Origin of the sequence: Leucothrix mucor DSM 2157 (assembly GCF_000419525.1) — a bacterium.
GTDB lineage: Bacteria > Pseudomonadota > Gammaproteobacteria > Thiotrichales > Thiotrichaceae > Leucothrix > Leucothrix mucor.
Genome location: NZ_ATTE01000001.1, coordinates 3,255,172 through 3,366,560 on the forward strand (window position 1 = coordinate 3,255,172; position 111,389 = coordinate 3,366,560).

Genomic DNA, 111,389 nt, shown 5'->3' on the forward strand with positions numbered 1-111,389 from the left:
TTAGAAACCCTGCAAATTGCAGTGAGTAGAGGCGGTGAGCTTGCCGGTCAATTACTCTATCGCCCTAACTTACCGGTGACGCTGTTTAAATTCACCAAAACCGCAGGCGCTGCAAGCCGCCACTCAGATTAAGGAATGACTATGACTCAAGTTGCGCGTGGCACTTTTTACGGTGTCGGTGTTGGACCCGGAGACCCGGAATTACTCACACTAAAAGCCCATCGTTTAATTCAATCGGCGGATGTCATTAGTTATATCGGCGTGGCCGGTGGCCGCTCTCAGGCGCGTGATATTGCGGCGGACAGTATTGAAACTGCCAGCAAGCCACCTCGTGAAATTGCAGTGCCAATGCCCATGTCGAAAGATCGTAGCTTAGCGAATGCGGCTTATGACACCGCTGCGGTTGAGATTCGTGAAGCGCTAGAGCAAGGGCTGAATGTGGCATTTCTTTGCGAAGGTGATCCGCTTTTTTTCGGCTCGTTTGCCTATCTGCTGGATCGCTTACAGGATGATTATACCTGCGAAGTAGTACCCGGAATTTCCTCGGTCAATGCAGCAGCAGCGCGTTTACTAAGACCACTCACACTACTTAAAGAATCATTCGCCGTCATCAGTGGCCGTCATAGCGATGCGCATATTCGTGACACGCTGGAAACTCACGATACGGTAGTGATTATGAAAGCGGGCAACTCACGCCCACGCATTCTGGAATTACTGGAAGCAACAGGACGTAGCAAAGATGCCAGTTACCTTGAATACATCAGCCGCGAACAGGAACAAGTCGTGCGCGATGTAAGCCAACTTGAAGCAACGGCTGGCCCCTATTTTTCGGTGTTTGTAGTAATTCGTCAGGAGCGTGACCGTACGTGATTCGCATTGTTGCACTCACTGAGGCGGGTCAACGGCTGGGGCAAAGGCTTGTCGAGCTGATTGTTGAAACAAGCTCTGGCCCAGCTGAGCTCTGGTACAAACCAAAACCATTTCAAGCTTGCGTGCAAGCAGCTTTCAGCAATGGCGATCCACTGATTCTAATTTGCGCTACCGGCATTGCCATGCGCACCTTAGCGCCCGTGTTGCAAGACAAACACCGCGACCCGCCGGTATTGGTCTTAGATGAGTTAGGCCAATTTGTAATCCCCCTACTCTCCGGTCACGAAGGTGGCGCGAATGACTGGGGTGCAAGCATTGCCAAGCTTCTCAATGCGCAATTAGTGATGACCACAGCCAAGCCATACTTACGCCCTATCTATGTCGTTGGCATGGGCTGCGAACGCGGTTGCCCTGCGGATCATTTACAAGAATTACTAGAGCACTGCCTGCAACAAGCCGGTATTGAACTATCACAAGTCGCCGCCATCACCAGTATCGATGTAAAAGCCGATGAAGTCGGCCTTATCGAACTCGCCGCTAATTTGCACAAACCCTACCGCACGTTTAGCGCCGCACAATTAAACACAGTCGAGTCACAACTCAGCACCCGCTCCGATTATATCTTCAGCGTGGTCGGCGTGTATGGCGTGGCAGAGTCAGCAGCGTTGTATGATGCCGGCCAACTTACCGGCAATAGTGCCGAGCTTGTTCTGAACAAACAAAAGACCCCGCGCGCCACCTGTTCTATCGCGCGCAGTTACCCAAAGGCACCGGTTAAATAACTCGACAAGCCTGTTTTAACATGGGATAAACCCTTCACTCAAAAAGCCAGAAAGACATACGAACTATGAGCAAATTATTTGTAGTGGGCACCGGCCCCGGCGACCTTCAACTACTGGCCCCAAAAGCGGCCCAAGCGATTCAGGCCAGCAGCGATCTCGTTGCATACGGGCTGTATCTGGACTTACTGGGGCAAATTTGCGATGGCAAAACCCACCACGACTTACCTTTGGGCGAAGAAATTGGACGTGCGCGCTTAGCCTTAGATTTAGCCGCCAGCGGTAAAACCACCGCACTGATCTCCAGCGGCGATATCGGCATTTACGCCATGGCGACCTTGGTATTTGAATTGCTTGATTTGCAGCTAGCCGGTAAAGAGAGTCATCCGGAATGGTTGGATGTCGAGATTGAAGTCATCCCCGGCATTAGCGCTATGCAAGCCGGTGCGGCCGCGGTTGGCGCTATGCTTGGTCATGATTTTTGCACCGTGTCACTCTCCAACTTGCTCACGCCATGGGAAACCATCGAAAAGCGTATTCATAGCGCAGGCCAAGGTGATTTTGTGGTGTCATTCTACAATCCGGTCTCCAAAAAACGTGATTGGCAGCTCAACACCGCCCGCGATATTTTGCTGACTTACCGCCCTGCCAGTACCCCCGTTTTAATTGGTCGTCAATTGACTCGCGAAGATCAGGAAATTACGATCATCACGCTGGATCAGTTGGATGCCAAAGATGTGGATATGTTTACCCTGGTTTCGGTCGGCAATAGCGAATCGCGCCACATTGTGAACGGTTCCAAAGAATGGGTTTACACCCCGCGCGGCTACAGTAAGAAGTTATAAGTTAGCTTTATTTAGACGGCAGCAAGTGGTTGATGCTCATTGAGTCCCGCACTGTCGTTCAAAGTACAATCAAAGGAAACACCATGAAAGTTTATTTTATTGGCGCAGGCCCCGGAGACCCGGAGCTAATCACCGTAAAAGCGCAACGTATTTTAAAGCAGTGCCCGATTGTGCTGTATGCAGGCTCGTTAGTACCTCGCGAAACCTTGGCTGATGTCGAAGAGACCGCGGTTAAAATTGCCGATACCGCCCACATGGATCTGGATGAGATCATGGTCGATATCGAAGCGGCTCATGCGGCTGATCAGGATGTGGCACGCGTGCACTCCGGCGACCCAATGCTGTATGGCGCAATTGGCGAGCAGATTCGTCGCTTAGAGCAAAAAGGCATTGAATACGAGATTATTCCAGGCGTAACCGCAGTCTCTGCCTCGGCGGCTTGGCTGGGTAAAGAACTGACCTTATCCGGCGTTTCTCAGACAATTATTCTGACTCGCTACAGCATTAAAACGCCCTTTCCAGAGCGTGAGCAATTACCTGCACTGGCCAAAAGCCGTGCGACGTTAGCGATTCACTTGGGCGTGACCCATATCCATAAAATCGTGGAAGAACTGATTCCGCATTATGGCGAAGATTGCCCCGTAGCCGTGTGTTACCGCACCTCTTGGCCGGAGCAGGATAAAGTCACCGGCACGCTCAGCGACATTACCGCCAAAGTACGCGCTAAGAAATTCACCCGTACTTGCTTAATTCTGGTTGGCCATGTGCTGGCGACTGAAGAGTTTAATGATTCCTATCTTTACGATACCGATCAGGCACATGTCTATCGCCCGAAAAACAAAGATAAACAACCAAAAGCCATCGTTCGCGGCGTGATCGACACACTGCCCCGCGCGGATGACTTTAATACCTGAACACAAGGATAAACCATGCAACTAAATAAAATCCCAGCCACGATTGTGACCGGCTTTTTGGGCAGTGGTAAAACCACCCTATTATCCAATGTACTAAAACAAGCGGCGGGCAAGCGCATTGCCGTGATTGTGAATGAATTTGGCGAGTTGGATATTGATGCGGACTTGCTGCGCAGCTGCCCGCTGGATTGCGATGATGATGCCGCCGCGCCGGTGCAAAGCAATAATGGTATTTACGAGCTCGCCAATGGCTGCATTTGCTGCACCGTGGAAGAAGAGTTCTTGCCGGTCATGCAGCAGCTAGTTGAGCGCCGCCATGAAATCGATCATATCCTGATTGAGACCAGCGGATTGGCACTGCCTAAGCCCTTGGTACAAGCCTTTAACTGGCCTGAGATCAAACAACACTGTACCGTTGATGCAGTAATTACTGTGATTGATGGCCCTGCGGTGGCTGCTGGCCGCTTTGCAAACGATGAAGATTTGGTGCAAGCGCAGCGCTTAGCGGACGAAGGTTTAAATCACGACCCTAGTTTGCGCGAGTTGCTAGATGATCAGCTAAGCGCCGCTGACTTGGTAATCGTCAGTAAAAATGATCTGCTAAGCGATGCTGAGCGTGAGCGCGTGAAGCAAGTAGTGAGCGCTGCCGTTCCTGACTCCGTGAAAGTCATTTATGTGAATGATGGCGAAATTGCCAGCGACATGTTGATGGGAATTGATGCGGCCGCTGAGTCACATATCGATCACGTGCATAACCACCACGACCATCACCATGAGCATGGCGCACATCACGAACATGCTCACGATCATTTTGATTCGTTTGTGATTAAGCTGGGTGAAGTGGATAGCGACAAGCTGCAAACCATTCTGAAGCAACTATTGGCCGATAATAATATCTACCGCGCTAAAGGCTTTGCGGCCTTGCCGGGCAAGCCAATGCGTCAGGTATTACAAGCAGTGGGTGAGCGTTTGGATGTGCACTTTGATCGCTTGTGGACAGCTGATGAAGCGCGTGGCACTAACTTAGTGTTTATCGGTAAAGGCATTGAAAAAGCGGATATTGAAGCTGCGTTGAAACAAGCCGAAGCTTAATAACCAAGGCTTAAGTCGTAAAGGCTTACACCACGGTACCAGGCAAGCGCAGCGCAGGCACTTCGGAGTCAGGTTGGTATAAACACACCTGATTTCGCCCGCTGTGCTTTGCCTTATATAAAGCAGTATCGGCACGAATTAATACCTCAGATGACTCTTTATCATTCGGGTCGACCTGCGATACTCCCAAGCTCATTGTCACCTTGATACTACCTTTGTCGGTGGCGATGACCGATCTCTCGATCATCATCCGCAAATATTCTGCCATCGGCTTGGCTTCTTCTTGCGTTTTGCCCCCTAAGATAATCGTAAACTCCTCACCACCTGTGCGCCCAACGCAACCAGATGAATGAAAGGCTTTTTTGCTTAACTCAGCCACTCGCTGAATCACCGCATCGCCACTGTGATGCCCATGCTGATCATTCACCGCTTTAAAGTGATCGATGTCCATTGCCAGTACAGAGAATGTTTCACCGGTTTCATAAAAGTGCGACAGTGCCATTTCCATCTTTTGATCAAAACCACGACGGTTTAGCAAACCACTTAATGGGTCGCGCAGGCTCATTTCACTCAGTTCAATTTCACGCTCTTTGCTTTCGGTGACATCACGCTCAATCGCCGCAAAGTGAGTCACCTCACCATTATCATCGCGCAGTGGCAAAATGCTCATTTCAATCCAGTAGCCAATCCCAAGCTTATTGTAATTACGAATGGTTACTCGCACTGGCTCTTGTTTGATTAGTGCTTCGCGGATGACTTGTCTGGTTTCAGGATCGGTATCGCGCATTTGCAGCATACGAGGATTACTGCCGACCGCCTCATCGAAACTATAACCCGTGAGGTCGGTGAAGGCTTGGTTTACATAAACAATTTCAGGACCTGGCGCGGAAAACGGGAACGCCTTGGTGATGACCACAACATCGTTGGCCTCCTCAATCACATCCTGAAATTTAAAGTCGAAATTTGGCATGGAGTATTTGTCGTATTAAATAATTCTGACTGCACTGACGTGGCTTATGCAGATTGCTTTTAGACAAAGCTAGCACGAAGGCAATTAATGAATTATTAATATTACACAAATACTTACTTAAAATCGGCCTCAGCTAAGTGTTAAAGGCAAAAAATATTATTTATCAGCCAGAATAGCTGCGGCGATTTGATCAAAGCCCTGCCCGTGAGAACCCGTTGTCAGATAAGTCGGCAGCGTTTTGAGCTGATCTTTTACTGCCAGAATATTCGCAACTCCAACCGATAGCTTGACCGTTGAGAACATCTCCTGATCATTGGGCGAGTCTCCCGAGTAAATGAGCTGATCCGGCAATTCAGCAATGGGCTGCTTAAAGTACTGCTGTACCACCCGCTCACACATGGCGCGCTTAGAGTTTTGTGCAACCCAGGTATTAATATGAATCGACGATACACTATGCGAAATCCCTTCCTGCTGGCAAAACGCTAACACAGCATCGCGTCGCTCAAGCGCTGGCATGGCCAGATCCTGATTCACATTAATCGCCACTTCAGCCAACCGGTAATGCTGATCGTGGGTTAGGTATTGATCGAAGTCTTTAAAGGTCGCTGAGAACTTTGCCATTAATTGGCGTTGATCCTGTTGGAGCTGCTCCAATGTCGACCAGTATTGACGTTGTAATTTGCCATGATCGCTCACACTGCCTTCTCGCGAGAAAAAGAAGGCACCATTCTCTCCAATCACACCAGCAATCGGCCATGAACGTGCCAGATGATCGCACCAGCCAGCGCAAGCACCGGTCACCACAATCACCTGCACACCGGCTTCATTCAGCGCCCACAGCGACTGATAGACCTCACCCGTGAGCAAACCATGCGTAGTCACCGTATCATCCAAATCCGTCAGCAATAGCTCTACTTTGGAAAAGGCACCACCTCGCTGTGACAAAGGAATTAAGCTCATGATGCAATCACCAGTTTAAGTTGCTCTTGCACGTCGCTATTTAGCACGCCAGAGGCAGGTGCCTCGTCACAAAATACCGCCGTCATTTGGTCTAAATCGGTTACTTTTCTCAAGGCATCCTTACCCCATTTGCTGGAATCTACCGCGAGAAATTTGACCCGCGCATTGGCCAGCATGGCGCGGCTGACATTGGCTTCTTCAATATAAAAATCCACAACCTCACCCTCGCGAGTTATGCCGCCGGCACTAACGACCGCATAATCAACCTTGAAACTATTAATGTATTCCACCGTATCGGAGCCACACACATCCCCATCAAACGGTCGCATTTTGCCCGGCGTCATCCACACTTCGACCGTTTCACAGCCAAACAAAGCCGAGGCAACCACCAAATTATTGGTAATCACCGTGATTGTTTTGTCTTGTAAAAATGCCGCGACCTCGGAGACTGTCGTGCCCAAGCCGATAAACACCGACGAGCCTTCCGGAATACGCTCCGCAATCGCTCGCCCGATGCACATTTTCTGCGGCAGGTTTTTCTCCGAACGCGTACTGAAAGCCTGATTGCTGGTGCCTACCGGTCGGTCCACCCCACCATGTACGCGCCGTAAAATACCGGCTTCACACATGGGATTAATCACGCGGCGAATCGACTGTTCAGTAATATGAAACTCGGTAGCCAAATCCGCAATCCGGGTAAATCCCTGACGTACCACCAGATTCAGAATTTCAGTTTCGCGCTGGGAACTTCCAGACATATCAGATCTCGATGCGAGCCTCTGTTTTGGAGTCAAACAAATGCAGCGATTCCGCGCTGGCCGCTACGCTAATGGATGAGCCAAGCTCAATTTCATAACCGGCCGGAGCACGCCAGATCAATGGTGACGCGAGACCTTCCACTTGAATGTAAACCAAGCAATCCGCACCCAAATCTTCAACCGCCAACACTTTCACATCCAGCTCAATATCACCCTCGCCTTCACTGCTTAGGAATAGCTGCTCAGGGCGCACACCAACTTGAATGGCATTGCCTGCTTGCGCTTGTGAATAAGCATCGACACGCTGCTTGAATGCATCAGAGAAGCGGCTAACATTGCTGGCTTCCAGGAAATTCATACTGGGTGAACCTAAGAAACCTGCCACAAACATGGTCTGTGGATTGGCGTATAACTCTTTAGGCGAACCAATCTGATCCACATTTCCTTTGTTCAGTACGATTAAGCGATCGGCCAAAGTCATGGCTTCTACCTGATCATGCGTCACATAGATTGAAGTCGTACCTAACTCGCGTTGCAGGCGCTTGATTTCCACCCGCATTTGGGTCCGCAACTTGGCATCCAGATTGGATAATGGCTCATCAAATAAGAACACTTTAGGGCTACGCACAATAGCACGCCCCATCGCCACCCGTTGGCGCTGACCACCGGATAACTGACTCGGTCTGCGCGGTAAAAACTCGCTCAGCTGCAAAGCTTTGGAAGCATCTTCAACCCGCTGCTTAATCTCATCTTCCGGCACTTTACGGTTACGCAGGCCATAGGCCATATTGTCGTAAACCGTCATGTGTGGATACAGCGCATAGTTCTGAAACACCATGGCAATATCACGTTCGCCAGGCTCTTCTTTGGTCACATCGCGGCCATCAATAAAGATCTGGCCACCGGTAGTTTTCTCCAAACCCGCCACCATGCGTAGTAGTGTTGATTTACCACAACCAGATGGCCCGACAATCACCAGAAACTCTCCGGCTCCGATTTCCAGCGAGACATCTTTAATGACATCAACGCCTTTCTTGTACTGCTTGTTTATATTCTTTAGCGTCACAAAGCTCATGAAAAAATCCTATTTCTCGCTATCAACCAGTCCCTTAATAAAGAGACGCTGCATAAAAATGATCACCAGAATCGGTGGCAACATGGCTAAAATCGCCGTCGCCATAATCACCGGCCAGTTTGTTATATCGTCCCCGGATGGGAACATTTGTTTGATACCCATGACGATGGTATTCATCTCAGGCTCGGTCGTAATCAACAACGGCCACAAGTACTGATTCCAGCCGTAAATAAACAGAATCACAAACAGTGCAGCGACATTGGTTTTAGATACCGGAACTAGAATATCCCAGAAGAATTTCATCGGGCCTGCACCATCGACTTTGGCCGCCTCCACCAACTCGCTTGGCATACTCATAAACACCTGCCGAAACAGGAAGGTCGCCGTGGCTGAAGCAATCAACGGAAAGATCAAACCGGAATAGGAGTTCAACATGCCAAAGTCAGCGATGACCTGATAGGTCGGCACAATCCGCACTTCTACCGGCAACATCAAGGTCAGGAAGATCATCCAGAAGAAGAACATTTTGAAACGGAAGTTAAAGTACACAATCGCAAACGCCGACAGTAGCGAGATTATGATTTTGCCAATCGTAATCCCCAACGCCATCACCATCGAGTTAAGCAGCATTTTCCAGACCGGCACATTCACACCGCTACCCAGCGCTTCGCTGTAGTTTGTCCAGAAATGCCCGCCGGGTAATAGCGGCATGGGCGGGCTTACCAGAGCCGCCTGATCATGAGTTGAGGCGATAAATGCCAGATAAATCGGGAAGATAATAATCGCGATACCAAACAGTATCAGCACATGGGAGAACGCAATGCCGGCCCCTTGTTTTTGAACCATATTACTCATTAGTAGTGCACCTTGCGCTCAATGTATTTGAACTGGACGATGGTTAGCAGACCAACCAACACCAACAGAACCACCGACTGCGCTGCAGATGAGCCCAGATCCTGCCCGACAAAGCCATCAGAAAACACTTTGTAAACTAAGATAGTGGTCGACTGCTGTGGCCCACCGCCGGTAATCGTATGAATGACCGCAAAGGTTTCAAAGAAGGCATAGATGATATTCACCACCACCAAGAAGAAGGTCGTGGGTGATAGTAGTGGGAATACGATTGTTCTGAATCGCTTCCAGAAACCCGCGCCATCAATCGCCGCCGCTTCAATCACCGAACCCGGAATTGACTGCAAGCCTGCAAGGAAAAACAGGAAGTTGTAGCTCACTTGTTTCCAAGCAGAGGCCACAACAACAAGCCCCATCGCTTCGCCACCGTTGAGCACATGGTTCCAGTCGTAACCCAATATCTTGAGATAATAGGAGGCTAAACCAATGGAGGGATTGAACATGAACAACCACAGCACGCCAGCAATCGCAGGAGCGATGGCGTAGGGCCAAATGATAATACTGCGGTAAGCACTGCTGCCTTTTATTACCCGGTCAACCAACACCGCCAATAATAAGGCCACGCTGAGCGAGCCACAGGTGACTAAAATACTAAACACCGCCGTGGTTAAAAACGAGGCGCGGTAGTAGCTGTCTTTAAACAGATACTCAAAATTTTCCAGACCAACATATTGCATGGACAAGCCAAATGGGTCGGACATATAAACAGATTGTTTAACCGCTTCGAAGGCTGGCCAAAAAAAGAAAACAACGGTTATAAACAGTTGTGGTGCAAGCAGCACATACGGCAGCCAGCGATTGCTGAAAACAGCACCAGTTTGCATGGATGAAATCCCCTGAAGGTAAAACGCTGGGGCAACGTAACGTCACCCCAGCGCGGACTTTATAACGCGTTACTTAGCGGAACGCTCAAAACGACGTAGCAATTCATTACCACGCTTTACTGCACTATCTAAAGCAACCTGAGCCGTTTTATCGGCCGTCCAAACTGCTTCTAACTCTTCATCGATAATGCCTCGGATCTGATCAAACGAACCTAAACGCAAACCTTTAGAGTTTTGAGTCGGCTCTTTGTTAGTCATTTGCTTGATCGCGATATCAGTGCCAACTTCTTTCTCGTAGTAGCCAGAGGCTTTAGTCGCTTCATAAGCTGCCATCGTGATTGGCAGGTAGCCAGTATCCTGATGCCATTTCGCCTGAATATCAGAAGACGACAGGAAGGTCATGAACTTCGATACGCCTTTGTATTCTTCAGCCGTGTGACCTGACAATGCCCACAATGATGCACCACCGATAATGGTGTTTTGTGGTGCTTCAGTCTCTGCCCAGTAAGGCAATGGACGGATTGCAAAATCAAACTTTGCTTCTGCCTTTACGCCAGCGTAACCTGCTGAACTTTCAGTGAATAATGCACACTCACCAGAACGGAAACGAGCTCCACCTTCGTTACGACGACCCGCGTAGATGAACTTGCCATCTTTCGCCCAGTCACCCATCATTTGGATGTGCTTCACTTGTACTGGGCCATTGAATGTCAGCTCAGTATCGGTGCCTTCAAAGCCGTTAGACTTCGATGCAAATGGCACATTGTGATACGCCGATAGGTTTTCCAAATGCACCCAGCTCTGCCACGCAGTTGTCAAAGGACACTCAGAACCGTTTTCTTTCAATGCCGTCAGCGCATCGCCAACTTTATCCCACGTGCTCAGATCCATTTCAGGGTCTAGCTTGGCGGCTTTCAGTGCATCTTTGTTTACATATAAAACGGGAGTTGATGCGTTGTAAGGCAGAGATAGCATTTTACCGTCGGTGGTTGTGTAATAACCGGTAACTGCCTGCAAGTAATCTTTAGGATCTAACTTCTCGTTAGACGCCTCCATCATTTCATAAACAGGATTGATAGCGCCCTTTGCCGCCATCATGGACGCCGTTCCCACTTCAAATACCATCAGCATTTGAGGATGCTCGCCCGCACGGAATGCAGCGATACCTGCGTTTAATGTTTCGGAATAGTTACCCTTGTGCGTCGCAACTACTTTGTAGTCGGACTGACTTTTGTTGAATGTGTCTACCTGCTCGTTAAGCAAATCGCCCAAACGACCAGTAAATGCATGCCACCACTGAATTTCTGTTTCTGCGTATGCCATCGGTGTTGCGGTTACCAGCGCAGTCGCTAGCGCCAGCTTCTTAATAAACGGTCCCATTTGTTTCACTCCTCGAATGTTGAACATAAACGTTCAAATGAACATTAACAATAATGAAAAAAGTTTTCCAGCCAAATATCTCTGGTGTTTCCGGACTATATAAGCCGAATGTTACATTCATATGAAATTATCGAATGCTCATTTGAAAATCGACTGAAAAATCTCCCACATCCAAAACCAGACAAACACCGTATACTTAAGTACTCCCCCAATTCGAAGGATAAGAATATGAAGTACTTACTGGCTCTTTCATCATTGTTAGTGTTTTCAATGCCAGCATTCGCAGACTCTCATGCCGAGCCTAAATCTATGGAAGCTCCTAGTACGATTAGCACAAAGCTCAGCCCACATTCCGTGAACGACACCATGGATAAATTTGAGGCTATAGTAAAAAGTAAGGGCTTTGATGTATTTGTACGCATCGATCACCAGAAAAATGCTGAAGCAGCCGAGCTGACCATGGCCCCTGCGCAGGTGATTATTTTTGGTAATCCGAAAGGCGGCACCATGCTGATGAATGATGATATTCGTGTTGCGCTGGATTTACCGCTACGGGTTGTGGTGTATCAGGCTAAAGATGAGAAGGTATATATCGCTTATCACAAGCCGGTCGACATGGTTAAAGAATATGACCTGGAAGGCCACAAGGTGATTGGCGCGCTGACAGATGGATTGGATAAATTAACTTCGGCGGCGGTTGCTTCTGAGTAAAGCGTTAAGTTTTATTAGAAAATAGCTCAACAATCCGGAGTGGCAATTGTAAATGGTTGCTGCTCCGGGTTTCAAACTCCGCCAGATACTTCAGTTTTCTGCAAAAATCCCAATTTACTACAACTTCCCCACCAAGCAATTAAATTCAACCTCGCATCGCCCACCACCATTAACCGGCAGCCAAAGTGAATTATTGGTCTAAAAATGCACACTATGTGTTAGCATATCAATCGGCTAAATCCATTGGGGGGATTCATGAAATATAAGCTTCAGAGTAACGGTCTGTTACTCCTACTACTGTTCGCACTGTCGGGCTGCGCTGTGCACATGGTCAGCGATTACGACTCTCGCACCGAAACGTCGGTATCAAATATCCGTACTCAACTCACTCGGTTGTTTTTCGAACTGGAAGATCAAGTAGAAAAACCTGAGGAATGCACCTATCAAAACCACGCAGATAAATATAAGCAAGTGTGGGTTGATCTCGACTTGATGACCATGCGGGAGCGGGCAAAAAGTAAAAATAAAACGACCTCAAAACAAGTTAGCGTGCTGGACGAAGCCCTGAAGAAACTACAGAAAAAACATCGAAGAGCCTGTCTGGATAGAGTAGAAATTGCGCTCCTAAACGAATCACTGACGGGAATGTTAGACAGTATTTTACGTTTTGAATTGGCTAAATTACGCGGCGCTCCGAAACCTTACACTTTGACTCCGGCAGGACTATGATGACAGACGAAATAAATACCATTAATGGCACAACGCCAGACTTAGAATCAGTCGCGAAAGATATGCTTATCAGTTTCCGAACATCGCTAGGGGTTCACTGGGTACAACTACGCCCTGCCATGGAAGAGCAGATTCGGGGAGTCAACGAAAGCATTTTATACATTAACAAACTACAGCTTGAGGGAGAGTTGACCGAGGAGTCAGCCCGTGAGCTGATTGAATTTCAGCAGCTAAATATAAAGATGCTAATGGTGGAGTGTGAGGGCTTAAAAGACCTCGCGATTGAAGCCGCAATCAATGCCGCCTTTGAGAAGGTACGAGGTGCGGTGAATCGCCTAGTGAACTTCGAGCTACTGTAATCATAAAAAAGGCGACCCATGTGGGTCGCCTCGAACGAGTTATTGGAAAAACGTTCCTAATTACCAAACACGAACACTGATGCTACCACCGTTAGAGTGATTGTTATTTGAGCCATGGTTGTTCGCGCCATGATTATTGCCACCCTGCTGGCGATTATCATATTGACGGTTGTCGCGCTTTGACTCTGTGCGGCAGGTTGTGCGGTTTTTCGTTAGCGTATTGATCTCTACGCGAGCCGCATGCAGTTTGTTTTGCAGCGATTGACGCTCCCATGAGCTGAAGCCATTAGCGCGGTACTGCTGCTCAAGAGACTTGATGCGGCTTTGAGTAGATCGCAACTGTTGCGCCTCTCTTGGCGTGATTTCGCACGTTTTAATGCCTTGCTGAATCATCACTGCCTGCTCGCGCTGCTCTTGGTTAATACCCGAGTTATGCCCGTTATTTGGGCTGTAAGCGCTAGCTTGCATGCTAACTAGCAAAGTAGCAGCGGCGATAGTGGTCATTGTGATTTGCTTTAACATGATGTAACTCCAGTAATGTGTAAATGGGTTGTTTGTCCTTACAATCATAAAAGCGCAGAGGCTCACCCAGCTGGGCCATTCTTTACACATCCTTACAAAGGGCTTGCGAAGTATTAATGGGTTTCAATCGGATGCTTGTTGACAGTCTCTGTAAAAATCCACACTATTCTCAGCATGAAACGTTACTTCCTCATTTTTCTATTATTTATATCCTTCAATGCGAATGCCATTGCGGGATCAGTGATGATGGCAGAAATGACGGCAATGGCCTCGGCCATGACAATGGAAGCACCTACCTCGCAACACAATCAAATGAATGCCAGTCACCACGATGCCGATCAGTTAAGCATGACCGACCACTGTTCATCAAAAACGTCTGCCGAAGCAAGTTGTGGCGAACATCAGGACTGCGGCGCCTGCCTTGCTCATTGCAGTGGCGCATTGATTAGTGAACTATCCAGTTTCAACACCAGTAACCGTTTTAGCTTTGAAGCGGACTATCGTTTATGGCTTGCACCCCGCACCTACTCCCGCCTGCTAAGACCTCCCAAACTCGCCTGAATCCTTTAAGCACATTGCGTTTTTAATAAACCGCATGTCGCTGCTTTACTTCGATTACCCTTGATTTGTCATTGAATACACGTCGTGTAACACGCTAACCCAGCGCATTATTACGTCTTCAGCTCCTCGACTAAGCAAGCGGTAATCTAAATAAAATCAAAGAATTATTTGGATTCAGCATGAACACTAAATCAACCGACAACCGTCTTGAAAACCCGACACGGCGTCAATTTGTACAAGGCTTAACAGCCTCTGCTTTTCTGGCAGGACTGGCACCTTCCGGCTTATTTGCCGCACCAACGACTGGCAACGCTCAGGTACTAACAGGCAATCACTTTGAGCTAACACTTGAAGAGGTAGAAGTTAATTTCACCGGCAAACGCCGCATGGCCACCACCATTAATGGCTCACTACCCGGCCCCACGCTGCGCATGAAAGAAGGCGAGCAGATCACCATTCGTGTTACCAATAAAATGTCGGTGACCTCCTCCGTGCATTGGCATGGCCTGATTCTACCTAGCAATATGGATGGCGTACCAGGGCTTAGCTTTGCAGGCATCAAGCCCGGCGAGAGCTTTACCTATCAGTTTAAAGCGGTGCAAAGCGGGACTTACTGGTATCACAGCCACTCAGGCTATCAGGAACAAACGGGATTATATGGTTCAATTGTCATTGAGCCGCGCGAAGCTGATGAGGTTGCTTATGACCGTGACTATGTGGTGCTGTTATCCGACTGGTCCGATGAGAAGCCTGAGCAAATCTACGCCAAGCTCAAAAAGCTCAGCCACTACTACAATACTAAAGAACGCACCTTGCAGGATCTGGCCAAAGAAGCCGCCGCCAAAGGCTTTAGTAAAGCCGTTGATGATCGCGAAATGTGGAACCAAATGCGCATGAGTGACCGCGACCTCTCGGATGTAACCGGCTGGACGTACACCTTTTTAGCCAATGGCAAAACACCTAGCGAAGGCTGGACCGGTACATTCAAACCGGGTGAAAAAGTGCGCTTACGCTTTATCAATGCCTCAGCCATGACCTTTTTTGATATCCGCATTCCCGGTTTAAAAATGCAGGTCGTGGCTAGCGATGGGCAAAATATTCAACCCGTTAATGGCATTGATGAATTCCGGATTGGTATTGCTGAAACCTACGATGTCATCGTGGAGCCAAAAGCCGGCTCGTACACCATATTCTCCCAAGCAATTGATCGCTCGGGCTATGCCAGAGGCACCTTGACCAGTAACCCTGCCCAACAAGCAGCTGTTCCTGCAATGGATGCAGTGCCCGTATTAACGCATACCGATATGGGTATGGGTGATATGAGCGGCATGGATGGAATGGAAGGTATGGATCACTCGGCAATGGCCGGAATGTCTGGCATGAACCATGACTCAATGAAAAACGCAGGCGGCGTACAAATTCAGCGTGGCCCTCAAGTCGATATGGTTGCCATGAATCCACAGGTTCGCTTAGATGACCCTGGCGTCGGCCTCAGAAATAATGGCCGTCGGGTACTCACCTATGCCGATATAAAAAACCGCTATCCAACCCTGGACACCCGCCCACCAACCCGCGAAATCGAGCTGCATTTAACTGGCAATATGAGCCGTTATATGTGGTCATTTAACGGTGTTAAATATGCAGAATCCAAGCCAATTGGACTGCGTTTTGGTGAGCGTGTGCGCTTTACGCTGATTAACGACACCATGATGAATCACCCCATTCATCTGCATGGCATGTGGAGCGAACTGGAAACCGGAGACAATAATTACCTGCCTCGCAAGCACACGATTGTAGCGCAGCCGGGAGCCAAGATTAGCTATCTCGTCACCGCCGATGCCAAGGGTCAATGGGCCTACCACTGTCATTTGATTTATCACATGGAAGGCATGTTCCGCCGTGTCATTGTCGCTTAAAGAGGGAATTGGATTATGAAAAAAACACTATCACTTATGGCTTTAGGGCTCTGTTTTTCTCCGGTGGCAAATGCAAAACACAAGCCGATGACAATGGACTGCTCACAACCCATGCATGCCGCTATGTCATTTTGTAAGCAACAAGCTGCAGAACAAGCGGCTCAAGTTATGCCGGAAAAAACAGCCCAACAAGCGCCAATGGTTGACCATTCTAAAATGGATCACTCAACCATGAACCATGCGGCAATGACGAAGGAGCAAACACCCACTAAAACTGTCGATCATTCCAAAATGAATCACGCCGCTATGACCATGGGTAAAGCGCCGAATAAAGTGCCGGCTAAAACCATGGACCATTCTAAAATGAATCATGCCGCAGCACCTGCCGCGAGTATTCCAGTTAGTGATGGCTCAATGGCGGAGGATGTGCCGATGCCATTTCCCGGTGCGATGCACATGGATGATGACCCAATCCTCAGCAAGCTAATGATCAATGCATTGGAATATCGCTTTGGTAACGACGATGAGGACTCGCTCGCTTTAGACGCAGAGGCTTGGGTCGGCAAAGACCTTAACAAGCTGTGGTTGAAAACTGATATTGAATCAGAAGATGGCGAGATAGCCGAGGCCGAATTACAAGCCTTATACAGTCGAGCCATTGCCCCATTTTGGGATTTTCAGGTCGGTGTACGCAAAGACTTTGAGCCGGTCTCACGGGAATGGGTGGTGTTAGGTTTAAAAGGTACCGCGCCTTACCAGCTTGATGTTGATGCTAGTTTATTCTTCGGCAAAGGCGGACAGGTTGGAGCCCGTTTAAACACAGAATATGAACTTATGCTCTCGCAAAAAACCGCACTAGTCCCTGAGTTAGGTGCTAACTTTTACACTAAAGACGATGAGGAAGCGGGTATTGGTTCTGGTATATCCGATCTAGACATTTCACTGCGCCTAAAGCATGAACTCAAGCGCGAGTTTGCGCCCTACATTGGCGTTAACTGGTCAAAGTCCTTTGGGAATACAGCCGATATGTTAAAACAGTCTGGCGAAGAAACATCCGACACACAGCTCATACTAGGCGTTGAAGCTTGGTTCTAAGCACACATCAATAACTATTAATCACAGGAAATAACACAATGAAACTGTTAAAAACACTCATGATCGCCAGCCTATTCACACTGAGCACAGCTGCATTAGCACACACCGGAATCAAGTCCACCTACCCTGCCAATGAGCAAATGTTAGATGCCGCACCCAAGCAACTCACCCTCACCTTTGGCGCAGCCGTTCGCCTAATGAAAGTGACGCTAATGGATGGCGAGCATAAAGACTTAGACATTGACTTCAAACCCTCTGCCGATGCGGGCACCACCTTCAAAGTGAAAGCGCCAGAAATGAGCATGGGTGAGTACATGGTCAGTTGGGTGTCGATGGGTAAAGATGGCCACAAAATGACTGGCGACTTCAGCTTTATGGTACACGGAGAGGGTATGCAGATGAGCCCTGGCGAAGATCATGATGAGATGCACAATGCCAAAAAGCATGATCACTAACGATTAGCCCTTTCGCGGGGTTGCCTTGGTGGCTCCGCGATTATCAGAGGAATAGACTCATGGACAATATCCCCCTGTGGTTAGTGGCTGCTTTCTCCACCAAACTACTGCTCTATATTGCCTTCGCCATGTCGCTAGGTGGTGTTTCCGCCATGCTGATGACGCAACGTTATGAGCCACAAAGCTTGCCGTTTCTGGGCTATGCCACTTGGGGCACAGTGCTGGGGTTACTATTTGCCAGTGCCAGCTTTCTAGTCAAAGTGGGCTCGTTTGCCGAAGCCGGTTTAGCAGGTATGTGGGATGACATGTACATCGAAATACTCTGGCAATCCGGTGTTGGCATGAGCTACAAGCTACGACTAATCGGTTGGTTTGGACTGCTGATGCTGTTGATTATCGTGCGCTTTAAAGCCAGCCTAGCTAAGCCAATATTGATGCTGTGTTTTGCTCTGTCATTTTTGATTGCTGCGTCATTTACTTTCAGTGGTCATACAACCAATCAAGCGGCATGGGTCAGAATCGCGCTCGTGCTTCATATCTTTATTGCCATGTGGTGGGTTGGTTTTTTGCACCCACTGAGGCTCTGGTGCGAAAGCTATCCGACCAACACCTTGCGACTATTAATGCATGAATTTGGAAAACAAGCCTCGCTAATGGTCGCGACACTATTACTGGCAGGCCTTGGTATTTCCTACGCGCTGGAGTCCAACTTTGACAATCTATTCACCAGTGCTCATGGCAATGTGTTGATCTTAAAAGTCAGCGCTGTCGCCGCCATCTTAGCGTTTGCAGCCCTGCACAAGTTTCGATTGGTGCCCGCTTTAAACAGCCATCATTCAGCCTTGGCGCTCCAACGGTCGATTAGTATTGAAATGGCCATCGCCCTTTTCATTCTGATCGTGACCGCCGTACTCAGTACCTTAGTTGGACCCGCTCCAATTTAATTATTTAGAAAACAGGTAATATTATGAAATACATAAAACAAACAATAACTACTTCAACACAACTAATCGCAGGCTTGATTGGTGCACTCTGCTTAGGTGCTTTATCACCGGTTGCTCTGGCGACAACGGATACAGCAACACCGGAAACAACTGCAGTATCACAACCCGTGGAAGTAGCCGCATCGACCTCAGTCAAGCCCAAGTCATTACCATTGCCGCTAGTCACCGTTTATAAAAGTGCCACTTGCGGCTGTTGCACGGCTTGGATTGAACACATGAAAGACAATGGCTTTCCCGTTGAAGCGCATGACTCAGACAACCTCAATGAATACAAAATCAAAGCAAAATTGGGCGCGGGCTTAGGCTCTTGTCATACAGCCTTTGTGGATGGCTATGCGATTGAAGGCCATGTGCCAGCTGATGATGTGAAGCGCTTGCTGAGCGAGAAGCCAGATATTTCAGGCTTAACTGCACCGGGAATGCCAATGAATTCACCAGGCATGGCACCTAAAGGTAGCAAGCCATCAGGCTATGATGTGGTGAGCTTTAAAGATGGTAAGGCAGTTGGTGTGTTTAGCGCTTATTGATATTCCAAACGCTTCAAAAGTCCACTTTAGCGATCAGCTACTAAGCGATGTATTACTAAAAGTAGGCGAGTCATAACACCGGCTCGCCTACATTGGATTTCGAACGTCTAATTCCTCAATCCAATCATAATCCGTCGTATTACGAGTAATCAGCGGAATATTATGTTCCAAGGCCGTCGCTGCAATCAGCGAATCCGCCAAGCCCATTTTCCGCTGCCGTCGTAACTCAATCGCCTTATCCACAATATCCCGCGACATAGGCAGCACGCGCGACATATTAAAAAGTGCTTCTAACTCCCGAGCATCCTCCCCTTTTAGCTGGTGATAACCCAGCACTTCAACGAGCGTAATTTCAGCGGTGGCAAAATCTTGTTTGATCATCCAGTCGCGCAGCGCTTTATGCTCCGGAAGAATGGCGTAGATAAAGATATTACTTTCGATTAACAGCATGGAAATCCGTTTTAGCTAATAAATGGCTGCGCGCATTATCACTTTATTTGTGACTTTCTACTACTTAGCCGAGTCCAATTAATATGAAAGAGGGAGAATTTCTATGACTGACGATAGCCACACAAGCCTGTTACTCGCGTTGATCATTGTGCTAGTACTAATCATATTGGGCGTGTACAGCGTTATAAAACGACAACAAACCAACAATGCCGTTTGGCAAAATGACCACTGGGTCAGCAAAGGCAGCTACACCTTAGCCAGCCTCCAAAGCCAGTGCCAACTCAACCTGCCCGAACCCGACGCACGCCTCACGGTGAGAGATGCGATCGCTCGTGGGTTAGGCAAAAACCCCAGAAGCGGCGACCAGATCGACTGCTATGGCGTCACCTTTCTCGTGATTAATGATAACCTTGAGCGGGTCAATATTTATCCTGTTAACCGGTAACTCCTCAAAGGAATCACGCAATGCATTACCTCGCCACCGCTTTGGTCTTACTCGTCGCGATCGAGCACGTCTATATACTAGTACTCGAAATGTTTATGTGGACTAAACCCAGAACCCGCAAAGCCTTCGGCACCACGCCAGAATTTGCAGAGTCGACCAAAACACTGGCAGCAAACCAAGGGCTATACAATGGCTTTTTAGCGGCGGGTTTACTGTGGGGCGTATTTCACAGCAATGCTGAATTTGGCTTTCAGATACAGACATTTTTCTTAATTTGCGTGTTAGTTGCCGCCGTGTATGGAGCAGCGACCGTTAAGAAATCTATTCTGGTGATGCAGGGAGTGCCGGCTATTCTTGCGCTGCTGAGTCTGGTTTTATTTGGCTAATCCGCACTCTGCTAAAGCCAAGTTTCACGCCCTAGTCCAATCAATCAATCAATCAATCAATCAATCAATCAATCAATCAATCAATCAATCAATCAATCAATCAATCAATCAATCAATTTTGATAAGGCTGTATTTATTTAGATAGCATTTTATCGCCATCTAAATATCATCTCACTTCACAATAATAAACTTCCATCTATTTTACAAAGACTTAAAACCACACTCAATGTCTTGGCACATCCCTTGCAATATCTTCTATGAAAATAATGACAAACAAGGAAAGTACCATGACGACAACTGGCAACTATGAAGTTCTGCACGAGGCAGGCTACTCTCCCATTAAAGCGTGGACGAAAGGCGTGCCTTTTAATGACAATGCCAAACAGCAATTGCTGAATATGGCGCAGATGCCGTTTATTCATAAATGGGTCGCGGCAATGCCCGATGTGCATCTGGGAAAAGGTGCCACGATTGGTAGCGTGATTCCAACGATAGGCGCGATTATTCCGGCGGCGGTGGGTGTCGATTTGGGTTGCGGAATGATGGCCGCGAAAACCACTCTAACCGCGTCCGACCTACCCGACTCACTCGAAGCCATGCGCAGCAAGATTGAGTCCCTCGTTCCGCATGGTCGCAATATGTCACGTGGAAAACGTGATACCGGAAGCTGGGGAAATCCACCAGACGATGTGCTGGATAAATGGCTAACCTTGAGCGATGGATTTCAGCAATTGTGCGAAAAGCACCCTTTCCTGAAAAACACCAATAACCTGAAACACTTGGGAACGCTGGGAACCGGAAACCACTTCATCGAGCTGTGTCTGGATGAAACACAAGCCGTGTGGGTGATGCTGCACAGCGGTTCACGTGGTGTCGGTAATGCCATTGGATCGCATTTTATTGAGCAGGCTAAAAAGGATATGGAGCGCTACTTTATTCACTTGCCCGATAAAGACTTGGCTTACCTGCCTGAAGGTAGCCCGCACTTTCGTGATTATGTGGATGCCGTAGCATGGGCGCAGGATTTCGCACGAGCCAACCGCGAAGTCATGATGGCGCGTACGTTACAAGCGATCCGCGAGATTATGCCAATGCCATTCACCGCCGATGTCGAAGCGGTTAATTGCCACCATAACTACATCAGCCGCGAATACCATTACGGCAAGGATGTCTGGGTGACACGCAAAGGTGCCGTGAGTGCGCAAAAAGGCCAACTGGGAATTATTCCGGGTAGCATGGGCGCGAAATCATTTATCGTGCACGGACTGGGAAATGAAGAAAGCTTTTGCAGCTGCAGCCATGGCGCGGGCCGTGTGATGTCACGTACCGAGGCAAAACGTCGCGTGTCGCTGGATGAGCATAAACTCGCTGTTGCCGGTGTGGAATGCCGTGTGGATGCCAGTGTGATTGATGAAACGCCCTCCGCTTATAAGCCGATTGAAAAAGTGATGGCGGCGCAGAGTGATCTGGTGGAGATCCTACATACGCTGAAGCAAGTGGTTTGTGTGAAGGGATAGATGATGGGATGGGGCCTTGTACAGCTAGCAACAGGCAGTGTAAATTGTTGTCATGCCGCCTTACAAAACAGTAGCGAGAATCAAGCAATGAAAAACCTGAGCGATGTGATCAACCTATCATCAAACCCCATTTCAGATCCCGACTTTCAAGCGCGCTGTAAGGCCGAGCTTGATCTGAATGGCGCTCTGGTATTGCCCAAGTTTTTCTCAGAAGCAGCCATCAAACACGTCAAGCTAGAAGGCGAGACCAAGCAGGATTTAGCTTGGTTTTGTAAGCAAAAACACAATGTATTCCTAACCCCGCCCGACACTGATTTTGCGATGGATCACCCACGAAATCGTGAAGTAGACTCCAGCAAAGGCTGCATTACGGATGATCAGGTTTCAGCGGAATCCCCCTTGCGAACCTTGTACGACTCGCCAGCGTTTAAAGACTTTCTCTGCTACGTGCTGGGCGAAGAGGCCCTGTACAAATACGCGGACGAGCTGTCTTCGATCAATGTGCACTTTGCCAGTGAAGAGCAGGAACTGGGCTGGCACTTTGATAACTCCTCCTTTGCCATTACCTTGATGATTCAAAAACCGAAAGGCGGTGGCGCATTTGAGTATGTTAAAAACATGCGTGATGCTGATCGTGGTGAGATGAATGTCGACGTCGTGGATCAGGTTTTGAATGGCGACGCTGCCGTGTCTTCATTGGAAATTGAAGAAGGCTCGCTGGCGCTGTTTCGTGGGAGAAACTCCATGCATCGGGTCACGCCAACGGAGGGTGATACCACGCGAATGCTGGTGGTGCTGGCTTATAATGGCCAACCTGGCGTTCAACTGTCAGAGTCTGCACGCATGACTTTTTATGGGCGCTTGGCTTAAGTTTTAATAAACTGAGTCCATGCAAGCTTAGCGAAGCAGTTCAATCAGGTCAGGAATAAGTATTTTGTCGCTGGTGTTTTATTCTGAGAATACCGACAATTTCAATGACATCATGTACCTTATAAAGTGCTGAGTAGCCCGATTTTCCATAAGGAACATGAATTTGGCGCACTCCAAAATGCTCTTCGTACTGAGTACCGATATTCGGATTATCAGCAAGGTTTTCCAGCATCAATCGCAAATAATCGATACCTTTAGACTCACCGGTATTCTGAACCTCAAACGTTGTCAGTTTACGCAGGTCACTTGCCGCTTCTGCAGTATAACGAATTGAATAGCCCATAGTTACTGGTTCCGCAATGTCTCTTTGAGCTGATCAATTTCTGCGTTCATTTCTTCTGCCGTGTAAGCATAGCCATTTTCTTCAGCATTTTTTAAAGCATCAACCCCAGATTGAAGCCATGCCTTTTCGTCTTCAATAGCTTGCTTTGCTTCACGAACGTATTTTTTTATCGCCTCTAACATAACCCAATGAGGTGAGCGACCTTGCTCATCAGCAAGAAATTTCACATCACTTAAAACTTCGTCTGTTAATTTGATTGTAGTCAACGTTAAGTACCTATTTTAGATATATCTCCAACTTAAACCCAATTAAACAACTAGTGTTACTTATTGTCAATTATTACCTTCCCAACCTTCAATACTTAATTGCCCCTTAGCAATCAGACAATAAATAATAGTTTTACAGGATCTTAGGAGGTTGAATCTGTTGATAATTGGGACACTTTTTGCACATGACAAAATAACCACGCTGACACTCCGAAGGGTTGGTCAGGCACGATAACCTTGCCATCACGCAGTTTACTTCTTGGCGGATCTGCGTCATTAAATTCAAGCCGGCTTACTGCACAAACAAAAAAGCCATGCTGCCATCACAACAGCATGGCTTAAGTAATATGATCAAATCCGTTTACTTGCCATCATAAACCCGCCCAAGCACCCGCAACCGACTCTGAAACTCCGTCCGATCAACATAACAACCGCGTAAATGGCGCTTACCACTGGCTTCAAACGCCGTCCGCCCATGCAATACCCGACGATTATCAAACACCGCCATGGTGCCTTCAGTAAGCTTCAACTGAATCTTATAACGCGCTGACTGTAACCGCGCCATCAGCTCGCGATACGCCAAATAATACTCATGCATAATCGCTTCCGGCAGATCAAAAATACTCGCCAGATGCGCATTGTATTTCAGCTCAACAATATTACCTTCATGGTCTAAATTAATCACCGGATGATGGTGGCGAATGTCATGCTCATCATCATGAAAACGAAACGGAATGGCATTATTTGCCAGCATATCAAACTGCTCAGGCGCTTCTTTGCGTAAGTCTTCCAGCACGCGCAAGCCATCTGCAAACACCGATTCGCCACCCTCTGCCTCATTCACCAAACAATGCAAAAACTGATAGCCCGGTGGCGTTTCTTGATTAGTCAGATCAGTATGTAATGGCAAGGCCAGCGAGGTGTAAGCCAGATTAACCGGCTTAGGCTCGGAGCGCACTTCAAAGGTCATCCCAAAGTTAGTCTGGCGCTGATAATCAATGCGATGCGCCACATCATCCAATGCTTGCGGGGTGGATGGCATGTTCTTCACCAAAATCAATCCATCGCGATCCAGCTGCTTCATCCAGTCATACAAAGCCTGATCATCCGAGATAATCGCTTCATAATCAGCGCTCTGGATTTTATCAAGAAAGCCTTTATCCCAGCTGCGATCAGTCGGGCGATTATTCGAGCGTAAGTCACCAGAGTACGCGTGTTCGCGCAGCCACTGCCCCGCAAACACACTTTGGTGCTCGCCCTCCGACCAGTTAATGATTAGTGTGTCACCAGTCACGTCATAACTCAGCGGATGAATCTCCGACGTCACACTCAGCTGATTAAACACACGTTCCTGCGTATCGGGGTGCAAGGTGCTTGGGCAGTTATCCCGCAGCCACAGAAAATGAAAGTTAGCACGCTTGCCATCACTCCAGCTCAGGCTTAAACAGTGCTCACCCAAACTGGCCGCGTCCAGTACCGGTGAGGCTTGCAATGGCGTATTCTGAATTTGTGCAGACATAGTAAGGCGCTCGTCAAAGTGTGAAGCTGCACTTTAAAGCAATAAGCACAACGATAGTAAATGACTAATTATGGGCTTTTTGATAAGTATAGCTAATGCAAAATCATCAACAGCCACTCCCGCCATTAAATTGGCTAAAAACCTTTGCCACCGCGGCGCGATTACTCAACTTTACGGCAGCCGCCAAAGAGTTGAATATGACGCAATCGGCGGTAAGCCAGCAGATTCGCTTGTTAGAAGAAAACCTCGGGCAGCCGCTATTTATTCGCGATCATAAAAAGCTGTCACTATCCAATAGTGGTATGGCGTATTTGCCTTCAGTGCAGGAAGCGCTGCAATTAGTCCAACGCGCCACCCACGATATTTTTTCACCCCTGAAATATGGCGTGCTCAACTTACAGGTGAATATCGCCTTCTTAATGTTATGGCTTGCGCCGAGGCTTCCCGAATTCACCAAACTATATCCGGGCGTCACCCTGCGCCTGAGCAGTACCAACTGGAATACGGAGTCCATTGGCTTATCCGCCGACCTCACCATCGGGCATGGCAAAGGCCACTGGCCCAATATGCACAGCGATTGCCTGATCACGCCCAAGCTACGCCCATTTTGCTCGCCACGCTTAGCCAGCCAGCTCCACAGCATTGACGACCTACAGCAATTGCCACTGATTGATATTCTGGGTAATCACCAACAGTGGGAGGACTGGTTTAAAGTCACCAACCTCAACGCTGCGCCGCGCATTCCTGTGAGCCATCAAGTCGATACCGCAGCAGCAGCCGTTGCATTAGCGGTGAATGATGGTGGCGTACTACTAAGTTATGACGAGCTATTAGCCGATAATTTAGCGCGGGGGCAATTGGTCGCGCCATTCGATGTTTACGTCGATACCGTGGATAGTTATTTTCTGATTTACAATAAAGAGCGCCCGCTAAGCAAAGCCGCTGAGTTATTTAAAGACTGGCTAAAAACCATTAAACCAAAACAAAATCAGTGACTTAAAAGAATACAACCACTCATCATGAGCCATCACAAAAAATATTAAAATAAATTGTGACTTTCCCGAGAGACCACCAGTCTCAGTTACATGCTCCACAAAAAATTTAATTATTTACACCTTAGTAAAGGGAACCTACTCATGAACATGAAAACAAAATTAGCAACAGCAGTATCGTTCGCATTGTTGTCAGCCAGCGGCGCAGCATTAGCTGAAGTCACCTTGTATGACTACACAGAAGCAACTAGTGCTTATGAAGATGCATACATCAATGGCCAGTTTAGTGCCACTGATGGTAACCAAGATCAATCAGCTTACAACGCTGAGTTGTCTTTAGATTACGATCGCGTATTCAGCAGCCCTAACCGTAACGTTGGCGTGTCTTTCTACGCAGACGGTTCAGTTAGCCGTGACTCTACGGCAGGTGCTGGTTCAGAAAGCACTTACTTGGTCAACGGCTCTGTGACTGCAGATAACTATTTCCGTCCGGGCTCAAAAGGCGCGTTCTGGTACGGCTCTGGCGCACTAGGCCTGAAGAAAGACGCTGATGACCCATATGCAAAAGTTGGTTTGGGTTTAGGTTACGGCCGTGTGGTTAACGTAACGCCAATGGCTAAAGCGATTCGCTTGGTTGAAGCATTACGTGAGCAAGGTGCTCTGACTGCGACGCCTTCAGTAGCGGTTTACCAGCAAGTGGCGAACATTGTGTCTCGTGAGAACGAGTACAAAAGCAAGTTCGGTTACGGCAGCTATGACCAGCACTGGATTGCTGACATGGAAAAAGCACTGGGCGGCAACTTAGGCGCTGGTGGCGTAATCAAAGCTAACGACGTACTGCAAAACGAATTCATCTCTAGCCGTAAATACGGTTGGTTAGTTCGTGCAGGTGTTGGTGCGGTAGTCAGCAACTACGACGGTACGGATGGCGGCGACCCTTCTTTGGATTTTGGTGCTGAATACCACCGTCCTTTGAACAACCGCACACAGTTCTCTAACGTCGCTAGCCTGTCTACCATTTACGGCGACGACGATGCAGCGTACCAAGTGAACAATGCAATGACATTGACTCACGAGCTGACTGACAAAGTTGACTGGGAAAATGCTTGGTTGTTGGATTACAGCAAGTCTGGCGACGACGCAGTTGATGATGTAACGACTAACACATTGGCTTCTACGTTCCGTTACTACCTGGACAACCAGTTAGACCTGACTCTGACCGCTAAAGCATCAAAAGTTGACGATGGCATTGCCAACAACGGCAACCAAGATGTTGACACCTCTTTAAACATGGGTGTGAGTTACCGCTTACGTTAAGCGCGTAACATTAAGCGAAGGATGTTTCCCCCATCCTTCGCTTTTTTGTATCTGGAATTTGGTGCGCTTACCAATATCAGCGAATACTGTATACTGCCCTCTTCCGGCCTTACTCCACTATTCATGAAAACTACACTCTCCACTCTGGACGACGACACATTAGTGCGCCAATGTCAGACAGAGCTTCCGTACAACTCAACAAGCTATGAAGAGCTGGTCAAGCGTTATCAAAAGCCTGTTTTCTACATGTGCCGACGCTATTTGTCGGTTGAAAGTGATGCGGAAGATGCCACGCAGGAAGTGTTTATGAAGGTGTTTCACACGCTACCCGCCTTTGAGCACCGCTCTACGTTTAAAACCTGGCTGTTTAGCATTGCCATTAATCACTGCAAAACCTTGCTGGGCAAAAACCAGCGCTTTGATCAGTTTCATGAATTTGCAAATGATGACGACACACAAACCGACTACGAGGATGAAGCCGCCGACACGGCTAAACTCTCCGAAGCCGAGGATGAACGTAATTGCGTGCAAAATGTGATTAGCAAAATGCGCGAAGATGAGCGCGATGTGATCTTGCTTCGCTTCACCAGTGAATTATCAATCGAAGAAATTTCCAATGTACTGGGTAAACAACTCAGTGCCACCAAAATGGCATTTTATCGCACGCTGGAAAAATTCAAAGCCCTGCATGAGAAGTACTGCACATGAGCAAACAAGAACAGCAGGACCTTGAATCGCTTGTTAAGAATATTTTCAAACAAAGCAAGCAAAGCAACCACCGCTCTTCCCGCTCTCGCCTGAAAGCCATTTTAGGCCGTAGCCTGCACGAGTTGGCCATCCGCGATATCTTAATTTTCTTCGGTCACTTAATTAGCGCCATGTTTACGATGCTCAGCAGCCTTCTCAAGCTGTTGGTCAACAACCGATAAATTCTTCAACGGAAGTCATTGTTTATGGATTTCAATACATTAGTTGATTTTGAAAAACTTCAGAACACCGTCGTCAGCAATCTGACTGCACAGTGGTCTGGTGTTCTTAGCTCATTACCCAACCTCATCGGTGCGGTGCTGGTTTTATTACTCGGCATTATCGTGGCGATGGTGCTGAAAAAAATCAGCCAAACCGTGCTGCGTCGGGTGGGACTAGACCGCATCAGCAGCAAAGCCGGTGTTTCTGATGTCATGCAGGATGCGGGCTTAGTCAAACGCCCTTCTATTCTTGCTGGCAAAATGGTGTTCTGGTTGGTGTTATTTGTATTTATGGTACCGGCAGCCAATATGCTGGGCCTTACCGATCTGGTGAATTTGTTTAAGAGCTTTATCGCCTTCTTACCCAAAATCATCACCGCCTTAGTGATCATTATTTTCGGCATGATGTTTTCGCAGTTTTTACGGCGAACCATTATGGAGAAGCCAGCCACCATCGGCTCCAACTCGGCTAAAACGCTGGGGAACCTAGTCTACGGTATTATGGTCACCGTGATTGTATTGGTGGGGCTGGAACAGCTAGATATTGAAACCGTCTTACTGCATAACATTATTATGCTGGTGGTTGCGGGAATCATGCTGACGTTGGCCGTCTCGTTAGGCCTTGGCTCTCGGGAAGTGGCGCACAATCTGCTGGCGGGAATCTATGCCCGTGAACAATTTAAGCAAGGTGATATTATTCAATTGAATGATGTAACGGGTGTGGTGCGTGAAGTTAGCACGCTGAGTACGATTATTGTCGTTGATGACAATGAAGAAGTCTCGATTCCAAACTCAACGCTTTACAACCACGTTGTTAAAATCTCTTCTTAAGCGAGCAATCTACAAAATACCGGGGCAAAAAAAGGCCCCGGTAAGACCTCTCTGACCGGGGCAAAAGGGTACTACTCACAACACGGATCTTATTACTTGGTCCAGCCTTCCACACCACCTAACAAGTTACGGACATTGGTATAGCCCATCGCTGTTAGTGTATTAGCCGCCAAGCCACCACGAATACCTTTTGAACTCACGATAATGATTGCTGCATCTTTATCAGCCAGCTTCTCATACGCTTCAACTTCCAAGAAGTTACGAGGAATGTTCATCGCCGTACCTTCAATACCCGGTGTCGATTCAAACTCACTGCGAGGACGCACGTCCAACAACAGGATTTCATCGCCACGCGCCATAATCTCTTTCAAACGAGTCGCTTGAATGTGCGTTGTCTTTTCCATAATGGACTGGATGTACGCATTCTGAGAGTAAATTGCGATCGATGTATCACTGATTACACTTGATTTCTCAGCATCAGCCGCATCAGTCGTTGCTTCTGTTGCCGCTTCAGCAGCCATATCAGCTTCTACATCCGCAACCATCTCGGCAGCTTCAACAGCGACTTCAGTGGCTGTCTCTTCACTCATTTCTGCATGACTTTCTGCGTATACCGCTGAAGAACCCATCACAGCCAGAAAAGCAACAAGAGCCAGCATTTTTTTGTTTTTCATTATTATCTCCTTGATAATAGATGTTCATTATTGACGATCTGATCACATTGGTGATCTTGTACTGAGTTAGACGTCTGCTCTTCCAATAAAGTCACAATTATTTTAAAAATAATTTAAATCTATTTGTGTCGAAAACATGCCCGCAATCCGGCAGCTGATATAGTACAAATTGTTTGTGACTTTTCAGCGCTTCGGTCACTCCAATCTAAATAAAGTAAAAATTCAAAAGGAAAAACGGATGGAACACCCAGCCTATAGCGTGATCGCTATCGTAGTCTTATTGGTAATCAATGCCTTCTTTGTGGCAGCCGAGTTTGCTCTGGTTAAAGCCAAGAGCTTTAGAATCAACCTGCTCGCGGATCAGGGCAATAAAACCGCGGTACTCACCCAGAAAATCATGGCCGACCTGGAGTCTTATCTGGCCGCTTGCCAGCTTGGAATCACCATGGCCTCATTGGGTTTAGGTTGGGTTGGAGAGCCAGTGGTTGCCGCCTTGCTGGAGCCAATCTTTAAGTCATTCGGCATTCCGGAAGAAATTCTGCACCCGCTGGCCTTTACGCTTGGCTTCCTGTTGTTCTCTTCCTTACACATTGTCGTCGGTGAGCAGGTTCCAAAGACCTTTGCGATTCGTAAAGCGGAGCCGGTTTCTATGTGGTGTGCCTACCCACTGCGCTGGTTCTATTTGCTGGCCTACCCAATGAACTGGTTGCTGAATAAAACCTCTGGTTCGATTCTGGCATTGTTTAATGTTGAAGAAGCCACTCACGCCGATGTGCTATCGGATGAGGAAATTCGCGGCATAATTGATACTTCAGAAAAGCATGGCGACATGACCCCGCATAAAGCAGACATGCTGCACAATATGTTTGATTTTGACACTCACAGCGTGCAGCAGATTATGGTGCCACGTAATGAGATGGACGTGCTCGATTTGCAAGCGCCATGGGAAGACAATCTGGAAATGATTCGCACCACGCAGCACTCTCGCTTTCCGGTATTTGATGGCAATCCGGATACCCCGATTGGCATTTTGCTGGTCAAAGATTTGTACAATGCGATGCTAGGCAATGCCACACCTGAAGCGCCACTGGAAGCCATTCGCTCTAATTTGCGTGAGCCATTAATGGTTCCGGAAACCCAACCCGTGAGTGACTTATTTGAATCGATGCGCCGCAACCGCAACCACATGGCCTTGGTAATGGATGAGTACGGTTGCTTTGCCGGTGCGGTGACCATGGAAGATATTCTGGAAGAAATTGTTGGTGAAATCTCTGATGAGCTGGATATTGATGAAACCGATTCCCCTGTGCGCTGGATGGGCGATCACTGGGAAGCTGATGGCCTGATCTCCATCACTGATTTAGAGCGCGTCACGCATGTTGATTTTGATGATGGCATCGAATCCAATACCATTAGCGGCCTGTTTATGAAACAGCTAAGCCGTATGCCACGCGCAGGCGATGAAATTAATGAAGCGGGCCTGCGCTTTTTAGCGCTGGATATTGAAAATAATCGCGTAGGACGCGTGCAGGTTTATCCAGTAAGCCCAGCCATTATTGCGGATATCGAAGCGCGCGCCGAAGCCGCTGCCAATGCGGACAACACCCAAACTGATACTGAAGACACTACTAAAGGAGATACACCAAATGTCTGAAATCTTCGAGCTAAAAGCCAATACGCCGGAACTGATCAATGCAGTGATTGAAGCGCTCGAAGATTATAATAAGGAAGTGCTGAATGAGATATTCAGCGACCTTGAGGCGGGCGAAATTGCCCACCTTTTGGAATCCTTACCCGACAGTTTGCGTAGTCAGTTGTGGGGATTTATTCCGGAAGACCGTAACGGTGACGTACTATTTGAGCTGGGTGATGTGGCACGTTCATCGCTCGCTAATAATCTGGAACATGAGCAGATCATCGAAGCGGTTTCCAACCTCGATAACAATGACTTGGCCGACGTGGTGGACACCCTGCCAGACGAAATTGGTGAAGCGATTCGCCAATCATTGGATGACGATGGCCTGCAAAGCTTGGAAAACACGCTATCGTTTCCGGAAGATTCTGCTGGTCGTTTAATGGAAACCGAAGCGATTGCCATTCGTTCGGATATTACACTGGAAACTGTACTGCGATTTTTGCGTATTCGTGAATCCATTCCAGATCATACCGATGGCTTGATGGTGATTGACCGCCAGCGCGTGTTTCAGGGTGAACTACCCATCTCTGACCTGCTTACGGGTAATCCAAACGCCTTAGTTCAGGATATGATGGACAAGGAAGCGCTGTATGTAACGCCAACGACCACGCAGCGTGAACTGGCCATTATGTTCCGCGATTTGGACTTGGTATCGATTGCCGTGGTGGATAATGAAGGCGTGCTACTAGGTCGTGTCACACTGGATGACATGATGGATATCATGCACGAGGAAGCCGATCACCAGATTCTGGGTGCGGTTGGTTTGGATGAGGACGAGGATTTATTCTCACCGATTCTACCCAGTGCCAAGCGTCGTTTGTTCTGGCTCGGTATCAATTTGGCGACCGCCTTTTTAGCCGCTTGGGTCATTGGTTTATTTGAAGCGACGCTGGAAAAGATCGTGGCGCTGGCGGTACTAATGCCGATTGTAGCGAGCATGGGCGGTATCGCCGGTGGTCAAACACTCACCCTAATGATTCGAGGGCTGGCAACCGGCAAAATTAGCTCGGGTAATGCCAAGTGGCTAGCCTATAAGGAAATCGCCATCTCGGGGATTAGCGGAGTAACGTGGGCGATTGTGGTCGGACTGGTTTCTTACTTCTGGTTTACCGATATTCGCATCAGCTTGGTATTGGCCGCGTCGATGGTGATTAATTTGCTAATCGCCGCGTTATCCGGCTTTGGTATTCCAATGATTATGAAACGGCTTGGGATTGATCCGGCGCTGGCAGGTGGTGTGGTACTGACTACCGCAACCGATGTGATTGGCTTTGTGAGCTTCTTGGGGCTGGCGACGTTGTTTTTACTGTAGGCACCAGCTTTTTGCATCGAGCGTTTAATAAGTCTCAGATGCTAAACTCCCAATCAAAAGGGGCATGTGATCATTGCCCCTTTTTTATGCTTCACTTTTATTGGCGATGTAGCTTTCAAGCGTAGCCGGTGTCATGGCCTTGGTTAGCTAAAGCTGTTACTGCCAATTAATGCCGTGAGACTAAGCAGTCTTTAGACCTTAGATTCCAGCAAAAACTTAGCCATCACCGCACCCAATGTACGATGCGATTCCGCACTAAAATGCACGCCATCCAACGGGCTACTTTCGATATAGTCACCCGTATTCAAAAACTCACAGCCAAGCTCATCAGCCATTGCCGCAAAGCTCTCGGCGAATCCTTGAGATTTCACCAAACCAGCCTGTCTTAGTCCAAAGCCATCTGGCCCTGCGACGATAGGAGGCGGAGCCATTAATACCACTTTAGGCGCGCGACCATTGGGGCCAGCATCACTGCTTTGAATCATCCGCACCAAACGCCCAGCTGATTTTGCAATTTCCGGCGCAGTCACACCAAAGCGATCTTTCAGATCATTGGTTCCCAGCATCACCAGCACCTTATCCAAGGGCTTTTGAGAGATCAGGCAAGGCTTTAAATAGTTCAAGCCACTCATTAAGCCATCCACCGGATCATTCCATACCGTGGTCCGCCCGTTCATGCCTTCTTCAACCACTTCATACTGATTTCCTAGCGCACTCGCCATGACTTGAGTCCATCGGGTTTGACGGTCATAACGCTCAGCACTAACCGGAATAAAGCCCCAAGTATTGGAGTCACCAAAGCACATAATTCGATACATAAGCTCACCTGAAATTAAAGTTATGGGCGCTATCGTATGTGAATAAACATTAATTTGTAATAGCTAAATTAGAAGCGAATACTAAAGATTCTCAACAACATTCTTTAGGCATCTACGATGGTAAGAGTTGATAAACTAGCAGGTATAACCACAGCGGCGATCATCGCCACGCTGTTGTTTATGCTGCTGTTAGTCAGCCAACCTTCGGCTGCCAACCTACTCAGTAGCGACCATACCGCCAGCGGATTCACACTGGAATCGATGTATGCGGTACCCGAAGCTGAGCCCTCCGAAGCTGCAAACCCAGACATTGATCACCCTGACGTTATCAAGTCATCCGTTTATCAACTACCCGGTGCACTCTCCCGCCAAGCTGTTGCTGAACTGATCTTGATGGGCAGCGGTACTCTGTCTCTCTTTGCTAATATCCGCGCCCCGCCACACTTATCCTGATTTACCTTGCAAGTCACTGTTAACCCGACCTTTTAAGCACCTCAATGGTTGGGCTTCGTGCTTGCGATGATTCAATTCGTATCGACCCGTACTACCACGAAATGTATAAAAACAGGATAATATTATGATTAGCACACTAAAGAGAATCGCAGTTAAAAACCTATCTAATAACTGTGGTCTGATCACACCAGCGCCGTTAACCGGCCACTACAATCTCAACTCATCAGCAACTAATCTGATGGTGGATTTTAGTAAGCAACACGCTATTACTGTCTCCACGACTATGACGATTAGCGATGCGCTTGAAACCATGCGCACTAATAACATCCGCGCGTTGATGGTTCTCGACATTAAAGGCAATTTTGCCGGTGTCGTGACCGCAATGGATTTGATGGGCAGAAAGCCAATGGCCTACGCCAATGAAGCGGGCGTTCCGCTCACAGAAGTTCAAGTTAAAAGCATTATGTCGCCCAAGAGCAAGCTTAAAGCCATTGCCCGTGCCGATGTGGATAAAGCCAGCATTGGCGACATGGTGACGGTACTGAAGTCGCTGAATGAACAGCACATTTTAGTGGTGCAAGGTGGCGATGAAAACATGAAGATCTGCGGCCTGTTTTCAGCCTCTGACTTCAAGCGCGCTCTGAATATTGAGATCAACCCAACCGCGGTTGCCAATACCTTCTCTGATTTAGAGCGTGTAATTTTTGCCAATAAGGAAGTCATGTAAGCCATCATCAAATGCGCTTTAAGACGCAATTGATTTAGCAAGACAGCGCCGGGGTGAGTCCTCCATCTCACTCCGGCGTTTTACCTTTAAAAACACGCAAAATCTTGCAGACTATTATTCCCTTCTGATGTTTAATAGCCCTTTAAACTCAGCAATCCAGATGATGTTGTCATGATTGAACTCTCCTTGTTAGCGGTCTTTATTCCGACGTTCTTCTTTGTTTCCGCCACCCCCGGTATGTGTATGACGCTGTCGATGACCATGGGTATGACCATTGGTGTAAAGCGCGCGCTGTGGATGATGGCTGGCGAGCTGGTTGGTGTCGGCTTGGTTGCCGTATTATCAGTAATTGGCGTAGCGGCGATTATGCTGAACTACCCGCAAGTGTTTACCGTGTTTAAATCCATCGGTGGCGCTTATCTGGCGTATATCGGGATTCAAATGTGGCGCTCACGCGGCAAAATGGCCATTAGCGACAACTTTGAAGCCGGCACTGTCGCCAGTCGTCAAGAATTAGCAATGCAGGGCTTTGTCACCGCGGTTGCCAACCCTAAAGGCTGGGCATTTTTTATCTCCTTACTGCCCCCATTTTTAAATGCCAGTATGCCAATGGCCCCTCAATTGGCAGTATTAATTGCCGTCATTCTCACCTTAGAATTCACCTGCCTGCTAATGTATGCCAGTGGTGGCCGCACCTTGCGCGCGTTTCTGGAAAAAAGTGGCAATGTACGCCTATTAAACCGCATTGCTGGTAGTCTGATGATTGGTGTCGGTGTTTGGTTGGCATTAGGTTAATTAAAGTTCTGGGAAGCTATTATGAGTAAATCGACTATCGTATTGGGTGCCGGCATGGTCGGCATCAGCACCGCGCTATCCCTACAAGCCCGCGGCCAGCAAGTCACACTGATTGATCGCAAAGCGCCTGCCATGGAAACCTCTTATGGGAATGCCGGCGTGATTGCAGTGAGCTCCATGCTACCATTTAACAATCCAAGCTTGCTGCCGATGCTGCCAAAATTGCTGGGTAATCGCAGTAATGGCTTTCGCTATAACTTTGGCTATGCGCTGAAAAACGCCCCGACCTTAATGAAATTTCTCTGGCTAGCCCGCCAGGAAAGCACGCTGCCACGCGCCCAAGCGCTATTCGATTTATTAACCTATTCGAGCGGTTTGCATGAAGAGTTATTGACGCAATCCGGCGAACTAGGCCGACTGCGTAAAACCGGCTGGCTAAAGCTGTACCGCACTCAAGAGGCTTACAGCGCTGCGCAATATGAACGCAATTATTTGGAACAACAAGGGATTGAATCCGAGTTCTTTGATAAGAACACGCTGAGCGACATCGAGCCAAATATGAAACCCGTCTTTGAGCATGGCACCCTGATTAAAGACAATCGCTCAGTGGATAACCCAACGGCAGTTGCCGAAGCCTATGTGAAGTTGTTTATTGCGCAAGGTGGCCGCTTAGAACAACACGATATTAAATCCATCGATCAAGGTGGCGACTTACGCTGGCAACTCAGCAGCGAAACCGGTGAACGTCGCCGCTGCACGCACTTGGTGCTAGCCACTGGCCCATGGTCGCGTGATGTCATGAAAAAAATGGGCATGCGCCTGCCATTGTTTTTTGAACGCGGTGGCCATCGCCAATTTAAAGCGATCGATGGTCGCTCCATTAGCCGCCCAATTTATGACGCGGCCGGTGGCTATGTCATGACGCCAATGGAAGCCGGCACGCGTATCACCTGCGGCGTGTCACTGGATGAGCAACATGCGCCTTACAGCAGTGAGCAGCTTGACCAATCCGAAATACTGGCCAAGACTGCCTTCTATATAGGCCCGAAACTGGATGAGCCGGATTGGCAAGGCAACCGCCCGACGTTTGCCGACTCACTACCGATGATTGGCGAAACCCGGCGCAGAGGCTTATGGATTAATACCGGACATCAACACATTGGTTTTTCTACCGGCCCCGGCTCCGGCGAGCTATTGGCTCAGTTGTTAATGGGCGAAAAGACCAAGATCAATGCAGAGCCTTACTCACCGAAGCGCTTTGGGGTTTAAATCAAATCATATTCCTGATCACGCTTAGCGATTCGCACCTCGGTATCGCTAAGCAGTTCAGCAAACACCTCCATCGACTCAATCTCCCCATGCACTAAGTAGGTAGTCTTGGGTTTATTGATGGAACGGTGCCACGCTAATAACTCTGTCTGCCCCGCATGTGCCGAGAATCCACCAATGGTGTAGATGCTGGCATTCACCGCAACCTCCTCACCAAAGATTTTCACCGTTTTAGCGCCATCAACAATCCGTCTTGCTAAGGTGCCTTTGGCGGCATAGCCAACAAATATCACACTGCAGTCTTTTCGCCATAGATTACGCTTTAAATGATGACGTACCCGCCCGCCGGTACACATACCCGAGCCTGCTAAAATCAGCGCGCCGCTGTGAATATTATTCAGCGCGATAGACTCTGACGTTTCATGCACAAAGTGCAGATTAGGGAAATCAAAAGGATCATGTCCGTCAGCAAACAATTTATTGGTTTCAGCGTCGTAGCACTCTGGATGACGACCAAAAATCGCGGTGGCCGAAATCGCCATCGGTGAATCCAGAAATAACTGCAAGCCATTAGGCAAGCGCTTTTGCTGTGCGCCTTCATGCAGATAATATAAAAGCTCTTGCGCTCGCTCTAAGGCAAAGGTTGGAATGATGACATTACCGCCACGCGCCATGGTGTCGTTAATTGCTTCATAAAATTCTTCAATCGATGGCTTCAACTGCTTATGTGGACGATCACCATAAGTGGTTTCCATCACAACTACATCAGCATGGGGTGGCGGTGCTGGATCTTGCAAAATTGCCTTCCCATCAGTGCCAAGGTCCCCGGAAAATAGTACTGTACGCTGTTGGCCATCCTCTTCCAGCTCTAGAAAAATGCAAGCCGAACCGAGAATATGACCAGCGTCGATAAATGTAGCTCGAATGCCTTTAGCCACGTCAATTGGCTTATCATAACTGGCACGTCGGCCAAAGAAATCCAGCGCGTGTAAGGCATCTTCGGTGCTATAGAGTGGCTCAACTAAGGCATTGGGTTGACGTAGGCGTTGTAGCTTACGGTTTTGACGACGCACTTCTTCTTCATTTAAATGCGCCGAATCCAACATGACCACTCGTGCTAATTCCTGAGTGGCATGAGTACTAATCACTTCTCCGCTAAAACCGCGCTTGGCTAGCAACGGGATACGACCACAATGATCAAGATGCGCATGAGTCAATAACACGTAATCAATATCGCGCGCTTCAAAACCAAAGGCTCGGGCATTTTCTTCTTGAGTTTCTCGGGAGCCTTGAAATAAGCCACAATCAATCAGCAGCTTCTTACTACCGATCTGCAATAGATGGCAGGAGCCTGTTACGCCCTCTGCCGCACCATGAAAACTAATCTTCATCGCCTACCTCCTCAATTGAACAATCTAAAAACCACTATCGTTAATTTATCCTGTCATAGACAGGCGCAAGGCAGTTGACGTAAGTCAATCAATACTAAGTTATTTTTGGTCGCCGCTTAAGTCCAGCGACCCACCATCATCACGCCGCCACGCTTGCGCTCCATCAGGGTGGTTACTGCACGATAACGGGTTTTAACTAAATACGTTGGCTCCGAGGAGTAGCTCACTTTGGAACTGGTAATCAGTCCGTTAGCATCCAAATCTACGATCACTTCTTCAGAATATGGATTCAACGCGCTGTAGGTCACAATGGTCGCAGAGCTGTTATCGCGCATATCATCGAATGAGCCCATTCCAAGAGTTAGCTGCCGTACACGGCTATTCTCATCGCGCACGACTTTAATGATATTCACGGTATGGTCAAAACTGCCATTGCCCGTATGATCAATAAAGATCATTTCGCCGGGTTGTAACTGGTTAACCGGCACTTCGGGTTTGCGGGTATCGCCATGGTTTTCGTAGCCAGGGTCCCAATCAAATAAACGCTTAACCGACTTGGCCACTCGGTCGGTGGCGATTTCAGGATAGTGCACATTCACGCCGTAAATCATGGAATGATCTTTATCCAGCGCCTGCACTTTTTTCATCGCAGGATAGTCATAGCGCCCTACCCGATGATCATCCATATGACTAAATAAGCCGGTGGTTTTATCCGTCGTGGCAACTATCCAGTTTTTTTCTCGTTGACCAGCGCCTAATACCGGATGGGGTAGATCAATTAAGGTATCGGCTTTGAGTTGTTTGCGGAATTGATCCATTAGGAATAGCGCGATATTTTTGCAGTCACCTTCCACTAAATTGGCTTTCATCACTTCCCAGTAGCCAGGAACGAAACGCCCGTAGGCTTCCTGAATGACGTGATGATCCCAGGTGAGGTTTTCTTCAGAGCCTGATACATAAATATCCGGCAAGCCACGCGCCCGAAAATCGGAGAGATACGCCATCGGGTCGCTTGATTTTGCGGCGGGTGACCTGAAGTCTTGTGATGAGACAGCCTTATCCAGCGCTTTGAGGGTATCAGTATCGACAATGCCGGATTCAGCTAAGCCGCTGGTGGCTCGTTGAAAAGACTTTACCGCCGCTTCGGTGATCGGGCCAAAGCTGCCATCGCATAAGTCCGTTAAATGCCCTAAGCGTCCCAGCGCATATTGAGTGGCCACGACCGTATTGCCGCGTGAACCACGCTTAAGGGTACCAGAGAAATTATCGGGAAAGGCTTTATCTAGGGCGGTATCTTTCAGGTTGAGACTCATGCGACGCTCCTGCAAATAGGGGTTTAGAATTCAATTCTGCTGCTTTGAGTATAGCCCGCGCCATGCTGATTTTTATTAAATTTCCGCCATTTTCATCAATGTGCTATCGCCTAAAACCAAACAGGCCCCGCAATTGCGAGGCCTGTCTTTATGCACTAACTGAGAAAAACTTACTCAGCCGTTTTTGTTTCTGTTTCAGCTGGCTCAGCGGCATCCATTACTGCATCGGCAGCTTCCTGGAATGTAGAGTCCATACCTTCTACTGCATCAGCAGCGGCGTCCATTGCAGCATCAGCTGCAGTTTCTGCTTCGGCAGCGGCTTCATCAGCCATATCTGCAGCGGCATCAGCGTCTGCATTGGCGGCAGCGGCTACATCAGCAGCAGCTTCGGCTTCTGCGGCAGCTTCATCGGCCATCTCAGCAGCTTCTTCAGCAACGGCTTCTGCTTCAGCAGCAGTCTCATCCATTGCAGCTTCTGTCATATCAGCGGCTTCTTCAGCAGTATCTGTTGCAGCATCAGTTGCTTCTTCGGTCATTGCTGCAGCTTCTTCAGTCGCTTCCGTTGCAGTCTCAACTGCTGCGTCTGTTGCTGTGTCAGCCATTTCAGCGGCGTCATCAGCCGTTCCAGTTAGCGCATCGCTTGCATCAGATGCCATGCCAGAAGCTGATTTCAATAAAGAACCTGCTGCTTCTTTAGTTGCATCAACGGCTTCGCTCGCTTTCTCAGTTGCTGAGTCAACCATTGCGCCGGCTGCTTCAGACACTTTGCCAGCGGCTTCACTGGTTACTTCTTTGGCTGTATCAACCATTGCTGCGGCTTTATCAGCGGCTACATCAACCACTTCTGCTGCTTTCTCGCTAGCGTCTGAAGCGACTTCTTTAGCCGTCTCAACCATTGAGCTGGCTTTTTCAGTCGTTTCTTTTGCCATATCAGCGGCAGAGTCTTTCACTGCATCAACGGCAGCATCTACTTTCTCAGCAACTGAGTCAGCCGCTGCATCGGTGGTTGCCGCTGCATCATCAGCAACTTCAGTTGCCGCGTCAGCCGTTGCATCAGCTGCGTCTTCAGTTTTGCTTGCTGCTTCGTCAGTCATTTCTTTAACTGCTTCAACCGCTTCTTCTGTTTTTTCTACAGCCGCGTCTTTAGCGTCTGCTGCTGCCTCAGTCGTTGCTTCAACGGCCGCTTCAGTGCTCGCTGCAGCATCGCTGGCTGCTTCTTTAGTGGCTTCAACAACAGACTTAGACTGCTCTGCAGCCGCATCTGTCTTGGCTTTATCATCTGAGCTACAACCAACCATTAATAAGGTTGAAAGGCTGGCCGCCAGAGCGATGATTTTATAGGTACGTAATGCCATTTTGATTCCTTTATAAAACGATTTAATAATGCCATGCAGCATACATGATTTCAGGGCTTAAACAGAACTATCAATCTATGAACGGCAGCCCTTAATTTAAGTCAATTACTAGCCACTAAAGACCCTATAAAACGAAAATAGTTCTTAAGTTGATCTGATAAGTGCTTAGATTACACAAAACACTTAAGATTCATTTTTATCTTGCGATATCCAGATTTCCGGTGATTTAAACGCATATTGGTAGAGCGCAAAGTATTGTAGAAACGCCATTAGCAACACCAGAAACACAATCCCACCCACAAACAAATAGCCCATTACCCCCCATAGCCCCAGATCTTCAACGGCAAAGCCTTGCAGATACGCGCTATAAATATCCATGACCACGCCGATCACGATCAACAGTTTCCAGTAAATGGGCGATAACAGTTTCCAGCTATAGGCGAATGCGAACACACCAATAATAATCGCGGGGTAAATCAATAGCATCGAAATATTATCCAATACCGTCATTTCAGACTCATATTCTTCAGTGCTAACTAGCATCACAAAGAAAACGGCCAGCAACTGCATCGTCAACAAAAACCACGCGAAAATCTTCCAACCCTTTTTACTCGGCGGCTCAACGATACCAGTATCAACATTCGCCGTCGGAGCCTGATAGGGATTATCCATAATGTATCCTATTCCAAACTTATCTTTGAGCACATAGTAAACAAAAGTAGCGGTTTTAACGATATAAAAACCACTTTTTTCACAGCATAGCCCTCAGCAATAGAGCTTGCTATGATTAGCCAAAATGCATTCGACATAATCGTAAAAATAGGAAGCACTTATGACCTTCTCCGCCACGCAATCATTTGCCGGTAAGCCACTCGTTACTTGGGAAGTTGGCAAGCCAGTCGCTGACCCAGCACAATCCGTCACTCGTCTGTCGGTAAACCCGTATGACGATGATCTTGCCTTTGATGAGTACTTTGCAAAATTCATGGAGGCTGCTGCCGAGCATCTGCCGCTTATGGATAGCCTGATTATTGGCGTGTGGGGTGAGTCTTACGAGGTGAATAGTAGCTTGCCGATTGGTTTATTGTGCCAGCAAAGTGAGCTATTCCCGGCATTACGCTCTTTATTTATCGGCGATATGGAGCTGGAAGAGTGCGAAGTATCGTGGATTCAACAGTCCGATATTTCCCCGCTGTACAGTGCGTTTCCCAAGTTGGAATACTTAAAAATTCGTGGTGGTGAGCATCTATCGCTGGGCACTGTGATGCACAACCGTCTGCAAAAAATCGTTATCGAAAGCGGCGGCATTAACAGTGAAGTATTAGAGCAAGCGCGCTTAGCCAACATCCCTGAATTGACGCATTTAGAGCTCTGGTTGGGTGATGATAACTACGGTTGCACGATCGGCAAGGATGACATTGCGGCCTTCCTAAATGGCTTAGGTCAGCAATTTCCTAAGCTCACATATTTAGGCTTGAGAAATTATTACCTGAGCGATGACTTGGCTGAGACAGTCGCCAATGCTGAGCTACCCACATCGCTAATCACATTAGATTTATCTAACGGTAACCTAAGCGATGTCGGCGCTAAAGTCTTATTAGAGAGCGACAAACTTTCGCAACTCACTACGCTGGATTTGCATCATCACTTTATGAGCGATGAGATGATGGCCAAGCTAAGCGCGGCCAAAAACTTGCCGACGTTGATTATGGATGATCAAAATGAGGCCGAGGAATACGACGACGAGGTGTATCGCTACATCTTCGCTTCGGAGTAAATTCGGCAGCAATGACAGCTCCCCGACAGTGGGTCATTATTGGCTCCGCACAAGACAGGCGGGTGCAAGGGTTTCAGCAAGCTTTGGAATTAGCCGGCTGCGCCCCTGCAACCGTGGTCGATTATCTTAGCGATTGGCAGGCAATTTTGCCCACCCTGCTGACGCCTGACACTTACCTACGCATTGAGTCACCCGGTAGCCAACTGCCGGTGGTACGCCAATTAATGTTAGATGGCGCTTATGGTGCGGAGGCTTCCGGCTTCAATACCTATAGCACCAAACAAATACAGGATGCAGAATTGGAGCGCGGCGAGTTTATTGCCCCGCATCAGTTTTATTACGGGCTGAAACAACGACTGCTCGGCTTGCAGGAATTACTGGATCAATACCCCATTGCCGGCTACCTGAATCACATTCCAGACATCCTCACCTTTTTTGATAAACAGGCGACTCATCAGCGGCTGGCTCAGCAGGCTATTCCTGTACCGACTGCCTTATATAATATTCAAAACTACGCCGACCTTCGTGAGCGTATGCAACAAGCAGACTTGCGTGAGGTGTTTATCAAAACCCGCTTTGGCTCGGCAGCCAGTGGCATTATTGCGCTAAAAACGGCTGGGGAAAAAGTGCTGGCCCGCACTACGATTGAAGAGGCTAATGGCCGTTTTTTTAATACGCGCAGACTGCAACAAATTAGCAATGAATCCGCACTGGCTGGTTTGGTCGATTCGCTCTGCCAATGGGGCGTGCATTGTGAAAACTGGCTGCCTAAAGCATGCATTAATAATATGAATACCGATTGCCGCTTGATTGTGGTGAATGGCAAACCTGATTTTGCCGTATTGCGCAAAAGCCAGACACCAATTACCAATCTGCATTTATTAAATGAACGCGCCAATATTGAAGAGTTAACTGATGCGCTACCGGATGACACTTGGCCGCAGGTATTAAACACGGCTCGTAAATTGGCCGGGCTATTTCCCAAGTCTTTTCACTTTGCGCCGGACATTGCAGTACATCAAGATTTGCAAGGCCATAGCGTGTTGGAGATTAATGCCTTCGGGGATTTCATCCAGAATATTCAGCATCAAGGGATGAATAGCTACCGCTGGGAATTACATCAATGGATGGCGCAACAGCAAGCGAATCCAGCGACCACGAGCCGCCAACAATGATTAACGCTCAGCACTGTATTGGCAGCCATAACCTGCTAATCCTCACCTTTGATACCTTGCGTTATGATGTGGCCGAGCGCGCTATGCGGTTACAACGCACGCCATTTTTACAAAGCCTGCTACCGGATGGTCGCTGGGAAAAACGCCACACGCCCGCAACCTTTACCTATGCGGCGCATCATGCGTTTTTCTCGGGTTATCTGCCGACGCCAATCCCTAAGCCAGTCGATTATCAACGCCTATTTGCCTGTGATTTTGCGGGAAGCTCAACCACCGGTGAGCGCACTTGGACGACACCCGAGGCGACGATTATTCAAGGCTTAGCCGCCGAGGGCTATCACACCATTTGCATTGGTGGCGTGGGCTTTTTTAATCGCAAAAATAAACTCGGCTGTGTATTGCCAGAACTGTTTTGTGAAAGCCATTGGTCACCAGAACTTGGCGTGACCGATGTACACTCCACTTATAATCAAGTGCAATTAGCCCAGCACCGACTGGCTGCATTAGATGACTCGCAACGCTGTGTGTTGTTTATTAATATCTCCGCCATTCACCAGCCAAATTGCATTTTGAGTGACGCCGTTGAGGACTCACCCGCCACTCAACTTGAGGCACTAGCCTATGTCGATCAGCAGCTTCCGCCTTTATTTGAAAGCTTACAGTCGCGCGGCGATACGCTGTGTATATTAAGCAGCGACCATGGCACCACCTATGGCGAAGATGACAGTTACGGCCACGGCATTGCGCACCCCAATGTGTGGGAAATCCCCTACCGCGAATTTATCCTAAAGGCCCGGCATGTCAGTGAATGACCTTGAATCAGACGAACAACGGTTACTGGATTACTTATCCGGCAAGCCCTACCTGCATTATGTGTATTCCTATCCGCATAAGACCAGCTATCGCGACTTTGAAACACCGATTTCGCTGGCGGAAGCTTGGCGTGAGGAGAACAAACAGGCGCTGTTTTTATACCTGCACATTCCCTTTTGTGAAATGCGCTGTGGCTACTGCAATTTGTTTACCACCACCAACCCTGAAGATGATTTAGTTAGCCGTTATCTGCGAGCACTAGACACTCAAATCCAAACCACTGCCGAGTTTTTAGGGGATGATTTTCACTTTGAACAGCTGGCATTTGGTGGCGGCACACCGACCTATCTCAACCCTGAGCAGCTACAAACCTGCTTTGATTTGCTCTCGCGTCATTTGGGGGTAAACCAGCTTCCGGCTTCGGTAGAAGTCTCACCAGCGACGGCAGATGCGGAACGCTTGGCGGTACTCGCAGAGTCTGGTGTCGGGCGCATTAGTATGGGTGTGGAAAGTTTTGATCAGGCCGATTTAAAAGCACTAGGCCGCCCACAAACACCCAAATCCGTTGCCACCGCACTGCAAGCCATTCGCGATAGCGGCATTGAACGACTCAATATCGACCTGATTTATGGCAGTGCCAATCAATCTCCTGCCAGCTGGCTTTACAGTGTCGATCAGGCGCTGGACTGGCAGCCAGAAGAGATTTTCATCTATCCTTTATATGTGCGCCCGCTCACGGGTTTGGGCAGAAAAGCGCAGCGCGAACAGGAGGATGAGCGCCTGCAAGCCTATTTCTCAGCGCGTGAACGCTTGTTAGCTGCTGGCTATCGTCAATCGTCGATGCGTATGTTTACCCGAGCCGATGCTCCAGAGCCAAAAGGCCGTTATCGCTGCCAGGAAGATGGCATGATTGGGCTGGGAGCCGGTGCACGCTCTTACACGCAAAGCCTGCATTATTCCTCGCACTATGCAGTTGGTAAGCCACACATCAAGCGCATTATTGAGGACTATGCCAATACCACCGCAGCGGAATTTGCCACAGCGAGTTATGGTATCGAGCTGGAGTTAGCGGATAAAAAACGACGGTATTTATTACTGAGTTTACTGCAAACCTCGGGCTTTGCGTTGGCGGATTATACGGAGCAATTTGGCACACAGCTATTGGATGATGCGCCGCAGTTGAGCTTGCTGGTAAAGCATAATTTAGCCGTAATCAGCGATGAGCATATTCAGCTGAATGAAACCGGCATTGCCTATTCCGATTTAATTGGGAGTTGGTTGTTTACCCCAACCATTCGCGAACGCATGCAAGGCTGGATTTGGAAATGAGTGATGCGCCAGACAATGCAAAGATAAGTACGGTATCTATTGTACGGCCAAGCCCCCCAGAAAATGTGCAGAATACTAAAGCAAGTGCGCAGAACACCACGCCAAACAACTCACCACTCAGCATTCTGTACCGTGGTTCATTACTCAGCTGCAATTATGATTGCGGCTATTGCCCATTTGCCAAAGCGCAAGACAGCCGCGAATCGCTCGCCAAAGATGCCATTGAGCTGACTCGCTTTGTCGACTGGGTTAGCCAGCAAACCCGCCCAATTCGCATTCTGTTTACACCCTGGGGCGAGGCATTTATCCGCCGCTATTATCAGGAAGCCATTATCAGGCTAGGACAAATGCCTCAGGTTAAGCGCATTGCCATTCAAACCAATTTATCGCTTTCCACTTCGGCACTAAAGCGCTGCCAAAGCGAGGCCTTAGCACTCTGGTGTACTTATCATCCCAGCCAAATTTCACGAGAGGCGTTTTTAGAAAAATGCCGCTGGATGCTAGCTGAAGGTATGCGCTTTAGCGTTGGTATGGTGGGTAATCGCAATGAGCTGGATGAGATTGGGGCTATGCGCGAGGCGCTACCGCCAGAAATTTATTTATGGGTGAATGCCAATCGTGATGAGCAACAGGATTATCAACAAACCGAGCTGGAATTACTGAAGCATCTCGACCCTTTGTTTGAACACAATCTGCATCAATACCCTAGCGAAGGAAAGTCCTGCAATACTGGTTCACAAGTAATTTCAGTGAATGGCACAGGCAATGTGCAACGCTGCCATTTTGTAAAACAGTCATTGGGTAATTTATATGATGGTAGTTTTCGCGAAACCCATGCGCCCTGCCCAAATCACAGCTGCGATTGCCATATTGGCTACATCCATTTGCCTAACTTAAAGCTGGAATCTGTTTATGGAGATGGCTTACTGGAGCGCATTCCCCAGCCAGTTTATTGGCAGTAACGTATTTATCAGTACTGCGCGATATACCAAGCGGCCTTGCTGCGCCGACTTTATTGGGAACAGCAATCCCTCCACAGCCCACAGCCCACAGCCCACAGCCCACAGCCCACAGCCCACAGCCCACAGCCAGCGTCCCACCTGTAGTTAACTCACAAACAGAAGCAGCGCCAATAATCACTATAAATAACCCTCACACGACGAAACTCTCAACCATTTAACCAAACTGAAGCGTTAGAATGGCAGCCTAAACTTCCGAAATCTCAGCTCACAGGTTTAAGCATGGACTATATTGAAAACATAACATTCGATGAGCTTAATATTGGTGATAGCGCCGAGTCACAGCGCACACTCACACAGCGCGATATTGAGCTTTTTGCCACGGTTTCCGGCGATGTAAACCCCGCGCATATGGACCCGGAGTACGCTAAAGACGATATGTTTAAAGGCGTGATCGGCCATGGCATGTGGGGCGCAGGGTTAATCTCGGCAGTATTGGGCACGCAAATGCCTGGCCCCGGCACTATTTACCTAAACCAGTCACTGAGCTTTCGGGCACCGGTGAGAATCGGCGATACCATTACCACCCGCATCACGGTCGCTGAAAAAGTACCCGGTAAAAATCGCGTGACACTGGACTGCATTTGCCTGAATCAAGATGGCAAAACGGTCACTAAAGGCGTTGCTGAAATCATTGCACCAACTGTAAAAGTTCGCCGTCTGCGAGCAGCGCTGCCAGAAGTGCATATGCACGGACATGCCGCGCGCTTTAAAACCATGCTGGAAACCACGCGTGGCTTACCGGCTATTCATACGGCCGTGGTTCACCCTTGCGATGCTGGCTCCCTATCTGGTGCAATGGATGCCTTTGAAGAAGACCTGATTATCCCGGTTTTAATTGGCCCACGCGCCAAGATTGAAGCGGCAGCACTTGCAGCTAATATTGATATTTCTGGTGTTGAGCTGGTCGATGTCCCGCATAGCCATGCCGCCGCTGCTAAAGCCGTTGAACTGGTGAGCAAAGGTAGCGCTCAGGCGTTAATGAAAGGCTCTTTGCATACCGATGAGCTGATGAGTGCGGTACTCAAAAAAGAAGCGGGCTTACGCACTGAGCGTCGATTAAGCCATGTGTTTGTGCTGGATGTACCGCATTATCACAAGCCATTACTCATCACCGATGCCGCGATCAATATCCAACCCGACCTGACTACCAAGCGTGACATTGTGCAAAACGCGATTGAGCTAGCCATTGCCTTAGGGATTGAAGTGCCTAAAGTAGCGATCTTGTCAGCGGTTGAAACCGTTAACCCAAGTATTCCTAGCACGATAGATGCTGCAGCCTTGTGTAAGATGGCTGATCGCGGTCAAATCACGGGAGGCATTTTGGATGGCCCATTGGCTTATGACAATGCCATCTCTGCTGAGGCTGCGCGGATTAAAGGGATTATATCGCCAGTCGCTGGTGAGCCGGATATCTTGCTCGCGCCAGACTTGGAAGCTGGGAATATGATGGCTAAGCAGTTGCTGTATTTAGCCAGTGCCGATACGGCAGGCTTGGTGCTGGGTGCCAAAGTACCGATTATTCTAACGAGTCGTTCCGATGGAGCTCTGGCGCGTTTGGCTTCGGCGACCATCGCTCAGTTGTATGTCCACAACCGGCCACAGTAATCGTTAGGGGGAAATATCTAACGATAACGGCGACCGGTTGCGAAACGCATTAATTGCAACCGGTTGCTGGTACAAAAGCGACAACAACCCACTGCAATCAAGGACTGCGGGTGTCACTTAAGACATGACGTGATAGCCCGCATCCACATAAGAAATATTGCCGGTTACATTTTTAGCGTAATCGCTCACCAAGCCAACCGCCATATTGCCCACATCTTCAATACTCACTAAACGACGTGAAGGCGCACGGTTACGAGCCTCATCAATCAGCTCATCAAAGTGATTAATACCAGAGGCGGCACGGGTATTTAATGGCCCTGGGGACAAGGCATTCACCCGAATATTCTTTGAGCCAAGCTCAGAAGCCAAATAGCGTGTGGTCCCTTCCAGCGCGGACTTTACCGGCCCCATTAAGTTGTAATGGTCGACCACTTTTTCAGCGCCGTAATAACTCATGGTTAGCAGGCAGCCACCGTTTTTCATCAGCGGTTCGGCTAAGCGCGCCATTTCGATAAAGGAATACACCGAGACATTCATCGCCTGCAAAAAGCCTGCGCGAGAGCAATCGGTGATTCGCCCATGCAAATCTTCACGCGGTGCAAAGGCAATCGAGTGCAATACAAAGTCCAGCTCACCCCACTCCTCTTCAATGCGATTATAAACTGCGGCCAGATCGCCATCTTGCTCAACATCGCAAGGCAGAATAATCGGCGAATTCAAACCTTCAGCTAGCGGGCGCACATAGGGCTCGGCTTTTTCATTCACATAGGTAATGGCTACCTCGGCACCCGCATCGTGAAATGCTTTAGCACAGCCGTAGGCAATCGAGTGTTGATTAGCAACGCCAATTACTAACCCTTTCTTTCCTTCGAGCAAATTCATTAGTCGTTTCTCGTGTGATGTTGAAGGTTTCAATGGTAGTAATTATATTGCACCGCACAATTGATTTAAGTCAAATGTTGAAATCATTATATAAATTTCATATCACCCCCATTTTTTCATGAGAGCAACTAAACTTAGCGTTTAATCAACTGTCTTTATAGGTACAGAAAAACCCTAATCAAACCCCAATGGTCAATTTTAGGATTGCCATTATTGCTTACAGGAACGAATACATATGACTGCTATCTCCGACCGCCTTAACCACTCCCGATTATTACTGACTGTCCCGGCTGCACTGATGGCTATGACGCTCAGTACCAGTGTCGCCCAAGCTCGATTGGTCAATATCGAAACAGGCCTGATTTCCAGCGCAATCGAAGCCAATATCCGTTGCAATGTGATCGCCAACCAAAATGATGGTGATTGGAAAGGCCGCTGGTGGACCACGCCATCACAAGCCTCTTACTGCCAAATTGAAGTTGATGATGCACCGGTGTATAACGCGCCTCCAGTTGCAGTTGTTCCGCCTCCATCACACGGGCTCCGCACGCGTTCAATTGATGTGGGAATTATCTGGAATTCAGACCAAGCCAATCAACGCTGTAGCGCACTCGCCAGAACTATGGGCGGAGAGTGGAACGGCCAGTGGACGACCTCAGACGATGGCAAAACCTCTTATTGTCAGATTCAGGGTGGCAATCCCCGCTTAGCCAACGCTGGTGACGGGCGCCCCCGTAGCAGAACCACGATTCGCGAAATAAGCGCTGGCCCAATTCGTGGCGATCGTCAGGCAGCACGTCGCTGCGCTCGGGTTGCAGCCGATGTTAATGGCCGCTGGACGGGTGATTGGCGTCCAACCGGCTCCGGCGAAGCGGTGTGTAGTGTTGAAGTGCAAGGTCGCAATGGACCACCACCTCGCGCCACAGTAGAAGTGGATACGGTATATGTTGACCGTGTACCGGCAGGTGGCCGCCGTAATGTTCGCGAAGTGGCTGCTGGCCCAATCTGGGATCAGAATCAGGCAAGCACTAAGTGCCCTTATATCGCTTCCACGCAAAATGCGACATGGACCGGTAAATGGCGCAAGCTTGGCCCAGATCATCAGTCTGTTTGCGAAGTCCGTTTCCCGGGCTAAATCAAACTGAGCTAGTCTATATTCGTTCTGACGTTAATGAGTTGGCTCAAGTACCTGATCTATTAGGGGCTAGTGCATGATTTCATTTGAGTCAGACGGGTTCAGCATTAGCTAGAGCGACCGACTGCGCAGTGTGTTGATAACGCTGCGCAGTCTCGTTTTTAAGCAAGCCATCCCCCACCACAGCCACACAGAAAACCTGATTTCTGGCATTCGCACCAAAAGCGGATAGACTGTGAAACATGTATTCAACTCCCACTACTATTCTGATTGCAGGTGCCAATGGCGGCATCGGCCAAGCCCTGTTGACGCGTTTTCATCAGGATTATCCACAGGCGACGATTCTTACACTGAGCCGGCATGCCATTGAGCCATTATCCGAACGTCATCAACACCTTGCCATTGACCTCACTCAGCAAGATGCAGCACAAAGCCTAGTGGATTACTGCAAAACAGCGCAAATAACGCCAGATTGGGTAGTGCAGTGCTGCGGTACCTTGCACGATGCTGATCACTTGCCAGAGAAATCCTTGTCGCAAATGGACGCCAGCTGGCTGCATCAGTTATTGGATATTAATGTGCTGACACATGTGGCGGTCGGGCAAGCCATGGATCAGTTATTGCCGCGTAAACATCCCCTGCTCTGGGCCTCAATTTCTGCGCAAATTGGCAGTATTGAAGATAACCGTTTGGGTGGCTGGTACAGCTACCGCATGACCAAGGCAGCGCTGAATATGTGGGTCAAAACCTTGTCGGTCGAATGGCAACGTAAGCGCCCAAATAGTTGCGTGATTGCGCTACACCCCGGCACCACAGATACACCACTCACCCAGCCATTTCAGGGAAATATTCCCGAATCACAACTTAGTAGCAGTGAGAAAACAGCCCATAATTTACAGGCCGTTCTGGTGAATCGCAGCAATGAAGACACGGGCAAGTTTTACAATCATCTTGGTGAACAGTTGCCTTGGTAATCGCTTGTGAGTAACAGCTTGGCGCAAAGGTTATCCCTCAATAAATCGGGCAGCCAGCACAACAAATATCATTTGCTGCCGTGCATTTAGGATAGCGCCCAGCTGTGTTAGATTGGGAGGCACTTACCAACGAGGATGTGCCCCTTGTTTAAAACCCGTATTCTGCATCTGCTGGAACTCATCAGCACCAAGTTCTGGATTATTCCCCTACTCTGCTTATTCATTGCAGCGCTGGCCGCTTACGTCAATATCACCATTGATAAGGCCTTTTTTCCCTATGATGAGTCGCTGTATTCATTTCTGTTTTACTTTAGCGATGCGCAGACTTTACGCACTATTTTAACCACTACCGCCGGCTCCTTGCTTGGGGTTGCAGGCGTGTCGTTCTCGGTCACTATCACCTCCTTAGTACTGGCTTCTCAACAGTTTGGGCCACGGCTACTGCGCAACTTTATGCGCGATACTTTCAATCAGGCCGTGATTGGCATATTCATCTCTACCTTCTTGTATTGCATGCTGATTTTGCAGTTCACCAGCAATATGGAAGAGTCACAATTTACCCCAATTGTATCGATGATTACCGTGCTGGCCTTGGTGATGGTCGATCTGCTGTTATTGGTGCTGTATATCCACCATATCGCCAATTCGATTCAGGTCGATACCATTATCTCTGGGGTGTATGACGAGCTAAAAGAGCGGCTTGAGCGGCTATTCCCGAATAAGCAGGATGACACCAGCCATTTGCCAACCATTGAAAATGAGCGTGAGGATTTAAATGAGCAGTTTGAAGCTTCTGGCAAAGCGATTTACGCGCATCACTCCGGCTACCTGCAGGCCGTTGATAGCACAGGTTTATTTAATCTTGCCAGCGAGCGAAATATTGCGCTCAAAGTACACTTTACAGCCGGTGACTATTTACTAAAAGGCAGTGAACTCGCCTGCTGTTTACAGCCCGATGATGCTTTTGATGAGGATGAAGAGTACTCATTAGAATGCCGTGTTAACGATCACTTTATCGTGGGTGATACCCGCACCGCTGAGCAGGATGCTAAATATGCCATTCGCCAATTGGTTGAGGTGGCGCTGCGAGCATTATCCCCCGGCATTAATGATCCCTTTACCGCAACCACCTGTATTGATCGCTTGGGCAGTGCAATGGTGATGATTATCGACCGTCAGTTCCCCAATACACAGCACTTTGATGATGAAGCGCACTTGCGGCTGCAGCTAAAGTCCTACTCATTCGCCAGCTTACTAGGCACGGCATTTAATCAAATCCGCCAAAACTGCATTGGTCATGTTGAAGTGGTGATTAAGCTATTGGAGATTTTATCCAAGCTTGCCGAGCAGGCGAATAATGAAGCGCATAAAACGGCGATTCGTAAGCAGGCCGAAGCCGTGTTTACGGCCAGTGAAGCCAGCAGCATCATCCCGCAGGATTTGGCGGTGATTAAGCAGGAATATGAGAAAGTACGCAAAGCTTTAAAAAGAGATGGCGCCGACAAAGGGGAGGATCCGGCGCCATCAACTACCAGCGAGAAATGAGTATAGAAGTCCAATGTGCAGCAAATATGGAGGAAAGATTACGTTTTGCTAAGGGGTTTCGATTTAGCCAAGTTTATGTGCATAATTCAGCTAACACAGTTGGACTATCCTCTCTTTAAGGAATAATAATTTGAATATCCGGATACTGAGTTACAACATTCACCGAGCCATTGGCTTTGATCGACGCTTTGCCCCTGAGCGCATTGCCACTATTTTACGCGAGCACGATGCTGACATTGTGATGCTGCAGGAAGTGGATGAGGGCGTACCTCGCTCGCAGGAAATGAATCTGGCCAAAGTATTGGCGGATGATGCGGGCTACGATCACTTCGCACTCGGTCATAATGTGAGCATGCGCAAAGGCCGTTATGGCAATGCTACACTGAGCCGCTTCCCGATTGTGCGCGAGCGCAATATTGATCTTACTGTTGGCCGTCGTAAGCGCCGCGGTTGCCAGCACACCACTATTGCCTTGCCAAACTCAGCAGCCAATGCTGAGATTGCAGCGGATGGCGAAGCCAATGAGCATCATTTAGAAGTGTTTAACCTGCACCTTGGCTTATCAGCACGTGAGCGCCAACAGCAGGCGACTATCCTTTCCCACTCGCATGAATTTTCTGATTTAGGTGAGGATACACCTTGCATTGTTGCGGGTGATTTTAATGACTGGCGCTCGCTGTTACGTAGTTTTTATACACAGGACTTTGGCTTTAACTGCGCCACCGATAGCATGAATCATTTAGGCCGAGTCAGAGCGCTGCGCACCTTTCCATCCTTTGCGCCACGCGGCGGGCTAGACCGCGTGTATTATCGTGGACCATTGGAAATGAATGCGGTACAGCGCTGCGGCGTTAAGCTCTCGCGTATTGCCAGCGATCACCTCGCCGTCATTGTAGACTTTGAGGTGCCAACGCCAGGCTAAGCCGTTGCTAATTTAAGACGTTTATCTAGGCTAAACCACTGCCAATGTATGGCGCTGCCAAGCCAAGCTGATCTCATAACAACAACCCATACCAGCCACCGATATCAACCACTTATACCGACGGCTTATATCAACCGCAGCCTATACAACTTAGGCTGCGGCCAACTGGCGCTTAGCAAGCAAGTACGCATAATACGCCATGGCTGCGGTGACAAAGATATACATTGCCCCACCGACAGCCAGCGTATCCATGGTCACACCCTGATCAATCCACCAACCCATTAGCACGGGGGACAAGGCACTCATAAATACCATCATGGCAGTCGCCAGTGATTTGATGGAGCCTAGGTGACGGTTACCGTATTTCTCTGAGAAAAATGGCGCGGAGATGGTGGAGTTCGCCCCCGAGGTAATGCCGGTAAAAATCATAAAGATCGCTGCAGCCAACATACTGGAAGAACTGGCTAACACCAGCAAACCAATTCCCATTGGCAAAATCGCAAAAGCGACCAAGACCACCGCACCAAAGTTATCCACCAACACGCCAGTGAATAAGCGCACCACCACCGACACCAACGCATAGAGCACATATAAACCGCCCCACGCCACCAGCGACCAGCCCTTCTCCTCAACCAAATGCACCTGATGAAACATAAAGCCGGTGAATAATAACGGCTGCGCCATCAAGCCGGGCATGGATAAATAAAACAGCGGATCACGAATCACTTCGGCACGCTTCCATTGCCTGCGACGGTATTTGGGGGATGGATCGTTATCATCTTCTGCCAAACTGGCCTCATACTGCTGATGCCGCCGCTCATGTCCGCGCAATAAGTAATGGACAGCAACGGGTAGCAGCACCATTAATATCACCGCAAACACCACCCAGGATTGACGCCAGCTCAGCAAGAGCATCAACATAATCGCCAAAGACGGTAGCGCTGCTTCGGCGACTGAACTGCCCATGCTACTGAGCGCATTGGCCTTGCCTTTTTGATGATCAAGATATCGCACCATTGCCGTGGTACTGGTCATATACATAAGCCCCTGCCCAAACTGGCGCAGTAGCAATATCCCGATAAATAAGGCGACAACGCCTTGGCTGCTGGCCATTAGTAAGCAACCGATGGCTAAGCCTGTTACGACCGCATAGGCGAATTTGCGTAAATCCATGCGGTCGATCAGCGCCCCGCTCCACAACAGCACCGCCGCACTGACCAAAGTCGCTAGCGAGTAAATGCCACCAAACTCGCCATGACTCAAGCCCATTTCACTGCGAATCTCGCCGCTAAATAGAGCAATAAAATAGGTTTGTCCGGGGCTGGAAAAAAACATCAGCAGAAAACCAAACATCAATAGTCGCCATTCACGGCGAATGAGAGGAATAAAAGACTTCATGGGGAAGGTATACTTGTGAGATAAAGCCTGATCATTCACCATCACCGCCGGAACAACAAGGGTTAATTGCAATGAACGTTTTACCGCCAGAGATCAAAGCCATCAATGCGTTTCAGAACTTGTCCCCCGATGAAATTCTGGATGCGGTTGAAAGTCAGGATTTACGTTGCGATGGCAGCTTATTGGCGCTGAATAGTTACGAAAACCGCGTGTATCAAATTGGTATTGAAGAAGGCCAGCCGATCATCGCCAAATTTTACCGCCCTGCCCGCTGGAATAATGAAGCGATTCAGGAAGAGCATGACTTTACCCGCTCGCTGGTTGAAAGCGAGCTGCCCGTTGTCGCGCCACTGTATAACGCGCAAGGCGAAAGTATTCATCAGTACAATGAGTTTCGTTTTTCACTGTACCCTCGCCAAGGTGGTCGTACGCCTGAATTAGATAACCCGGATCAACTGGAAGTGATTGGTCGCTTTATGGCACGCATCCATTTACAGGGTGAGTTGGCTGAATTTAAGCACCGCCCCGAAATTGATGTTAGGAGCTACGGCGTTGAGCCTTCGCAATATTTGCTGAATGAGCAAAAGCTCCCACCCTCCATTGAACCGGCGTATCGGAGCTTAATTGGTGACTTGCTAGCGAAAATTGAGGACCACTTTCGGGCAGCCGGTAAAGTGCAATCCATCCGCATTCATGGCGACTGCCATCCAGGGAATATTTTATATCGGGATGAGATTCCGCACATTGTCGATTTTGATGACACGCGCATGGGGCCTGCGGTTCAGGATTTGTGGATGTACTTGTCTGGCGACCGTCATTATCAGCAAGCGCGTTTGATGGATATTTTGATCGGCTACACGCAATTTCGGGACTTTAATCCGCGCGAGCTGCATTTGATTGAAGCGCTGCGGACTTTGCGAATGATTCATTACGCAGGTTGGCTGGCCAAGCGTGCGGAAGACCCTGCCTTTAAATTGGCATTCCCGTGGTTTTACACGGCGCGCTATTGGGATGATCATATTCTGGCATTGAAAGAGCAGTCGGCTGCTCTGGATGAACAGCCGCTGCAGTGGGATTAAGCGCTTAGGCTTCGTTCTGCCCGCAACCCATGCCTTTTCCGTAGCCTCGGCCATTGCCAGACCCCATGTGCTGGCCCATGCCACGGCCTTGGCCCATACGCATTCCTTTACCTTGGCCGCCATGGCCTTGTTGAGCACCGTGTCCACCGCCACGCTCTTGCTCTGAGCTCAGTATCGCCGCGACTTCGTCCGCAGGCATTAGTTGTGCCTGATAGTCAGTGCCAAGCTGGCGGTTGTACTGTCTGGCAAAGGCTCGCAAGTGATTACGAGAGCCTCGCATCAGATTTTCATATACGCCATCCAGATCGCTTTGATTGGATTCTGCAATGGCTTTTTGTAAGTCCATAATATCCAGCTCTTCAATCATGCCGCCGACTTTCAGCGCACCTTCCAATGACGCCAGACCTTGCGTAGTTAGCTCTTTATACATTCGCGCCAGCTCGGGATTTTTAAACTCGCCAACCGTAGTGCTTTGAACCACGGATGGAATCCCATACTGATCAAGCATTCCTTTCAACGCATCCTGATGACGCTGCTCGGCACCGGCGATATTACTGAAGGCGCGGATATTCCACTTGTCGTATAGCGTCAGGTATACATCTTTAGCCAACTTCTCTTCTTCATGCATAAACTGGAGTGTTTTAGCTTCAGCCACGGTGATTTGAGACGCGGCCTGCGTTGTGACTGCCAAGCCTCCGGCCAGAGTTAATGCGATCGCTGTGCTAATTAATACCTTATTCATGGTGTTACTCCGTTTGCGTAATTGATTTCACGCTTTCAGAGTACGACTGGCCGCTGGTTTAAACCTTGCGATTTATCAAAAAACAGCCTTATAACTATCTGTTTTACAAACTCTTTACACTCTTAAGTCAATGCTTACGCTCAAAGCTAACAGAGTGAAATTGGCCGCCTGATAGGGCTAAATTGGCCGCAAACTAATGCGGCCAACAGCCAAACTCAAGCCCCTTCTACCGCTCGCTCACGATGGAAAATATATAAGCCCGAGGCCACCAAAATACCAGAGCCAATCCATGTATTGAGCGTTGGGATATCATTAAATAGCCACCAACCAATCAACGCAGCGCTGACCAATTCAATATACTGAAACGGTGCCAGCATTGAGGCATCGGCATATTTAAAAGCCGTGGTAATAATCATATGACCGACAGCCGCAAGAAAACCAACCAGTACCAACTGACGCCATTGCCAAGCCTCCAACTCGGCCAGTGCAAACATGGGCAAATCAAACAGCTGCATAAACAATAAGACCGCACCCATAATCAGGCTACCGAATGCGCCGGAGTAAAACTGCATCGTGAGCGCCGATACGCCACCACCATTCTCACCAACCCGCGCCAGCTTGCGCGTATACATTAGGTAAAAGGTGAAGCCCAGCGCCGTACACAGCGGCAATAATGCGCGAGGACCAAAGGCCTCTTGCCCCGGTTGGATAATGATCACCGCACCAAGCATACCGACACTCGCTGCTACCGTGCGACGCCAACCAGCCCTCTCACCCAGCATCCAAGGCGACAGTAGCGTGACCAACAAGGGCATTACAAAGAAAATCGCCAAGGCATCGGCAATGGGCATGACCTGAATCGCGGTAAAAAAGCACAACGTCGCAAACGCCAAACTGAAAGAACGCTTTAAATGCAGCTGCAGCTCAATGCCTTTAGGCAGGTACAAAGTGCTCCACACCAAGGGCAGTAAGAATAAGGTCTGAAAACCAAAACGACCCAACACAATCACACCGGAAGAAACGCCTTCTCCCAGCACCTTGGCTGCCGCATCCATAAGGGGCAAGAACAGCGCCCCCAGCGTCATTAACTGAATGCCGCGCGTTTGATCGCTGCGTGTCTGGCTCATTTAGCCGCCCAACTGAATATCGATGACCGCCTTTAAACCGCCTTCTGTTTTTTGAACATCTACCGAGGAAATCTGTGATTCTGCGCCCGATAAGGTCAAGTTGATCCCCTCAGCGATTCGGGTTTTACGCACGACATTGCGGGTGTAACGCTTCAGTTCTTTGGTATTGATATCGCGGGCATCTTCCATATCAATTCCGGATTTGCCGCGCACTTCTTCCATAATGACGTCGGCGTCTTCTTCCTTGATGTATTCTTTTGAAAGCTCTTTTAGCTGACCCATGGATAAATTTTCAGAACCACTCATACCATCCTGCACTTTTTGACCAAAGGCCACCGCATCGGCTGGCGACTCGACTTTATTAGACACGGCTTTTAGGAATTCAGCGGCGGCTTTAGCGCACACTCTTGGCGTACCAACAGGCACGGCATGTAGGAAGGTTTCTAACCAGTACTTAGTCTTTTTGCTGAGATTATCAATCACGTGAACCACGCGACCACCGGATAAAATCAATGCACCTTTTTGTACTTTATCCAGCGAGACGCCAATACGCTCAACTAACTTCAAAGAGCCTTCATCGGATTCAATATCTAAATAGTCACTGCGCCCTTCGATCTTAAAGCAACCCAAGGCTTGTGATGAGCCATCGGTTGAAAGCACGCCATCAAATAAAATAGTGATGAATTCACCACCGACGATATTGGGATGGGTAGAGGCCGTGTATAGGTGCTTAGCAATGCTTTCAGTGGAGGCTTTGAAAGTCTCTACATCGCTAAAGATCTGATTAGAGTAGTGGTACACCGTGTTTAGAAAAATATCGGATTCATGATGCAATTCATACACTTGAGCATCATCCACCATGGGCTCTAAGTAGCTTTTGATGAGCAAGGCATCCAGCGTTGGCGTCCGCGCCGCTTCTTTTGGCGAAAAGGCATAGCCCTCTTCACGCACTTTATTGCCAATGCGATGCACAATTACTTTGCTGACGGTGGCTGAACTAATATCGATCATGTGAATACCTGAATGAGAGGGGTTAGCGCTAAAAGCCGTATATTACACCCTCTTCATTGGTTCGCGGCAATGCTGATTCAGCGAATGCCGCATATTCTACAAATCAACTCACGCTGTCGCTAAATAAGCATCCAACTTAGCCACTAACGCCTGCTGCTGATCTTTCGGCAAGAACGTCGCCTCAAAACCATTACGTGCCAGCGTTGCAATCTCATCGCGCGTTAAACCAACTGCCTCTGCCAGCTGACCAAAGTTCTCATTCATATAACCACCAAAGTATGCCGGGTCATCCGAGTTAATGGTCGCCTTCAAGCCCGCTTTCAGCATTTTCTTAATTGGGTGATTTTTAAGATCATCAACCACACACAGCTTAAGATTTGATAAGGGGCAAACCGTCAATGCCATACCCGACTCAACGATTCGCTGTGTGAGTGCTTCATCTTCCAGTGCGCGGTTTCCATGGTCAATCCGCTCGACATGCAGTACATCCAATGCCTGACGCACATACTCCGGAGGACCTTCTTCACCGGCATGCGCCACAATGTGAAAGCCTTCCGCTTTAGCGCGTGCAAATACATTCGTGAACTTCTCTGGCGGATGGCCCATTTCTGAGGAGTCCAACCCCACACCAATGATTTTATCTTTATGCGCTAATGCCTGCTCCAATGTCGCCATTGCGGCATCTTCGTCTAAATGACGCAAAAAGCACATGATCACACCAAAGCTAATGCCTAACTGCTTTTGACCATCCTGCAACGCGTTGTAGATACCGTTTAATGCCGTTTCAAATGGGATGCCGCGATCTGTATGGCCTTGAGGGTCAAAGAAAATCTCAGTGTGCAGTACATTTTGCTTATGAATTCTCGTGAGATAAGCCCAAGTCAGGTCGTAAAAGTCCTGCTCTTCACGAAGCACATTCATGCCTTGATAGTAGATATCCAGAAAATCTTGCAGGCGGCTAAAGTCATAGGCTTTGCGTAGCGCTTCCACGTCTTCAAACGGTAAGTCGATCTCATTGCGCTGAGCGATTTCAAACATCAGTTCCGGCTCAAAGGTGCCCTCAATATGAAGGTGTAACTCGGCCTTAGGTAGGTTTTCGATAAAAGTTTGCATAATGTCTCCGGGACAAGCTTATTGCGTTATGTCCGCATTATGCCGCCTGAGGGCTAAACAGTCATGCACTCATGGATGATTGCGTCATTCACCCTGCCAGAAATTCGCCGTGTTACATAAAAACATCATAAAACTGTCATCGCCTTGCAGTAAAACCATTACACACTCGTGGCTATGTTATCAGTCATATTACCCAATCGAATTCGCCTTGCCGTGGTCACCGAAACCTGGCCACCGGAAGTGAATGGCGTGGCGCATACCATTGCACATTTAGTCCGTGGGCTGCGTGAATTAAACGAGTATCAAATCCAACTGGTGCGTCCTCGTCAGCTAACGGATGGCGAACCGGCTACAGATGCTGACTTTGAAGAATACTTAGTGAGCGGCTTATCTCTCCCCTTTTATAAAGAAGTGCGGGTTGGAGCGCCACAGTTCTTTGCGCTACGCCAGCAATGGAAAAAACAGCGGCCTGATATCGTTCAAATCGTTACCGAAGGGCCGCTGGGCTATAGCGCATTGCGGGCCGCTAAATCACTTGGCATTCCGGTATTCAGTGATTTTCATACTAATTTTGATCAGTACAGCCAGCACTATCACCTCAAATATGGCTTTGAGTTAGCCGGTCGCTATCTGCGGCATGTGCACAATCAAACACTGCGCACGCTCGTTCCAACGACTGAACTCATTAATCAGCTCGCTGATAATGGTTATAAAAACCTCGGCATTTTAGAGCGCGGAATTGATGCCAAACTATTTACCCCTGAGCGTCGCAGTGAAACGCTACGGGCGCAATACGGTATTGGTGAAGATCAGTTACTCGTTGTCTTAGTCACTCGCATGGCACAGGAGAAAAACCTGGATCTGGCCTTTGAAGCCTTCCGCGCAATTCAACAAAGCCAGCCAAATGCTCAGTTTTTATTAGTCGGCGATGGCCCTGAACGTGCCCGCTTAGCCGCCCTGCACCCCGACTGTATTTTTGCGGGCATGCAAACCGGCACTGCACTCGCTGAGCATTATGCCTCTGGAGATCTGTTTCTCTACGCCAGCACCAGCGAAACCTTCGGCAATGTGATTATCGAAGCCATGGCTAGCGGATTGCCCGTGGTCACTTACGATTACGCCGCCGCCCATAAATACATCGAGTCCGGTCACAATGGCTACACCGCGCCATTTAATGATTCACAAGCGTTTATCCAAGGTGCAGTAGCGCTGGCCAATCAGCCTGAGCTGCGTCGCCAAATTGGTATTCAAGCACGCCAAACGGCCCAGCAACTCAGCTGGGAAAGTGTGGTGTTGCGATTGGATACCATCATCAAAAGTCTGCTTAGCGAGGTCAATCATGAAACGTCTGCATCAGCTTAACGCGCACGAAATTCCACTCTGCCTGCTGTTTAACCGCATCAATCACCTACGCCCAGTTAGCCTGTTTTTTGCATTGATCAGTCGCCTTGGTGATGGGGTTTTCTGGTATGTATTGATGTTACTGCTGCCCGTATTTTATGGGCTGGAAGCCATTCAGGTATCGCTGCATATGGCCATTGTTTCCGTGATTGGCTTAGGGCTTTATAAGTGGCTTAAGCTCTCAACAGTGCGCGTTCGCCCCTACCGCTTTAATGAAAATATCCTACAGAATGTGGCCGCACTGGATCAGTTTAGCTTCCCTTCCGGTCACACTTTACATGCGGTGAGCTTTAGCGCGGTACTGCTGAGCTATTATCCGGAGTGGGCTGTTTTGGTTGTTCCATTTGCAGCGTTGGTGGCTCTCTCACGCGTGATACTCGGCCTGCATTATCCTAGTGATGTATTGATTGGTGCGATACTCGGCTTAGGACTAGCTCAAGGCAGTATTGCTTTAGTATCAGTGATTTAACACAACTGAAAACAAACCATCATCAAATGGTTATACGCAAAATTTAGACTCTTCGAAGCGTTATTAATCACTTCAAGGGTTCGGAATGAGTCACACAGTTAGCACCAAACCGGTTCAACTCCGTGTTGAATTAGCCGCCACAAAAGAAGACTTACTCGCCTCTCAATTATTGAGATATCAAATTTTTGCAGAAGAACAAGGGGCCATCCTCTCCAGCGCTGCGGAGGGGATCGACCGAGATCATTACGACCCTCACTGCCACCATCTCTTGGTACGCGAACAACACACTGGCGAAATCGTCGGCTCCACTCGCATCCTCACTCATGAGAGCGCCCAGCAAGCCGGCAGCTTCTACTCCGCCAGCGAGTTTGACCTCAGCGTGTTGCTCGCCAGTTTGCGTGGCAATGCCATAGAAATTGGCCGCACCTGTATCCGCCCTGACTTTCGTAATGGCGCAGGGATCGGCATGTTATGGCTAGGCCTGGCGCAGTTTATGGAGTTGCACAAAGTGGATTATATGTTTGGTTGCGCCAGCGTGTGTATGCGCGATGGTGGCAGCCAGGTGACGACGATTATGAATGAAGCGCGCCGTAAACATTTAGCACCGAGTGATTTCTGGGTAACTCCGCGTGAACAGCTAATGCCAGTACCGCCAGCTGAACGCCTGCGTATGCCGCCACTGCTAAAAGCCTATTTGAAATTGGGCGCTTGGGTCGCGGGTGAGCCTTGTCTGGATCGTGACTTTAATGTTGCCGATATCTTTATTTTGCTGGATGTGAATAATCTGAATGCGCGCTATCACCGCCACTTTGTACAGTGCGGCGCACAGCGACAACCGACGCTGGAAGGCTTGCGCCAGACTGCTTGAAGCCAGTTGATGCTCTCAAGCTGACCGCAACTAATCGCTAATCACAAAAGCTGCAGACAAAAAAAGGGAGCCTTTATTACGAGGCTCCCGGAACACACTTCTTACGCAGTTTATTGTTAATCATTATTTCTTTAGAAACCAAAATCGCGATAAAAGTTCAAACCATTACCGCGTTTTCATGTTCAACCGAATCAGCCAGTCACCGGCAACACTTCCTGCCCAACATATGACGCTTGTTCTGAGGCCATTACCGCCTTGCTATCGGCCCAGTGCACCAGATGCAACGCGCCATCCCAGTCTTCAACCATCGCGGTGCAGCTCTCGACCCAGTCGCCATCATTGCAGTAAAGCACCCCATCAATCTCCCGAATCGAAGCGTGATGAATGTGACCACAAATCACACCATCCAACCCCTGATGACGCGCCTCACGAGCCAGTGCCGTTTCGTAAGCATCGATATAATCAACGGCTGACTTTGCATGCTCTTTCACATAACGAGATAGCGACCAGTAGGGATAGCCCAGCCGGTTGCGCAACTTATTGTAATAACGGTTAAGCACTAACAAATGCTCATAAGACCAGTCACCGATCTTAGTCAGCCACGCAGGAAACTGCACCACGCCGTCAAACTTATCGCCATGCAGTATCAGCATTTTCCGGCCATCCGCGGTGATGTGAATGCACTCTTCCACCAACTCGATCTGGCTTACGCTGTGACCGGTGAAATTACGGGTAAAGCCATCGTGATTACCGCTAAGGTAAACCACCTTAGCCCCAGCCTCCGCACGCGCTAATACATTTTGGATAATGGCATCGTAATTGGCATCCCAAAACCAGCGCTTTTGCAGCCGCCAGCCATCAAAAATATCCCCAACCAAATACAGCTGCTGGCAATCGTGATGTTCCAGAAAATCCAGCAAGAACTCACTTTTACAGCCGCGTGAGCCTAAGTGCGTGTCTGAAATAAAAATGCTGCGATATTGGTGTTTCGGATTGCCAGTCATGCCATTAGCCCTGCTTGGTGTAGTGAACAATTAGGGCGTAGCGCCCTGCAATCTGCCGGATCTGAAGCGTTCCTCCCAGATGCTCGGCCAGTGTTTCAAGGTAAATTGGTAGCGAAGGGTCAGGATGCACATTGAACCAATCCAGCCATTTCAGCAGTGGCTTGCGAAACCAATTGGGCATTCCTCGCTGATCGGAAAAATCTACAATATGCAAGCAGCCACCCGGCTTCAGATTGCGAACAGCTTGCTCTATGGCCTCATCCCATTTCGGAATCATCGACAGCACATAGGAGCACACAATGTGATCAAAGCCCTCATGCTCGCCAAACTGCTGCGGCGTAACCTGCTGCGCCAGACCTTGCTTTAAGCGAATATGACCAGCGTTATGAATTTTCTCCTGCCCCATCTCCAGCATCAGCTGCGAGGCATCCAGTCCAAAGAGTTTGGCCTCGGGCTGCGCCTTGGCGAGCTTCAATAAATTACGCGCGGTGCCGCAGCCGATTTCCAGCACGGTTTCATGCGGCTTTAGTTTGATTTCCTGCAATAAGCTATCGCGCCCTAGCAGATAGTATTTTCTCGATAAGTCATACACATAGCGCTGATAGCGATATTGCTGATCCATCTTTTGTGCGGCATCCATCATCTACACAACCTTGCAATACAGGTGAAAGCCGCCGTAGATCGCCGAACGATCCTGCCGGAACCATTGCTCAGACTGAATCGGGTCGTATTCAAAACGGGCGCGTAACTCGCGGGTCAGTGCCGTTTCTAATGGCGACTCGCTAGCAGCGGTGCGGAAAATAATGCGGCTACCGACTTTGCCTACCCGATCGACTTGCTCCCATAAAGACTGCAGCACTTCGTCATTCATCCAGTCCTGCGCATCCAAAAACACAAAGCGGTCCAGCGAGTTATCCGGCTGAGCTTTTAGGTATTCAATGATTGAACCAGACTCGGTTTCGACCTTGTGCAACTGATCGCGAATGTGCTGGTAATGACCTGCTTGCAAGTAGGCTGGAATCGCTTGACGCTGCTCGTGGTCATAACAATGACTAAAGCCCTGCCAGGCAAAGTAGTTATCCTGAATCGGGAAATCGCAAGCTAGGCGCTCCACGCGATCGCAGTACTGCTGCACTAGATTGCCCTGCGCTTTCATCGCCTGATATTGCTGCGGGGGAATACCCAAGCTAAAGACCGACACCGGTAATTTGCCCAAAAACTTCACCAGCTTGCTATCGAAGAATGGTTTGATATGCGCGTTAAAAATTTCACGCTGCTCACCCAAGGTTTTGGCTTGCAGGATTAACTCCGGCTGGTATTTGCTGCGACGGGCAATCCAATGCAAAAAACGCATGAAATAGCCAAAGCGCGTGTGACGATATAATCCATCGCGAAACAGATTGATGCGCTTTTTGCCGCTCAAGCTATGCCCCGACCAGAAGCTTTCCAGCTCCTCATCCAGCTCGGGCTTTATGTAGTTCTCGTAGTTTTGAATATTGTGCGGTAGGTCGGCATGGCCGAAGAAATCATAGAATGAATCATGGTCTGGCAGGTAAGCCATAGCGGCCAATTTCAAGCGAGTCAGCGATAGGTGATAGGGGTTTAAATCCAATGCAACGATACGCGCTGGCGAGGCCGTGAGGTAGTTCAATACATTACAACCACCCGAAGCAATGGTCAGCACTTGGCTATCTGGCTGCAGCTGTAAGGCCTGCATATCCAACTCGGGATCTTCCCAAATCTGGTTATAAATAAAGCTGTTAAACCAAATCCGAAACATGCGCTGCTGCATGCCCTGAAACGATGAAACCGGCTGCTGTTGGATCGCAACCTTCAATGCGTCTGACGCGCTGGACATAGACCATACCAAATAATAAATTTGGCTCTACCCTAACGGCTGACAATGACTTCTCTATGACAGTTTTATGGCGATTCGATGACAGCGTGATATTTTACGGGCTGATTGAATAGCTGTTTAATTTAGTGTTGGGTATGCAATACCACTACTGCGGCTTAGTGATTAAATAGCCGGCCATAACCCTTGATGGGACTATCAATCCCAGCAAGCTTTAACATATGCCATGCCATTGCCTGATTACTACTCAACACTGGAATACCCAACTGCGCCTCCGCTTTGGCAATAATATTCGCCACCCGTAAATTGGTGCAGGACACAAAAATCGCATCGCTCGGTGCAGCCTCAGCCACCTGAATAATGGCCTTTAAAATAGATGCCTCAGTCATGCGCGCAACGGTAGTATCCGATGCTTCATTAAACGACCCCGCTGCCACAATCTCATAGCCCGCCTGCTCTAACGTGCCACGCAAACTCGCAGAAACCTCGGCAATATAAGGCGAGACAAAGCCAATACGTTTGGCTCCCAATGCTTTGAGCGCCGCTTTAGTTGCGGTAATGGGATTGGTGACTTGTGCGTTCGGGCGATTGCGCTGAACCAAAGCCTCAATTGCGCCTTCACCAATAACCGAGGCGGCAGAAGTACAGCCATAGCCAATCACATCGAAATCAATCGCGGGCGGCAACAAGCTAACCGACTGCTCAATTTCGTGCTGCATATTGGATAAGGTTTCGGGAGTAACTTCAGCGCCGGAGGGGATTCGGGATTGATACAAAGCAACACCCTCGATATCCAGAAAGCGCCGCATTTCCATCTCAATGGTTTCATCGGTTTGTAGCACAATCAAACCAAAGTTGGCTTGGGTTCCGATACCTGCATCCGTGTCAAAAGCGAGGTCAAGCATGAGTGTGCTCCGGGTTAGCGATGGGAAACTAAGCCTTCACTCTAGCACAAAATTGAGAAATATCTTGATCAGAGTTGACCGGAAATAAGAGGGTAAAAACAAGAAAAAAACGCGGAATCAAGCAAGCTGCAAAGCGTCATTCACGACGCCATGCAGGCTTATTCTAACAACAAATAACGACTTACTTAGCCGCTGAAGTACGCCATTCTTTAATCCAATCCGCACGCTTCTCCGCGACTTCCGTAGGAGTAAACCCAATGCGCTCAGGCTGGATCAATTCATCGAAAATTTCTGGCAACTCAATGCCATCACGAACCGGCATCATCCAGTTAGCCACTGGCAGGATTTTTTGTGCTTCTTCAGACGTGAGGAAGCCTAGGAATTGCTTAGCCAGCTCCTGCTTTTTACTGCTTTTCAAAACAGCCGCCACTTCAACTTGAGCCACATGGCCTTCGCTAAAGAGCGCAGCTTTGTACTGTGTTTTTTCTTCGGAAACCACGTGATACGCAGGTGAGGTGTTATAGCTCAGCACATAATCCGAACCATCTTTTAGGAACATGCTATACGCTTCCCACCAACCTTTGCTCACCGTCACCGTGTGGCCAGCCAGCTGCTTCCAAGCCTCATCCGACTTATCGCCGTAGACGCTTTTCATCCACAATAATAAACCTTGACCAACGGTGCTCGTGCGCGGGTCTTGGTAGATCACCGAGGCATCGGACTCAACCAGCTCTTTTAGGGATTTAACCGGCTCTTTGATTTTGCTGCTGTCATAGATAAAAGAGAAGTAGCCGTAATCAAATGGCACGAACTGCTTATCATCCCACTTCAACTCCGCTTTTAAGCCTTCCAGTGACTGCTCGTGATCAGCGATTAAACCAGTCTCGCGGGTCACTTCCAACAAGGCATCGTCGATCCCCATGATCACATCCGCTTTGCTTCTATCGCCTTCAATGCGCAGACGATTCAAAATGCTGACACCATCTTCAACCGTCACGATTTCAATATCGCAGTCGCAGTTTTTCTCAAAAGCCGCTTCAAGCTTCGGGCCAGGGCCCCATTCGGAGTTGAAAGAATCGTAAGTGTAAACAGTCAGATCAGCCGCCTGAGCCGCGCCACACAAGGCCAAACTAGACAGTAGCAGAGTGATTTTTTTCATGGAAAATACCTTAATCAAAAACTCAAAAGGTAGTCTCGGGGCAGGATAAAGAAGGCTGTAACTACGGTGACCAGCAACTCTTCCCTACGCCGGTACTAGCCGGGTCAGGTTCTACGGGTCTGTTATGGAAACATCTCAGCCTGATTAATCAGGCTCCCCGAGAGCAGCGGTCGAGTTTATCATTAGTTTTGAGACTTAGCGAATAGTGGCATTAGGCCTACGTAAGACTCATGGCAACTGCCCTAGAGTTAAATAGACTCCCACAACTAATAAGTTAGCGATGCACTTCGCCTCCGCGCAATCCAGCACGTCTTGGGTGCTTGTCGCGGCGAATCATTTCAAGCGCAGCTTGAGTGAGCAAGGCAAGCACCCAAGACGTGCGCCCCCAAAACTTAATGACCAAACACCGACCACCCAGTCCGCTCAGCCAACATCTCCAACGCAATCGTACCCAACTTACTATTCCCCACATGATCCAAGCCCGGCGACCAAACTGCAATCGACGCCTTACCCGGTGCCACGGCCATAATGCCGCCGCCCACACCGCTCTTCCCCGGCAAACCAACCCGGAACGCAAACTCACCCGAGCCATCATAATGGCCACACATCATCATCAGGGAGTTAATCCGTCGCGCGCGCTGTGCTGACACCACTCGCGTGCCGTTGCTGGTATTTAAACCATCCGAGACTAAAAATAGCGCCGCTCTCGCCAGTTGCTCACAGCTCATGGCAATCGAGCACTGATGAAAATAAGTTCCCAGTACAAAATCGACCGGATTTTTAAAGTGCCCGAAAGACGCCATAAAGTGCGCCAGCGAGGCATTGCGGTCACCGGTTAGCAGCTCCGATTTCGCCACCCGATCATCCATGCAGATACTATTATCATCGGCAATAAAACGTACAAATTGCAAAATCTCAGCAATCGTTTCTTTAGGCTGATGCCCCATCATAATCGCATCCACCACCGCAATTGCACCGGCATTAATAAACGGATTTCGCGGCTTACCATGCTCCATTTCCAACTGCACGATGGAGTTAAACGGATCGCCCGATGGCTCACGCCCCACCCGTCGCCACAGCGCATCACCCAACTTACCCAACGCAATGGTCAGCGTGAATACTTTGGAAATACTTTGAATGGAAAACAGGGTTTGCGCATCGCCGGAGCTGTAAACCGTGCCATCCGGCAGTGCGACAGTCATCCCGAACTGATCGGGATCGACGCAAGCCAGCTGCGGAATGTAGGTCGCTACCTTGCCGCGATCGGGTAAAGCCGTGACTTTGGTAGCGATGTCATCAAGGATTGCTTGCATATCATGCATGACGAAACTTCTTTATGTCTTAAAGTCGGCAATGGTAGCGCGAAACCCGCAGCAAGCGTATCGCTTTAAGACAATGAGTCCTGCGTCTGCTCCAGCCAAGCTTCTGCCTCGGCTTTTTGGTCCAGACTAAACGACTTAATTTCCATCCCCGGAATCACCATGCCTTTAAACTCGCCAATCTTCTTAATCCACTGCGCATCAGTTAGCAACGCCGCGCGGTCAAACTTGTGAATTAAACCAAACAGTGTCGGAAAACGGGAGAACTCTACCCCGATTGCGCCTAACGATGGCCAATTAAAATCAGTCAGGGTATATAGCATTCTGCCGTGAGTGATGTCTTTGGAATGCTCCGCCAGTGCGTCCAGCGCAGCGGTCATGATTTCGGTGTCGATCTTGCCTTTTATCTCAATATCGAGACGGTTTTCGCCATTTGGCGTGACTGTAAACATAGCTACTCCTTGTATTGATCGGCTTGACCACCACTGACAATTTGCTGGCAGTCTTAATAATTAGCATAGCACGACACGCAATAATCACAGGATTGCTCCCCACCGCACCCTGTAAAACATCAATCTACATGCAGTGATAGTCGCTTATGAGATATAAATCAAACATCTAATATGTTAGATTTCCAATAAACTCTATCGGTGACGAAACGCCCAATGCACATACTAAAAAATCTGGACCGGCCGACCTTAAGCCACATTGCCTCGGTAGCCTGGCCAATGGCATTGAACGCGATATTAATGGAATCCGTGATTATCGTGGATTTGCTTTTAGTGGCTTCGCTGGGCGATGTTTCAGTTGCCGCCTTTGGCATTGGCAGCGCATTAATCGCCTTTGTGATCAGCATTCAGTTTGCGATTGGTAATGGGACTCAACTGGTGTTATCCCGCGCAGTGGGCACCGAAGATATTAACAAGATCGGCTTGGAAACTGCCTGCGGCTGGATACTCAGTATCGGCTTTTCACTCGCCGCCGTCATCGCCCTGTGGTTTGGGGCCGATGCGTTAATTCATCTCATCACTCACGATGATCGCGTGGCAGTACTGGCCGCCAGTTATGTCAAAATCTCATTGCTGATGTTGCTGGCCTCCTCTCTCACCAAAATTGTCGTCTCGTACTTTAACGCCTATAAGAGAACCCGCATTCCACTGTATGGTTTTCTGCTGGAAATTCCGGTGAATGTGCTGTGCAGCGCCGCGCTGATTCATGGGTTATGGGGTGCACCGGAGCTTGGCTTAGCGGGTGCGGCTTGGGGTAGTGTGATCGCGATTGTGCTACGCCTGATCTATCTGGCTTACCAGTTTAAGCGGGAGGTTATTCAAGGCTATGTTGCCGGATTTATGCGGGTCGACCGCAGCTCGTTGTGCGCACACTTTGATGAGGTAATGCCGATGACATTAAACTTCATCGTGCTGTTCACCGGCATGTTAGTGTTTCAGGCACTGTTTGCTCAGCTACCCGTCTCATCTTTTGCGGCGATCACACTGATCTTGCCATGGATAAAAGTCGGCTCTTTATTTGTTAACTCATGGACGCAGTCCAGCACGATTCTGGTTAGCCAAAAGCTTGGCAAAAAAGACTATATAACGATTCCGAATTTAGTCCAGCAAACCAAATTTGTGTCGGTCCTGATGTGCATCGTAATGGTGATTGGCTTCTACCTGTTTAGTCTGGCGATACCGCACTTGTATAGTAATCTATCGGCCGACACTATTCTGGCATTAGCGCTGATTGCACCGATTTATGTTCTGATCCCCATCTTTCGGGTCAATAATATGTTCTGTGGCAATATGATTCGTGCAATGGGTGAGAGCTATATTATTGTCCGGATTAACCTCATCACCCAATGGTTGATTGCCATCCCAACTTGCATCCTGCTTGTGTACCTTAGGGCACCCTTGCCGCTGGTATTTGGGGTGATACTGCTGGATGAAATACTGAAGTTTTATCCGTTCAGGAAAACATTAATGAGGAAGCTTGCCAGTTATGCGGGCTAACATTACAGGGGGATACTGCCAGACACCGGCATTCTGACCACCCTACTCTCCAGTTAAGAGCGGGTGGCGTACCGTTTTCAGAGTAGTTGATATACTGGCCTACAAGGTTTTCCAGAACGCGTAATACCCGCATTGCTTGCCTCTGCGTTGAGTGCTTACTACCGTTTGAGCTTGAAATCTACACTGATTCAATCGCCGTCCAGTTATCACTCTCACGAATTACATCAATAATCTTCTGATAATGGTAGCCATCTTTAAACGTCTGATACGGCTCCACCTGCTCACCGCTAATATCCTTCACAAACTCAGCCGCCAAATGCGCCCAGTTTCTTAGCGTGTCATCCTCAATATCCGGCACCAGCGCATTGATATCCTCAGGCGTTGGAATCTCCTCCCACGCTCCACCGCGCTTTTTCAAATACAACGGCCCTTTGGCATAATGCCCTTTAATATAAATCGCGCCTTCGCTACCGTAAAACGCGAGATGATCTTCATGGAATCTTGGCTGCAAGCCGCCATGCTTAAACAGCACCGAAACAGGCCGCGCCGCTTGGTAGCTACTTTCCAACTTAGCCATCACTGTGTACGACCATTCCACATCCGTTTCCCGCCATTCCAAATCCGGCGAATTCAAATCTTTCGGGATGTAATTGCGACGCTCGGTAAAGTTGTGGACACCCTCAACCACCGGCGCTTTTACCATGTCATTGCGTACATCGGCACTGATTGCCAGCACCTTTTCACCGACCACATGCGTGACGATGGATAGCAAATGGGTGAAGTTATTATTCAAACGCCCGCCGCCCTGACTTTCCTGATGCGACCAGCCAAATGGGATTAGTGGATCAAGATCAAAGTGAGAAATGCACTCCACTTCCTGCGGCTCACCAATCGCGCCATTTTCGATCAGGCGCTTGGCATGCAGCACTTCCTGCATATATCGATAGCAAGCGGCATAAGCGGTTTTGCAGTTTTTCTCGACAGATTTTTCATACATCAACCGTGCGCGCTCCGAGCTTTCAGCCATCGGCTTATCGCAGTACACATGACAACCGACATCCAGCGCCGCCATTACGGCCTCATAGTGCGCGCCACCGGGTGTGGCAATGCTTACGATATCGGGCTTGCAATCGCGAAGTGCCTGCTCCCAATCGGTACCGGCATACGGAACGCCAAGCTTCGCCGCAACCGCTTCCACCACCTCTTGGGTACGACTCACCATACCCACCACTTCAGCACCCGCACGTCGAAATGCATCCACATGCCCTTCACCCGCAAAGCCCGAACCCAATACTAAAACGCTTAATGTCTTACTCATTTCCAACTCCTTAATTCATAGATTCTGCAATCGCGCTTTGCCATTGCCTGCTTCACCAACGTACACATTACCAATGCCATAACGTGCCATCTTCCAAACGACTTACTGGCAAATAAGAGCGCTTGTAGGGAAACTCTGCTGCCGCCGCTTCATTAAAATCGACACCCAAGCCATGCGCATCGCCAACGTGAATCATCCCGTCTTTGACTGAGTGATCATAAGAAAACACCTTGTCCGAGTCGCTAGTGCCGAAACCCACAAACTCCTGAATCCCGAAATTCGGTGCCCAGATATCAACATGCGCCTGAGCCGCAAAACAAATCGGGGATAAATCCGGCGCGCCATGGGGTGCTGTGCGCACGTTATAAATTGCCGCAAAGTCAGTAATTCGACGCAAACCCGTAATGCCACCGGCATGCGTTGCCGCAGTTCGAATGTAGTCAATCCACTGATTTTGAATGAGATCTTTGCAATCCCAAATCGTGTTATAAGTCTCGCCAATGGCTAAGGGAATGGTGGTGTGCTGGCGGATGACTTTGTAATTTTCCTGATTCTCCGCGATGGCGGCATCTTCAAGAAATAGCAAATTATAAGGCTCTAGCATCTTGCCCAAACGGGCGGCTTCGATGGGCGTTAAGCGGCTGTGAACATCGTGCAGCAGCTCAATCTCATCGCCAAAGCGGGCTCTGGCTTCGCGAAACAAACCAACGACATTGTTTAGATATTTAGTGGTCGACCATGGCTGTTCCGGTGGCAAGGAGCGGCTACTCTGCAATTCAAAGTAATCCTTTTTATCGCCTAACAGCCCATAGCTGCCCTCTAGCCCTGGCACTGAAGTTTGCAAACGAATCGCTTTAAACCCCTGACTCACCAGGTCACCCATCACATCCAACGTACTGTCGATGGTATCGCCACTGGCATGTGCGTAAGTGGTCACTGCCTGACGGCTTTTGCCACCCAATAACTGATACACCGGCAAGCCTGCGACTTTGCCTTTTATATCCCACAGCGCCATATCGACCGCAGCCACGGCCGCCATGGTAATTGGGCCTCTGCGCCAATACACGCCGCGGTATAAATACTGCCAAATGTCTTCAATATCATGCGCATTGCGCCCGATCAGGCATGGCGCGACATGCTCTCGCAAGTAGCTATCGACCGCCAGCTCACGGCCATTCACCGTGGCATCCCCAATGCCGTACGTGCCATCTTCGGTGATAATTTTTAAGGTTACAAAATTACGACCGGGGCAGCACGTGATGACTTTAACGTCACTAATAATCAATTCGTTATCCTCCCTCAGGAATGCCGGCTGCTTAAAAAGCTTTTAGGTATACCGGTATACCTTTATTATTGTATAGAGCCTACCTTACTGTCAACTGCCGTGTTTTTTAGCCTGTGCTTTGGATTCGCAATAGGGGCAAAATCAGGTACAGTAGCGCGATGAGTAAAATTAGAATGGTAGACGTCGCGCAGCACGCGGGCGTCTCTAAAAGCACTGTCTCACATTATCTGAATGGTCGTTTTGCCCGCATGTCGTCCGAGACAAAGCAGCGGATCGAAGACAGTATTGAAGCGTTAAACTACACGCCAAACCACATTGCGCGCAGCCTCAATAATCAAAACACCATGACCATTGGTGTGATCGTTCGTGATATTTGCGGACACTTCACCAGCCGCATGATTCGCGGCATTGATGACTTCTGCAAACGCAATAAATACGATGTGCTGATCTACAATACGGACTTTGATCCGGAGATAGAAAAGCAGTCGATTAAGAAGCTTCGGCAGCTGCGGGTGGATGGCATTATTATCGCCACCTCAGGCAGCAATAATGCCATCATCCAAAAAGAGATCGACTCCGGATTTCCAGTCGTGTTGATGCATTTGGAATATGACGATTTGAATGCCAGCATCGTATTAGCGGATAATAAAAAAGGCGCGTTTGAGGCCACTGAGCACCTGATCAATCTGGGCCATAAACGGATATGTGCCTACACCTTAGATTATGCCGGATCGCGGCGCTCTCGACGGGAGCGGCTGGAAGGCTTTACCAAGGCAATGGCAAAGCATGGGCTGCCAGTTGAGCCTGAGCTTATCCAGCATTGGTCCCGGGATAATGGACTGGAAACACCGACGGATACGATTTTAAATAGTGAGAACCCGCCGACCGCGTTTCTCTCTTTGTATCTGGCCATTACTGAAACCTTGTTGGGCGATTTTAGGCGGCTTGATGTGAATATTCCTCAGGATATTTCGCTGGTGGCCTTTGATGAAATTCCTATGGTGGAGCACTTTAAAGTGCCGGTGACCGTGGTTGCGCAAAACCCTTATGCCATGGGGCTTGAGGCGGCGAGAATTCTGTTGGATGGCATTATGAGTGATGACCAGACGGTAAAAAAAGTGGTGCTGCCATGTGAGTTAATTAAGCGGGAATCTTGCGCGGCGCTATAGATTACGCATGTAAACTCATCCATATGATGGACGAGTTTACACCACGGAAACAACGCCGAAAGCCACTCCAGAAGCTATTCCAGAGCTATTCCAGAATAACCTACTGATTCGCCAGCACTCGCGCCAACCAGGTATTCATTTCGGAATAAAGCGGCATCGACGTCGATAACACACTGCGATGACCACCGCCCGGTACTGTTAGCCATTTTTTATTATCACTTGCCAATGATGCATACAGGTTCTTGCCCTCCTCCATCCGAACATAGCGATCCCGATCACCATGCACCAATAAGGCTGGCAGCTTAAGTTGCTGAGCCACATGCGCAGGCTGAATCTCGCGAATAGTCGGTAGCTGCTGCAGCTTGCGCTCAACCCCCAGCAATGACACTAGCACCGGAAATAGCGAATGCCATTTCTCTGGTACATGCGATTCCAATACCGTTTCTAAGCTCGAAAAACTGCTCACCACCATCATCGCATCCCAGTTTGCGCTGGGTTCTCCGGCGGCATTCACAGCAAACGCACCACCCATCGACATCCCCCATAAGGCGGCAGGCTCATCGGGCAAGGAAAAATGGCTGCGGATGTCCTCCAGTACTTTAGCTGGCAATTGGCGCTCAAATTCACTACTACCAAAGCTGGTTACCTCCAAGGGACTGTCGCCATGCGAGGGTAAATCGGGCAGCACGCAGCGAAAGCCCGCCGCCACAAAGCGCTCGGCGATTGGTAACAAATCTTCTTTGCGGCCATTGCGCCCATGCAGTAGCACGATAATGCCTTGCACGCGCCCATAGGCTGGCAGCTCAACCCCGTTTTCTGCCAGCTGTTGGCGTAGTCGTTTGCCTCGCACACCCACTCCGGCAAGCCCATCCGGCTCCACAAGTAAGCACGGCACTTGACCATTAAGACAATCGTAGCTGCGAATGCTCAGACCATAGTCGGCGGGGTTATTAATTCGATGCATGTGATACTCCTGAAGTGCCCGACGCGGCGGCGAAAAGATGGCCGCATTAATCTGGTTCGCGACAATCAGTAGCACAACAATTATGCAGATAAATAACGCGACCAGACCTTTGATGGTGCGACGACTAATGATGCTCATGTGGGTCACTTCTTCGTTAGGGTTTGGTTTGATTCTAGTCTAAGGGGGAGATTTGCAGAAATTGTGCAGGGTTTGGGATGGTTTTGTGCAATGGTCTGTTCGGTGGGTTGGTGTGGCTGCCTTGTATAGAGGGGTTATGACCTTGGTTTGCGGCGGTGGTTTATTGGGATCAATGCCTCTATTAGTTGAGTTTTAACAACTAGCTTACAAAGCTTCACCTATAAAAATAACAAATAATTAAATCAACTGGAAAGACTAAATATAAACCCGCCGCACCTTATAAAAAACAAGTTAATTATTAACAGCGCCTAACTGGTAAAATAAAAAAACTCACCTTATAAGCACCAACTTATACAGACCCACATTAAGAATCTGTAAATTTACATCGCTAAAAATCATGTTAGGCTTTACACAAATCCGCTGATAACCACTTAGTTCGTACTTAATTAATATCTAGTTCAAACCTTGGGTAATAATTTTCACAGCAGATTTGCTTTATAGCAGAAAACATTTTAATTTAAATATAGGAGTTAGATATGAACACCGATATATTAGAAGGAAAGTGGGAACAACTTAAAGGCAAAACACAGCAACAGTGGGGTGAGCTAACCAATGACGACCTAGACGTCATTGAAGGCAACACCCAAGAGCTGGTTGGAAAAATTCAAGAGCGATACGGTATTAAGAAAGATGAAGCTGAAGAGCAAGTACGAGATTGGCTTAACAGCAATCAGTAACGCTCCAGATTAAATAATATCGACGAGTAAATAGTGACAGTATTTATTTGTAACGAGACTCAAAAAAGGTGCCGAAAGGCACCTTTTTTATATAATGAAAACTGTCTTAGTAAATTATCAAGCTATTTCCTAAAAGTTTCATTTCAAGATTATTAAAAAATGGCTTTGAACATTAAGTAAAACTCTATTTATTCTGAGCCTTGCTTTTCTACTTTCAATGACTCATTAAAAGTAAGCGTGCGATATGGGAATGGAATTTCAATATTCGCGTCATCTAAAGCTGATTTAATTGATTGAATAACTTCATCGCGGGAATAGCGAACGTCTAATGGTTTAGAGCCTGTCCACCAAGTCACTTCAAAGTTTATTGAAGAATCCGCAAACTCCTGAGCAAATACCTGCACCGGTCTGGAGTCAGATATAACACTCTCGCAACTCACCACCGCTGCGGTAATCACAGAGCGCGACCGCTCCACATCCTCACTGTAAGCAACACCGCAAATAATCGTCGTGCGGCGTTGATCAAGATCGGTGCGAATGATGACAGGGTTCTTGAATAACATGCTGTTCGGAATAATCACCAGCTGGCCATCGGACTGGCGTACATGAGTTTCCCGAACCAAAATATTCTCAACTTTACCTTCCAGACCCACGCATTCAATAAAGTCATTAATCCGCATTTCGCGGCGTAGCAGAATAATGATGCCTGCCAAGAAGTTCTCAAACACATCTTTAAATGCAAAGCCGATCGCAACCGAACCGATACCCAAGCCCGCAAGCATTTTGGTTGGAGTCAGATTAGGAAAGGCAATAATGGCAGCCACCATAATACCGATCACCCAAATTCCCATGGAAGAAAGAATCACGATCAGGTTCGCCAAACTGGGGCGCATGCGGCTATTTTTGAAGATCCTTCGGACCAGCTTGCGCACTAAAGATGCGGCAAAGTAAGTCAGCACGATCACTAAAATAGAGATCAATAATTGTGGCAATATGGAGATTGCCTCACGCGCCATATCACGTAACTGGGATAATAATATTGAGATTGGTTCCATCCACTTTTCTCCTGAGTTGCTAATAGAAGCCTGGCTGTTGAGTGACTTAGTGTATAGAAGTTGCTGCATGAGGTCTTGCTTATGCAGCTTAACATGGCTAGACACCAGTAAAAACCAAGCGTAGAGTTAGGATATGACTGGTTTAAAACGAAATCTCTATCGTAAAATAGACAAGCTATTGGATATATTTCCCGTAGTTCTGCTCATTGGCGCACGTCAGACGGGCAAAACCACCCTCAGCCAAGCACTGCGCCCTGAGTGGCAATACTTCGACCTAGAAAACAGCAAAGACCATGATCTGATCTCCCGCGATTATGACTTCTTCTTTAGCGAATACCCCCGTCACCTGATTATCGATGAAGCGCAGGAAGACCCTGGCCTATTCCGCCATTTACGTGGAGTCATTGATGCCAAGCGTGAAGAAAAAGGGCGTTTTATACTAACCGGTTCCAGCTCACCTGACCTGCTAGCACACGCCAGTGAATCTCTGGCCGGACGTATTGCGATCGTTGAAATTGGTACCCTGAAGGTCAATGAAATACTGGAACAGCCCCTACCCGATTTTTATCAGCTGTTTTCACAACCATTGGGCGACGAGTCGGCGGCTTGGTTAAAGACACTAACGCCTGCCACAGATGATGTGATCCCCTATTTTCTAAAAGGTGGCTATCCGGAGCCAATACTGGCGGACAGTGATTTTGCTTACAGCGCTTGGATGGAAAACTATTACCAGACCTATATAAACCGCGATATCAAACAGCTATTCCCACGACTGGACAGCATCCGCTACCGACGATTTGTGAATATGCTGGCCTCACTATCCGGCACTATCATCAACAAAGCACAGCTGGGGCGGTCGGTTGATGTTAGCGAAGTAACGATTCGGGATTATCTGGAAATTGCGGATAAAACCTATGTCTGGCGTACCATTCCATCCTATGAAAACACACCCAGTAAATCCCTGCTTAAAATGCCCAAAGGGCAGCTTCGTGATAGTGGTTTGACGCATTATCTGGCAGGCATTGAAAGCCGTGAAGCCTTGCTGCGCTCACCACAAGTGGGTCATAACTTTGAGTCCTTCGTCACTGAGGAAATCATCAAGGGCATTCAAGCCACTGAAGTGACCCGCTGGGACTACTACTTCTATCGAACGAAGAACGGTGCAGAGGTTGATTTAGTGCTGGAAGGCAGCTTTGGTGTGTTGCCAATTGAGATTAAATTTGGCCAGCAAACCAGCGCCAGACAACTCGCCGCCTTACAACGCTTTGTGAAAGACAATGATCTCCCGCTAGGAGTTGTGATTAATAATAGTACTGAGGTTAGGATGTTAGCGGATAGGATTGTGCAGATTCCGGCGGGGTGTATTTGAGCTTGTAAGTATGTCGTCGGTTAACCACTCAATCCTATGAGAACACGCCCTATTGTGCCCCATTGAGGGTGCTTAGATCATGATGACTTTAATGCCGAATCTTCACTTCGCGCTCTGCAAGCAGGCGAAGTGCGAGCAATTAAATGACATGATTAGCGAACTATGACACAACACAATAAGCGAATTTTGGCACAACACCATACGCTGGCTGCACGTGCTATTGGGACACTTTTTCTTTGTGTACATTCATCCCTACATGGATAGCAATGGCCGCACGGGTCGGTTTTGATGAATGCAATATTGGCCCGTTTGCTAAGTTGTTGAATGGGTTGGTACAAGATAGCCTTGACCAGAACCAAAGAGGCCTAACTCTGCAGACCTTCTAGCACCCCTAGGTATTGATACAGTGTGACTTGAGTAGACCTAAACCGCTTTACTAAGGTCGAAAAACACAGAGGGATTCAAGTTAAAGCGCACAGACAACTTGCTGATATGCTCTTTAGTCAGGTTCCTTTTCCCACTCAAAATCATAGACACCAACGATTTCGAACCAATCTCATCTTTGAATGCGGAAAGTGAGAGGGCATGTTGATCTATAAGCACTCTCAATACAGAAACCTCCTGATCAATACCGTCAGCCTCTTTATGAAAACTAACGATTGCCTCTTGATCTAATTCGTACTTCTCGATTGCTCTTGAAATAAGATCTATCAGGTCATTCAAAGGGTCATCTATCTCGTCCTTTGCTTCATCAAATAAATGCTCGATTGTTTCAAGTGCATCGTTATAATCCTGCTCTGTTTTAATATGCAGCAAGTTAGACGCCTCTGAAGCAAACCCCAGAAAAGAGCGAGTTAGGGTGTCTTGTTTTACGGCTAGCATTATAGTTCTCCTTTCTTATATCGGTTTGTTAGCTTGTCGTACTCAGCATGTGTGACAATGTACTTCACGTATATTCGTTGGCTAGAGAACAAAATAGCAGCCATCAGCCTTAAATTATTACCGCCTATATCAATAATCCACCACCTATCTTTGTATTTGAAGTTATCCAACGAGCTAAATACTTCCTTCAATGCAAGAGGTGTTTCAAAGTCACCCTTCCTCAGAACGTTGTATGTATCCATGATTGATTCCCTGTCATTTGGATACTTTTCTGCTGCATCAGAAAATGGTTTCTTTGATATAACGTGCACTATTCGCTCTCTTCGGTTCACATGTTGTTAACTGTATCATGCCTCACCACCGTTAACAACATGTGAACTCACCTTGCTAAGCGACAGTGCAAACGCAAGAAGGCAACATTTTCAGCTCTGCTAAATCGATATCCTGCCCAGTGTCAGGATGTTCCCAGCCTCGACTTTTAGCAAAAGTGATAAGTAAACAACCTGATCGACTAGTTTCGGCAGCCAAATATTTTCTAACTAGTTGGTCATTGATGGTATCTCCAACAACGCCTTAGCCGCATTACTCAAACTCCGCTTTCGATGCAGCACACAGGGATATTCCGCCAACTGCTGAAAAACTCACATTCTCCTGATGTGATAAAAGACTATCTGACCCGACCACGAGACGCAGACCATATAACCAAGCAACTATTGAAAGTGTAAAGAATATTAAATAATATATTTACAAATATCAGTAATCTTAGGAGTTGCCTTATGGCAAGTACAATGAGCTTAAATGTAAGAGTCACCGGTTCACTCTGTGACTTTGTGGCTGAAAATATCAGTGACACCGGCAATTATGACAACGTCAGCGAATACATTCGTGACCTAATTCGCCAGGATAAGCAACGCAAAGAGCAACACCAGTTTGAGCGACTAAAAGCCGAATTGCAGCTTGCTTTCTCAGCCCCCGAAGAAGACTACACCCCTCTGACCGCTGAAGATATTTTCAAACGCAATGACGCACTGCGGTCATCTTAATGGCGCAATATAAAGTCCTAAAGGCAGCTAGCCACCGCATTGACGAAATTTACTTGTATACGTGGGATAACTGGGGAGAAAACCAAGCTAAAGAGTACATTACGGGTATGTTCTTGTGCTTTGAAAAGATCGCAAACCGTGAAGTCTTATGGCGTAATATTCCTGCGAAGTACGAGGTTTCTGGATACTACACTGCTTATCAAAAGCACTTTATTTATTGGCGTGAGTTGTCTGATGGGTCTGTTGGTATAGCGACAGTTCTGCATCAAAGTATGAACCTTATGGATAGGCTTTCGGAGGAACTCTGACATCAACAGGCCAGTCAATCTCGCTCCTAAACACCCCGCTGCACCGCCACCATCTGCGCCGCTATCGACACCGCAATCTCAGCCGGCGTCTTACTCCCAATAAACAATCCCGCCGGCCCATACAATCTCTCAATCTGCTGCGCCGTCAAATCAAACTCTAATAACCGCTCTCGCCGCCGGTCATTATTCAACTTAGACCCCAACGCGGCCACATAAAACGCTGGCGTATTCAGCGCCTCCATCAGCGCCATATCGTCCAACTTCGGATCATGCGTCAGCGCAATAATCGCGGTGCGCTCATCCGGCTTCATGGACAGCACAGTATCATCCGGCATCGTGCGCACTAACTCAGCGCCAGCCACGGCCCATTCATCATAATACTCCTCGCGGGGGTCACACACTGTCACCGCAAAGTCCAAGCTCAACGCGATCTGCGCCAGCAAGGCAGAGAGCTGCCCTGCCCCAATCAGCAGCACGCGATATCGAGGGCCAAAGATGGCGGTGAATTGCGTTTCCGTGAGTTCTAAATCTTGCCCAGCTTGCGCTTTGTCCAGCGTCACACTGCCATCTGATAACTGCAGTGTTCGGCGAATGAGTTGCCCTTGCGCCAGTGATTCCAGCAGCTCATCCAGCTTGTCCGGAGTGGTCAACGGCTCCTGTACCAAACGCAAAGTACCACCACAAGGAATCCCGAAGCGCCGCGCCTGATCCTGATCGACGCCATAGCTCACAATCCCCGCTTGCTGGGGAATGCCCTGCTCGCGCACCTGCATAATCATGTCATCTTCCACACAGCCACCCGAGACCGAGCCTGCTACATGCCCATCATCACGCAGTGCCATGATTGACCCCGGCGGTCGCGGGGACGAGCCCCAAGTCTGCGCCACGATGACCAACACGGCCTGATGACCTGCCCGCAACCAATCGCGTGCCGTCTGTAATATGAGTAAATCCTGATTCATCATGGCGCGAGCGAACTCCTGTTCCTGTTAAGCCTCACTCGTCGCGGATTGTCGAGCGGCCGCTCATTATAGAAGATCTGATGGCTAAGCTGTATTAGATCTCATTGCGAGTCCCATACGGCCTGCAACTCAGCCGTCGCCGCTTGATAATCAGGCGCTTTGGTAATCGCCGAAATCATCGCTACCGAACCTATGCCCGTAGCCCTCAAGGCCTGGGCTCGCGCCAGATTAATCCCACCAATCGCCACTAAGGGATACTCGCCATCCAGCAATTCCACCCAACGCTCGACCGCTGCCGCCCCCTGCGGAACCCAAGGCATGGCTTTGCTGGTCGTCGCATAAATCGGCCCCAGCGCGATATAACTCGGGTTCACCCACAGCGCGCGCGCCACTTCGGTATAGCTGTGAGTCGACACACCCAAGCGGCAACCGGCGTTGGCAATCGCCTGCAAATCAGCCTCATACAAATCCTCCTGCCCGAGGTGAATGCCATATGCGCCGTGCTTAATCGCCAGCTGCCAATGGTCATTAATAAACAGGCGGATATTGCGGTCTTTGCACACCGAAACGGCTTGTTGAATTTGCGTATCCAGCGCCTGCTCGCTGGGCGGGTTATCGGTATCGGTTTTGAGTCGCAGTTGAATGGTGGTGATGCCGCAGTCAATTAGCTTTTCAACCCAGTCCACAGAGTCAACCACAGGGTAGATTCCTAGTCGAAGTGTATCGCAACGCGCCAACTCAGGTCGCGGGGCCTCTGGTGACTGAGGCGTCATTAGCGGAAAGTCTTGATAATCGACGCTCCAGTCATCCGGACTCACATCGCCTAGGCACGCTTGATAGGCTCCGGCGACGGGCACTGCTTGGCGAATACCCCGACTCACCAGTGTTTTAGCCAACACAATGGCATCAGCCACCGAGTAACCTTGCGCACTGGCACAGGCAATCGCCGTGGCAAATAAGCAACCAGTGCCTCGCACATTGGCACGCTCCGGCCAACGGGTTCCCATTAGCCAAAAGCGCAAACTATCGCTCGCAAAGTAGTCACTGGAAGTGGCGCTCTCTGGATTAAAATGGCCACCTTTTAGTAACACTGACGTAGCTCCAGTATCCAACAAAGCATTCACTGCGGTCTCAACTTCAGACACGCTTGAAACAGGCAAACTAGTTAACTGAGCCAGCTCATTAAGGTTTGGAGTAATCACATCCGCCAGCGGAAGCAACTGCTCCCGAAGCGCTTGTTCACCTGCTTCCGTAAGCAATCTCGTCCCTGAGCTAGCCGCAATTACAGGATCAATAATAATACGTGGCGACTGGCCTTGTTCCCGCAGCCGCAGGACCGCATCACACACCGCAGCCACAACTAACTCATCACCCAGCATACCCATTTTAATCGCCGCTAAAGGCTGTGCATCGGCTTGCTTTAAGGCCTGCATCACACTTTCTAATTGCGCAGTCACTTGCCAAGCAGGCAATACACCCAACTCACTTACCTCAGTATTATTCTGAGCCGTCACCGCCGTCGTCACGCTGTAGGCATGCATCCCTAACGCATGTACCACTCGCCAATCTGCCTGCAGCCCCGCGCCACCAATCAATAAAACGGAGGCCGCTGCCTGAGGCTGTGAGACTGAAATTACCGGATTAATCATTGATTACCATTCCTGTTATGCGATAAAAAACTACTGATTTATCAAGGATGCCACCCTATACTGGCCCATCCACTTATTCAAAAAAGAGCCATTAATGACTCATCGATTTAAGCAATGCCTGATCATTGCCAGCCTTTGCTTAGGGCTCAGCGCTTGCAGCCAAAAACAAACCCTATTTAGCGAGTTTCCGGGCTTTGATCATTACTTCGCAAGCAACCAGCCTTCCGATGCGCTACCCGATGCCACGGCGCAAGCCTTGCTTACTCAATATCGCCCACGCGTATTTATGGCAGAAGGCCAGCCTCGGTTTATTGATTTTTACCAAGACTATATTGCCAATGGCGCGTTGTATGTTGATGACAAACTGGTTAGCGACAAGGTCGATCAAGCACTACTCAACCAATATAAAGCCGACACCAAAGCCGAGTTTCGCCACAAGCCAAGCGGCAACGCTGGCTCACCGGTGGTGTATGGGCGCATCGACCAAGACGTACTGGAACACGACGGCAAGCAGTACCCACTCACTTTTCTTAACTACAATTTGGTCTTCCCAAAAAGTGGCCTGCTCAAAGGCCTGAGCACCTGGCAATACCTCGCCATGGAAACCGTCGGCGACACAGAAGACTGGCACCAGCTCGACCACTATGTCGGCCTTGCCGTGGTGCTTTATCAAAACCAACCTTTAGCCGTGATGCTGCAACAACATAACTACAAAACCACGTGGCTACTCACCGATCAGAAAACCAGCTACAGCACCACGCTTGGGGCAAATGATCGCATTGCCGTGGATGTCGCGCTGCAATCTAACGAACTGTATCTTCACCGCAAAGAACTCACCCGCCACCCCGGAATTTCCTTCGTGGATGCCGACACCATCGAGTTCTATAAAACCGCTAAAAACAAACCGATGATGGCCGGCTGGGATATCACTCACGGCCAGCAAGAGCAGGATTATCAACTCAAATTTCTACCGGCCTCCGATGCGTTTTACACCTTCAAAGGTCGCTTGGGCGAGAACCGTAAACTCCTCGGTCGCGATGGGCCTCCGGGCGCACAGTACGTCACCCTGCCCGACCTGATGCCTTGGAGTAGTCGCTTGGTCAGCAGCTTCCGCCCCAGCTCGCTTGAGGAGGAAACAGCCAAACTGGAAAAGCTACTGGCGGCTGGTAAATTTAAGATTGATACCAAAGCGCTAGAGGCATATACCCGCGACTTTGTTCAAGCGGCAAAGGCACAAGGCAAACTCCCATAATCGCCAATTTCACCTCCCCCAAGTGCGAGCAATCACACTAGGGGAGGCTGCTACTTATCGCACGAACCCTCATTTACTAACTCAACACTTAGCGCTTAATACCTAACTCTCAGCACCTAAGTCTCAGCACCTAAGTCTCAGCGTCTAGGGCTTAAGACTGATGCCAAAACGGTGTACCAATAGTTGGCGTGCTAGCCGAAGCCGCTTCCCGCGCTTCGATCATGCCGCTACGCCAGGCACTACGCCCCGCTTCAATCGCACTAGCAAAGGCTCCCGCCATCACCACGGGATCATGCGCTTGTGCCACGGCGGTATTTAACAGCACCGCATCAAAACCCAACTCCATTGCCCGACAAGCATCCGAAGGCTTGCCAATTCCCGCATCCACCAGCAAGGTCATTTCCGGTAAACGCTCCCGAATCGTGCGCAATGCATGGGGGTTTAACAAACCCAGCCCCGTGCCAATTGGCGAGCCCCAAGGCATCAATACCTCGCAACCCACATCCCGTAATTTCTGGCAAAGCACTAAGTCATCCGTGCAATACGGAAATACTTTAAAGCCCTCGGTCACCAACGTTTCGGCGGCTTCCAGTGTGGCAAAAGGATCGGGCTGCAGATTGTAATCATCACCAATCACTTCCAGCTTTATCCAGTCCGTCTTAAATAACTCCCGCGACATCTGCGCTAACGTAATCGCTTCTTTAGCGGTATGACAACCGGCGGTATTGGGCAGCAACGCGCAACCACTGGCTTTGATCAATTCCCAGTATTGATTACCGCCCTGCTGGCCTGGCGATTGACGACGTAATGACACCGTCACCACGTCCGCTTTGGAGGCTAAAATAGACTGCTGCATCACCTCAGGTGAAGGGTACAGCGCCGTGCCGATAAAGAAGCGACTGCTCAAGGTTTTGCCGTAAACGCTCCAGCGATCACGGTTATCATTTATGTTTTCAGACATTACCTTCTCCCATGTCACCCACCCACAATCGGTTGCAAAATATCAATCTGATCAGCCGCTTGCACTTCGGTATCCATCCAGCGATCACGCGGCACAAAGGTCTGATTCACTGCAATCACCAACAGATCTTTGGGGTCAAATCCCCACTCCTGCATGGCGAGCTCTAAGACTTGCGGCTGAGCCAAGGACTTGCGCTCACCATTTACACTTATTTCTAACATATCGATTGAATCACCTCGTCAATCAGCGCAGGCGCAAACAGGTAGCCATGCCGGAATAAACCATTAATCCGGATTAGCTGCTGCTCATGCACAATGCGCGGCAAATTATCATTAAAGGCTGGGCGCAAACCCACCCGTAGGGATTGAATCCGAGCTTCGGAAAAGCCGGTGTGTAAGCTGTATAGGGCAGATAGCAATTCCAGTGCAGAGCGTACAGTCGCGGGGCCGGTATCGTCACTTTCGATCTGCGTTGCGCCGATTACGTATTGATGATTTGGGCGTGGCGCGATGTAGAGCGGATAGCGTGGATGCATTAGGCGAATGGCACGGGTTAGGTTGACCTCTGGGGCTTCTACTCGTAGTACTTCGCCGCGCACGGAGCGCAGGTTAGTTAGATCCGATCTGGCATCGTTGCCCCGACAATCGAAGATATAATCGAACTGAGTTTCGCAGGCGGCAAGATAGCCGGATTGGGCTGAACCATCAGGCTGCATTGGGAAATTCCCGCAATCCAAACCTTCCAACCACGTGACTTCAGGGCACTGATCAAACCACTGATCCAATGCGGCATACAGCGCGCCATTATCAATCACCCCTTCCTCAGGAAAATACATGGCTTGCCGAAAGACCGACGACAACTCCGGCTCTTGCTGCTTAAGCTGTTTCGCATCCCAATACTGCATGGCATCAGCCGGTGTATCCGCCTGCGCTTTATGTTGAAAACGCTGCCAATCCGCCAAGTCAGCTGGATGCGAAACCACCAATGTTCCCTGCTGATTAAACTCAACCGAACGCCCCGTTGCCGCTTCCAACTCCGGTAGCCATTTGCGCCATAAATGCCACGAGGTAACGCCCAACTCACGTGTTAGTGGATCAGTCGTCACCGCTTCGGTATACGGCGCAACCATTGCCGCCGCCACCAAACCAGTCCCCACAAAATCGCGCGATTGCCGATCACATAAAGTGACCGACACCGGCTTGCCAAGCTCCCGACAATGAGACACCAAGCGCCAAGCCAGCAAACGCCCTGCCAGCCCGGCTCCAACAATTGCTAGCTTCATGACTGGCTCGCAGCCTCTGCTTCAATTGCTCGATAAATCACACTGCCCTGCTTTAAAAATTCAATGGACTTTTCTTCCATCGCCTTTTGAATTTGCACGCCTTTATCAACCTGTGCCTGACCGGTTCCAAACTCATCACGAATCTCTTGAGTGATCTTCATCGAGCAGAATTTCGGCCCACACATCGAGCAAAAATGAGCGACCTTCGCCGACTCTTTTGGCAACGTCGCATCATGATAAGCGCGCGCCGTATCGGGGTCTAAACCAATATTGAATTGATCCACCCAGCGGAACTCAAAACGCGCTTTCGACATGGCATCATCCCGCGCCTGCGCCGAAGGATGGCCTTTGGCTAAATCCGCCGCATGGGCTGAGATTTTATAAGTAATGATTCCGGTTTTAACATCATCACGATTAGGTAAACCAAGATGCTCTTTTGGGGTGACGTAACACAGCATCGCCGTGCCATACCATGCAATCTGCGCCGCGCCAATACCGGAGGTAATGTGGTCATAACCCGGTGCAATATCCGTCACTAGCGGGCCAAGCGTGTAAAACGGTGCGCCATGGCAAACCCGCTCTTGCTCTTCCATATTCTCCTTGATCTTGTGCATAGGCACATGGCCCGGGCCTTCGATCATCACCTGAACATCGTGCTCCCAAGCGATTTTGGTTAGCTCGCCTAAAGTCGCCAACTCCGCAAATTGCGCCTCATCATTAGCATCGCGAATACTGCCGGGGCGCAAGCCATCCCCCAACGAGAAGCTGATGTCATAGGCTTTCATGATCTGGCAGATTTCATCAAAATGGGTATACAGGAAATTCTCCTGATGATGCGCCAAGCACCATTTCGCCATAATCGAACCACCGCGCGAGACGATTCCGGTCAAGCGATTCGCCGTCATTGGCACATAGCGCAGCAACACACCGGCATGCAAAGTGAAGTAGCTCACGCCCTGCTCGGCTTGCTCAATCAAGGTATCGCGCACCAACTCCCAAGTCAGGTCTTCAGCCACACCATTAACCTTTTCCAACGCTTGGTAAATGGGCACGGTACCAATCGGCACTGGCGAGTTACGCAAAATCCATTCGCGGGTTTCATGGATGTTTTTACCGGTCGATAAATCCATCACCGTATCGCCACCCCAACGCGTAGACCACACCATTTTCTCCACCTCTTCTTCGATGGATGAGGTCACGGCAGAGTTACCGATATTGGCATTAATTTTCACCAGAAAGTTGCGACCAATAATCATTGGCTCAAGCTCAGGGTGATTGATATTGGCCGGGATTACCGCACGACCTGCCGCCACTTCAGCGCGTACAAACTCGGCGGTAATTTCAGCCGGCATTCCCATCGCATTGCGCTCAGCGATTTCTGTTTGCGAGAGTTTCGCCAAGTCCATGTTTTCACGAATGGCGATGAACTCCATCTCCGGCGTGATGATACCCTGACGCGCGTAATGCATTTGGGAAACGTTCGCGCCGGCTTTGGCAACCCGTGGCAAGGGTTTGTTTTTGAAGATTGGCAAATCGGATTTGGCATCCAGCTGTTCGCGAGTAAAGGTTGAGCTGAACTCATTCAACTGCTGAGTATCATCACGCGCATCAATCCATGCCTGGCGATGACGAGCTAAACCTTGTTCCAGATCGATTTCAGCAGTGGGATCGGTGTAAGGGCCGGAGGTATCGTAAATGCGCAGCGGTGGGTTTTCTTCATACTCTGCGGTGTCGCCCGAGCCGCGTAACAACGTTGGGCTAAGCACCACTTCACGCATTGGCACGTGGACAGTTCCGGCTTCGTTGCTCACATAAATGCGGCGCGAACCGGGTAATGGCGTGCGGGTGATTTCGTTGACAACAGTGGATTGCTGTATCTCAAGGGGGCTGACTGTGCTCATTTTCCGACTCTCTCCAACAATAAACAAGGGGATTACTATTGTCGGAGCGAGCATCATGCGAGTCGCACCAGAACATTATTCCAGTGTGATGGTGCATGGCAGTCGTCTGCCTTGTTTCCTACGACGGTACGAACCGTATCAGGTGCAACGGGTATGAATCTCAGCCTTCACAAAATCAAATTTCGCGAGGGCACCCCGACAAGTGTTATTTAAAATAGCAGAGAAGTTTTCGGCTGGCTACTCTCAATTTATCCGTTTCAGAAATTACACTGAGACGTCTATGATTGATTGTCAGCCTGCTGTTTTGGCGTTATTACCCGCAGGTGGAGGTCCACCGCCCGGAGGTCTGCCACCCGGAGGAGGTCCGCCTGGGCCACGCCCGGAGTTAATCACCTCGCCATGCAGACAGCCCACAAACATATTCTCACTCGGGCTAGCCGCGCGGTAGTGATAACCTCTCACGGCATCCGTTGTACCTCGGCACTCATCCAGAGACTCCGCCTCATTACCTGCTTCATCTTTCCAGGCATAAACCGGATAGCCGTCTGCCGCATAACCAATTAATGGGGCATAACCATTACCGGATTTATCAGGCACACTGCCACAACCTGTGGAGGCGTGATAATGATAGCCCTGATGCACATTGGTGTGTCCGCCGCAGTCATCAAAGGCTGCAATGGTGTAAGCACCTAAAATCGCGTTAACCGGCGCAGGGCCTGATAACTCAGTACCATCTAAAGAGATACCGGCAGTCGCAACCCGGCCAGCGGTATTAGCCGCGGGAATAGGTTTGGTTGGAATGAGGAAAGTACGCGAGAAATCATCATCAAGGTAAGACAACTCACACTCAATGCAGTTTTGCATATATTCTTCTTCAACGTCCGGTTTTGCAGCGCCTAAACAGGCCTCTTTGGTCGCGGTATAGCGAACTTTATTCGTCTCCGCGTCGTAGACCATCCACTTCTCATCACCGTAGTACTCACCCAGTTTTAGGATAAATTCTCCGGTAATATCCACTAAATCTCCCTTACCATCTTTACTAAACCAGCCGCCGCCAACATTCGCACCGTCGCTAGTCGTTCTAGGGCAAAATGGGCCCGGTGTGCGGCCTGCCGGTGCACCATTCGTGATGAACTGGTAACAAGTCGTTTTTGTGCCTGCACTCGTTTCACAGTCCACAATTTTAGGTGTTTCAGTAAAGGCCCCCTCGACAAACATCGATAGGTTGATTCCTTCGTTAATGACCGCTTTATCTGCTGTTATTTTTGAAGCGGTTGCGGCTACGGCTAACGCTTTTTCTGTGGCGGCAGGCTGTGCCGGCGTGTCGACTTTAGGCGTCGCCGCGGCAGTGGCTTTACTCTCAGAGGAGCCATTACATCCCCCTAAAACCAGCGCACTACAGGCAAGAATGCCGAGTAGCGACGGGCAATTTGATAAGCGCATGAATTGTCTCCTTTGCTTCATTATGGGTGGTACTTTTCTACCGATAACATTACTGAACTGTATAACAATAATGTGCAGAAAAAATGGAGATGCTGATTATTCGGCCGCTAAGCAGCTATACTAACAATCATCCAACTAACAACGCGAAATTAGCTATGAAACGCATCAAACCAATCCTCCTACTCAGTGGTTTGTTACTGAGTGGCTCCGCTCTGGCAGAGTGCCAAAATACCGGTAATTTTAATCAATGGCTAAACGGCTTTAAGCAACAGGCCACGGCTTCCGGCATTCCCGCGAATATCGTCAATGGTGCGCTGAACAATGTGAAATTTGACCCCAGCGTCGTGCAGCGCGACCGTTCACAAAGTGTCTTTGCGCAGACCTTTCTGGAGTTTTCTGCCAAGAAAGTGAACCCTTATCGCCTAAGCAACGGCCAGAAAAAGATTCAGGAAAACCGCGCCCTATTTCAACACATCGAAAAGCAGTTCGGCGTACCGGCTCCCGTGCTAACGGCTTACTGGGCACTAGAAACTGACTTTGGCGCAGTGACGGGCAACTTCCCAACGCTCCAAGCACTGGCGACGCTTGCTTATGATTGTCGCCGTGGTGATTTTTTCCGGAATGAGCTGATGCACGCGCTCAATATTATCCAAAAAGGTGATATGCCAGCGGCACAAATGCAAGGCGCATGGGCCGGTGAATTAGGCCAGCTACAATTCCTGCCCTCCGGCTATGACAAGCACGCTGTGGACTATGATGGCGATGGTCGCCGTGATCTGATTCGCTCTAAAGAAGATGCACTGGCCTCCGCCGCGAGCCTATTACGTCAATACGGCTGGCAGCGAAACCAAGCTTGGCTATTGGAAGTTAAAGTACCCCAGCAAATGGATTGGTCATTAGCACGATTAGGTAATAAATTACCGCTGGCACAATGGACCAAACAAGGGGTGACGGAGCTTAGCGGTCGCCCGTTAAGACCTGCTGGCACTGCCGAACTGCTGCTACCAATGGGGCGTAATGGCCCGGCCTTTCTAGCCTTTCCAAACTTTGATGTGATGCTGCGCTGGAATGAATCAACGGTTTATTCGATCACTGCCGCTTATTTGGCAACCCGCTTTGCAGGGGCTGGGCAAGTTCGCAATGGCAATGCACCCGTACAAAGTTTATCCATGGATCAGGTCAAAGTACTGCAAAGTAAGCTGAAGGCACGCGGCTTTGCGGTAACTAAAATTGATGGGATTATTGGCGAGGAAACCAGCGGCGCGGTGCGTAAATTGCAGCAGCAGCTAGGCTTACCGGCAGATGGCTATCCTGACCCTGCGCTATTGCAACGTTTGTAAGATGTAACGAGTCAGCTTTAACAGGTCATCGTTACCCGGAAAACAAAAAAGCCGCTCACCGATTGACCACGGTGAGCGGCTTTTTTTGACTAACGAGTTATGGATTTTTGGGGTTTAAGACTGCGCTGATTTGTTCTTGTAGATGTACAGTGCAATGCTAATCGCGGCAAAAAATACCAAGTGCAGCAAGAACTTAACATCCAAAGCAAAGTTTAACGCAGGCAATTGATCAATCTTCAACTGCTGGAAAGAAACCAACTGCACAATCATCGCATTGGCCGGTGGTGCAATCACGGTTGTAAACCAGGTAAAGAGTAAGGCAAACAGCGCGATAACTTCGGCTCGTGCAAACTTCACCATCACCAGACCACTAATCAAACCATAAAAAATCGAGACCGCTGAGTGAGCAATCCAGGCAATTGCGATAGCAGGCGCTGCGCTCAAACCACCGAGTTGTTGATACGCCGCAGCGTGTCGGCTCGTTAAGGTGTCCATCCCAAATAAAGGCTGCATCATAATAAAAATGACGCCCATCACAGCACCAAATACTCCAGCGATTAATACTAGTTTTTGGGCTTGAGAAATACCCCGTGGCTCGCTAAATGCTGTGGCGTTGATCGTGCCTGTATTCGTAGTCAAAATAGACTCCTTAAATGTATTCAGTAGTAATTGTCGCTTTGGAAAGCAGAGATTCAGCACGCTAATTTCTCTGGCTTATCCAAAGCAGGATTACTGATAAAAACGACGGAAGTCTTGATCTGGATGCAAGTGCTTTGGCTGGCCTTAGTTTCGGCTTGCTTGTTTTGATGCCTTAAAACTCTAGCAACCACTTGCCCTCAATAAGGTTTAACTCTAGTCCTATCTTAGTTCCAAGCACACGAACCAATGCCTTTTTTCCCGTTTCTTCATAGCTGGTTTCAAGCTTGATTTTCTTTGGTAATACAATCTTACTAAATGCTTTTTTCAATGCTTCAGGAGTGAAACGATGCTGCCATTTAGGCATGACCATTGGCGGGACAAGTTCATATTTTCCCGCTTGTGCCGCCGTCAAAAATGCCAATGCGACCGACTCGGGTTTGGTGTAATCGATGCTGTCACTGCTGCTAGCAGATCCCGAGAACATGGCCAGCATTAATAATAAAATTACTCGTTTCATTGGCGACTTTATCCCCATCTTGGTTTCCCAGCCTAATCAGGCAATGCCAAATCTCACCGTTGCCGTGAGCAAGTTGTCAGTGCGCACAGTGTTGAGAACAACGCCCGTTTGTTCAGCCAAATCCCTGAGCGCTGAATCGTTTTTCAGATTATACGGACAAGTGCCATAGTCCTTATAATCCGGATGATTCGTGTAGATATCAGCCACCAATTCATCAGGAAAATAAAGCTGCGTTGTCAAAAAGGTTTCGCCATCTCGCGATACTTTCAGGTGAATGTGGGTGACACGAGGGTCATACCAACCCGGAAAAACGGTTTCGAATACGACCATCCCGTTGCCATCGGTCACTTGTCCACCACGCATAAACGTTTCAGAATCCGTCGGTGCAATACTGCCATCTTTTTGAGTCGCAATAATGGTGGCTAGCGTGTCAAATGGCGCACGAACCGGCACATCGCTATAACCGGAGTAATAGCCTCGTGCATCGCAATGCCATATTTCAACAGTTACCCCTTCAAGCGCTGAGCAATCCGGCACCTTCACCACTTCGACCGCCAGCTTGAGCGGCAAACCTGGCCGTCCCTCACTAATGTCTGAGCGAAGTGCCGATTTCACATAGTAAGGGCCAGATGTCTGTTCCGGCGTTAGCACACAAACATCCGCACCAGCCTCTGGGGCCACTTGGGTTGTTACGCCATTAGAAAAATTGGTTAATGCGTAGCGAGCAAGGGAGTTTCGCTGCCAGTACGCCACGCCACCAATCGCTCCCACCCCAAGTCCAAACTTCATAAAACTTCTGCGCTTCATATCCAATCCTCCATCAATTTATGTGTGTATTCTTAGTTTTCAACGAGAAACATCATCGCAAGTCCACCGAAAGCATGATCGCGTTCACCGCTTTGGTTTCGACGCCCACTGCATGATCCAACAGGTCTTTAAAGTTATTGCCGGCCACATCTTCAAGCGTTGCATCGACGACCAGCTTAATGTGCTGATCCGCCCACACCTCATCAGGAACGAAGCGCCATCGGGTTTCATTATCAACAACCTCGATGGTTCCCTGAATTTCTACGCCGGAGCCAGAAAAAACCTTAAGATCTTTATGCAGTAGCTCGTAATCAAACGGCCTATCAAACGTGATACTGAGCGCCTGTTTGCTATTAAGTGCTGGCGCATTGATGGTCCAGCTATCGGTATTAGGTAACTCACGTAACGCTGTTGATATGCTAAAAGGCTTTGAAAATCCGCTTAACACCTGATTGCCATTGGCCGTCGGCCAACCGCCTTCAACCACCAGTTTGTATTGCCTACCTTCATGCAACGCTGGCCCTAAAGTCAAGTTTGTCGCGACACCACGCTTGATACGACCGGGGTCCATCAACACAGTTAAGCGCTTTCTGTCTGCACTCCAAAGCTCTTGTTTGAACCGCATAAACGCGGCATCGTCGACCTTGCCGGATGAGTCCACCAGCTTGATATAATCAAAGGCGACATGTGGCTTCATTGGCGCTGCAAAGTGCAGGTAAAACCGCAGCGCGTTTTCTGGCAACGTTTCACCACTGGGGTACACCGCCGTGATTTCCGGGATGACGTTGGCGCTCTGCGATGCAATATTAAATGGTGTTAGCGTATACATCGCGCTACTCTCATCGCTCAGCTCACGCGCTCGGATGACATAATCCTGCCCTTGAACGAACTCAAAGCGAGGTGCAAAGCTCAGCGACTTACCATCGGATTCATACGTACCCGCTATCGGCGTCTTGTTCTCACAGCAGTTGCTTTCATCACCCACAAACACTTGCAATAACTTTTCATGGTCAGCTGAAAGCCCTGTTAAATCACGACTGCTGAGGTCAAGCGTAATTGGCTCGTTAACTTGCGATGGGACGGTTAAGCCGCTCTGTTTTGCCAGAGCGACCGAACCGAATGGTCCCAACAGAAGTGAGCTGATTAAAGTCGCCGCCAACAAGGCGGATTTGATTCGACTCATCACGTTACTCTCCTGAATATCCACTATTATTTTTGCTTAGCTTTGTCTTCGTAGTACTGCGGGAAGTCAAACTCAGCGACCAGGTTATGCAAACGGTTCGGGAAGAAATTCATATTCGAATCCAGATTCAAACCACCGGTTTGCGTATCGCGAGTGATTGATACTAAAAACTTATCGCTCAAGGCATCCGCGTGCATAGAAGCGCCATCAAACATCACCGCTTTACCCATTGGGCCATAAGGCAGCACCGGACCAATATCCATCTTGCCGCCGCGCTCAAAGTCTTTATCGGTTACCACTTTTGCGCCATTTAATCCGTTCAATGGGATCACCTGAGGGGAACGACTATTGCTGGTCACAAACAGCATATTTTGATCGCCAAATTTGTAGGGAATCATATCGATCGGTTGACCGTTACCCATATCACCAATGGTGTGTGCAGCAACTTTTGCTCCGTCAACCAACTCATCTAACGGAACCAGTACCACCGGGCTACAAGTGTAAGCGGCAATCAACTGCTCTTTGCCATCAATGGTTTGAATCGACATCGCGCGGATTGGTGCACGGGTTTCATACTGGTCATGCGCAATGTGATACATCTCAACACTGGTCGCACTTTGCTTGCCGTCAAATGGGTAAGGCATTCTGCGCAAGGTTGATAAGAAATCATCGTAAGCAACGCCGGAAACAAACAGCTCATTGTCGTGATAAACCATATCCATGATAGCCAACGAGCTTAGTGGGATAGCGCCCTTTGCCAGATCCTTAACTAATGGTGGCGCATCGCCAAAGCCACGAGGTCTGAAGGTAACTTGCTGATTAGGAAAATGTGTAAGTTCCTGCTTTGAGAATTCATGAGTGCCAAGGTCCATCAGTTCAATCTCGCCGGCTTGCGATACTTTAATCAGCGCAGGTTTGGCGACTAAGTTTCCAATTCTTGAGACTGAAATAAAGACCTCATGAGACACGGGGTGAACGGCCATATCGTTAATTTCGACCGCGCTTTTACCAACCCCTAACAGGTTCGCAATTCTTACGTCGATATCATCAATTTTGATCGGGGTGACATCTTTTGACACGTTGTCTGATGGCATATCAAAGGCATAAATCGAGCCGTTGATATTGTCACCGACAAATAAGGTACCGCTATCTGAGAACTCCAGCGCTCCGGCAAACTTCATGTCGAGCTTTGCTGATTCCGCGTAGGCAGCAGACGATAGGATGGAACAAATCACGACTGCCATAGAAACAGTTTTTTTCAAGGAACGCATAATGTAGACCTCTGTAAGTATGATTTTTAAAATACCTTACCGATCGGTATTAAATTGCATTCTTTACCGATCGGTATAATATGTCAAGCATATCAATTAACTTTCTTTTTACGAGGTTCTAATGGGTGCAGGTCGTCACCGCGAATTTGATACAGAAGAAGCGCTGATTAAAGCGATGAAAACGTTCTGGCTGAAAGGTTTTAGCGGTACATCATTAACTGATTTAACCGAGGCAATGGGTATCACTAAGCCCAGCCTTTATTCGGCATTTGGCAATAAAGAAGCCTTATTTATCAGTGCAATAACGAAATATGCAGGGATGAGCGGTGGGCTATTCTTAAGCACGTTACGGGCAGAGAACCTAAGCTTGCAGGAAAGAGTACGCGCGTATCTGCAAGGCATTGCCAAGCAACTGCTTGACCCCTCGCATCCTAGTGGCTGCTTTGTAACCAATAGCACTTGCGAAGCTGGCAGCACTTGCTTACCGGACAAGGCTAAAGAAACAGTGCATGCCATTAATCGCCGCTCAACCGAGTCCTTTCTCGCCTTTTTTAAAGAGGAAGAAAGCAAAGGCAATCTAAAGCCTCAAACAGATCCGGAGCTGTTGGCAGACTCGTTATTAACCATACGATTTGGTTTAGCCGTGATGGCCAGAAATGGAGCAACAGAGGATAGGCTCACCAAGGTCATTGACCATGGCATGTCACTGTTTTGACGATGGGTGCGTTAATGGGTAATGATCCTGACACACGGAAATCTGTGTCAGGATCAGGCTTGCAACTAATTACTCTTCAAACGCATTAATAAACTCTCTAACACGCGCCGCATTCACTCCGCGATCACCACGTCCAATCCGCGACACACTGCGAATATCAACCTGACTGACGCCTTCTACCGAAGTCACTACCACAACAACATCATCCACAAAGCTATAAATCGGCGTGCGGGCAATAGCCTCAAAGCGCAACTGTTTGGAGTCTTCTGCGACAACCTCCCAGCTCATACTTTTAGCAACGCGCAGTGCTTCAACAAAAGCCTCTAAGGTTGTCTTGCTGGTCTGAATCGGCGCAATATCAGGGTACGCTTTAGCCTGCTCTGCGGCTACTTCGGGGCCAAAATACACCAAAGAATTCTTAGCACCTGGGCGCGACTCATCCAGCACGATGAATTCCGGTGGGTTGCTGGTATCGGTCGTAATATCATGAATGGGCGGGAAACTCGGTGGTGTCTGCAACTTTGCGGAAATCATCGGAGCCAGTAAACACACGCCGATCAAGCTGGCGATAAATGCTTTCAGAGCGCCGCTACCATTGCGAGTGATCAATTGATAGAGCAATCCCACGATACCTAAACCAGCGACCGCGTAGCCAATCGGGTTCATATAAGTTCGAATTAGCCCAAACCCAACAATAGGCTCCCACAGGCCAAAGCGAGCACCAAACATCATTACCCCAACTGCTAAAGCTGCCAAAATAGCGATAAACAGCAAGACTGATCCAAGCCGAGAGGATTTATTACTCATGATTTTTTCCAATTAAATTAAGGAGTTTAGAACGACACTAGCGATACAGTGGCTATCTGAGATTGGCTAAATGCCAGCGTCGATCTTCGTCGATAGTAAAGGAAGCCAGAGACCAGCAGGATGACAAAGAGGTAACCTTTTTGCGCTGGCCGCCTAACGAGCGGAGAGCCAAACAGTCAGCAGATACTGTTCCGTAGTGCCAACAGGATATATTGTAGACCATTATGCTTTGAATCGATTTGAGGTCGCAGCTTGGAGCAGTATTCCGAATGATTAATCCATCAATTGACGAATTTTTAACTCAAGGTTATTACGCGCTTGCTGCTCGTAGTTCGATCGGAAATAGTCCGTCTTATAAATAAACTCTCTATTCAGAAAACCTCGCAACACCTGCGCCCGAGCGAGCTTATATTGCGCCAGTGGAGCCCAATGAAATTCAGAACGAATAGCCTCATCATAACGCTCAAAAGCAGCCTCCGACGCCCCCAATATTCCCAGATCAATATCCACTAATAGCGCGGAATCCGTATCGTAAGTTTTATGGGATTTGGTGGCAATAATCATCGCTACGACACGCGCCACACTGACCTCATCCACGCCTACTGACGATAAAAACGTTTTAGCCCACTCGGCACTACGCGCTTCATTATCACTGGCTTTTGTCTCGTAAACGGCATCATGAAACCAGAAGGCAATCTCAACTTCAGCAGGTCGCTCAGCAAGCGTCCGTATCAGTTGAAATTGGCTTAAGCATTCCGAGATATGTTGCTCGTTGTGATAGAAACGGGCTTCGTCAGCATGAGCTTGATGCAGCTCCATAAATAGCTGATCGGAAGTCTGATCAGTGAGCTCAGCACCTAAGGCTATCAAGGTTTTATTGAGATTCTCACGAGTAAACTGGGTCACTTTCACGCTCTCCAACGGTTGATTTGATAACGACTAAGCGAGCAGCTTATTTGCTGATCGCCTCTTCATCTTGCAGCACCATCGCAACCAATTTATGAACAAGGGGTGCAACGACCAATATCGTTGGAAACGCGACGGTGAAAGCAAAGCTCCATGCCGTTAACCAAATAGAAACGATATTCGAGACTAAACCAACATTAAACACGCTAATGACAAACGACATAATGCCGGACATCAGTAATGCCATAAAAAAGGAGAAGACGACTCGTTGATACTTACGTGAAATCATTGTGAATGCTCATAAATGTGTGATCTGACCGACACATTCTGTCACAAAAAATCGCCCGTTGCTTTGTACAATACGGTAATTATCAGGCGTCAGTAAGCCAGCTCACCTTACAAACGCTGATTTCCCAAAAAGAGCAGAGGTCACCGCATGCCGCCATAGACCTAACAGTAATAATCCAAACAACAGAAGAGCGCTAAAAGCCCCGCCGCCACTATTTGAATCTTCAACCTCATCGCTAAGGTCGTCCTCATCACTATCACTATCACTATCACTATCACTATCACTATCACTATCACTATCACTATCACTATCACTATCACCGCCATCAATTTCAGCGCTGACAGTCGAAATCAATTCGGAGCGGATATTGGCTGAATCAAAGTACTGCTTAAAGGTGGCCACTTCCGGCACCTGCTCCGCATCGTTAAGCATATCTTGTATATGCCCGTAAGACAGCGCTTGGTATAGCAGATCCGCAGTAATGACCAACTTCGTTTCACTACCAACATCGGCTAAGTACGTAATGGTATCCTGCCCAAGATTGAAGTTAGTATCAGCAAACGCCAAGCCTTTCACCGCCACATCATTGGGCACAACGCCCTTATCAAACCCTGAAGGGAGTATTCTATTATCCTTTACGTAAGATGCCGCCCGCAATAAGGTATGGGTAACGTCTGCATCCGTGTTTTGCATAATGGACTCATAAATTTGCACCTCTTGCTCAGAAGTGATGACGTCATAATGAGGCTCATAGTGACCCGAATCAGCATCCCCATCATTTTCTACTATGCTACCGTTGGCATTTAGTTTTCCAGACTCAAATACAGTCTCACCCTGTGAGTCCTTCACTTGAAAGTGAATAAAGGCACGCCGTGAGGGATAAGCCGTTGGGAATTTATGCCCAATATTGTTAGTAACCTTGAGTACCACTTTCAGCTGCTGATTAATGATCTCTGTTGACACAACCTCTAATGTTGCAGAGGTTTTTAGCATCTCGCGAGTCTCTTCGATTGCACTTTCAAATCCGGTGGCCTGAACCCCCAGCGCCTCCCGGTTATTGCTCAAAATATCCATCATGGTGGTATTAGCACCTAAAAAAGTATGCTGAGAAAATCCCGGTCTCGAAGCCAGATTTCTGGGAGTTGTCGATATTTTCACATCACCTACCACTTTAGGCATGTGGCAACTCTGGCAACTTCTTTCCTCGGGCGCACCCTCATTAAAAGTACTATTTTGCCACTCGGTATAAACCATCTGCTCGGGAAAGTCCGTCTCAGGTGTGGCGCTGGCGGGAAGGCCATTACTATCAACAAACGCAGTCTTAAGGTTATGACAGGTAGCACAAACCGCCGAGTCGCTCATGTGAGCACCATGCAAAGGAGTAAAGCGAGCTTGGGTTATCATCGCGTTAGCGAGTGGATTAGTGTATTGCCCATAACTCGGTCGATTTTCAGGGTTAATATACTGTTGGATGCTGAAATTTCCAGAAAAGCTTTCTGATGTTCCTAAAAAACCATTGTCTGTTATTTGGTGGCAAGCGGTACAACTAACACCATCCATTGCCTGATCAAAATAAGCATGAGATGGATTCAACATTCCGCCATCTAATATCTCCAGAGGAACACTGTCTTTTTTCATAGCATCATTAGCCATCGGCGCATGGCAGCGAGAGCATTTATCATTAATCTCATCAGACAAGTGAGGGTTGCGATGCAGTTCGGATGCAACCTTGGCTAGCCAGTACGGATCACGGGTGGAGTTCGCCATCATACTGGTTGACCAGTTTTTGACGATTGAAAGATCATTCCCCTGACTATCACTTAAGTTGTCGTGGCACTGCGTACAGTTTCCCGAACCACTAAAATGAGCCCCTACAAAGCTAGGATCAGAGTCGGCTAAGCTGACCTGTGCGGAAAGCAAACCAAATGTTATTAGCATTATTTTTCTTATAGTTAGCATATCGCTACCCTTAAAAGAACAATCAAGCTTAGGTATCTCTAATGCCTATCGCTGCCACCAGACTACCAAAAATTATTGTTATTAATATTGTTTGTAACCCTAAAAAAGGGATCAAAATCATTTGACCCCTTTTCGTATCACTTACACAGTGTTTTTGACTATGCTTTTCTGCGTCTTAACAGACCGCCAAAGATAGGCAACATCAGCAACCACATTAGAGGGCCAACTGCCCCACCACCTGAAGATGAAGTATCTTCTTCAGAATCGGTCTCTCCAGGGTCAGTCTCATCAGGTGTTGTATCTATCTGAGGAGGCAAATTAGCCGCTAAGGTATAAGCTGGAGCACCGCCATCATTCGCTATTGGCGTAACCCGAATAGTAAAGCTTGCACCATCCGTACCATTCGTTGGCCATGAGCCTATTGCTCCCACGTTAACAACATAGTTAAGGTTTAAGTTCGCGAAATCTTCAATCAGGTCAACCGCATAAGGATTCACAGTACCCTCAGCAACAGTTTCAGGTAACCAAGTCGCAACTTGCTCAGCCGATACCGGACCAAAGTCTGCAGTCATACCTGCGGGCACTTCACCGTCAGCATAGTGCTCTAACTGGCCATACATCCATTGATAAGTGCCATCGCTTCCCGGCCCCCACCATGCCATTAATACCGCATCAGTATCCGGGTCACCGTCGTCATCAAAGAAAATACCGTAAGGAACCCAGCTTGAAGGCAACCAAGCCCCACCAATATCTGAGTACTCTCCAACGGCAGTGGTCGTCGTAAAGGTAGTCAACCCTTCTCCACTTGCCTCATAGCCTGCAATCTTCGTACTAAAAAAGCCATTTTCAAGAAACTTATCTTCTTCAATCGGGCCGAACAAGCCATGAGAGAAAGTAGAGTTTTCCGTGTTATCGAATGTCAGAGTGGTATCCGATGCTGCAGTAAAGTCTTCTCCAATGCCAAAGCCCAACTCCAAGGTATAACCATCTAGCCTTGAATCAGTCCAGTTATTGATCTTCTGGTATACGGTATAGGGAATGACAGTATCTGCTGTGGTCGTATCATTCTCAACATTAAAGACCATGTCTACACTATCAACACCGCCATCAACCGTTTCAGGGAGCATCAGTACTTTGTAGCGCTTATGTGTCATAAACGGGCTTGAGCATGTCACTGGCACTTGGCCGCTGTAATCGGCAATCGCATCATCAGGATTTTCATCCAAAAACGCCGTAGATATGAGGCAGTTACCACCGCTTCGAGCCTCAAGTTCGGTACTTGGAGCATTGACAACCTTCACTCCGGGAGGTATTCCAACGGGCGGGTTCTTTGCTACAACACTTCCCATTCGGACGGCCGCAGCTTCTGAAGCATTCCGATCAAAGACATCACTTCTGTAAACACCATCATCTGCAAGCGTAGTGGTCGCATTACCCTCTGCATCAAAATAGTTAGTGACCACATTGTCCATATTCCAACCTTCTGAACCGCTGACAATACGACCAACATCTGCGTAGACCACACCAGAAGCAGACAGAACACCAGTAAAAGCCAGCAAGCTCATTGAAACTGATAGATTCTTCATAAGACTTTCCCCTCGTACACATGAAGATGTGTACTCTTTTAAGTTTTGATAAAGTGTAAACTCCCTCCTGTAGCCTTCACAGCGGTTGAATCTACGCATTTACCGTACCACCTAGGAAGCCTTCTAATAATTGATAAATATCAATTTACCCGACAATAGTTAGAATCGAGCAATATAATGAATAAATTTACGCCATAGCAATTAGAGCCTGGCGCTTTAAATTGCGCATTGACTGGCAGCAATAAGTTTGGGGTTTAGCAAGAATGGGGGGTAAGGAATTGACCAGAAAAGGTCGTCGATATTGGTGGGGAATACTCAGGATTAATCTGCGTGTATTCTTATCAGCGGTGAGTCTGAGTAACGCTTCAGGGCATCGTCTTACAACGAGCCCCTCTAAAGCGCAGCGCAATTAAGGCTGGGTTGCTTACTTGTAGAAAGCTTCAACCGTTCCTCTTAAAGTCATTAGCAGTGGCTGACCGCGGCGGTCCAGCGCTTTAGGTGATGCCACTTTTACCCAACCTTCACTAATGCAATACTCTTCGACATCAGTACGCTCTTTGCCATTTAGCAAAATACCAATCTCGTGCTCGAAAATCTCAGCCACATGGTGTGGGCTACGCGGGTTGCCTGCCAGGCGATCTGGTAAAGCGGGTTGCGATTTAGTGTCGCTCATAATAGTGACCAAAGTTAAATAAACAGTGATCCATTGTAGATAATATAACCCTAGCCATCAATCACCATGAAGCCCTTGCGCTCATCGAGAGAAAAGCACAGGCATTCTCAGCTACCGCAACGATTAGGCGACCTCTGCCTGTTGGATATAAGGTAAAACGACCGACATACTATGAGACACGGCAGACTCTTTTTCGCCAACCGGAGCGACATAATGGATCGCCGATTCAGCAGCGTCTTTACCGGCTAATTTAGCAATGACCCATGCTGCCAGATATTGAGATGCCATGCATCCGCCTGCCGTGGCGATGTTGCCTTTTGCAAAAAATGGCTGATTCAAGACCTCAACCCCTGTATCAATCACCCACGGCTTGGTCGTCAGGTCGGTACAAGCAGGCAAGCCATTCAAAATCCCCAAGGCTGAGAGCAGTAATGTGCCCGAGCACTGCGCACCAATAACTTGATTCGCAGGATCTAGATTTATCCTATCCAATATCGCCCTATCCTTGGCAATATCCCGAGTGTAGATACCACTGCCGACCAGAACGACATCCGCACTATTTGCAAACTCTAAAGGTTGCTGCGCTTGAATTTTGACCCCGTTCATTGAGGTTACAGAGTCAGATGGACAGGTAATTTGGACATTCCATCCGGCACTTTTCATTCGATTCAAAATACCCGCCGCGATGAATGAATCCAGCTCGTTAAAGCCCTCGAAAGTCAGAATTGCAATATCCATAATGTGTTCCAATTGATTGTTTTCTGTTGCCGAACTGCAGGCTATATTAGCTCAATAGCCATCTTGACCACGCGTGTCACTACGAGTTTACCGTTGCCGTTGCAACTCGATAACTAAACCATAATAGAACAGCCCCTATGGCTGACTGTAATATTGCATGGCTCTTGTGTGACTTAAATAAAGCCGCCGATTTCCCAACAAAAACCACCATTGAAGAGAACCACACTAAAGCAAACAAGGCATGGATAGTCACCAGCAGGTAAGATGATAAGGCTACATTTTCTTGGATGGTAATGAACTGAGGAAAAGCCGCCAAATAGAATATTGACACTTTAGGGTTTAGTAAATTTGTTAATAAGCCCTCAGCAAAGCTTGAATGTAGCTTTGCGCTTTTAGTGCTGTTTTTATAATTTGCAGCGCTTGATGCTGGCTTAGGTGGGTGTAAGGCAGAAATAAACGCTTTTATCCCTAAGTAAGCTAAATACAAAGCACCTACTATTTTCACTGCCAGAAATAACTTTGCCGACGACACTAAAATAGCCGATAGGCCGAAAATGGATAAGGTGCCATGAAGGTAGAATGCCGTAAAAATACCAGCGACATTCACATAACCATGCTTTTTACCCAGCAAAGGAACCGTTTTTAAAATTAAGGCTCCATTTGGACCTGGCGACATAACCATGAGAGAAATGATTAATAAGAAACTCAATGCGGTGTAAAAGTCCATTCACCCACTCCTCGTTATGCTTGTACTTCGACACGGTCACCGTGACTTGGTGGCGTCGATGTTACGACAAAATGCAAATCGGTTTGGCCACGATTACTTAACTGATGAGGCGTGTTACTTGGCACGTGCAAACCTTGATGTTCTCTGAGCTCAAACACTTCGCCATTCACTTCCAGCGTGGCGCAACCGGAAAGCACAAAGAAAAACTGTTCTGACTTTGTATGTAGATGGCGAACCTCACTGCACCCCAGAGGCACTCGTTCTTGGATTACACTCAGCCCCTCGGACTTTACCAGATGCCAGCCATCACACTGCTCGCCCCATTGATAATGTTCCGCATTTTCCTTGGATACTATTGCCAATTTGTCTCCTAGAGCGATGTGTTTGTTAGCCACCTGCCGACTCATGAACCTGTGGCGTAAAGCCGTTCTGAAACATCCGCACGATTGATTGCGGCGTAAGTATCGTTACCAACTCATCCTGATGTGGCAAGGAATAATCCTCGACGTAACCACTCGGCGACCATTTAAGTAGCCGTCCTTGCCAGTAAAGACATGCAATACCATCTCGTTCGATAAAAGCACCACTGGGCAAGCTCTTGAACTCACCTGAGTACGTAACCTTCTTTCCACCTCGTACCGCTCGCTCAGAATGCAACTGCTTATCGATTGTAGAAACCGGTACTTTGATATCCGATGGATCAGAGTTTGCCTTAATCCACTGATCTTTAAACTCGACGTAACGCGCCCTTCGGCACTCTGCACAAGGTCGATGCCCAGCGGATAACGCAGTAGCTTCATCGAGAAAGAATAGCTCTGAGTAACTACCAGAGCTAAAGATCGTTCTTTTTCGATCCTTATACGCCAACTCGCACGTAACCCATGATTTATGCCGCCAAGGGGCCACTATCTCTTTCAAGTCATTGTGGAGGATGCCACGATTTCCGAGCCAAGCTCCTTTGGCATTCACCGCATTCAGCTGCCCCCACGGATCGACTCGGTTCTGTAATGGCATGGTTATATTCTCCGTTCCCAGTTAAATCTAAATGACACAGTGCAACTTAGCCGCATCTTTTCTTGAGTACCTTGTGATATGACTGCTTACTCACCAGTACTTCACTTCATTTTCACCACGGTAAAGACATGACTACCCAGAGTCATCTTTCCTTCGGACGGACAAATTATCACTGAGGGAGAATACTCATAGAGATATAGATATTGATAACTCGACTCTTTCCATATCGTTCCATCCCCTAAGAGAATCAGCTCACCACCATTCCCATTAAAAGGTGATGGCTCCTGTATGTACGACTTATAACAAGCAGAAACTTGTTTGTGCGTTTTCGCTTGAGGTACCGTAGTTGGGGCTTTTAGCACCGCAGAAGCATTGCTAAGTATTTTTTCAATCGACCACTTAATTGAGTCTCTATCATCAAAATGAATAGTTACCCACATTGGCGAAACCTCAGCCAAAAAAGTTCTCCCTTCAAACAGTAAAGGTGAAAAACTAAGATTCCATTTTTCTAATAGAAGCTGATCACCTTTTTCAGTAACAACAACTATATGATCATCATCTATCTCTTTATCAACATAGATTTTTTGTATATCGGCATGTGCCGAAACACTACAAAAAACCAATATCATTACTCGAAGGATACTAATAAAATATTTGCGCATAATTCATCCTAATATCTTGCTAAGTGACGCGCGTTACCACATCCAAAAAACAAGCTTATATTCTTCACCATCAAAGTAAAGAGACACTTTTAACAAAGAGTGCTGCACCAATCGTTGATCCCTAAAAATTTCACGCAAGGGCGTCATTAGCATCACTTCTGGCATTGATTTCAGAGCTGTATTTAGCCCATCAAATAACGATCCAAAATCTCATGAGCCCGCCGCTCTTCACCCACATTGATTTCAATATAGAGCACATTCGCATTTTCCACCGCCGCACGCTTAACCGCATCTCGCTCATCGGAGGTATTATTTTTATGACCTGATCCCTGATATTCCACCACCGCAACTGGCATCAAATTACTATCCGTAATACAAAAATCAACCCGCTTAGAGTTCACAAATCGGTAGTCTTCTGTTCTAGTACTCAGGATTTCACCAAGGCTGACCTGAGCAAAAATCTGAAAGTTATTCTGACTACAGTAGTCTTCCAAACGCCAATACAGCGACTCCTCAGATTTATTTAGCAAGCGCTGCTTTTTGAAATTACCGCGCCGGACAATCTCAAGTTCCTGTCGATATCGCTCAGGTGTTGGCGCGGGGATCGGTGCAATCGTAGTCGACGATGCTTGCGTGCCACCCTGATTGGAAGGGCTACAGCCCGATACAAAAAACACTAAAAATAGCAGCGGGAGAAGTTTATATTTCATAGTGATAGCCATAAATATAGAGAGGTGTAAGCGCATAAAAAGCGCGCTATAGAGTACAGGATGGACTCAGCGAGTACTGACGTTTTGCCCAAAAATCGCGCCAAAAAGGATGTGGAAAGCGATCAGCGAACCAATCAACTGGAGGGCCGGAATCGAAGTAGTCCAGAGCAGATACATAGCAATCACATGGCAAACAATGAGCACGTACCACAGAAAGCTACCAATCATAGCCGGCAGCCCACCGTAGGTAGCTTTGAAGTTGGTGATTCCAAAGCCCCACGCTAATAGCGTCCACATAATCCCCCAGCCGAAGATCATGGTGACAAATACGTTGATAGCTATTTCAGAAATGCTCATTTAAAACGGGACTTCTCTATAGGTTAATAAATACAGCTACTACCATGAAGCAGTTCTCTTACTGCTGCTTAGCACCTTGCTTAAGACCTTGAGTTATCCTTCTTGCTCGCTCAAGCTCAAGCCAAACACTGGGAGTCCGATGTTTCTCATCTATTTCTTTCGCAAAGCCTTCAAAAGACAGCTTTCTTTTTAAGAAGATAGAACATACTTTTTCTATAACGGAGTATGGCATCCCCGCAGGAAGGACTAGGGGGCCGTGTCGTTCATTACTGGGCAGCATTCTATCAATCAATTCAATCAAGGCATCCTGTTTCAGCTTTTCATCATAGTTAGTAGCTATTAAATAGCATGAACCAAAAAGCAGGACGGGAATTAACAAGCCAACCATCACCTCTAAAGTTGAAACTGGTTGGTCACTTGGCAAAACCTGAGCTATCAACTGTAATGAAAAACCTGATATAAGTAGAAAGAGACCAATCCGCGTTCGGAAAATCTCCTTACAGCGCTCAACTATTCGGGTCGCAGAGCTTGCGTAATAATCACTGACCATATCGGATGCTCTATACCTATCAGGCTTTATTCCCCCCTTATCAACCAACTCTTTTGTTGTCTCAAAAAAGACACCTTTAGCTAGAAGCACCGCCCCGATAATATCAAGACCTAACCCCATTAGAGTGATCATTTTAACTAATGTCATCAATTTACCGTCACTTGTAGTTTGAGTGAAGCCTATCAAGCACACCTAAACCCAGTGACGATAGGCAATACTCCGCTAATGTTACACTAAGAGAGCTGAAAAACTTTTAGCTATACTAACTTTTTGAATCTTAGATTACTTACAACCAAAGCACTTAACTCCCCATACGTCGTCCATCAGAAAAAAAACGCAGATCAAGTATCACCTCAATCTGCCCCTAATCTTAAAGCCCTCCCAAACATCAGAAGTCTTTCACCAACTAAACCTTAAGCCACGCCATTCACCCGCAGCGCCTCAAAGTAATCCTGCCAGCTTTGATGCGCCCGACCAGCTGCTGCCAAAAAGTCACTCGGGTTATTCGACTTGCCATTGCGAATGCCCTCATAGATACCAGCGATCACCTCACCCATAAAATCACCCAGTTCAGCCTGACGATCTTCACGATACGCCTCCACCGACATCGAGGTATAAGTCAGCGAGGTACCAAACGCGCCGTTAAGGTATTCAGCCAGTTGGTATTGGGTCAGCGCTTCGCCATTTAAGTTATAGGTTTGGCCGTTGTGCTTTGCTTCCGTCAGCATCCGCGCATAGGCGTAAGCCAGCTCTGGACGCGTGGTGTAGCCACATTTTCCATCGCCTGCGCAATTGGTGATGCCACCGGCTTTTTTGTAGGATTCGATGTATTCCACATCGGGCTCGATATAAATCCCGTTGCGGCCGATCACCCAATCCAACCCGCTATTGCGAACGTCGTCTTCGGTCTGGCGATTGCTTTGGATAATGGGAGAAAAAGCAGTACCCTCTTCAGCACCCTGCACGCTGGTATACACGATCTTTTTTACGCCGCTATTGCGTGCCGCTTCAATCACATTGCGATGTTGTCCGATGCGCTTATCCGGCGCATCCATGCCAGAGACGAGTAATAAGGTATCGATCGATTGCAGTGATTGCTCCAACGCGCCTTTGTCGTTGTAGTCACCAGGGCGCACTTCGATGCCGAGATGTGCGGCATTTTCCGGTGTTCTTGCCAAGCCGATCACATTCTCTTTGGGTAGTATGGCCAAGGTGGCTTTAACGATTGCTTCGCCTAATTGTCCGCTCGCGGCGGTGATTGCTATGTTCACGTGTATTCTCTCGTTACCTTTAAAGGTGGTATCTCTGGATTAGTTTACTGAGCGTTTAAAGCTGCGGCTAATGTTTCAGCCAGTGGCGTTGTGGGTCGTCCGATCAGTGCGCTCAAGTCACCACTGTTATCGGCCAGACTGCCTTCTGCAGCATTCGCTTCGGAGTCTGCCAGCATCGCCGCAAGGCCTTCTGGCAGTCCAACACCGACCAACATATCATTAAACTCAGTTTGGCTCATTGGGGCGTAGTTAATAGTTTTGCCCGTTTGCTTGGCAATTTCCGCCGCATACTGTGCCAGTGTAAAGCCTTCATCACCTGCCAGCTCGTACACACGTCCAATCTCTGGCTGTGCAGCGGTTAGCACCACGGCAGCGGCTTCGGCATAGTCTTTACGCGCTGCGGTGTTCATTACACCATCTTTTGCAGCACCTGCAACGGCACCGGCGTGCAATACACCACCAACACTTTCGACGTAGTTTTCGGTGTACCAGCCATTACGCAAAATCACCGCTGGCAGCTCGGTCGCCTTGATCGCCGCTTCAGTCACCTTGTGCTCATCGGCCAACATCATCTTACTGGTATCGGCGTGTAGCAGGCTGGTGTAAACAAACAATTCAAGCTTAGCCGCTTTGGCTGCATCGATCACAGCTTGATGCTGCTGTGCGCGCTTGCCCACTTCACTGCCTGAAATCAGCAGCAATTTGCTCACGCCTTCCAGTGCAGTAGTGAAGGTTTCTGGCTTATCGTAGTCCGCTTGGCGAACCTGTAAGCCTAATGCTTTCAAATCGTCAGCGGCTTGTGGATTACGCACTAGCGCGACAAGGTTTGAAGCCTCTGTTTTGCTCAATAAGCTCTCGATAACGAGACGGCCCAGTTTACCGGTAGCACCTGTGATAGCGATCATATTCTGTTTTCCTATAAGTGAGTGTGGAAAGTGAGACGAGTATGGAGCAAACTAAGCGAACCGATAAGCACCCTAATTTGGAATAGATTGGTCTGATTATGAGTACAATGGATTTTGCTAACCTACGCCTGCTGGCGGTATTTGCCACCGTCGTTGATTTGGGCAGCTTTGCCGCCGCTGCGCGCAAGCTCAACACCAGCCGCTCCCGTGTGAGTGAGCAAGTCGCAACGCTGGAAACGGTATTAGATGTGCGCCTGCTACAGCGTTCAACCCGCAAGCTCACAGTCACCTCCGAAGGTCGGAATGTGTATGAGCAAGCGCAACAACTGCCGGATATTCTGCAAAAGGTGGAGTCCATTACGCACCCGGAAATCCCCAGCGGCCGCGTCGCCATTACCATGAATCACGACACGGCCCATAAGCGTATTCTCCCGATATTGGCGAG

121 protein-coding genes and 2 riboswitches (2 of these 123 only partly in view) are annotated in these 111,389 nt (G+C 48.5%); of the genes, 55 read left to right on the forward strand and 66 right to left on the reverse strand.

What is annotated here, in order from left to right; translation table 11 throughout:
- The 6 genes from cbiE to cobW form a co-directional block, all read left to right on the forward strand.
- Positions 1-132, forward strand: partial view of a precorrin-6y C5,15-methyltransferase (decarboxylating) subunit CbiE gene (gene cbiE, locus LEUMU_RS29045; RefSeq protein WP_211223032.1) — the end only. The gene continues 1,395 nt to the left of window position 1, outside the view; the window shows 132 of its 1,527 coding nt (coding positions 1,396-1,527); its start codon lies off the left edge, out of view; the stop codon is at positions 130-132.
- A 9-nt stretch (positions 133-141) separates the two neighbouring features.
- Complete coding sequence (gene cobI / locus LEUMU_RS0114745; protein ID WP_022953055.1) at positions 142-870, forward strand: precorrin-2 C(20)-methyltransferase; 729 nt, start codon at positions 142-144, stop codon at positions 868-870.
- Positions 867-1,652 (forward strand): cobalt-precorrin 5A hydrolase, encoded by a 786-nt coding sequence (locus LEUMU_RS0114750; protein ID WP_022953056.1) that lies wholly within the window; start codon positions 867-869, stop codon positions 1,650-1,652. Before cobI ends, LEUMU_RS0114750 begins: the two co-directional genes overlap by 4 nt.
- Positions 1,653-1,717: 65 nt before the next feature.
- Positions 1,718-2,494 (forward strand): precorrin-3B C(17)-methyltransferase, encoded by a 777-nt coding sequence (gene cobJ / locus LEUMU_RS0114755; protein ID WP_022953057.1) that lies wholly within the window; start codon positions 1,718-1,720, stop codon positions 2,492-2,494.
- 83 nt (positions 2,495-2,577) lie between these two features.
- A complete protein-coding gene (gene cobM, locus LEUMU_RS26230; RefSeq protein ID WP_022953058.1) occupies positions 2,578-3,408 on the forward strand; it encodes a precorrin-4 C(11)-methyltransferase in 831 nt (276 codons plus the stop codon).
- Positions 3,409-3,423: 15 nt separating this feature from the next.
- Positions 3,424-4,500, forward strand: a complete 1,077-nt coding sequence (cobW, locus tag LEUMU_RS0114765) for a cobalamin biosynthesis protein CobW (RefSeq protein ID WP_022953059.1) — start codon at positions 3,424-3,426, stop codon at positions 4,498-4,500.
- A gap of 25 nt (positions 4,501-4,525) precedes the next feature.
- On the opposite strand, the gene LEUMU_RS26235 is transcribed toward cobW, so the two are convergent.
- From LEUMU_RS26235 to ugpB, 7 genes are all read right to left on the reverse strand, one after another.
- Positions 4,526-5,470, reverse strand: coding sequence for a GGDEF domain-containing protein (locus LEUMU_RS26235; RefSeq protein ID WP_022953060.1), 945 nt, complete (start codon positions 5,468-5,470; stop codon positions 4,526-4,528).
- Between the two features lie 156 nt (positions 5,471-5,626).
- On the reverse strand, positions 5,627-6,430 hold the full coding sequence (locus tag LEUMU_RS0114775) for an HAD-IIB family hydrolase (RefSeq protein WP_022953061.1): 804 nt from the start codon (positions 6,428-6,430) through the stop codon (positions 5,627-5,629).
- Positions 6,427-7,188, reverse strand: coding sequence for a DeoR/GlpR family DNA-binding transcription regulator (locus LEUMU_RS26240; protein ID WP_022953062.1), 762 nt, complete (start codon positions 7,186-7,188; stop codon positions 6,427-6,429). Before LEUMU_RS26240 ends, LEUMU_RS0114775 begins: the two co-directional genes overlap by 4 nt.
- 1 nt (position 7,189) lies before the next feature.
- Positions 7,190-8,263, reverse strand: coding sequence for an ABC transporter ATP-binding protein (locus LEUMU_RS0114785; protein WP_022953063.1), 1,074 nt, complete (start codon positions 8,261-8,263; stop codon positions 7,190-7,192).
- Positions 8,264-8,272: 9 nt separating this feature from the next.
- Positions 8,273-9,118, reverse strand: a complete 846-nt coding sequence (ugpE, locus tag LEUMU_RS0114790) for a sn-glycerol-3-phosphate ABC transporter permease UgpE (RefSeq protein WP_022953064.1) — start codon at positions 9,116-9,118, stop codon at positions 8,273-8,275.
- Positions 9,118-9,999 (reverse strand): sn-glycerol-3-phosphate ABC transporter permease UgpA, encoded by an 882-nt coding sequence (gene ugpA / locus LEUMU_RS0114795; protein WP_022953065.1) that lies wholly within the window; start codon positions 9,997-9,999, stop codon positions 9,118-9,120. The genes ugpE and ugpA overlap by 1 nt, the downstream gene beginning before the upstream one ends.
- A gap of 69 nt (positions 10,000-10,068) precedes the next feature.
- Positions 10,069-11,379, reverse strand: coding sequence for a sn-glycerol-3-phosphate ABC transporter substrate-binding protein UgpB (gene ugpB, locus LEUMU_RS0114800; RefSeq protein ID WP_022953066.1), 1,311 nt, complete (start codon positions 11,377-11,379; stop codon positions 10,069-10,071).
- A 228-nt stretch (positions 11,380-11,607) separates the two neighbouring features.
- Between ugpB and LEUMU_RS26245 the strand changes: the two genes are divergently transcribed.
- The 3 genes from LEUMU_RS26245 to LEUMU_RS0114820 all read left to right on the forward strand — a co-directional run bounded on the left by LEUMU_RS26245 (position 11,608) and on the right by LEUMU_RS0114820 (position 13,178).
- Complete coding sequence (locus LEUMU_RS26245) at positions 11,608-12,090, forward strand: DUF302 domain-containing protein (RefSeq protein ID WP_022953067.1); 483 nt, start codon at positions 11,608-11,610, stop codon at positions 12,088-12,090.
- A 255-nt stretch (positions 12,091-12,345) separates the two neighbouring features.
- Complete coding sequence (locus tag LEUMU_RS0114815; protein ID WP_022953069.1) at positions 12,346-12,819, forward strand: hypothetical protein; 474 nt, start codon at positions 12,346-12,348, stop codon at positions 12,817-12,819.
- Positions 12,816-13,178 (forward strand): hypothetical protein, encoded by a 363-nt coding sequence (locus LEUMU_RS0114820; RefSeq protein WP_040503985.1) that lies wholly within the window; start codon positions 12,816-12,818, stop codon positions 13,176-13,178. The genes LEUMU_RS0114815 and LEUMU_RS0114820 overlap by 4 nt, the downstream gene beginning before the upstream one ends.
- Positions 13,179-13,238: 60 nt before the next feature.
- Here LEUMU_RS0114820 and LEUMU_RS0114825 read toward each other — a convergent pair whose 3' ends face one another.
- On the reverse strand, positions 13,239-13,700 hold the full coding sequence (locus tag LEUMU_RS0114825) for a hypothetical protein (protein ID WP_022953071.1): 462 nt from the start codon (positions 13,698-13,700) through the stop codon (positions 13,239-13,241).
- Positions 13,701-13,874: 174 nt separating this feature from the next.
- On the opposite strand from LEUMU_RS0114825, the gene LEUMU_RS0114830 reads away from it, so the two are divergent.
- The 6 genes from LEUMU_RS0114830 (at position 13,875) to LEUMU_RS0114855 (ending at position 19,258) form a co-directional block, all read left to right on the forward strand.
- The gene (locus LEUMU_RS0114830; protein WP_040503986.1) at positions 13,875-14,261 is read left to right on the forward strand and encodes a CopL family metal-binding regulatory protein; all 387 of its coding nucleotides are present in this window, start codon (positions 13,875-13,877) and stop codon (positions 14,259-14,261) included.
- 179 nt (positions 14,262-14,440) lie between these two features.
- Positions 14,441-16,177: a copper resistance system multicopper oxidase gene (locus tag LEUMU_RS0114835; RefSeq protein WP_022953073.1), complete on the forward strand. Its 1,737-nt coding sequence runs from the start codon at positions 14,441-14,443 to the stop codon at positions 16,175-16,177.
- Positions 16,178-16,192: 15 nt separating this feature from the next.
- Positions 16,193-17,272 carry a copper resistance protein B gene (locus tag LEUMU_RS29050; protein ID WP_022953074.1) on the forward strand — a complete coding sequence of 360 codons (1,080 nt, stop codon included), beginning with the start codon at positions 16,193-16,195 and terminating at the stop codon, positions 17,270-17,272.
- 38 nt (positions 17,273-17,310) lie between these two features.
- A complete protein-coding gene (locus LEUMU_RS0114845) occupies positions 17,311-17,727 on the forward strand; it encodes a copper resistance CopC family protein (protein WP_022953075.1) in 417 nt (138 codons plus the stop codon).
- Positions 17,728-17,786: 59 nt separating this feature from the next.
- The gene (locus LEUMU_RS26250) at positions 17,787-18,671 is read left to right on the forward strand and encodes a copper resistance D family protein (RefSeq protein WP_022953076.1); all 885 of its coding nucleotides are present in this window, start codon (positions 17,787-17,789) and stop codon (positions 18,669-18,671) included.
- 23 nt (positions 18,672-18,694) lie between these two features.
- Positions 18,695-19,258 carry a DUF411 domain-containing protein gene (locus LEUMU_RS0114855; protein ID WP_022953077.1) on the forward strand — a complete coding sequence of 188 codons (564 nt, stop codon included), beginning with the start codon at positions 18,695-18,697 and terminating at the stop codon, positions 19,256-19,258.
- A gap of 87 nt (positions 19,259-19,345) precedes the next feature.
- Here LEUMU_RS0114855 and LEUMU_RS0114860 read toward each other — a convergent pair whose 3' ends face one another.
- Positions 19,346-19,708 carry a type II toxin-antitoxin system VapC family toxin gene (locus tag LEUMU_RS0114860; RefSeq protein ID WP_022953078.1) on the reverse strand — a complete coding sequence of 121 codons (363 nt, stop codon included), beginning with the start codon at positions 19,706-19,708 and terminating at the stop codon, positions 19,346-19,348.
- 103 nt (positions 19,709-19,811) lie between these two features.
- On the opposite strand from LEUMU_RS0114860, the gene LEUMU_RS0114865 reads away from it, so the two are divergent.
- The 4 genes from LEUMU_RS0114865 to LEUMU_RS0114880 all read left to right on the forward strand — a co-directional run bounded on the left by LEUMU_RS0114865 (position 19,812) and on the right by LEUMU_RS0114880 (position 22,926).
- Complete coding sequence (locus LEUMU_RS0114865) at positions 19,812-20,153, forward strand: transporter associated domain-containing protein (protein ID WP_022953079.1); 342 nt, start codon at positions 19,812-19,814, stop codon at positions 20,151-20,153.
- 20 nt (positions 20,154-20,173) lie between these two features.
- Positions 20,174-20,539, forward strand: coding sequence for a DUF1304 domain-containing protein (locus LEUMU_RS0114870; RefSeq protein WP_022953080.1), 366 nt, complete (start codon positions 20,174-20,176; stop codon positions 20,537-20,539).
- A gap of 287 nt (positions 20,540-20,826) precedes the next feature.
- Entirely contained in the window at positions 20,827-22,056 is a 1,230-nt protein-coding gene (locus tag LEUMU_RS0114875; protein ID WP_022953081.1) for an RtcB family protein, read from the forward strand.
- Between the two features lie 87 nt (positions 22,057-22,143).
- Positions 22,144-22,926, forward strand: a complete 783-nt coding sequence (locus tag LEUMU_RS0114880; protein WP_026744803.1) for a HalD/BesD family halogenase — start codon at positions 22,144-22,146, stop codon at positions 22,924-22,926.
- A 49-nt stretch (positions 22,927-22,975) separates the two neighbouring features.
- Here the strand turns inward: LEUMU_RS0114880 and LEUMU_RS26255 are convergent, their stop codons facing one another.
- The 3 genes from LEUMU_RS26255 to LEUMU_RS0114895 all read right to left on the reverse strand — a co-directional run bounded on the left by LEUMU_RS26255 (position 22,976) and on the right by LEUMU_RS0114895 (position 25,054).
- Positions 22,976-23,269: a type II toxin-antitoxin system RelE/ParE family toxin gene (locus LEUMU_RS26255; RefSeq protein ID WP_022953083.1), complete on the reverse strand. Its 294-nt coding sequence runs from the start codon at positions 23,267-23,269 to the stop codon at positions 22,976-22,978.
- 2 nt (positions 23,270-23,271) lie between these two features.
- Positions 23,272-23,535: a CopG family ribbon-helix-helix protein gene (locus tag LEUMU_RS0114890; protein WP_022953084.1), complete on the reverse strand. Its 264-nt coding sequence runs from the start codon at positions 23,533-23,535 to the stop codon at positions 23,272-23,274.
- A gap of 361 nt (positions 23,536-23,896) precedes the next feature.
- Positions 23,897-25,054 (reverse strand): TauD/TfdA family dioxygenase, encoded by a 1,158-nt coding sequence (locus LEUMU_RS0114895; RefSeq protein WP_022953085.1) that lies wholly within the window; start codon positions 25,052-25,054, stop codon positions 23,897-23,899.
- A 95-nt stretch (positions 25,055-25,149) separates the two neighbouring features.
- Between LEUMU_RS0114895 and LEUMU_RS0114900 the strand changes: the two genes are divergently transcribed.
- The 5 genes from LEUMU_RS0114900 (at position 25,150) to LEUMU_RS0114920 (ending at position 29,162) form a co-directional block, all read left to right on the forward strand.
- On the forward strand, positions 25,150-26,049 hold the full coding sequence (locus LEUMU_RS0114900) for a LysR substrate-binding domain-containing protein (protein ID WP_022953086.1): 900 nt from the start codon (positions 25,150-25,152) through the stop codon (positions 26,047-26,049).
- A 141-nt stretch (positions 26,050-26,190) separates the two neighbouring features.
- The gene (locus tag LEUMU_RS0114905) at positions 26,191-27,363 is read left to right on the forward strand and encodes a DUF481 domain-containing protein (protein WP_022953087.1); all 1,173 of its coding nucleotides are present in this window, start codon (positions 26,191-26,193) and stop codon (positions 27,361-27,363) included.
- Between the two features lie 123 nt (positions 27,364-27,486).
- Entirely contained in the window at positions 27,487-28,071 is a 585-nt protein-coding gene (locus tag LEUMU_RS0114910; protein WP_169446438.1) for an RNA polymerase sigma factor, read from the forward strand.
- A complete protein-coding gene (locus LEUMU_RS0114915) occupies positions 28,068-28,292 on the forward strand; it encodes a hypothetical protein (protein ID WP_022953089.1) in 225 nt (74 codons plus the stop codon). The genes LEUMU_RS0114910 and LEUMU_RS0114915 overlap by 4 nt, the downstream gene beginning before the upstream one ends.
- Before the next feature lie 24 nt (positions 28,293-28,316).
- On the forward strand, positions 28,317-29,162 hold the full coding sequence (locus LEUMU_RS0114920) for a mechanosensitive ion channel family protein (RefSeq protein ID WP_022953090.1): 846 nt from the start codon (positions 28,317-28,319) through the stop codon (positions 29,160-29,162).
- Between the two features lie 92 nt (positions 29,163-29,254).
- Here LEUMU_RS0114920 and LEUMU_RS28135 read toward each other — a convergent pair whose 3' ends face one another.
- Positions 29,255-29,836, reverse strand: a complete 582-nt coding sequence (locus LEUMU_RS28135) for a rhodanese-like domain-containing protein (RefSeq protein WP_022953091.1) — start codon at positions 29,834-29,836, stop codon at positions 29,255-29,257.
- Positions 29,837-30,074: 238 nt separating this feature from the next.
- On the opposite strand from LEUMU_RS28135, the gene LEUMU_RS26265 reads away from it, so the two are divergent.
- Both LEUMU_RS26265 and mgtE read left to right on the forward strand, forming a co-directional pair.
- Complete coding sequence (locus tag LEUMU_RS26265) at positions 30,075-31,490, forward strand: hemolysin family protein (protein WP_022953092.1); 1,416 nt, start codon at positions 30,075-30,077, stop codon at positions 31,488-31,490.
- Positions 31,483-32,844 (forward strand): magnesium transporter, encoded by a 1,362-nt coding sequence (gene mgtE / locus LEUMU_RS0114935; RefSeq protein ID WP_022953093.1) that lies wholly within the window; start codon positions 31,483-31,485, stop codon positions 32,842-32,844. Before LEUMU_RS26265 ends, mgtE begins: the two co-directional genes overlap by 8 nt.
- Before the next feature lie 191 nt (positions 32,845-33,035).
- Here mgtE and LEUMU_RS0114940 read toward each other — a convergent pair whose 3' ends face one another.
- Positions 33,036-33,662, reverse strand: a complete 627-nt coding sequence (locus LEUMU_RS0114940; protein WP_022953094.1) for an SGNH/GDSL hydrolase family protein — start codon at positions 33,660-33,662, stop codon at positions 33,036-33,038.
- A gap of 117 nt (positions 33,663-33,779) precedes the next feature.
- Here LEUMU_RS0114940 and LEUMU_RS0114945 point away from each other — a divergent pair, with 117 nt between their 5' ends.
- The 4 genes from LEUMU_RS0114945 to LEUMU_RS0114960 all read left to right on the forward strand — a co-directional run bounded on the left by LEUMU_RS0114945 (position 33,780) and on the right by LEUMU_RS0114960 (position 36,906).
- Positions 33,780-34,115, forward strand: a complete 336-nt coding sequence (locus LEUMU_RS0114945; RefSeq protein ID WP_022953095.1) for a hypothetical protein — start codon at positions 33,780-33,782, stop codon at positions 34,113-34,115.
- Between the two features lie 124 nt (positions 34,116-34,239).
- Positions 34,240-34,842 carry a CBS domain-containing protein gene (locus tag LEUMU_RS26270; RefSeq protein WP_022953096.1) on the forward strand — a complete coding sequence of 201 codons (603 nt, stop codon included), beginning with the start codon at positions 34,240-34,242 and terminating at the stop codon, positions 34,840-34,842.
- 171 nt (positions 34,843-35,013) lie between these two features.
- Positions 35,014-35,637, forward strand: coding sequence for a LysE family translocator (locus tag LEUMU_RS0114955; RefSeq protein ID WP_022953097.1), 624 nt, complete (start codon positions 35,014-35,016; stop codon positions 35,635-35,637).
- A gap of 21 nt (positions 35,638-35,658) precedes the next feature.
- Positions 35,659-36,906, forward strand: coding sequence for an NAD(P)/FAD-dependent oxidoreductase (locus tag LEUMU_RS0114960; RefSeq protein WP_022953098.1), 1,248 nt, complete (start codon positions 35,659-35,661; stop codon positions 36,904-36,906).
- On the opposite strand, the gene LEUMU_RS0114965 is transcribed toward LEUMU_RS0114960, so the two are convergent.
- The 4 genes from LEUMU_RS0114965 to LEUMU_RS0114980 form a co-directional block, all read right to left on the reverse strand.
- Entirely contained in the window at positions 36,903-38,297 is a 1,395-nt protein-coding gene (locus LEUMU_RS0114965) for an MBL fold metallo-hydrolase (protein WP_022953099.1), read from the reverse strand. The two genes, LEUMU_RS0114960 and LEUMU_RS0114965, sit on opposite strands and share 4 nt — an antisense overlap.
- Before the next feature lie 116 nt (positions 38,298-38,413).
- The gene (locus LEUMU_RS0114970) at positions 38,414-39,610 is read right to left on the reverse strand and encodes a peptidoglycan-binding domain-containing protein (RefSeq protein WP_022953100.1); all 1,197 of its coding nucleotides are present in this window, start codon (positions 39,608-39,610) and stop codon (positions 38,414-38,416) included.
- A 170-nt stretch (positions 39,611-39,780) separates the two neighbouring features.
- A complete protein-coding gene (locus LEUMU_RS28140; RefSeq protein WP_157474354.1) occupies positions 39,781-40,965 on the reverse strand; it encodes a hypothetical protein in 1,185 nt (394 codons plus the stop codon).
- A 183-nt stretch (positions 40,966-41,148) separates the two neighbouring features.
- On the reverse strand, positions 41,149-41,637 hold the full coding sequence (locus tag LEUMU_RS0114980) for a hypothetical protein (protein ID WP_022953102.1): 489 nt from the start codon (positions 41,635-41,637) through the stop codon (positions 41,149-41,151).
- Between the two features lie 160 nt (positions 41,638-41,797).
- Between LEUMU_RS0114980 and LEUMU_RS0114985 the strand changes: the two genes are divergently transcribed.
- From LEUMU_RS0114985 to LEUMU_RS0115010, 6 genes are all read left to right on the forward strand, one after another.
- The gene (locus LEUMU_RS0114985) at positions 41,798-42,742 is read left to right on the forward strand and encodes an STM4015 family protein (protein WP_022953103.1); all 945 of its coding nucleotides are present in this window, start codon (positions 41,798-41,800) and stop codon (positions 42,740-42,742) included.
- An 11-nt stretch (positions 42,743-42,753) separates the two neighbouring features.
- Positions 42,754-43,917, forward strand: coding sequence for an STM4014 family protein (locus LEUMU_RS0114990; RefSeq protein ID WP_022953104.1), 1,164 nt, complete (start codon positions 42,754-42,756; stop codon positions 43,915-43,917).
- Positions 43,866-44,729 carry an STM4013/SEN3800 family hydrolase gene (locus LEUMU_RS0114995; protein WP_211223033.1) on the forward strand — a complete coding sequence of 288 codons (864 nt, stop codon included), beginning with the start codon at positions 43,866-43,868 and terminating at the stop codon, positions 44,727-44,729. The genes LEUMU_RS0114990 and LEUMU_RS0114995 overlap by 52 nt, the downstream gene beginning before the upstream one ends.
- Complete coding sequence (locus LEUMU_RS0115000) at positions 44,716-46,059, forward strand: STM4012 family radical SAM protein (RefSeq protein WP_022953106.1); 1,344 nt, start codon at positions 44,716-44,718, stop codon at positions 46,057-46,059. Before LEUMU_RS0114995 ends, LEUMU_RS0115000 begins: the two co-directional genes overlap by 14 nt.
- Positions 46,056-47,021 (forward strand): STM4011 family radical SAM protein, encoded by a 966-nt coding sequence (locus tag LEUMU_RS0115005; protein WP_022953107.1) that lies wholly within the window; start codon positions 46,056-46,058, stop codon positions 47,019-47,021. Before LEUMU_RS0115000 ends, LEUMU_RS0115005 begins: the two co-directional genes overlap by 4 nt.
- 279 nt (positions 47,022-47,300) lie before the next feature.
- Positions 47,301-48,686 carry a bifunctional enoyl-CoA hydratase/phosphate acetyltransferase gene (locus tag LEUMU_RS0115010; protein WP_022953108.1) on the forward strand — a complete coding sequence of 462 codons (1,386 nt, stop codon included), beginning with the start codon at positions 47,301-47,303 and terminating at the stop codon, positions 48,684-48,686.
- Between the two features lie 117 nt (positions 48,687-48,803).
- On the opposite strand, the gene fabI is transcribed toward LEUMU_RS0115010, so the two are convergent.
- Positions 48,804-49,568, reverse strand: a complete 765-nt coding sequence (gene fabI / locus LEUMU_RS0115015; RefSeq protein WP_022953109.1) for an enoyl-ACP reductase FabI — start codon at positions 49,566-49,568, stop codon at positions 48,804-48,806.
- Between the two features lie 235 nt (positions 49,569-49,803).
- Here fabI and LEUMU_RS0115020 point away from each other — a divergent pair, with 235 nt between their 5' ends.
- On the forward strand, positions 49,804-50,703 hold the full coding sequence (locus LEUMU_RS0115020) for a mannan-binding lectin (RefSeq protein ID WP_022953110.1): 900 nt from the start codon (positions 49,804-49,806) through the stop codon (positions 50,701-50,703).
- Positions 50,704-50,794: 91 nt separating this feature from the next.
- On the opposite strand, the gene LEUMU_RS28800 is transcribed toward LEUMU_RS0115020, so the two are convergent.
- Entirely contained in the window at positions 50,795-50,947 is a 153-nt protein-coding gene (locus LEUMU_RS28800; RefSeq protein ID WP_022953111.1) for a hypothetical protein, read from the reverse strand.
- Here LEUMU_RS28800 and LEUMU_RS0115030 point away from each other — a divergent pair.
- The 3 genes from LEUMU_RS0115030 to LEUMU_RS0115040 all read left to right on the forward strand — a co-directional run bounded on the left by LEUMU_RS0115030 (position 50,946) and on the right by LEUMU_RS0115040 (position 54,144).
- Entirely contained in the window at positions 50,946-51,677 is a 732-nt protein-coding gene (locus LEUMU_RS0115030) for an SDR family NAD(P)-dependent oxidoreductase (protein ID WP_022953112.1), read from the forward strand. The genes LEUMU_RS28800 and LEUMU_RS0115030 overlap by 2 nt on opposite strands.
- 144 nt (positions 51,678-51,821) lie before the next feature.
- Positions 51,822-53,222, forward strand: a complete 1,401-nt coding sequence (locus LEUMU_RS26280; RefSeq protein WP_022953113.1) for a DUF2254 domain-containing protein — start codon at positions 51,822-51,824, stop codon at positions 53,220-53,222.
- A 130-nt stretch (positions 53,223-53,352) separates the two neighbouring features.
- Positions 53,353-54,144, forward strand: coding sequence for an endonuclease/exonuclease/phosphatase family protein (locus LEUMU_RS0115040; protein ID WP_022953114.1), 792 nt, complete (start codon positions 53,353-53,355; stop codon positions 54,142-54,144).
- Between the two features lie 150 nt (positions 54,145-54,294).
- Here the strand turns inward: LEUMU_RS0115040 and LEUMU_RS26285 are convergent, their stop codons facing one another.
- Positions 54,295-55,614 (reverse strand): MFS transporter, encoded by a 1,320-nt coding sequence (locus LEUMU_RS26285; RefSeq protein ID WP_022953115.1) that lies wholly within the window; start codon positions 55,612-55,614, stop codon positions 54,295-54,297.
- On the opposite strand from LEUMU_RS26285, the gene LEUMU_RS0115050 reads away from it, so the two are divergent.
- Positions 55,614-56,621: a serine/threonine protein kinase gene (locus LEUMU_RS0115050; RefSeq protein WP_022953116.1), complete on the forward strand. Its 1,008-nt coding sequence runs from the start codon at positions 55,614-55,616 to the stop codon at positions 56,619-56,621. The two genes, LEUMU_RS26285 and LEUMU_RS0115050, sit on opposite strands and share 1 nt — an antisense overlap.
- A 4-nt stretch (positions 56,622-56,625) precedes the next feature.
- Here the strand turns inward: LEUMU_RS0115050 and LEUMU_RS26290 are convergent, their stop codons facing one another.
- The 4 genes from LEUMU_RS26290 to LEUMU_RS0115070 all read right to left on the reverse strand — a co-directional run bounded on the left by LEUMU_RS26290 (position 56,626) and on the right by LEUMU_RS0115070 (position 60,614).
- Positions 56,626-57,363, reverse strand: coding sequence for a DUF2202 domain-containing protein (locus tag LEUMU_RS26290; RefSeq protein WP_022953117.1), 738 nt, complete (start codon positions 57,361-57,363; stop codon positions 56,626-56,628).
- A 215-nt stretch (positions 57,364-57,578) separates the two neighbouring features.
- Positions 57,579-58,490 (reverse strand): DMT family transporter, encoded by a 912-nt coding sequence (locus LEUMU_RS0115060; RefSeq protein WP_022953118.1) that lies wholly within the window; start codon positions 58,488-58,490, stop codon positions 57,579-57,581.
- The gene (locus tag LEUMU_RS0115065; protein WP_022953119.1) at positions 58,491-59,501 is read right to left on the reverse strand and encodes a nucleoid-associated protein; all 1,011 of its coding nucleotides are present in this window, start codon (positions 59,499-59,501) and stop codon (positions 58,491-58,493) included.
- Between the two features lie 108 nt (positions 59,502-59,609).
- Positions 59,610-60,614 carry an adenosine deaminase gene (locus tag LEUMU_RS0115070; protein ID WP_022953120.1) on the reverse strand — a complete coding sequence of 335 codons (1,005 nt, stop codon included), beginning with the start codon at positions 60,612-60,614 and terminating at the stop codon, positions 59,610-59,612.
- A 174-nt stretch (positions 60,615-60,788) separates the two neighbouring features.
- Between LEUMU_RS0115070 and LEUMU_RS0115075 the strand changes: the two genes are divergently transcribed.
- The 3 genes from LEUMU_RS0115075 to LEUMU_RS26295 all read left to right on the forward strand — a co-directional run bounded on the left by LEUMU_RS0115075 (position 60,789) and on the right by LEUMU_RS26295 (position 63,352).
- Positions 60,789-61,976 carry a glycosyltransferase family 4 protein gene (locus LEUMU_RS0115075; RefSeq protein ID WP_022953121.1) on the forward strand — a complete coding sequence of 396 codons (1,188 nt, stop codon included), beginning with the start codon at positions 60,789-60,791 and terminating at the stop codon, positions 61,974-61,976.
- On the forward strand, positions 61,954-62,484 hold the full coding sequence (locus LEUMU_RS0115080; protein ID WP_022953122.1) for a phosphatase PAP2 family protein: 531 nt from the start codon (positions 61,954-61,956) through the stop codon (positions 62,482-62,484). Before LEUMU_RS0115075 ends, LEUMU_RS0115080 begins: the two co-directional genes overlap by 23 nt.
- Positions 62,485-62,569: 85 nt before the next feature.
- Complete coding sequence (locus LEUMU_RS26295; protein ID WP_022953123.1) at positions 62,570-63,352, forward strand: GNAT family N-acetyltransferase; 783 nt, start codon at positions 62,570-62,572, stop codon at positions 63,350-63,352.
- 191 nt (positions 63,353-63,543) lie between these two features.
- Here the strand turns inward: LEUMU_RS26295 and LEUMU_RS26300 are convergent, their stop codons facing one another.
- From LEUMU_RS26300 to LEUMU_RS0115120, 7 genes are all read right to left on the reverse strand, one after another.
- Positions 63,544-64,356 (reverse strand): UDP-2,3-diacylglucosamine diphosphatase, encoded by an 813-nt coding sequence (locus LEUMU_RS26300; RefSeq protein WP_022953124.1) that lies wholly within the window; start codon positions 64,354-64,356, stop codon positions 63,544-63,546.
- Between the two features lie 4 nt (positions 64,357-64,360).
- Positions 64,361-64,999: a class I SAM-dependent methyltransferase gene (locus tag LEUMU_RS0115095; RefSeq protein ID WP_022953125.1), complete on the reverse strand. Its 639-nt coding sequence runs from the start codon at positions 64,997-64,999 to the stop codon at positions 64,361-64,363.
- On the reverse strand, positions 65,000-66,214 hold the full coding sequence (locus LEUMU_RS0115100) for a BtaA family protein (RefSeq protein ID WP_022953126.1): 1,215 nt from the start codon (positions 66,212-66,214) through the stop codon (positions 65,000-65,002). It lies immediately after the preceding gene.
- 155 nt (positions 66,215-66,369) lie between these two features.
- Positions 66,370-67,116, reverse strand: a complete 747-nt coding sequence (locus tag LEUMU_RS0115105; protein ID WP_022953127.1) for a maleate cis-trans isomerase family protein — start codon at positions 67,114-67,116, stop codon at positions 66,370-66,372.
- A gap of 181 nt (positions 67,117-67,297) precedes the next feature.
- Positions 67,298-68,275, reverse strand: coding sequence for a thiamine ABC transporter substrate binding subunit (thiB, locus tag LEUMU_RS0115110; RefSeq protein ID WP_022953128.1), 978 nt, complete (start codon positions 68,273-68,275; stop codon positions 67,298-67,300).
- A gap of 64 nt (positions 68,276-68,339) precedes the next feature.
- A riboswitch (TPP riboswitch) is annotated at positions 68,340-68,445 on the reverse strand.
- A 222-nt stretch (positions 68,446-68,667) separates the two neighbouring features.
- Positions 68,668-69,597, reverse strand: coding sequence for a glutaminase (locus LEUMU_RS0115115; RefSeq protein WP_022953129.1), 930 nt, complete (start codon positions 69,595-69,597; stop codon positions 68,668-68,670).
- A gap of 65 nt (positions 69,598-69,662) precedes the next feature.
- Positions 69,663-70,046, reverse strand: a complete 384-nt coding sequence (locus tag LEUMU_RS0115120) for a SpoIIAA family protein (protein WP_022953130.1) — start codon at positions 70,044-70,046, stop codon at positions 69,663-69,665.
- Between the two features lie 213 nt (positions 70,047-70,259).
- Between LEUMU_RS0115120 and LEUMU_RS0115125 the strand changes: the two genes are divergently transcribed.
- Complete coding sequence (locus tag LEUMU_RS0115125; protein ID WP_022953131.1) at positions 70,260-71,600, forward strand: MATE family efflux transporter; 1,341 nt, start codon at positions 70,260-70,262, stop codon at positions 71,598-71,600.
- Positions 71,601-71,778: 178 nt separating this feature from the next.
- Here the strand turns inward: LEUMU_RS0115125 and LEUMU_RS0115130 are convergent, their stop codons facing one another.
- Together LEUMU_RS0115130 and manD are read right to left on the reverse strand one after the other, a co-directional pair.
- Positions 71,779-72,918: a Gfo/Idh/MocA family protein gene (locus LEUMU_RS0115130; protein WP_022953132.1), complete on the reverse strand. Its 1,140-nt coding sequence runs from the start codon at positions 72,916-72,918 to the stop codon at positions 71,779-71,781.
- Between the two features lie 67 nt (positions 72,919-72,985).
- Positions 72,986-74,203, reverse strand: a complete 1,218-nt coding sequence (gene manD / locus LEUMU_RS0115135) for a D-mannonate dehydratase ManD (protein WP_022953133.1) — start codon at positions 74,201-74,203, stop codon at positions 72,986-72,988.
- A 158-nt stretch (positions 74,204-74,361) separates the two neighbouring features.
- On the opposite strand from manD, the gene LEUMU_RS0115140 reads away from it, so the two are divergent.
- Positions 74,362-75,372 carry a LacI family DNA-binding transcriptional regulator gene (locus LEUMU_RS0115140; RefSeq protein WP_022953134.1) on the forward strand — a complete coding sequence of 337 codons (1,011 nt, stop codon included), beginning with the start codon at positions 74,362-74,364 and terminating at the stop codon, positions 75,370-75,372.
- 100 nt (positions 75,373-75,472) lie between these two features.
- Here the strand turns inward: LEUMU_RS0115140 and LEUMU_RS0115145 are convergent, their stop codons facing one another.
- On the reverse strand, positions 75,473-76,474 hold the full coding sequence (locus tag LEUMU_RS0115145; protein WP_022953135.1) for an alpha/beta hydrolase: 1,002 nt from the start codon (positions 76,472-76,474) through the stop codon (positions 75,473-75,475).
- 536 nt (positions 76,475-77,010) lie between these two features.
- Here LEUMU_RS0115145 and LEUMU_RS0115150 point away from each other — a divergent pair.
- Positions 77,011-77,211 carry a CsbD family protein gene (locus LEUMU_RS0115150; RefSeq protein WP_022953136.1) on the forward strand — a complete coding sequence of 67 codons (201 nt, stop codon included), beginning with the start codon at positions 77,011-77,013 and terminating at the stop codon, positions 77,209-77,211.
- Between the two features lie 188 nt (positions 77,212-77,399).
- Here the strand turns inward: LEUMU_RS0115150 and LEUMU_RS0115155 are convergent, their stop codons facing one another.
- Positions 77,400-78,266: a mechanosensitive ion channel family protein gene (locus tag LEUMU_RS0115155; RefSeq protein ID WP_022953137.1), complete on the reverse strand. Its 867-nt coding sequence runs from the start codon at positions 78,264-78,266 to the stop codon at positions 77,400-77,402.
- Positions 78,267-78,399: 133 nt separating this feature from the next.
- On the opposite strand from LEUMU_RS0115155, the gene LEUMU_RS0115160 reads away from it, so the two are divergent.
- Entirely contained in the window at positions 78,400-79,635 is a 1,236-nt protein-coding gene (locus tag LEUMU_RS0115160) for an ATP-binding protein (protein ID WP_022953138.1), read from the forward strand.
- A 214-nt stretch (positions 79,636-79,849) separates the two neighbouring features.
- On the forward strand, positions 79,850-79,924 hold the full coding sequence (locus LEUMU_RS29430; RefSeq protein WP_425411609.1) for a Fic family protein: 75 nt from the start codon (positions 79,850-79,852) through the stop codon (positions 79,922-79,924).
- Positions 79,925-80,058: 134 nt separating this feature from the next.
- On the opposite strand, the gene LEUMU_RS0115165 is transcribed toward LEUMU_RS29430, so the two are convergent.
- Together LEUMU_RS0115165 and LEUMU_RS0115170 are read right to left on the reverse strand one after the other, a co-directional pair.
- The gene (locus LEUMU_RS0115165) at positions 80,059-80,517 is read right to left on the reverse strand and encodes a helix-turn-helix domain-containing protein (RefSeq protein ID WP_022953140.1); all 459 of its coding nucleotides are present in this window, start codon (positions 80,515-80,517) and stop codon (positions 80,059-80,061) included.
- Entirely contained in the window at positions 80,517-80,828 is a 312-nt protein-coding gene (locus tag LEUMU_RS0115170; protein ID WP_022953141.1) for a type II toxin-antitoxin system HigB family toxin, read from the reverse strand. The genes LEUMU_RS0115165 and LEUMU_RS0115170 overlap by 1 nt, the downstream gene beginning before the upstream one ends.
- A 465-nt stretch (positions 80,829-81,293) precedes the next feature.
- On the opposite strand from LEUMU_RS0115170, the gene LEUMU_RS0115175 reads away from it, so the two are divergent.
- Together LEUMU_RS0115175 and LEUMU_RS0115180 are read left to right on the forward strand one after the other, a co-directional pair.
- Positions 81,294-81,560, forward strand: a complete 267-nt coding sequence (locus LEUMU_RS0115175) for a ribbon-helix-helix domain-containing protein (RefSeq protein ID WP_022953142.1) — start codon at positions 81,294-81,296, stop codon at positions 81,558-81,560.
- The gene (locus LEUMU_RS0115180) at positions 81,560-81,868 is read left to right on the forward strand and encodes a type II toxin-antitoxin system RelE/ParE family toxin (RefSeq protein WP_022953143.1); all 309 of its coding nucleotides are present in this window, start codon (positions 81,560-81,562) and stop codon (positions 81,866-81,868) included. The genes LEUMU_RS0115175 and LEUMU_RS0115180 overlap by 1 nt, the downstream gene beginning before the upstream one ends.
- 26 nt (positions 81,869-81,894) lie before the next feature.
- On the opposite strand, the gene LEUMU_RS26305 is transcribed toward LEUMU_RS0115180, so the two are convergent.
- Both LEUMU_RS26305 and thiE read right to left on the reverse strand, forming a co-directional pair.
- A complete protein-coding gene (locus LEUMU_RS26305) occupies positions 81,895-82,833 on the reverse strand; it encodes an XdhC family protein (RefSeq protein WP_022953144.1) in 939 nt (312 codons plus the stop codon).
- Between the two features lie 98 nt (positions 82,834-82,931).
- Entirely contained in the window at positions 82,932-84,479 is a 1,548-nt protein-coding gene (thiE, locus tag LEUMU_RS0115190; protein ID WP_022953145.1) for a thiamine phosphate synthase, read from the reverse strand.
- Between the two features lie 94 nt (positions 84,480-84,573).
- Between thiE and LEUMU_RS0115195 the strand changes: the two genes are divergently transcribed.
- Complete coding sequence (locus LEUMU_RS0115195; protein ID WP_022953146.1) at positions 84,574-85,731, forward strand: hypothetical protein; 1,158 nt, start codon at positions 84,574-84,576, stop codon at positions 85,729-85,731.
- 151 nt (positions 85,732-85,882) lie between these two features.
- Here the strand turns inward: LEUMU_RS0115195 and LEUMU_RS0115200 are convergent, their stop codons facing one another.
- The 5 genes from LEUMU_RS0115200 to LEUMU_RS0115220 form a co-directional block, all read right to left on the reverse strand.
- The gene (locus tag LEUMU_RS0115200; protein ID WP_022953147.1) at positions 85,883-86,692 is read right to left on the reverse strand and encodes a thiazole synthase; all 810 of its coding nucleotides are present in this window, start codon (positions 86,690-86,692) and stop codon (positions 85,883-85,885) included.
- Positions 86,693-86,706: 14 nt separating this feature from the next.
- A complete protein-coding gene (thiS, locus tag LEUMU_RS0115205) occupies positions 86,707-86,913 on the reverse strand; it encodes a sulfur carrier protein ThiS (RefSeq protein ID WP_022953148.1) in 207 nt (68 codons plus the stop codon).
- Entirely contained in the window at positions 86,907-87,974 is a 1,068-nt protein-coding gene (locus tag LEUMU_RS0115210) for an FAD-dependent oxidoreductase (RefSeq protein WP_022953149.1), read from the reverse strand. Before LEUMU_RS0115210 ends, thiS begins: the two co-directional genes overlap by 7 nt.
- On the reverse strand, positions 87,971-89,875 hold the full coding sequence (gene thiC, locus LEUMU_RS0115215) for a phosphomethylpyrimidine synthase ThiC (protein WP_022953150.1): 1,905 nt from the start codon (positions 89,873-89,875) through the stop codon (positions 87,971-87,973). Before thiC ends, LEUMU_RS0115210 begins: the two co-directional genes overlap by 4 nt.
- 98 nt (positions 89,876-89,973) lie before the next feature.
- Positions 89,974-90,083: riboswitch (TPP riboswitch) on the reverse strand.
- Positions 90,084-90,166: 83 nt separating this feature from the next.
- Positions 90,167-91,318, reverse strand: coding sequence for a YHYH protein (locus LEUMU_RS0115220; RefSeq protein WP_022953151.1), 1,152 nt, complete (start codon positions 91,316-91,318; stop codon positions 90,167-90,169).
- A 155-nt stretch (positions 91,319-91,473) separates the two neighbouring features.
- On the opposite strand from LEUMU_RS0115220, the gene LEUMU_RS0115225 reads away from it, so the two are divergent.
- Positions 91,474-92,658, forward strand: coding sequence for a lytic murein transglycosylase (locus tag LEUMU_RS0115225; RefSeq protein ID WP_026744814.1), 1,185 nt, complete (start codon positions 91,474-91,476; stop codon positions 92,656-92,658).
- A gap of 114 nt (positions 92,659-92,772) precedes the next feature.
- Here the strand turns inward: LEUMU_RS0115225 and LEUMU_RS26310 are convergent, their stop codons facing one another.
- From LEUMU_RS26310 to LEUMU_RS0115250, 5 genes are all read right to left on the reverse strand, one after another.
- Positions 92,773-93,297, reverse strand: coding sequence for a hypothetical protein (locus LEUMU_RS26310; RefSeq protein WP_022953153.1), 525 nt, complete (start codon positions 93,295-93,297; stop codon positions 92,773-92,775).
- 172 nt (positions 93,298-93,469) lie between these two features.
- Positions 93,470-93,814, reverse strand: coding sequence for a hypothetical protein (locus tag LEUMU_RS0115235; protein WP_022953154.1), 345 nt, complete (start codon positions 93,812-93,814; stop codon positions 93,470-93,472).
- 36 nt (positions 93,815-93,850) lie between these two features.
- Positions 93,851-94,621: a dioxygenase family protein gene (locus LEUMU_RS26315; protein ID WP_022953155.1), complete on the reverse strand. Its 771-nt coding sequence runs from the start codon at positions 94,619-94,621 to the stop codon at positions 93,851-93,853.
- 52 nt (positions 94,622-94,673) lie between these two features.
- Positions 94,674-95,804 carry a hypothetical protein gene (locus LEUMU_RS28145; RefSeq protein ID WP_022953156.1) on the reverse strand — a complete coding sequence of 377 codons (1,131 nt, stop codon included), beginning with the start codon at positions 95,802-95,804 and terminating at the stop codon, positions 94,674-94,676.
- A 26-nt stretch (positions 95,805-95,830) separates the two neighbouring features.
- Positions 95,831-96,985 carry a hypothetical protein gene (locus LEUMU_RS0115250; protein WP_157474355.1) on the reverse strand — a complete coding sequence of 385 codons (1,155 nt, stop codon included), beginning with the start codon at positions 96,983-96,985 and terminating at the stop codon, positions 95,831-95,833.
- Between the two features lie 211 nt (positions 96,986-97,196).
- Between LEUMU_RS0115250 and LEUMU_RS0115255 the strand changes: the two genes are divergently transcribed.
- Positions 97,197-97,790, forward strand: a complete 594-nt coding sequence (locus LEUMU_RS0115255; RefSeq protein ID WP_022953158.1) for a TetR/AcrR family transcriptional regulator — start codon at positions 97,197-97,199, stop codon at positions 97,788-97,790.
- 69 nt (positions 97,791-97,859) lie between these two features.
- On the opposite strand, the gene LEUMU_RS0115260 is transcribed toward LEUMU_RS0115255, so the two are convergent.
- From LEUMU_RS0115260 to LEUMU_RS0115335, 16 genes are all read right to left on the reverse strand, one after another.
- The gene (locus LEUMU_RS0115260) at positions 97,860-98,597 is read right to left on the reverse strand and encodes a DUF1499 domain-containing protein (protein WP_022953159.1); all 738 of its coding nucleotides are present in this window, start codon (positions 98,595-98,597) and stop codon (positions 97,860-97,862) included.
- A 273-nt stretch (positions 98,598-98,870) separates the two neighbouring features.
- A complete protein-coding gene (locus tag LEUMU_RS0115265) occupies positions 98,871-99,503 on the reverse strand; it encodes an HD domain-containing protein (RefSeq protein WP_022953160.1) in 633 nt (210 codons plus the stop codon).
- A 46-nt stretch (positions 99,504-99,549) separates the two neighbouring features.
- Positions 99,550-99,792: a DUF2798 domain-containing protein gene (locus LEUMU_RS0115270; protein WP_022953161.1), complete on the reverse strand. Its 243-nt coding sequence runs from the start codon at positions 99,790-99,792 to the stop codon at positions 99,550-99,552.
- Positions 99,793-99,894: 102 nt separating this feature from the next.
- Positions 99,895-101,730, reverse strand: coding sequence for a multiheme c-type cytochrome (locus LEUMU_RS26325; RefSeq protein WP_051156048.1), 1,836 nt, complete (start codon positions 101,728-101,730; stop codon positions 99,895-99,897).
- A gap of 179 nt (positions 101,731-101,909) precedes the next feature.
- Positions 101,910-103,337 carry a choice-of-anchor F family protein gene (locus LEUMU_RS0115280; RefSeq protein WP_022953163.1) on the reverse strand — a complete coding sequence of 476 codons (1,428 nt, stop codon included), beginning with the start codon at positions 103,335-103,337 and terminating at the stop codon, positions 101,910-101,912.
- A 424-nt stretch (positions 103,338-103,761) separates the two neighbouring features.
- Complete coding sequence (locus LEUMU_RS0115285) at positions 103,762-104,010, reverse strand: DUF3297 family protein (protein ID WP_022953164.1); 249 nt, start codon at positions 104,008-104,010, stop codon at positions 103,762-103,764.
- A 123-nt stretch (positions 104,011-104,133) separates the two neighbouring features.
- Positions 104,134-104,748, reverse strand: a complete 615-nt coding sequence (locus LEUMU_RS0115290; RefSeq protein ID WP_022953165.1) for a DJ-1/PfpI family protein — start codon at positions 104,746-104,748, stop codon at positions 104,134-104,136.
- Positions 104,749-104,827: 79 nt separating this feature from the next.
- On the reverse strand, positions 104,828-105,475 hold the full coding sequence (locus LEUMU_RS0115295) for a LysE family translocator (protein ID WP_022953166.1): 648 nt from the start codon (positions 105,473-105,475) through the stop codon (positions 104,828-104,830).
- Positions 105,476-105,489: 14 nt separating this feature from the next.
- Positions 105,490-105,837 carry a cupin domain-containing protein gene (locus tag LEUMU_RS0115300; RefSeq protein WP_026744817.1) on the reverse strand — a complete coding sequence of 116 codons (348 nt, stop codon included), beginning with the start codon at positions 105,835-105,837 and terminating at the stop codon, positions 105,490-105,492.
- A 25-nt stretch (positions 105,838-105,862) separates the two neighbouring features.
- On the reverse strand, positions 105,863-106,489 hold the full coding sequence (locus tag LEUMU_RS0115305; protein ID WP_022953168.1) for a hypothetical protein: 627 nt from the start codon (positions 106,487-106,489) through the stop codon (positions 105,863-105,865).
- A gap of 101 nt (positions 106,490-106,590) precedes the next feature.
- On the reverse strand, positions 106,591-107,151 hold the full coding sequence (locus tag LEUMU_RS0115310) for a hypothetical protein (protein ID WP_022953169.1): 561 nt from the start codon (positions 107,149-107,151) through the stop codon (positions 106,591-106,593).
- A 182-nt stretch (positions 107,152-107,333) separates the two neighbouring features.
- The gene (locus tag LEUMU_RS26330) at positions 107,334-107,861 is read right to left on the reverse strand and encodes a DUF2726 domain-containing protein (protein ID WP_022953171.1); all 528 of its coding nucleotides are present in this window, start codon (positions 107,859-107,861) and stop codon (positions 107,334-107,336) included.
- Between the two features lie 66 nt (positions 107,862-107,927).
- Positions 107,928-108,218, reverse strand: coding sequence for a hypothetical protein (locus LEUMU_RS28805; protein WP_157474358.1), 291 nt, complete (start codon positions 108,216-108,218; stop codon positions 107,928-107,930).
- A 58-nt stretch (positions 108,219-108,276) separates the two neighbouring features.
- Positions 108,277-108,915, reverse strand: a complete 639-nt coding sequence (locus LEUMU_RS0115325) for a hypothetical protein (RefSeq protein WP_022953173.1) — start codon at positions 108,913-108,915, stop codon at positions 108,277-108,279.
- Positions 108,916-109,181: 266 nt separating this feature from the next.
- A complete protein-coding gene (locus LEUMU_RS0115330) occupies positions 109,182-110,039 on the reverse strand; it encodes an SDR family oxidoreductase (RefSeq protein ID WP_022953174.1) in 858 nt (285 codons plus the stop codon).
- Between the two features lie 44 nt (positions 110,040-110,083).
- Positions 110,084-110,944, reverse strand: a complete 861-nt coding sequence (locus tag LEUMU_RS0115335; protein WP_022953175.1) for an SDR family oxidoreductase — start codon at positions 110,942-110,944, stop codon at positions 110,084-110,086.
- Positions 110,945-111,042: 98 nt separating this feature from the next.
- Here LEUMU_RS0115335 and LEUMU_RS0115340 point away from each other — a divergent pair, with 98 nt between their 5' ends.
- Positions 111,043-111,389 carry the beginning of a LysR family transcriptional regulator gene (locus tag LEUMU_RS0115340; RefSeq protein ID WP_026744819.1) on the forward strand. Its footprint extends 559 nt past the window's final position, so only the first 347 of its 906 coding nucleotides appear in the window; its start codon is at positions 111,043-111,045; its stop codon lies beyond the right edge, outside the window.

What these genes read in the sequence shown, in the direction of transcription:
- cobI (WP_022953055.1), top strand. Translation starts at nt 142, where the DNA reads ATGACTCAAGTTGCGCGTGGCACTTTTTACGGTGTCGGTGTTGGACCC.
- cobJ (WP_022953057.1), top strand. Translation starts at nt 1,718, where the DNA reads ATGAGCAAATTATTTGTAGTGGGCACCGGCCCCGGCGACCTTCAACTA.
- cobM (WP_022953058.1), top strand. Translation starts at nt 2,578, where the DNA reads ATGAAAGTTTATTTTATTGGCGCAGGCCCCGGAGACCCGGAGCTAATC.
- cobW (WP_022953059.1), top strand. Translation starts at nt 3,424, where the DNA reads ATGCAACTAAATAAAATCCCAGCCACGATTGTGACCGGCTTTTTGGGC.
- LEUMU_RS26235 (WP_022953060.1), bottom strand. Translation starts at nt 5,470, where the DNA reads ATGCCAAATTTCGACTTTAAATTTCAGGATGTGATTGAGGAGGCCAAC.
- LEUMU_RS0114775 (WP_022953061.1), bottom strand. Translation starts at nt 6,430, where the DNA reads ATGAGCTTAATTCCTTTGTCACAGCGAGGTGGTGCCTTTTCCAAAGTA.
- LEUMU_RS26240 (WP_022953062.1), bottom strand. Translation starts at nt 7,188, where the DNA reads ATGTCTGGAAGTTCCCAGCGCGAAACTGAAATTCTGAATCTGGTGGTA.
- LEUMU_RS0114785 (WP_022953063.1), bottom strand. Translation starts at nt 8,263, where the DNA reads ATGAGCTTTGTGACGCTAAAGAATATAAACAAGCAGTACAAGAAAGGC.
- ugpE (WP_022953064.1), bottom strand. Translation starts at nt 9,118, where the DNA reads ATGAGTAATATGGTTCAAAAACAAGGGGCCGGCATTGCGTTCTCCCAT.
- ugpA (WP_022953065.1), bottom strand. Translation starts at nt 9,999, where the DNA reads ATGCAAACTGGTGCTGTTTTCAGCAATCGCTGGCTGCCGTATGTGCTG.
- ugpB (WP_022953066.1), bottom strand. Translation starts at nt 11,379, where the DNA reads ATGGGACCGTTTATTAAGAAGCTGGCGCTAGCGACTGCGCTGGTAACC.
- LEUMU_RS26245 (WP_022953067.1), top strand. Translation starts at nt 11,608, where the DNA reads ATGAAGTACTTACTGGCTCTTTCATCATTGTTAGTGTTTTCAATGCCA.
- LEUMU_RS0114815 (WP_022953069.1), top strand. Translation starts at nt 12,346, where the DNA reads ATGAAATATAAGCTTCAGAGTAACGGTCTGTTACTCCTACTACTGTTC.
- LEUMU_RS0114820 (WP_040503985.1), top strand. Translation starts at nt 12,816, where the DNA reads ATGATGACAGACGAAATAAATACCATTAATGGCACAACGCCAGACTTA.
- LEUMU_RS0114825 (WP_022953071.1), bottom strand. Translation starts at nt 13,700, where the DNA reads ATGTTAAAGCAAATCACAATGACCACTATCGCCGCTGCTACTTTGCTA.
- LEUMU_RS0114830 (WP_040503986.1), top strand. Translation starts at nt 13,875, where the DNA reads ATGAAACGTTACTTCCTCATTTTTCTATTATTTATATCCTTCAATGCG.
- LEUMU_RS0114835 (WP_022953073.1), top strand. Translation starts at nt 14,441, where the DNA reads ATGAACACTAAATCAACCGACAACCGTCTTGAAAACCCGACACGGCGT.
- LEUMU_RS29050 (WP_022953074.1), top strand. Translation starts at nt 16,193, where the DNA reads ATGAAAAAAACACTATCACTTATGGCTTTAGGGCTCTGTTTTTCTCCG.
- LEUMU_RS0114845 (WP_022953075.1), top strand. Translation starts at nt 17,311, where the DNA reads ATGAAACTGTTAAAAACACTCATGATCGCCAGCCTATTCACACTGAGC.
- LEUMU_RS26250 (WP_022953076.1), top strand. Translation starts at nt 17,787, where the DNA reads ATGGACAATATCCCCCTGTGGTTAGTGGCTGCTTTCTCCACCAAACTA.
- LEUMU_RS0114855 (WP_022953077.1), top strand. Translation starts at nt 18,695, where the DNA reads ATGAAATACATAAAACAAACAATAACTACTTCAACACAACTAATCGCA.
- LEUMU_RS0114860 (WP_022953078.1), bottom strand. Translation starts at nt 19,708, where the DNA reads ATGCTGTTAATCGAAAGTAATATCTTTATCTACGCCATTCTTCCGGAG.
- LEUMU_RS0114865 (WP_022953079.1), top strand. Translation starts at nt 19,812, where the DNA reads ATGACTGACGATAGCCACACAAGCCTGTTACTCGCGTTGATCATTGTG.
- LEUMU_RS0114870 (WP_022953080.1), top strand. Translation starts at nt 20,174, where the DNA reads ATGCATTACCTCGCCACCGCTTTGGTCTTACTCGTCGCGATCGAGCAC.
- LEUMU_RS0114875 (WP_022953081.1), top strand. Translation starts at nt 20,827, where the DNA reads ATGACGACAACTGGCAACTATGAAGTTCTGCACGAGGCAGGCTACTCT.
- LEUMU_RS0114880 (WP_026744803.1), top strand. Translation starts at nt 22,144, where the DNA reads ATGAAAAACCTGAGCGATGTGATCAACCTATCATCAAACCCCATTTCA.
- LEUMU_RS26255 (WP_022953083.1), bottom strand. Translation starts at nt 23,269, where the DNA reads ATGGGCTATTCAATTCGTTATACTGCAGAAGCGGCAAGTGACCTGCGT.
- LEUMU_RS0114895 (WP_022953085.1), bottom strand. Translation starts at nt 25,054, where the DNA reads ATGTCTGCACAAATTCAGAATACGCCATTGCAAGCCTCACCGGTACTG.
- LEUMU_RS0114900 (WP_022953086.1), top strand. Translation starts at nt 25,150, where the DNA reads ATGCAAAATCATCAACAGCCACTCCCGCCATTAAATTGGCTAAAAACC.
- LEUMU_RS0114905 (WP_022953087.1), top strand. Translation starts at nt 26,191, where the DNA reads ATGAACATGAAAACAAAATTAGCAACAGCAGTATCGTTCGCATTGTTG.
- LEUMU_RS0114910 (WP_169446438.1), top strand. Translation starts at nt 27,487, where the DNA reads ATGAAAACTACACTCTCCACTCTGGACGACGACACATTAGTGCGCCAA.
- LEUMU_RS0114915 (WP_022953089.1), top strand. Translation starts at nt 28,068, where the DNA reads ATGAGCAAACAAGAACAGCAGGACCTTGAATCGCTTGTTAAGAATATT.
- LEUMU_RS0114920 (WP_022953090.1), top strand. Translation starts at nt 28,317, where the DNA reads ATGGATTTCAATACATTAGTTGATTTTGAAAAACTTCAGAACACCGTC.
- LEUMU_RS28135 (WP_022953091.1), bottom strand. Translation starts at nt 29,836, where the DNA reads ATGAAAAACAAAAAAATGCTGGCTCTTGTTGCTTTTCTGGCTGTGATG.
- LEUMU_RS26265 (WP_022953092.1), top strand. Translation starts at nt 30,075, where the DNA reads ATGGAACACCCAGCCTATAGCGTGATCGCTATCGTAGTCTTATTGGTA.
- mgtE (WP_022953093.1), top strand. Translation starts at nt 31,483, where the DNA reads ATGTCTGAAATCTTCGAGCTAAAAGCCAATACGCCGGAACTGATCAAT.
- LEUMU_RS0114940 (WP_022953094.1), bottom strand. Translation starts at nt 33,662, where the DNA reads ATGTATCGAATTATGTGCTTTGGTGACTCCAATACTTGGGGCTTTATT.
- LEUMU_RS0114945 (WP_022953095.1), top strand. Translation starts at nt 33,780, where the DNA reads ATGGTAAGAGTTGATAAACTAGCAGGTATAACCACAGCGGCGATCATC.
- LEUMU_RS26270 (WP_022953096.1), top strand. Translation starts at nt 34,240, where the DNA reads ATGATTAGCACACTAAAGAGAATCGCAGTTAAAAACCTATCTAATAAC.
- LEUMU_RS0114955 (WP_022953097.1), top strand. Translation starts at nt 35,014, where the DNA reads ATGATTGAACTCTCCTTGTTAGCGGTCTTTATTCCGACGTTCTTCTTT.
- LEUMU_RS0114960 (WP_022953098.1), top strand. Translation starts at nt 35,659, where the DNA reads ATGAGTAAATCGACTATCGTATTGGGTGCCGGCATGGTCGGCATCAGC.
- LEUMU_RS0114965 (WP_022953099.1), bottom strand. Translation starts at nt 38,297, where the DNA reads ATGAAGATTAGTTTTCATGGTGCGGCAGAGGGCGTAACAGGCTCCTGC.
- LEUMU_RS0114970 (WP_022953100.1), bottom strand. Translation starts at nt 39,610, where the DNA reads ATGAGTCTCAACCTGAAAGATACCGCCCTAGATAAAGCCTTTCCCGAT.
- LEUMU_RS28140 (WP_157474354.1), bottom strand. Translation starts at nt 40,965, where the DNA reads ATGGCATTACGTACCTATAAAATCATCGCTCTGGCGGCCAGCCTTTCA.
- LEUMU_RS0114980 (WP_022953102.1), bottom strand. Translation starts at nt 41,637, where the DNA reads ATGGATAATCCCTATCAGGCTCCGACGGCGAATGTTGATACTGGTATC.
- LEUMU_RS0114985 (WP_022953103.1), top strand. Translation starts at nt 41,798, where the DNA reads ATGACCTTCTCCGCCACGCAATCATTTGCCGGTAAGCCACTCGTTACT.
- LEUMU_RS0114990 (WP_022953104.1), top strand. Translation starts at nt 42,754, where the DNA reads ATGACAGCTCCCCGACAGTGGGTCATTATTGGCTCCGCACAAGACAGG.
- LEUMU_RS0114995 (WP_211223033.1), top strand. Translation starts at nt 43,866, where the DNA reads ATGGATGGCGCAACAGCAAGCGAATCCAGCGACCACGAGCCGCCAACA.
- LEUMU_RS0115000 (WP_022953106.1), top strand. Translation starts at nt 44,716, where the DNA reads ATGTCAGTGAATGACCTTGAATCAGACGAACAACGGTTACTGGATTAC.
- LEUMU_RS0115005 (WP_022953107.1), top strand. Translation starts at nt 46,056, where the DNA reads ATGAGTGATGCGCCAGACAATGCAAAGATAAGTACGGTATCTATTGTA.
- LEUMU_RS0115010 (WP_022953108.1), top strand. Translation starts at nt 47,301, where the DNA reads ATGGACTATATTGAAAACATAACATTCGATGAGCTTAATATTGGTGAT.
- fabI (WP_022953109.1), bottom strand. Translation starts at nt 49,568, where the DNA reads ATGAATTTGCTCGAAGGAAAGAAAGGGTTAGTAATTGGCGTTGCTAAT.
- LEUMU_RS0115020 (WP_022953110.1), top strand. Translation starts at nt 49,804, where the DNA reads ATGACTGCTATCTCCGACCGCCTTAACCACTCCCGATTATTACTGACT.
- LEUMU_RS0115030 (WP_022953112.1), top strand. Translation starts at nt 50,946, where the DNA reads ATGTATTCAACTCCCACTACTATTCTGATTGCAGGTGCCAATGGCGGC.
- LEUMU_RS28800 (WP_022953111.1), bottom strand. Translation starts at nt 50,947, where the DNA reads ATGTTTCACAGTCTATCCGCTTTTGGTGCGAATGCCAGAAATCAGGTT.
- LEUMU_RS0115050 (WP_022953116.1), top strand. Translation starts at nt 55,614, where the DNA reads ATGAACGTTTTACCGCCAGAGATCAAAGCCATCAATGCGTTTCAGAAC.
- LEUMU_RS26290 (WP_022953117.1), bottom strand. Translation starts at nt 57,363, where the DNA reads ATGAATAAGGTATTAATTAGCACAGCGATCGCATTAACTCTGGCCGGA.
- LEUMU_RS0115060 (WP_022953118.1), bottom strand. Translation starts at nt 58,490, where the DNA reads ATGAGCCAGACACGCAGCGATCAAACGCGCGGCATTCAGTTAATGACG.
- LEUMU_RS0115065 (WP_022953119.1), bottom strand. Translation starts at nt 59,501, where the DNA reads ATGATCGATATTAGTTCAGCCACCGTCAGCAAAGTAATTGTGCATCGC.
- LEUMU_RS0115070 (WP_022953120.1), bottom strand. Translation starts at nt 60,614, where the DNA reads ATGCAAACTTTTATCGAAAACCTACCTAAGGCCGAGTTACACCTTCAT.
- LEUMU_RS0115075 (WP_022953121.1), top strand. Translation starts at nt 60,789, where the DNA reads ATGTTATCAGTCATATTACCCAATCGAATTCGCCTTGCCGTGGTCACC.
- LEUMU_RS0115080 (WP_022953122.1), top strand. Translation starts at nt 61,954, where the DNA reads ATGAAACGTCTGCATCAGCTTAACGCGCACGAAATTCCACTCTGCCTG.
- LEUMU_RS26295 (WP_022953123.1), top strand. Translation starts at nt 62,570, where the DNA reads ATGAGTCACACAGTTAGCACCAAACCGGTTCAACTCCGTGTTGAATTA.
- LEUMU_RS26300 (WP_022953124.1), bottom strand. Translation starts at nt 64,356, where the DNA reads ATGACTGGCAATCCGAAACACCAATATCGCAGCATTTTTATTTCAGAC.
- LEUMU_RS0115095 (WP_022953125.1), bottom strand. Translation starts at nt 64,999, where the DNA reads ATGATGGATGCCGCACAAAAGATGGATCAGCAATATCGCTATCAGCGC.
- LEUMU_RS0115100 (WP_022953126.1), bottom strand. Translation starts at nt 66,214, where the DNA reads ATGTCCAGCGCGTCAGACGCATTGAAGGTTGCGATCCAACAGCAGCCG.
- LEUMU_RS0115105 (WP_022953127.1), bottom strand. Translation starts at nt 67,116, where the DNA reads ATGCTTGACCTCGCTTTTGACACGGATGCAGGTATCGGAACCCAAGCC.
- thiB (WP_022953128.1), bottom strand. Translation starts at nt 68,275, where the DNA reads ATGAAAAAAATCACTCTGCTACTGTCTAGTTTGGCCTTGTGTGGCGCG.
- LEUMU_RS0115115 (WP_022953129.1), bottom strand. Translation starts at nt 69,597, where the DNA reads ATGCATGATATGCAAGCAATCCTTGATGACATCGCTACCAAAGTCACG.
- LEUMU_RS0115120 (WP_022953130.1), bottom strand. Translation starts at nt 70,046, where the DNA reads ATGTTTACAGTCACGCCAAATGGCGAAAACCGTCTCGATATTGAGATA.
- LEUMU_RS0115125 (WP_022953131.1), top strand. Translation starts at nt 70,260, where the DNA reads ATGCACATACTAAAAAATCTGGACCGGCCGACCTTAAGCCACATTGCC.
- LEUMU_RS0115130 (WP_022953132.1), bottom strand. Translation starts at nt 72,918, where the DNA reads ATGAGTAAGACATTAAGCGTTTTAGTATTGGGTTCGGGCTTTGCGGGT.
- LEUMU_RS0115140 (WP_022953134.1), top strand. Translation starts at nt 74,362, where the DNA reads ATGAGTAAAATTAGAATGGTAGACGTCGCGCAGCACGCGGGCGTCTCT.
- LEUMU_RS0115145 (WP_022953135.1), bottom strand. Translation starts at nt 76,474, where the DNA reads ATGAGCATCATTAGTCGTCGCACCATCAAAGGTCTGGTCGCGTTATTT.
- LEUMU_RS0115150 (WP_022953136.1), top strand. Translation starts at nt 77,011, where the DNA reads ATGAACACCGATATATTAGAAGGAAAGTGGGAACAACTTAAAGGCAAA.
- LEUMU_RS0115155 (WP_022953137.1), bottom strand. Translation starts at nt 78,266, where the DNA reads ATGGAACCAATCTCAATATTATTATCCCAGTTACGTGATATGGCGCGT.
- LEUMU_RS0115160 (WP_022953138.1), top strand. Translation starts at nt 78,400, where the DNA reads ATGACTGGTTTAAAACGAAATCTCTATCGTAAAATAGACAAGCTATTG.
- LEUMU_RS0115165 (WP_022953140.1), bottom strand. Translation starts at nt 80,517, where the DNA reads ATGCTAGCCGTAAAACAAGACACCCTAACTCGCTCTTTTCTGGGGTTT.
- LEUMU_RS0115175 (WP_022953142.1), top strand. Translation starts at nt 81,294, where the DNA reads ATGGCAAGTACAATGAGCTTAAATGTAAGAGTCACCGGTTCACTCTGT.
- LEUMU_RS0115180 (WP_022953143.1), top strand. Translation starts at nt 81,560, where the DNA reads ATGGCGCAATATAAAGTCCTAAAGGCAGCTAGCCACCGCATTGACGAA.
- LEUMU_RS26305 (WP_022953144.1), bottom strand. Translation starts at nt 82,833, where the DNA reads ATGATGAATCAGGATTTACTCATATTACAGACGGCACGCGATTGGTTG.
- thiE (WP_022953145.1), bottom strand. Translation starts at nt 84,479, where the DNA reads ATGATTAATCCGGTAATTTCAGTCTCACAGCCTCAGGCAGCGGCCTCC.
- LEUMU_RS0115195 (WP_022953146.1), top strand. Translation starts at nt 84,574, where the DNA reads ATGACTCATCGATTTAAGCAATGCCTGATCATTGCCAGCCTTTGCTTA.
- LEUMU_RS0115200 (WP_022953147.1), bottom strand. Translation starts at nt 86,692, where the DNA reads ATGTCTGAAAACATAAATGATAACCGTGATCGCTGGAGCGTTTACGGC.
- thiS (WP_022953148.1), bottom strand. Translation starts at nt 86,913, where the DNA reads ATGTTAGAAATAAGTGTAAATGGTGAGCGCAAGTCCTTGGCTCAGCCG.
- LEUMU_RS0115210 (WP_022953149.1), bottom strand. Translation starts at nt 87,974, where the DNA reads ATGAAGCTAGCAATTGTTGGAGCCGGGCTGGCAGGGCGTTTGCTGGCT.
- thiC (WP_022953150.1), bottom strand. Translation starts at nt 89,875, where the DNA reads ATGAGCACAGTCAGCCCCCTTGAGATACAGCAATCCACTGTTGTCAAC.
- LEUMU_RS0115220 (WP_022953151.1), bottom strand. Translation starts at nt 91,318, where the DNA reads ATGCGCTTATCAAATTGCCCGTCGCTACTCGGCATTCTTGCCTGTAGT.
- LEUMU_RS0115225 (WP_026744814.1), top strand. Translation starts at nt 91,474, where the DNA reads ATGAAACGCATCAAACCAATCCTCCTACTCAGTGGTTTGTTACTGAGT.
- LEUMU_RS0115235 (WP_022953154.1), bottom strand. Translation starts at nt 93,814, where the DNA reads ATGAAACGAGTAATTTTATTATTAATGCTGGCCATGTTCTCGGGATCT.
- LEUMU_RS26315 (WP_022953155.1), bottom strand. Translation starts at nt 94,621, where the DNA reads ATGAAGCGCAGAAGTTTTATGAAGTTTGGACTTGGGGTGGGAGCGATT.
- LEUMU_RS28145 (WP_022953156.1), bottom strand. Translation starts at nt 95,804, where the DNA reads ATGAGTCGAATCAAATCCGCCTTGTTGGCGGCGACTTTAATCAGCTCA.
- LEUMU_RS0115250 (WP_157474355.1), bottom strand. Translation starts at nt 96,985, where the DNA reads ATGAAGTTTGCCGGAGCGCTGGAGTTCTCAGATAGCGGTACCTTATTT.
- LEUMU_RS0115255 (WP_022953158.1), top strand. Translation starts at nt 97,197, where the DNA reads ATGGGTGCAGGTCGTCACCGCGAATTTGATACAGAAGAAGCGCTGATT.
- LEUMU_RS0115260 (WP_022953159.1), bottom strand. Translation starts at nt 98,597, where the DNA reads ATGAGTAATAAATCCTCTCGGCTTGGATCAGTCTTGCTGTTTATCGCT.
- LEUMU_RS0115270 (WP_022953161.1), bottom strand. Translation starts at nt 99,792, where the DNA reads ATGATTTCACGTAAGTATCAACGAGTCGTCTTCTCCTTTTTTATGGCA.
- LEUMU_RS26325 (WP_051156048.1), bottom strand. Translation starts at nt 101,730, where the DNA reads ATGCTAATAACATTTGGTTTGCTTTCCGCACAGGTCAGCTTAGCCGAC.
- LEUMU_RS0115280 (WP_022953163.1), bottom strand. Translation starts at nt 103,337, where the DNA reads ATGAAGAATCTATCAGTTTCAATGAGCTTGCTGGCTTTTACTGGTGTT.
- LEUMU_RS0115285 (WP_022953164.1), bottom strand. Translation starts at nt 104,010, where the DNA reads ATGAGCGACACTAAATCGCAACCCGCTTTACCAGATCGCCTGGCAGGC.
- LEUMU_RS0115290 (WP_022953165.1), bottom strand. Translation starts at nt 104,748, where the DNA reads ATGGATATTGCAATTCTGACTTTCGAGGGCTTTAACGAGCTGGATTCA.
- LEUMU_RS0115295 (WP_022953166.1), bottom strand. Translation starts at nt 105,475, where the DNA reads ATGGACTTTTACACCGCATTGAGTTTCTTATTAATCATTTCTCTCATG.
- LEUMU_RS0115305 (WP_022953168.1), bottom strand. Translation starts at nt 106,489, where the DNA reads ATGCCATTACAGAACCGAGTCGATCCGTGGGGGCAGCTGAATGCGGTG.
- LEUMU_RS0115310 (WP_022953169.1), bottom strand. Translation starts at nt 107,151, where the DNA reads ATGCGCAAATATTTTATTAGTATCCTTCGAGTAATGATATTGGTTTTT.
- LEUMU_RS26330 (WP_022953171.1), bottom strand. Translation starts at nt 107,861, where the DNA reads ATGAAATATAAACTTCTCCCGCTGCTATTTTTAGTGTTTTTTGTATCG.
- LEUMU_RS28805 (WP_157474358.1), bottom strand. Translation starts at nt 108,218, where the DNA reads ATGAGCATTTCTGAAATAGCTATCAACGTATTTGTCACCATGATCTTC.
- LEUMU_RS0115325 (WP_022953173.1), bottom strand. Translation starts at nt 108,915, where the DNA reads ATGACATTAGTTAAAATGATCACTCTAATGGGGTTAGGTCTTGATATT.
- LEUMU_RS0115335 (WP_022953175.1), bottom strand. Translation starts at nt 110,944, where the DNA reads ATGATCGCTATCACAGGTGCTACCGGTAAACTGGGCCGTCTCGTTATC.